The sequence below is a fragment of the Pseudomonas sp. P106(2024) genome, from assembly GCF_057480815.1.
Window position 1 is genome coordinate 1 of the sequence record NZ_JBLIYU010000018.1, and the last position, 105,903, is coordinate 105,903.

Consider the following 105,903-nt stretch of genomic DNA (forward strand, 5'->3'; position numbering starts at 1 on the left):
TGTACGGAGATCGGTTCATCAGGCCGACCTGGTGAAAGTCAGGGCCTGCCTGACGGCAGGCCGTTACCGGCCCGCACACAAAAAATCTGACACTTCCCCAGGCGAGGCAGCACGGGCCGTACTCATGGCCGTGCAGGCCAACAAGGCGGCAAGCACGCAAGCTCGCCCCCGGTTAAAACGCATAGACATCATCCAGTCCCTGGACCACGGAAAAAGAGCGCGAGATATTATTTAGCCACTACCATGACATCAAATTAATATCGCCAAAAAACCGTGAAATCTTCAAGGAACCCTTCCAGCAATCACCTCGACTGAACTTCCAGGCAGACCGGCGCCTCCACCGGACTGAATCCACTGGTAACAAGGAGTCGAGGGATGAAACCGTTGCCATGCCTTATCTGCGCGGCCACCCTGCTCTGTGCACAGCCCATCTTGGCCTGCACACCGGAAGAGGCCACGCAAAAAAGAGAAGAACTGGCAGGGCTGGTCAGTCAGTTGACCGAACAGAACCCGCGCAAGGCCAAGGAGATAAACGACGAGCTCCAGCACATGGAGCTCGGAACGGCCAGCAAGGACTTGCCGGACAAATGCCAGTTGATCGACAAGCGCATCCAGGAACTTAAAGAAGCGGAAAGGAAAACCTGACCGCGCCAGTGTCAGCGTCGCTGCTGGGCCTGCATGTACTGGCGAAGCAACTGGTTGATGCGGGTCTGGTAGCCGGCGCCCTGTTCCTTGAACCAGGCCAGCACGTCGGCGTCCAGGCGGATGGTCACCGTTTGCTTGGCCGGCACTCGCAGCTCGGCGCGGCGGAAGAAGTCATCGTCGAGTTCGGGGATGTCCGAGGTATCGACCGGGGCTTGGTCTTGCTCACTGCTTATGGACGGTTTCGACATAGCGCGTTACCTCACGTCGGTTGGCTCTTCTGGCGGAAATGATGCGGATCACATCACCCTGCCGTTCGGTGTAGGCGACCAGGCTGACCCAGGCATTGATCCAGCCCATGCCGATCCAGCGTGCCTCCGGGTACTCGAATCGCTCATCGCGCAACGCCAGCATCGGCTGGCGGGACATCTCGGGCACGTCGTTGAAGTCGATACCGTGCTTGCGGATGTTGAGCAGGTTCTTTTCCTCGTCCCATTCAAATCGTACGGGACAATCGTATTTACAGCTGTACATACGCTACTCCTCCTTGACTGCACATGCCAGAGGAGTGTGGCGGGTAGGCGACAAAATGCCCGGGCTTGAACAGGGTTTGGGAAATGGGCTACGCGCCCTGGGGAAGGAGGTGAAGCAACCCGCCACCGTTGCAGTGGCGGGCTCATTGCCGGTGATATTTACTCAGCGGCTGGCTTGCGCTTTTTCAGTGGTGCCAGGCCGTCGGAGCTGGCCAGAGGCGCATTGGCCTTGGGCTTGGCGGTAGGCCTCTTCTTGGCGGCACCCTTCTTGTCGCCACCGGCCTTCTTCTCGACCTTTTTCTTCTTGCTGCCGGCTGCCTTGCCCGAGGCCTTGACCTTCTTCGGCCCGCTGTAGATACCCTTGACCTCCTTGATGACGCGGCGCTCGAACTGCTGCTTGAGGTAGCGTTCGATGCTGGACATCAGGTTCCAGTCGTTGTGGGTGATCAGCGAGATCGCCAGGCCTTCGCCACCGGCACGGCCGGTGCGACCGATACGGTGCACGTACTCGTCACCGCTGCGAGGCATGTCGAAGTTGATCACCAGGTCCAGGCCGTCGATGTCCAGGCCGCGAGCCGCGACGTCAGTGGCCACCAAGACCTTGGAGCCGCCATCCTTGAAGCGGTCGATGGCCAGCTTGCGGTCCTTCTGGTCCTTCTCGCCGTGCAGGACGAAAGCCTTGACCTCCTTGGCCACCAGGTGACCGTAGATACGGTCGGCCAGGGCACGGGTGTTGGTGAAGATGATTGCCTTCTGGTAGGTCTCGTTGGCCAGCAGCCACTGCACGATCTGCTCTTTGTGCTGGTCGTGGTCGGCGGTGATGATCTGCTGGCGGGTGCCTTCGGCCAGTTGCGAGACACTGTTGAGCATCAGGTGCTCGGGGTCCTTGAGCACTTTACCGATGATATCGCGCAGGGCCGCACCGCCGGTGGTGGCCGAGAACAGCAGGGTCTGTTTGCGATTCTCGCACTCCTTGCACAGGCGCTCCATGTCTTCGGCAAAGCCCATGTCGAGCATGCGGTCGGCTTCGTCGAGGATCAGCACCTCCACGTGCGACAGGTCCAGGTTGCCAGCATTGAGCTGCTCGAGCAGACGGCCAGGGGTGCCGATCAGCACATCCGGCACCTTGCGCAGCATGGCGGCCTGTTCCTTGAAGTCTTCACCGCCGGTGACCAGGCCCGACTTGATGTAGGTGAACTGCGAGAACAGTTTCACTTGCTTGAGGGTTTGCTGGGCCAGCTCGCGGGTCGGCAGCAGGATCAGCGCACGGATCTCCACGCTCGGGCCGCTGCGGTCGACCAGGCGGTTGAGCAGCGGCAGCACGAAGGCGGCGGTCTTGCCGCTGCCGGTTTGCGCCGTCACCCGCAGGTCACGCCCTTGCAGGGCCAGGGGAATGGCCGCTGCCTGCACCGGCGTCGGCTCGACAAATTTCAGCTCGGCCACGGCTTTGAGCAGGCGTTCGTGCAGGGCGAATTGGGAAAACACGGGGTAACCTCGGGCAAGTGCGAAAAATTCAGTTGCATAGGGTAACGTTTTCCGTGGCCAGAACCGAATTTCTTTTGGCAACTTTGCGCCGATCCACGCTCTAATACCCCTTCATACCGCAACACAGACCGCTTTCACGCCCATGGACATCCAACGCTTCTGGCGCGACGCCCTCGACCTCTGGGGCACGCTCGACCAACATCCGCTGCTGCATGCCGCCCTCGGCCTGATCGTGCTGCTGCTGGTCTCGCTGCTGATCGGCCGCCTCGCCCGCTTCCTGATCCTGCACTCCACCCGCCTGCTCGGCCGCCAACAGGCACTCAGGTGGCTGGACGACCTGCGCCACAACAAGGTGTTCCACCGCCTGGCGCAGACCACCCCGTCGCTGGTGGTGCAGTTCGGCCTGAAGCTGGTGCCGGAGCTGTCGGCCACCACCCAGCACTTCCTCGGCAACGTCGCACTGGCGGTGACCCTGCTGTTCATGACCCGCGCCCTGTCCTGCCTGCTCGACGCGCTGCTGGACATCTACGCCCGCACCGAGCACGCCCGCACCCGCTCGATCAAGGGATACATGCAGCTGGCCAAGATGATGCTGTGGATCTTCGCCGCCATCGTCATCGTCGCCACCCTGATCGACCGCTCGCCGCTGTTGCTGCTGTCGGGTCTGGGCGCCATGTCGGCGGTGCTGCTGTTGGTGTACAAGGACACCCTGCTGTCGTTCGTCGCCAGCGTGCAACTGACCAGCAACGACATGCTGCACGTCGGCGACTGGATCGAGATGCCCCAGGCCGGCGCCGATGGCGACGTGGTGGACATCACCCTGCACACGGTCAAGGTACAGAACTTCGACAAGACCATCGTCTCGATCCCCACCTGGCGCCTGATGAGCGAGTCGTTCCGCAACTACCGCGGCATGCAGCAGTCCGGCGGGCGTCGGATCAAGCGCAGCCTGTTCATCGACGCCGCCGGCGTGCGCTTCCTCAGTCCGGACGAAGAACAGCGCCTGGGCCAGGTACGCCTGCTGGGCGACTACCTGGCGCAGAAGCGCCAGGAACTGCATCACTGGAACGAGGCCCTGGGCCCGGTGGCGGAGCTTTCGGCCAACCGCCGCAAGCTGACCAACATCGGTACCTTCCGCGCCTTCGCCCTGGCCTACCTGAAGAACCACCCCAACGTGCACCCGAACATGACCTGCATGGTCCGCCAGATGCAGACCACCGCCGAAGGCGTGCCGCTGGAGATCTACTGCTTCACCACCACAACGGTATGGGCCGAATACGAGCGCATCCAGGGCGATATCTTCGACTACCTGCTGGCGGTGCTGCCGGAGTTCGGGCTGAGCCTGTACCAGCAACCGAGCGGTAACGACATGCGGGTGGGATTGGCGACCAGGCCGTTGCCTCAGACCCAGCCACGCAGCCTGGATGCATTGAGCGAAGCCTGACCGTCCAATCGGGGCGCCCGAGCGGGCGCCCCTTTGCATTGCGCCCCCAAGACGCTCTAACCTAGGGCCATCCAGGACGACGTCATCACGGAAGATCGACGGCCCACTCGCCACGCCCATCCCTGACGCTCGACAGACGCCTGCCACAGCCCTCGTGAGCGAGCCATGCCTCAGGACATTTCCAGCGTTTCACTGCACGACGCCCCGCCATCGCCTCGGCGCAAGGCGCTTGCCGCCGCCAGCCTCGCCCATGGCGTGCATGACGGGCTGACCGATGTCATCTACGTGTTGCTGCCCCTCTGGCAGTTCGCCTTCGGCCTCAGCTACGCCCAGGTCGGACTGCTTCGCGGCGCCTACGCCGGCATGATGGCGGGCTTTCAGTTGCTGGCCAGCAAAGGCGCCCGGCGCTGGGGTCGCGAGGCCCTGTTGGTCCGCGGCACGGCGCTGGCCGGGCTGGCCTACCTGCTGGCCGCCCAGGCCAGTGACCTGAGCCTTCTGCTGCTGGCCCTGATGCTCGCCGGCCTCGGCGCCAGCACCCAGCACCCGCTGGCCAGCGCGCTGGTCGCCGATGCCTACGAAGGCAGTGGCAAGGTGAAACAGGCCCTGGCCCAGTACAACTTCGCCGGGGATATCGGCAAGGCGCTGATCCCCGGCCTGGTCGGCCTGGTGCTGGTGTATGTGTCATGGCAGGCCAACGCCACCGCGCTTGGCCTGCTCGGCCTGGGGGCGGCAGCGGCGCTGTGGTGGCTGTTGCGTCAGGCGCCACCCGCAGGGCGATCAACGCACAAGGCCACAGCCCACGACCAGGTTGGCTCAAGGTCGGGGCTCGCGGCGCTGATCGCCACCGGCACCCTCGACAGTGGCGTGCGCATGGGTTTTCTGACCTTCCTGCCATTCCTGCTGCAGGGCAAGGGCGCGACCACTGCGCAGATCGGCCTGGCCCTGACATTGCTGTTCATCGGCGGCGCCTTCGGCAAGCTGTTCTGCGGCTACCTGGGCGCCCGGCTGGGGCCGGTACGCACTGTGGTCTGTACCGAGCTGCTGACCGCCGCGCTGATCCTGGTAGCGCTGCTGTTGCCCTATCTGCCATTGATGCTGGTGATGCCTCTGATCGGCGTTGCACTCAACGGCACTTCATCGGTGCTGACCGGGCTGGTGCCGGACTTCGCCGGCCGCGAGCAGCGGGAACGGGTGTTCGCCTGCTTCTATACCGGCACCGTCGGCGGCGGCGCGCTGGCGCCGGTGCTGATCGGCGCGATATCCGACCACACGGGAGTGGAACAGGGATTGATGGCGCTGGCAGGCACGCTGCTGCTGACACTGCCTTTGTGCCTGATCGTGCACACTGGCCTGCCGCGCCGGCAATGACCCTCAGGCCGCTCCAGGCAGCCTCGCGCGCTGGCCGCCCAAGCGGCTCAGCCACACCGATGCCAGGATCACCGAACCGCCAATGGCCAGGCGCCCGAGCGGTTCGTCCTGGTTCCAGATCAGCAGGTTGAGCAGCAGGCCCACCGGCACATGCAGGTTGTTCATCACCGCCAGGGTGCCGCCAGAGACCAGGCAAGCGCCCTTGTTCCACCAGTACAGCCCTAGCGCCGTCGGACACAGGCCCAGGAACAGCAGCACCAGCCACTGGGTGTCGGTGCTCGGCAGGTGCTGGGCATTGCCGAACAGTAGGAAGGCCGGCAACACCACCAGCAACGCGCCCAGGTAGAAATAGCCGAACCGGCGATAGTGCGGCAGGTCGCTGGGGTGGCGGGCCACCAAGTGGCGGTACAGCACCTGGCCGGCGGCGTAGGTGAAGTTGGCCAGTTGCAGCAACAGGAAACCGATGAAGAACTCACCGGTGACCGTGTCGAAGCGGATCACCGCCGCGCCGGCCACCGCCACCAGGGCAGCAAGCAGCGCCCAGGGGTTGAAGCGCCGGTTCAGGGCATCCTCGATCAAGGTGACATGCAGCGGGGTAAGGATGGTGAACAACAGTACTTCCGGCACCGTCAGCACGCGGAAGCTGAGGTACAGGCAGACATAGGTGATGCCGTACTGCAGCGCGCCGATCAGCAGCATCGCGCGCATGAAACGCGGCTCGACCTGGCGCCAGCGGGTCAGTGGCAGGAACACCAGCCCGGCCAGCAGCACCCGGACCAGCACGGCGAAGTAACTGTCGACGTGGCCGGCCAGGTATTCGCCGATCAGGTTGAAGGAGTACGCCTGGATCAGCGCGACGATTATCAGGTAGCCCATGGTTGGCCCTCGTGGATCAAGGCGGGGACCTTAGCGGGTTGGGCCTGGGCAGTTCAACCATGGGGATTGTGGGGGCAGTAAAAGCCTCTTCGCTGGCAAGCCCACTACCACAGGCCTTGAAAGCAGTGTTTTCTCTGTGAGAGCAACTGCCTTGCAGAACATTCATGGTTTGCATTTGCCCTTGTGGGAGCGCAAGGCATGAGGTCGGCATAAAAAAGCCCGGCCATGAACTGGCCGGGCAGGCACACCCAAAGGAGCAACAAGGTGTCAGGGTTGGGAATTCGTCGCGGCTCAGGCCACCGCGGCCAGTCTTGCCTTGGCCTGGTTCAGGCCCTTCTCGTGGAACTCGCCGCTCATGTTCAGGCCTTCGGCGTGGATGAAGTCCACATCGTGGATACCGATGAAGGCCATCACCTGGCGCAGGTAGGGTTCCTGGTGGTCGCTGCTGGCGCCGGCATGGATGCCGCCGCGGGCGGTCAGGACGATGGCGCGCTTGCCGTTGAGCAGGCCCTGCGGCCCGGTCGGGGTGTACTTGAAGGTGATGCCGGCGCGCAGCACGTGGTCCAGCCAGGCTTTCAAGGTACTGGGGATGGTGAAGTTGTACATCGGCGCGGCCATCACCAGCACGTCGGCGGCCAGCAGTTCGTCGGTCAGCACGTTGGAACGTGCCAGCGCCTCACGCTCGGCGGCGCTGCGCTGTTCCTCAGGCTTCATCCAGCCGCCAAGCAGGTTGGCGTCCAGGTGCGGCACGGGGTTCACCGCCAGGTCGCGCACCTTGATCTCGTCGGCCGGATGCGCCGCTTGCCATTGCTGGATGAAGTCCAGGGTCAGTTGACGGGAAACGGAATCCTGCTGGCGGGCGCTGCTTTCGATGATCAGTACGCGGGACATGGGCTGCCTCCATCGGCGGTAAAGGGTGGCGATTCGATGGAGGTGAGATTAGTGGTTGACCTATCGATAAAAAAGCGTAAAAAGTGGGATCAACCTATCGATTAATCTGTTTATTCGGCTTTGCAGTCGAGCACGATGCGCAGCTTGATGATCTGCCGGTTGAACTTGGCGGTGACATCCACGCTCCTGCCGGCGGGCACATTGACCCGACGCACCCGTGGCGCCTCAGGGCCGTTGCGGAAGGTGACCTTGCACGCCGCCGGCACCTGCCCATAGTTGTTGAGGCTGATCGAGCCGATGTCATAGGCCGTGTCGTAGACGGTGTAATCGACCTTGACCCCGGTCAGGTCCTTTTCCACGTCGATCGGGTATGCCATGGCCCCGAGGGGTAGGCACAACAGCAAAGCCGCACAACATTTCTTCATACGGGCGCTCTCCTTGGGAAGAGCGCAGCTTAGGACAACAGGAGCCCTGGATGAAAGCACCGCGCGTTACCCTGGATCAGTGGCGGACCCTGCAGGCAGTGGTCGACCACGGCGGGTTCGCCCAGGCCGCCGAGGCCCTGCACCGCTCGCAGTCGTCGGTGAGCTATACCGTGGCGCGGATGCAGGAGCAGTTGGGCGTGCCGCTGCTGCGCATCGATGGGCGCAAGGCGGTGCTGACCGAGGCCGGCAGCGTGCTGCTGCGCCGTTCGCGGCAACTGGTCAAGCAGGCCAGCCAGCTGGAAGACCTGGCCCACCACATGGAACAGGGCTGGGAGGCCGAAGTGCGCCTGGTGGTCGACGCCGCCTACCCCAGCGCCCGCCTGGTACGCGCCCTGGCCGCCTTCATGCCGCAGAGCCGCGGCTGCCGGGTACGCCTGCGCGAAGAAGTGTTGTCCGGGGTCGAGGAAGTGCTGCACGAAGGCATCGCCGACCTTGCCATCAGCAGCTTCAACATCGGCGGCTACCTGGGCACCGAACTGAGCCCGGTGGAGTTCATCGCCGTCGCCCACCCCGAGCACGCCCTGCACCGCATGGGCCGCGAAATTACTTTCCAGGATCTGGAAAGCCAGTTGCAGGTGGTGATCCGCGACTCCGGCCGGGCCCAGCCGCGCGATGTCGGCTGGCTCGGCGCCGAGCAGCGCTGGACGGTCGGCAGCCTGGGCACCGCGGCGACCTTCGTCGGCAGCGGCCTGGGTTTTGCCTGGCTGCCCCGGCACATGATCGAGCGCGAGCTGCGCGAAGGCGTGCTCAAGCCCCTGCCGCTGGATCAGGGTGGCAGCCGCCATCCGCTGTTCTACCTTTACTCCAGCAAGGAAAAGACCCTGGGCCCGGCCACGCAGATCCTCATCGAACTGCTGCGCAACTTCGACACCGCGCCGCTGGACGTGCCCTTCGCAGCCCCCCCGCAAGCCTGAGAGGACCGCGCCCATGGCCTGTTTCGAACATGACGGATGCCTGCTGCATTACGAGGAACATGGCCAGGGCGAGCCCCTGGTGCTGCTGCACGGGCTGGGTTCGAGCAGCCAGGACTGGGAACTGCAGGTGCCCGAGCTCGGCCGCCAGTATCGGGTGATCCTCATGGACATCCGCGGCCACGGGCAATCCTCCAAGCCGCGCAAGGGCTACCAGATAAAGACTTTCAGCGCTGATCTGCTGGCCCTGCTGCGCCATCTGGACACCGGCCCGGTGCACTTCGTCGGCCTGTCCATGGGCGGCATGGTCGGTTTCCAGTTTGCCGTCGACCACCCCGACTGGCTGCGCAGCCTGTGCATCGTCAACAGCGCCCCCGAGGTCAAGCGACGCACCCGCAGCGACTGGATCTGGTGGCTCAAGCGCTGGGGCCTGGCACGCCTGCTCAGCGTCGAGACCGTCGGCAAGGGCCTGGCTGCGCGGCTGTTTCCCAAGCCGGAGCAGACCGAACTGCGGCGCAAGATGGCCGAGCGCTGGGCGCGCAACGACAAGCGTGCCTATTTGAAAAGCTTCGACGCCATCGTCGACTGGGGCGTGCAGGAACGCATCGGCCAGATCCGCTGTCCCACCCTGGTGATCGCCGCCGACCACGATTACACACCGATACAACTGAAGGAGCGTTACGTCGCCCTGATGCCCAACGCCAGGCTGGCGGTCATCGACGATTCGCGGCACGCTACGCCCCTGGATCAACCCGAAGTCTTCAACCGTACCGTGCTGCAGTTCCTCGCAGCCGCTTCCACCTCTCAAGGATCTTTGAGCCCATGCTGAAAAAACTTCTGCTCACCGCCTGCTCGGTCGCCTTCGCCACCAGCGTCATGGCCTCCGACAAGACCCCGCACGTTGAGCTGGTCACCAGCTTCGGCAAGATCGAGATCGAGCTGAACGCAGAAAAAGCGCCGATCAGTACCAAGAACTTCCTCCAGTACGTGGACAGCGGCTTCTACAACAACACCATCTTCCACCGCGTGATCCCGGGCTTCATGGTCCAGGGCGGTGGCTTTACCGACCAGATGGTGCAGAAGAGCACCAAGGACCCGATCCGCAACGAAGCGAGCAACGGCCTGCAGAACACCCGCGGCACCCTGTCCATGGCCCGCACCTCCGACCCGAACTCGGCCACCAGCCAGTTCTTCATCAACGTCGCCGACAACGACTTCCTCAACCCGGGCCGCGACCGTGGCTACGCGGTGTTCGGCAAGGTCACCAAGGGCATGGAGGTGGTCGACCAGATCGTCAACTCGCCGACCACCGTCAAGAAAGGCATGCGCGATGTGCCGGCCGATCCGGTCTACATCAAGTCGGCCAAACGCATCGACTGATCCCGCGCCGCACAGGGACGTGAGTCGGGTCGAACAGGAGTGTCGTCACCCATGCTGTACCGTCGTTTCGAGCAGTTGATCGACATTTTCCGCGAGGCGCCCAGCGAGGCGCCTCCCGGCAAGGTCTGGCCCTTCTATCTCTACTACCTGCGCCAGGTGTGGCCGAGCTTCCTCGCCCTGCTGATCGTCGGCCTGGTCGCCTCGCTGATCGAGGTGGCGCTGTTCAGCTACCTGAGCCGGATCATCGACCTGGCCCAGGGCACGCCCAACGCCAATTTCTTCAGCGAGCACAGCGGCGAGCTGATCTGGATGCTGGTGGTGGTGCTGTTGCTGCGGCCGGTGTTTTTCGGCCTGCATGACCTGCTGGTGCACCAGACCATCAGCCCGGGCATGACCAGCCTGATCCGCTGGCAAAACCACACCTACGTGCTCAAGCAGAGCCTGAACTTCTTCCAGAGCGACTTCGCCGGGCGCATCGCCCAGCGCATCATGCAGACCGGCAACTCCCTGCGCGATTCGGCGGTGCAGGCGGTGGACGCGCTGTGGCACGTGCTGATCTACGCCATCAGTTCGCTGGTGCTGTTCGCTGAGGCCGACTGGCGGCTGATGCTGCCGCTGCTGGTGTGGATCGCCTGCTATATCGGTGCGCTGTACTACTTCGTGCCACGGGTGAAGGAGCGCTCGGTGATTTCCTCCGACGCCCGCTCCAAGCTGATGGGGCGCATCGTCGACGGCTACACCAACATCGCCACGCTCAAGCTGTTCGCCCATACCGACTACGAGCAGCAGTACGCCCGCGAGGCGATCAGCGAGCAGACCGAGAAGACCCAGCTGGCCTCGCGGGTGATCACCAGCATGGACGTGGTCATTACCTCGCTGAACGGCCTGCTGGTGGTTACCACCACCGGCCTTGCCCTGTGGCTGTGGAGCCAGTCGCTGATCAGCGTCGGCGCCATCGCCCTGGCCACAGGCCTGGTGATCCGCATCGTCAACATGTCCGGCTGGATCATGTGGGTGGTCAACGGCATCTTCGAGAACATCGGCATGGTCCAGGACGGCCTGCAGACCATTGCCCAGCCGGTCACCGTCAGCGACAGGCCCAACGCCGCGGCACTCAAGGTCAGCCGCGGGGCGGTGCGCTTCGACCATGTCGACTTCCACTACGGCAAGGGCGGCAAGGTGATCGACGCGCTGAGCCTGGACATCCGTCCTGGCGAGAAGATCGGCCTGATCGGTCCGTCCGGCGCCGGCAAGTCGACCCTGGTCAACCTGCTGCTGCGCCTGTACGACATCGACAGCGGGCGCATCCTCATCGACGGCCAGGACATCGCCGAGGTCAACCAGGCCAGCTTGCGCGCGCAGATCGGCATGATCACCCAGGACACTTCGCTGCTGCACCGCTCAATCCGCGACAACCTGCTGTACGGCCGGCCGGATGCCAGTGACGAGGAAGTCTGGGAAGCAGTGCGCCGGGCCCGGGCCGACGAGTTCATCCCGCAGCTGTCCGATGCCCAGGGCCGCACCGGCTTCGACGCCCATGTCGGCGAGCGCGGCGTCAAGCTCTCCGGCGGCCAGCGCCAGCGCATCGCCATTGCCCGGGTATTGCTGAAGAACGCGCCGATCCTGATCATGGATGAGGCGACCTCGGCGCTGGACTCGGAGGTCGAGGCGGCAATCCAGGAGAGCCTGGAGACGCTGATGCAGGGCAAGACGGTGATCGCTATCGCCCACCGCCTGTCGACCATCGCCCGCATGGACCGGCTGATCGTGCTGGACAAGGGGCATATCGTCGAAAGCGGCAGCCATGCCGAGCTGCTGGCACAGCGCGGGTTGTATGCGCGGTTGTGGCATCACCAGACCGGGGGATTCGTCGGCGTCGACTGAGTTAGACGCGGCCCCTGTAGGAGCGACCTCGTGTCGCGAAAGGGCCGCAACGCGGCCCCGGCAATCTTTGCATCAACGCTGAAATCCTGGGGCCGCTTTGCGGCCCTTTCGCGACACAAGGCCGCTCCTACAGGGATAGCGTGTGGCCAGGCACTTCAAACCTGGCGATACGGCAACATCCCCCGCGCCTCCTCGGCGTAGGCCAGTACTCCTTCGCGCTCCTGACGCAAAAAGTCTGAGACCGCCCGGCGCAACCCCGGGTGCAGCAGGTAATGCCACGACCGTGTGATCACCGGCTCAAACCCGCGAATCAGCTTGTGCTCGCCCTGGGCCCCGGCATCGAAGCGCTGCAGGCCTTCGCCGATCGCGAAGTCCATGCCCTGGTAGAAACAAGTCTCGAAATGCAGGCGGTCGAATTCGTCCAGGCAACCCCAGTAGCGGCCGTACAGGCTGTCGCCCCCCACCAGGCTGAAGGCCATCGCCACCTCGCGCCCTTGCTGCCGGGCAATCACCACGCGAATCGCCTCGGGCATGCGCTCGGCCACCAGGCTGAAGAACTCGCGAGTCAGGTACGGTGCTCGTCGCCGTACGGCATAGGTGTTGGCATAGCAGCGGTAGACGAAGTCCCACTGTGCCTCGCTCAGTTCATCGCCGCGGTACCAGGCGAAATCGATCCCGTGCCCCGCCACCTGTTCACGCTCCTTGCGCATCTGCTTGCGCTTGCGTGAGCTGAGGGTGTCGAGAAAGTCCTGGAAGTCCCGGTAACCCCGGTTACGCCAGTGGAACTGGCAGCCCAGGCGCTCCAACCAGCCCGGCTGGCCGGCAATGGCCGCGTCCAGCACACTGTCGGTGAAGTTGATGTGCGCCCCCGACAGCCCACCCTTGCCCAGGTACTCGGGAATCGCCTGCAACAGCAGCAGGCCATCGGCTGGATCGGCGGCCAGCAGACGCGGCCCCGCGACCGGACTGAACGGCACCGCGCCGAGCAGCTTGGGGTAGTAGGCAATGCCCGCGCGCTCACAGGCATCGGCCCAGCCATGGTCGAACACGTACTCGCCGAACGAATGCCACTTGCGGTAGGCCGGCAGCAGCGCCCGTACCTCGCCATCGCGCTCCAGCACCAGGTGTTCGGCGGCCCAGCCGGTGTCGGGCATCACGCTACCACTGTCTTCCATGGCACTGAGAAAGGCGTGGCGCAGGAACGGCTGACCGTCGGGCACCAGCGCGTCCCAAGTGGTCGCCGGCAGGTCGCGCAGGTGGGCAAGGCTGTGAAGGCTGATCACGGTTGCAACTCGCTATGGACAGGGCGCCAGTATTGCCAAAGCCGCCGTGACACACAAATGACGGCCTGTTTACTTAACAACAGTGCCACTATTCAGACATTATTCTGTCATTCCCCCCCGCGATACTTGCGCCTGTTTTCCGGAACCCCAGAACCTGTCTATTCAGGCCCTTTCCGAAGACATGCCAACTCGGGGGCGGGCGCTTGAGCCTCCCCACTTTTTCCAACAGGGAGAACCTTATGCGTCTTGTTTCTACACTTACTGGAGTGAGCCTCACCGGCATGATGCTGGCTCTGAGTACTCCGGCCAGTGCTGCTGTCGACGCCAAGCTGCTCGAAATACTCCGCGCCAACGGCTCGATCAACCAGGCGCAGTACACCGAACTGCAGGGCGACCTGGCAAAGGAAACCAAGGAAAAGGCCGACCAGAAAGCCCAGTCCGAGCGCCTGAGCTCCTTCGAGCAGAAAGTGGCATGGGCCGCCAAGACCCAGATCAAGGGTGATGTGCGCCTGCGCTACGAAGACGTCAACGTCGACAACCCCAACAGCCGCAGTGGCAACCAGGACCGCGAGCGTGTGCGTGCCCGCGTCGGTTTCTACAGCGAGATCAACCCGCAGGTCGACGCTGGCATTCGCGTGGCCACCGGCAGCAGCTCGGACGCCCGCTCGACCAACCAGAGCCTGGACAACTACTTCGACAAGAAATCGCTGTGGGTGGACCTGGCCTACCTCGACTGGCACCCGACCGCCGTGCCGAACCTGCACCTGATCGGCGGCAAGATGCTGCAGCCGTGGGTGAGCATGGGCGACATCATCTGGGACAGCGACATCAACCCGGAAGGCGTGGCCGTCACCTACAAGACCAACCTGGGCGGCGCCGAAGTGTTCGGCAGCGCCGGTCACTACACCCTCAAGGACAACGTCGACGGCGACGGCGTGCAGTTCAAGCACGACGCACAGCTGTACCACGGCCAATTGGGCACCAAGTTCAACCTGGCTGACAGCGTCAAGGTCACCGTCGGCGGCAGCCTCTACGGTTTCGACAACGACAAGAAGTCGGCCGTGCTGCGCAGCTTCGGCAACACCACCACCGAGTTCAACCTGGCCGAAGGCTTCGGCCAGGTGGACTTCACCGGCTTCGCCATCCCGCTGTCGGCCTATGGCCAGTTCGTCAAGAACACCGACAGCACCGACGGCGAGGACAAGGCCTGGCTGGCCGGTTTGAAGACCAAGGTGGGCGCCTGGAGCCTGGACTACAACTACCGCGACGTGCAGCGCAACGCCGTGGTCAGCCTGTTCACCGACTCCGACTTCGGCGCAGGCTTCACGGGTTCGCGTGGTCACAAGTTCAAGGTCGGCTACGAGATCGACAAGAACTTCTCCCTGGGCGCGGCCTACCTGATGGCCAAGACCGACCTGTCGCAGTTGCCGAACAACAACGCCGACGTCGACACCCTGCAGGTCGACCTGGAAGCCAAGTTCTAAGCGCTACGCACCCTTGCTCCACCCTGAAGCGGGAAATGCTGACCCCATCCAGCGTTTCCCGCTTTTTTTGCCTGTCAGAAAGCCGGGGCTGCTTTGCAGCCCCGATAGAGAAGTAAAAGTAGGTATCAGCGTTTACGCAGAACCACACTACCAATCGAATAGCCAGCACCGAATGAACTCAGTACCCCCAGCGAACCCTTGGCCAGATCATCCTGATACAGGTGGAAGGCAATCACCGAACCCGCCGAACTGGTGTTGGCATAGCGATCCAGGATCACCGGCGCATCTTCCTCGGCCACTTCACGCCCCAGCAGCTTCTTGACGATCAGGTGGTTCATGCTCAGGTTGGCCTGGTGCAGCCAGAAGCGCTTGACGTCCGACGGCTGCAGGTCGTTCTCGGCCAGGTGCTGGCCGATCAGCTCGGCAACCATCGGGCAGACTTCCTTGAACACCTTGCGGCCTTCCTGCACGAACAGTTTGTCGCGGGCACCGATGCCCTCTTCCGCGGCGCGGTTGAGGAAACCGAAGTTGTTGCGGATGTTGTTGGAGAACGCCGTCAGCAGCTTGGTGCTGACGATGTCGAACTGATGTTCGGAGGTCGCCAGGTCGGCACGCTCGACCAGCACGGCGGTGGCGGCGTCGCCGAAGATGAAGTGGCTGTCGCGGTCACGGAAGTTCAGGTGGCCGGTGCAGATCTCCGGGTTGACCACCAGCACCGCGCGCGACTGGCCCAGCTGCACGCTGTTGGCGGCGGTCTGGATACCGAAGGTGGCCGACGAGCAGGCCACGTTCATGTCAAAGGCGAAGCCCTGGATGCCCAGTGCCTGCTGCACTTCGATGGCGATGGCCGGGTACGGGCGCTGCAGGTTGGAACAGGCGACGATCACCCCGTCTACATCGGCGGCGGTGCGCCCGGCACGCTCCAGGGCCTGGCGAGCGGCTGCCACGCCCATCTCGCAGAGGATCGATTGTTCGTCGTTGCCGCGCTCGGGCAGACGCGGCTTCATGCGCTGCGGATCGAGAATACCGGCCTTGTCCATGACGAAGCGGCTCTTGATACCCGAGGCCTTCTCGATGAAGGCGGCGTCGGACAGCGGCGCCGCCTCGACCTCGCCACGCTCGATGGCGGCGGCGTTGTCGCGGTTGAAACGCTGTGCCCAGGTGTTGAAGGATTCCACCAGTTCTTCGTTGGAAATGCTTTGGGCCGGGGTGTACAGGCCGGTGCCGCTGATGACGACGTTGTGCACGGTCGTTCCTCTGGTCTGGGGCCATCGCCACAAGGCGCTGGCCGGAATAAGGGCAACTTAATGGCACCTTGGTACCAATTTTGAGGCGAGGGCTGCGCCCTCGTTTGCGGCACAAGGCGGCTCCTACAGCATCGGCGTTCTTCTGTAGGAGCGGCCTTGTGCCGCGATCGGCCGCACAGCGGCCGCAAATTCCACCAAGTTTGCCACAACTTGGGGAGTTTAGGCTTCCACCTGACTCCACTGTTTGCTCAGTCGCTTGTCGGAAACCGGCACCTTCGTCCCCAGTTGCTGGGCAAACAACGATACCCGGTATTCCTCCAGCAGCCAGCGGTACAGCGTCAGCTGCTCATCGCGCTTGCCTTCCTGGGCATGCTTGTCGGCGCGGGCCCGGTACTGCGCCCAGCAATTGGCCAGCTCGGCGCTCCACACCCGGTCCTTCTGCACCTGCGAACCCAGTTTCTCCAGACGCAATTCCACCGCCTTGAGATAACGTGGCAGCTCCTTGAACCAGGCACCCGGTGTCTCCCGCACGAAGCCTGGGTACACCAGGTTGGCCAGTTGCTGCTTGATATCGTTGAGCGCCACCGCCTGGCTCAGGTCGATCTTGCCCTTGAAGCGCTTCTGCAGGCCATGCCACAGCTTCAGCACCTCCAGGGTCAGGCGGGCCAGGCGTTCGGCGTGCTCGGTCCAGTTGCCGCGCTTGCGTTCGGCCAGCGAGGCCAGGCCCGCGCCATCACGCGGCAGCGGGTCTTCGCCTTCCAGCACACAGCTATCGAGGCTGGCCAGGAGGATATCCTCGACCAGCGCCTCGACCCGTCCCAGTTCACGGTACAGCAGCCCCAGCTCCGTCAGCCCCGGCAGCTTGCCGCGCAGGAACTTGGCCGGCTCCGCCAGCTGTTGCAGCAACAGGCGCTGCAAGGCGCGACGGTGCTGGAACTCGGCTTCGGCCTGGGTCGAGAAGCGCCCCTCGCGCACCGTGCCGTTGTCCTCGACCAGCGCCGGATAGACCGTCATCGACAGCCCGGCGATCTTCTGCTGGGCGGTCTGCGCCACCTGCGCGAAGGCCTTGGCCTGTACCGGCTGCTCGGCCTTCTCGCTGCGCGGCAGGGCCAGCGCCGCCTGGCTGGCGGCGGCGAAGCGGGCGGTCAGCTCGGCGAGGTCGCGACCTTCGCCGAGGAACTTGCCCTGGGCGTCGACCACTTCGATGTTCATGCGCAGATGGCCTTCCACCAGCCCGGCCGCCTCCGCCCAGGCCTCGTCCGACACCCGCGCTCCGGTCATGCGCAGCAACTCCTGGCCCAGCGCCTGCGGCAATGCCCCTTGGCCGAACGCCATACGCGACAGGGCCGCCTTGACGAAGTCGGGCACCGGCACGAAGTTCTTGCGCAGGGCCTTGGGCAGGTTGCGCACCAGGGCGATGCACTTGGCCTCAAGCAGGCCGGGCACCAGCCATTCCAGGCGTTCGCCCGGCAGGTTCGGCAACAGCGGCGCCGGCACCCGCACGGTCACGCCGTCACGCGGGTGGTTCGGTTCGAAGTGATAGCTCAGCGACAGGCGCAGATCGCCCACCTGCAGGTGGTCCGGATACTGCGCGGCGGTGACCTCGCTGGCCTCGCGGGCGAGCACGTCCTCTTCGCGCATGATCAGCAGGTTCGGATCCTTCTGGCTGTTCATCCGGTACCAGCTGTCGAAGGTCGCCGTCTGGTGGATCTCTTCGGGCAGGCGCGCCTCGTAGAAGGCGTACAGCGTCTCCTCGTCGGCCAGAATATCGCGCCGGCGGGCCTTGGCCTCCAGCTCGTCGAGCTGCTCGAGCAGGCGCTTGTTGGCCGCCAGGCACTTGGCCCGGGACTGGATCTCGCCACCGACCAGGCCGTCGCGGATGAACAGCTCGCGGGAAGTAACCGGGTCGATCGGGCCGAAATGCACCGGTCGACGGCCGACCAGGATCAGCCCGTAGAGGGTAATCTGCTCGTAGGCCACCACCTGGCCGCGCTTCTTCTCCCAGTGCGGTTCGAAGTGGTTCTTCTTGATCAGGTGGGTGGCCAGCGGCTCGATCCAGTCCGGCTCGATCTTGGCCACCATGCGCGCATACAGCTTGGTGGTCTCCACCAGTTCCGCGGCCATCACCCACTGCGGTCGCTTGCGGCCGATGCCCGACGACGGGTGAACCCAGAAACGCCGCTGACGCGCGCCCTGATAGTCGCCCTCCTCGGTCTTCTGGCCGATCTGGCTGAGCAGGCCGCTGAGAATCGCCTTGTGCAGGGGCTGGTAGTCGCAGGCGTCCTTGTTCACCGCCAATTGCAGGTCGCGGCAGATCAGCGCCAGCTGGCGATGGGCGTCACGCCACTCGCGCAGGCGCAGGTAGTTGAGGAAGTTCTTGCGGCACCAGTTGCGCAGCGGGCTGGCGGTCAGCGCCTGGCGCTGCTCCTCGAAACCACGCCACAGGTTGACCAGCGCGGCGAAGTCGGAATCGACATCCTTCCACTGCGCATGGGCCTGGTCAGCGGCCTGCTGGCGCTCCGGCGGGCGCTCACGCGGGTCCTGCACCGACAGCGCGCTGGCGACGATCAGCACTTCCTGCAGGCTGCCCTGGCGGGCGCCTTCAAGCAGCATGCGGCCCAAACGCGGATCGATCGGCAAGCGCGCCAGCTGGCGGCCCAGCGGCGTCAGCTGGTTCTCGCGGTTGACCGCCGACAGTTCCTGCAACAGGTTGAAGCCGTCGCTGATGGCTTTGCCATCCGGCGGCTCGATGAACGGGAAGGCGTCGATCGCGCCCAGGCGCAGGTGCAGCATCTGCAGGATCACCGCGGCCAGGTTGGTGCGCAGGATCTCCGGGTCGGTGAACGCCGGCCGGCCGTTGAAATCGTCCTCGCTGTACAGGCGGATGCAGATGCCCGGCTCGACCCGGCCGCAGCGGCCTTTACGCTGGTTGGCGCTGGCCTGGGACACCGCCTCGATGGGCAGGCGCTGGACCTTGGCGCGGTAGCTGTAGCGGCTGATGCGCGCGGTGCCGCTGTCGATCACGTAGCGGATGCCCGGCACCGTCAGCGAGGTTTCGGCGACGTTGGTCGCCAACACCACGCGCCGGCCGCTGTGGGACTGGAAGATCCGCTGCTGCTCGGCCGGCGACAGCCGCGCATACAGCGGCAGGATCTCGGTGTGGCGCAGCTGCGCCTTGCGCAGGATCTCGGCGGCGTCGCGAATCTCGCGCTCGCCGGGCAGGAACACCAGCACATCGCCCGGGCCCTTGCCCTGGCTGCGCTCGTGCTGGGCGATCTCGTCGAGGCTGGCGAGGATCGCCTGGTCGACGGAAAGGTCCTCCTCGACCTGGTTGCCCTCCTCGTCGTGCTCGCTGGTCAGCGGTCGGTACCAGGTTTCCACCGGGTAGGTACGCCCGGACACCTCGATGATCGGCGCGCCGTCGAAGTGCTTGGAGAAGCGCTCCAGGTCGATGGTCGCCGAGGTGATGATCAGCTTCAGGTCCGGGCGGCGGTGCAGCAGGGTCTTGAGATAGCCGAGCAGGAAGTCGATGTTCAGGCTGCGCTCATGGGCCTCGTCGACGATGATCGTGTCGTAGCGCTCGAGGAAGCGGTCGTGCTGGGTCTCGGCCAGCAGGATACCGTCAGTCATCAGCTTGACCAGGGTGTTCGAATCGCTCTGGTCCTCGAAGCGCACCTGGTAGCCGACCAGCGCCCCCAACGGCGTGCCCAGCTCCTCCGCGACCCGCGCCGCCACGCTGCGCGCGGCGATCCGCCGGGGCTGGGTGTGGGCAATCAGGCCATGGCTGCCGCGGCCCAGCTCCAGGCAGATCTTCGGCAGCTGGGTGGTCTTGCCGGAACCGGTCTCGCCGGCGATCACCAGCACCTGGTGCTCGGCCAGGGCCTTCTTGATCTCGTCGCGCTTGGCGGCGATGGGCAGGTTGTCGTCGTAACGAATGCTCGGCACGCTCTGCTGGCGCGCGGTGACCTGGGCGCAGGAGGCCTGGACCTTTTCCACCCACTGCGCGAGCTTGCCCTCGTCGGGGCGCTTGCGCAGCTCGTGCAATTGCCGGCGCAACCGATGGCGGTCGGCGATCATGGCGTGGTCGAGGTTCTTCAGCAGTTGGTCGATGGCGTGATCTGTCATGGGGCTTTTTAATGATGCAGGCGAGTGCTGCTTTTTCATGATCGGCAGGCGTAAGAGGCGCGATTGTCGCAGATTTGCGAAATCGATGCTGCCTGTGCCCGCCGTTCAGTCGCGATCACGCTCGAAATAGCGGGAGCGCTTGAACAACAACGGGGTAGCAATTGCGACGAAAAAAGCTGACCAGCCACCTGCCAACTAGCCTAAAACTGTGGGAAGCGTCCTAAGCTGCTGCAGCGCGGGGGGCAGACTTGCCAATGTTTAGCTCTCACCGGAATGAACGTCGCCATTCACTGCTTTAATCAACCTTACAGGCCATGTGAGTATCCAGGGATGCTTCCCGACCCGATGATCGCCCGACCGCTGCCCCACCCTTCGCTGCCGAAGGCCAGGGCCCGTGCCGGTGAAAATCCGCTGGTCCATATCATTCTGGCGTTCTGGGCCCTGTGGCATTGCCGCCACGCGCGCCCACCGGACACTTCGCTCACGCATCCCTGACCCGACCCGGCCACCCTTGGCCGATTGACTCAGCCTGACCGCCCACCTGCGCGGCGGTCCTGCGTGCCCCAGAGCGAATCCACCATGCACTTTGCCCCCGCAGAGCAAGCCAGGCGTTTCCTGGCCGACAACCCCGATATCGACCTGATCGAACTGTTCATCCTCGATGCCAACGGCGTGCCACGCGGCAAGCTGCTGCACCGCGAGGAGCTGCTGGCAGTATTCGAAAGCGGCCGCCCGCTGCCCAGCACCATCCTCGGCCTGACCCTAAACGGCGACGATGTCGAAGACTCGGGCCTGGTCTGGGACGTCGGCGACATCGACTGCCGTGCCTATCCGCTGGACGGCAGCCTGGTACGCCTACCCTGGCGCCGGGTGCCGACCGCCGCCGTGCAGGTCAGCATGCACCCCAGCGAAGGCCTGCCGGCCAGCGTGGCCGATCCGCGCCATGTGCTGCTGCGGGTGATCGACGCGCTCAAGGCCGATGGTTTCCACCCGGTGATGGCCTGCGAGCTGGAGTTCTACCTGCTCGACCAGCAGCGCGACGCCCAAGGCCGGCCGCAGCCAGCGCTGGACAGCGACGGAGGACGTCCGCGCGGTACCCAAGTGTATGGCCTGCGCGAGCTGGAGCAGATCGAACCCTTCCTCGCCGACCTCTATGCCGCCTGCAAGGCCCAGGGCATCCCGGCCCGCACGGCGATCTCCGAATACGCGCCCGGCCAGGTGGAGATCACCCTGGAACACGGCGACGCACTCGAGGCGATGGACCAGGCCGTGCGCTACAAGCGCCTGGTCAAGGGCGTCGCCAACGCCCACGGCATGCAGGCCTGCTTCATGGCCAAGCCGTTCGCCCAGCTGGCCGGCACCGGCATGCACATGCACCTGAGCCTGGCGGACGCCGCCGGCAACAACCTGTTCGCCAGCGAGGACAAGGCGGGCACCCCGCTGCTGCGCCAGGCGGTGGCCGGCATGCTGCGTCACCTGCGCGAATCGTTGCTGATGTTCTGCCCCAACGCCAACTCGTTCCGCCGCTTCCAGGCCAACAGCTATGCACCGCTGGCACCGACCTGGGGCGTGGACAACCGCACCGTCAGCCTGCGCGTACCCGGTGGCCCGGCCAACAGCCGGCATATCGAGCACCGCATCTGCGGCGCCGACGCCAACCCTTACCTGGCCGCCGCCGCGATTCTCGCCGCCACCCACCAGGGCATCCGTGAACAACTCGATCCCGGCGCACCGGTCGAGGGCAACGGCTATGCCCAGGCCGGCGAACACCTGCCCACCGACTGGCTCACCGTCCTCGAGGCCCTGGAAAATTCGAGCTGGGCCCGAGAGGCGCTGGGCGAGGCCTTCCTCGGCGTCTACCTCAAGGTCAAGCGCGCCGAGTACCGCCAGTTCATGGCCGAGGTCGGCGAGCAGGACTGGCGCTGGTACCTGCACCAGGCCTGATGCCCACGAGATTACAAGAAGGAACAAGCATGAACGCAGCAGTGAACAACGGCCCGGCCCAGCGCGCGCCGTCCTATTACAGCGCCACCCTCAACGACACGACCGAATACCCCACGCTCAAGGGCACGGTGCAGGTGGACGTGGCGATCATCGGCGGCGGCTTCACCGGCGTGGCCACCGCGGTGGAACTGGCCGAGCGTGGCCTGAAGGTGGCCATCGTCGAGACCAACCGCATCGGCTGGGGCGCCAGCGGGCGCAACGGCGGCCAGGTCACCGGCAGCCTGTCGGGCGACGAGGCCATGCGCACGCAGATGCGCGACCGGCTGGGCGCCGAGGTGGACGATTTCATCTGGCAGCTGCGCTGGCGCGGCCACCAGATCATCGAGCAGCGCGTCGAGCGCTACGGCATCCAGTGCGACCTCAAGCACGGCCACCTGCACGCGGCGATGAAACCGTCGCACATGAACGAGCTGCGCGCCTTCGAGGCCGAGGCCCGGCGTCGTGGCATGGGCGACCTGGTGCAGTTGCTCGACCGCGACACCATGCAGCAGCACCTGCAGAGCCCGCTGTACCTCGGCGCGCTGAAGAACCGCCGCAACCTGCACCTGCACCCGCTCAACCTGTGCCTGGGCGAGGCCCGCGCCGCCCACGGGCTGGGCGCCCTGGTGTTCGAGAACTCCGAGGTGCTGGAGATCGTCCACGGCCCGCGCCCGGCGGTGGTCACCGCCCAGGGACGGATCGAGGCACGCCAGGTGATGCTGGCAGGCGACGTGTATCACAAGCTGGAGAAGCGCCAGCTCAAGGGCAAGATCTTCCCGGCCATGGGCGGTATCGTCACCACCGCACCGCTGGGCGATCTGGCCGAGCAGATCAACCCGCAGGACCTGGCGGTGTACGACTGCCGTTTCGTCCTCGACTACTACCGCCTGACCGCCGACAAGCGCCTGCTGTTCGGCGGCGGCGCCAACTACTCCGGGCGTGATTCACGGGACATCGAAGGCGAACTGCGCCCGTGCATCGAGCGCACCTTCCCGGCGCTCAAGGACGTGCCGATCGAGTTCCAGTGGAGCTGCGCCATGGGCATCGTGGTCAACCGCATCCCGCAGCTGGGCAAGCTGTCGGACAACGTCTGGTACTGCCAGGGGTATTCCGGGCACGGCATCGCCACCAGCCATATCATGGGCGAGATCATGGCCGAGGCATTGACCGGGACACTGGAGAAGTTCGATACGTTCGCGGGCTGCCGGCACATCAAGGTGCCGATGGGCGACTTGCTGGGCAATCCGCTGCTGGCGGCGGGGATGTGGTACTACCAGATGCTGGAAAAGCTGCGCTGAGTTTCCTGTATCGCAAACGTGGGAGCGGGCTTGACCCGCGATGGCTTCGACTCGTTACCTGAGCCGACGCTATCGCGGGGCAAGCCCGCTCCCACGTTTCAATCCCAAAGCGCGCTGCGGCTCAGGCGATCTTCTTCAGGCCCTGCTTCTTCAGCTCTTCGTCGCGCAGCTCGCGGCGCAGGATCTTGCCGACGTTGGTGGTCGGCAGCGCGTCGCGGAACTCGATGGCCTTGGGCACCTTGTAGCCAGTGACGTTGGCGCGCATGTGCTCCATCACCTGCTCCTTGGTCAGGGTCATGCCCGGCTTGACCACGATGAACACCTTGATCACCTCGCCGGACTTCTCGTCCGGGATGCCGATGGCCGCGCACTGCAGCACGCCCGGCAGCGCGGCGAGCACGTCTTCAAGCTCGTTGGGGTACACGTTGAAGCCGGACACCAGGATCATGTCCTTCTTGCGATCGACGATGCGCATGTAGCCGTCCGGCTGGATCAGGGCGATGTCGCCGGTCTTCAGCCAGCCGTTGCTGTCGATGATCTCGGCGGTGGCGTCTTCACGCTGCCAGTAGCCCTTCATCACCTGCGGCCCCTTGATGCACAGCTCGCCCACCTCGCCCAGGGGCAACTCCTGGCCGTTGTCGTCGATGATCTTGCACAGGGTGGACGGCACCGGGATGCCGATGGTCCCCAGCTGGTTGGCCGAAGTCGGGTTGACCGCCGCCACCGGGCTGGTCTCGGTCATGCCGTAGCCTTCGCAGATGGCGCAGCCGGTCACCGTCTTCCAGCGCTCGGCCACGCTCTGTTGCAAGGCCATGCCGCCGGACAGGGTGATCTTCAGCGCCGAGAAGTCGAGGTTGCGGAACGTCTCGTTGTTGCACAGGGCGACGAACAGCGTGTTGAGGCCAACGAAACCGCTGAACTTCCACTTCCCCAGTTCCTTGACCATGGCCGGCAGGTCGCGTGGGTTGCTGATCAGCACGTTGTGGTTGCCGATGAGCATCATGGCCATGCAATGGAAGGTGAAGGCGTAGATGTGGTACAGCGGCAGCGGGGTGATAAGGATCTCGCAGCCTTCGTGCAGGTTCGAACCCATCAGCGCGCGACACTGCAGCATGTTGGCGACCAGGTTGCGGTGGGTGAGCATCGCGCCCTTGGCCACGCCGGTGGTACCGCCGGTGTACTGCAGCACGGCGACATCGCCGGACTGCGGGTTGGCCTCGGTCACCGCGCCGCCTTTGCCCAGCGCCAGGGCGTCATTGAAGCGCACGGCGCCCGGCAGGTGATAGGCCGGCACCATTTTCTTCACGTACTTGATGACGCTGTTGATCAGCAAACGCTTGAGAGGTGGCAACAGGTCGGCCACTTCGGTGACAATGACATGTTTGACCTGGGTCTTGGGCACCACCTTTTCCGCCAGGTGCGCCATGTTGGCCAGGCATACCAGGGCCTTGGCCCCGGAATCGTTGAACTGGTGCTCCAGCTCCCGCGCGGTGTACAGCGGGTTGGTGTTGACCACGATCAGGCCGGCACGCATGGCGCCGAACACGGCAACGGGATACTGCAGGACGTTGGGCAACTGGACCGCGATGCGATCACCCGGCTTCAGGTCGGTGTGCTGCTGCAACCAGGCGGCGAAGGCGCCGGACAGGGTATACAGTTCGCCGTAGGTGATGGTCTTGCCCAGGTTGCTAAAGGCAGGTTTGTCGGCAAAGCGTTGGCAGGATTGCTTGAGTACCGCCTGGATATTGGGGAATTCGTCAGGATTGATGTCCGCCGTGACCCCGGCTGGGTACTTATCCTTCCAAAAATGTTCGATCATGGAAGCCCGCTCCTTCAGCAACAGCGAATTCGGTACGCGTCGATGCGCTTATTATTGATATGAGAGGCCGGCTCATTGCAAACCGGATCCTCTGAAAGCGCGCCGAGAGTAACAGCTTTGCAAGGGGTCGCCTAGAGGCCGAAATGGGCTAACGGGTCACTAAAATGACTCAATGAACTATACAGGTCATTTTTAGAGTAATTATACAAAATGTCGCAAATCCGCCTGAAAGCCCTGCCCTAGATAGGCCTTGCGATTGCGTCAGCCTGGGCGACGACGCTGTCAGAGATGACACAATCGCGGGCCTACCATCAGGCGATGTCGCGCAACTCCCTACGAAGGATCTTGCCCACCGGCGTCATCGGCAGCGATTCGCGCAGCACGATGTGCTTGGGCACCTTGTAGCCGGTGAAGTTGGTCTTGCAGAACGCCTTGAGTTCATCGACGCTCACCCCGCCCGCACGCGGCACCACGAACAGCTTCACCGCCTCGCCGGTGCGCTCGTCCGGCACGCCGATCACCGCGCAGCTGGCCACCTGCGGATGGCCCATCACTACGTCCTCGATCTCGTTGGGATACACGTTGAAGCCCGAGACGATGATCATGTCCTTCTTGCGGTCGACGATGCGGGTGAAACCGTCCGGGTCGATGACGGCGATGTCGCCGGTCTTCAGCCAGCCTTCGGCATCCAGGACCTGGTTGGTGGCCTCAACCTGCTGCCAGTAGCCTTTCATGACCTGCGGTCCCTTGATGCACAACTCACCACGCTCACCCAGCGGCTGCTCGTGACCTTCGTCGTCGATCACCTTGAACGCCGTGCCAGGCACCGGGAGCCCCACGGTCCCCAGGCGCGCCAACTGGCCATAGGGATTAGTGCTGGCCGCCGGCGAGGTTTCGGTCAGGCCGTAGCCTTCGACAATGCGGCAACCGGTGAGGGCCTCCCAGCGCTCCGCGGTGGCCTTGACCAGCGCGGTGCCGCCGGAGTTGGTGATCTTCAGCGCGGAGAAATCCAGCGACTTGAAACCGGGGTTGTCCATCAGCGCGACGAACAGCGTGTTCAAGCCCACCAGCGCCGAGAATCGCCACTTGCCCAGCTCCTTGATGAAGCCGGGGATATCCCGGGGGTTGGTGATCAGCACGTTATGGTTGCCGGTTACCATCATGCACATGCAGTTCGCGGTGAAGGCATAGATGTGGTAAAGCGGCAGCGGCGCGATCATCACTTCCTGCCCTTCCTTGATCAGCGGCTGGCCGTCGGGGCCGTGCTGACCGAAGCAGGCCAGTACCTGGAGCATGTTGGCCACCAGGTTGCCATGGGTGAGCATGGCGCCCTTGGCCAGCCCGGTGGTGCCGCCGGTGTACTGCAGCACCGCGATGTTCTCCAGGGTTTGCGCCACCGGCCTGTGAGGGAGCTCGCGCCCCTGGCGCAGCACCTGCTTGAACGACACGGCCTGGGGCAACTGGTAGGCCGGCACCATCTTTTTCAGCTTGTCGACCACGGTGTTGACCAGCCAGCCCTTGGCCGTCGGCAGCAAGTCGCCCATCTTCGCCTCGATCAGGTACTCGATGCCGGTGTCGGGCAGCACCTCCTGCACACGCTTGCCGAACATGTTCAGGTACACCAGGGCGCGGGCGCCGGAGTCCTTGAACTGGTGGCGCATCTCGCGCTCGGTGTACAACGGGTTGGTGTTGACCACGATCAGGCCGGCGCGCATGGCGCCGAACACCGCGATGGGGTATTGCAGGACATTGGGCATCTGCACCGCGATGCGGTCGCCCGGCACCAGTTCGGTGTGCTGCTGCAGCCAGGCGGCGAAGGCCGCCGAATGACGCTCGAGATCGGCATAGCTCAGGGTGACGCCGAGGTTGCTGTACGCCGGACGGTCGGCGAAGCGCTTGCAGCAGCGCTCGAAGACGTCGACGACGGATGTGTAGGCCTTCATGTCAATGGTGGAAGGTACGCCCGCCGGGCGCTTGTCGTTCCAGAAGTCGGCTTGCATTTATTGTTGTTCCTCTAACGGGACATCCCTGACCTGATCGCCTGCTGGCAAAAAGGTGTTCAGCCGACGTTAGCAGCTCTGTTGAGGGTGGCAAATACGCCAAGTGCCGCCATTAACATTGTGAATCTCTTTTCTGCCCTTCCTGCAATTGACGGCTTTGCGCATACACTGTTGGGCAACCTCCGCGCGCAAGGACCCGCCATGCCCCACGACGCCTTCTGGCTCCCCGCCAGCGAGCATTGCAGCCTTTATGTCCACCAATGGCTGCCGGCCACACCGGTCAAGGCCGTGGTGTTGCTGGCCCATGGCATGGCCGAGCACGCCGGGCGCTACCAGCGCCTGGGCCATGCGCTCAACGCCGCCGGCTACGGGCTGCTCGCCCCCGACCTGCGCGGCCACGGCCGCACCGCCGAGCTGGGCAGCCTGGGCCTGTTCGCCCGGCAAAATGGCTGGAATGCCGTACTCAACGACCTGGGCCTGCTGGCCCAGCACATCGGCCAGCAGTTTCCAGGAACCCCGCTGTTCCTGTTCGGCCACAGCATGGGCAGCTACATCGCCCAGGCCTACCTGCTGCACCACAGTGCCAGCCTGCAGGGCGCGATCCTCAGCGGCTCGAACTTCCAGCCGGTGGCGCTGTACCGCGCGGCGCGCCTGATCGCCCGTCTCGAGGCCTGGCGCCAGGGCCCTATGGGCAAGAGCGCGCTGATCGACTGGCTGTCGTTCGGCTCGTTCAACAAGGCATTCAAGCCCAACCGCACCGCCTTCGACTGGTTAAGCCGCGATGACGCGGAGGTGGACAAGTATATCGCCGACCCGCTGTGCGGCTTTCGCTGCAGCAACCAGCTATGGCTCGACCTGCTGCAGGGCCTGGCGCAGATCAGTCAGAAAAAGAACCTGGCGCAGATCGATCCGAACCTGCCGATCTTCGTGGTGGGCGGCGAATGTGATCCGGTGAGTGCCGGCAAGCGTCTCACCCACCTGGCCGACGCCCTGCGCGCGACCGGCAACCGTCATGTACAGTTGCGCATCTACCCCGGCGCACGCCACGAAGTGCTCAACGAAACCCATCGCGACGAGGTCACCGCCGAGATCATCGGCTGGCTGGAGCAGGCGCTGGCCCTTGGCCGCCCCGCCCGCAGTGAATGATCGGCAGCCTCGCCCCCCCACAAGGAAGCCCCTGATGACCCAGGTCACCAACACGCCTTACGAAGCCCTCGAAGTCGGCCAGAAAGCTGAATACAAGAAGTCCGTGGCAGAACGCGATATCCAGCTGTTCGCCGCCATGTCCGGTGACCACAACCCGGTGCATCTGGATGCCGAGTTCGCCGCCAAGAGCATGTTCAAGGAGCGCATTGCCCACGGCATGTTCAGCGGCGCGCTGATCAGCGCCGCGGTGGCCTGCACCTTGCCTGGCCCTGGCACCATCTATCTGGGCCAGCAAATGAGCTTCCAGAAGCCGGTGAAGATCGGTGACGAACTGACCGTGCGCCTGGAAATCCTCGAGAAGCTGCCCAAGTTCAAGGTGCGTATCGCCACCAACGTATACAACCAGAACGACGAGCTGGTGGTCGCCGGCGAAGCCGAGATCCTCGCGCCGCGCAAACAGCAGACCGTCGAGCTGGTGAGCCCGCCGGAATTCGTTGCCAGCTGAAAGTACAGCGGCTCCTACAGGTCTTGCACTCGGCCTGAGCGCTTACCCCAGCTCGCGTAAGCGTCGCTCGATATGACGACGCTCCGGCCCCTGCCGGGTCAGCGTCAGCGCCTGCTGCCAGGCCTTGCGGGCCTGTTCGGTATTGCCCAGTTGACGATGCAGTTCGGCGCGCGCGGCGTGGGCCAGGTGGTAGTCGCCCAATTCGCCCCGCTCGAGAATTGCTTCAACCGCGCGCAACCCGACCTGTGCGCCATCACGCCGGGCCAGGGCTGCGGCCCGGTTCAGCTCCACCACTGGTGACGGCCAGTGGCGCTGCAGCACATCATACAGGCCGACGATCTCGTCCCAGTCGGTGGCCTCGGCGCTGGGCGCTTCGGCATGCAGCGCGGCAATCGCCGCCTGCACGCTGTAGGGGCCGAACTCCCGACTGCCCAGTGCCTGGCGCACCAACTGGCTGCCCTCCTCTATCTGTGCCCGGTCCCACAGACCGCGGTCCTGCTCATCAAGCAGCACCAGCTCGCCGTGGGCGTCGCTGCGCGCGTTCTGCCGCGAGGCCTGCAACAGCATCAACGCCAGCAGCCCCAGCACTTCGGCATCCGGCAGCAATTGCGCCAGCAACCGGCCCAGGCGGATGGCTTCGTCAGTCAGCGCACGCGTGGTCACATCCTCGCCCGAAGATGCCGAATAGCCCTCGTTGAACACCAGGTAGATCACCCGCAGCACGCTCTCCAGCCGCTCCGGCAATTCGCCCAGCTCCGGTACCTGGTAGGGGATCTTCGCATCGCGGATCTTGGCCTTGGCCCGCACGATGCGCTGGGCGATGGTCGCCGGGCTCTGCAGGAAGGCGCGGGCGATCTGCTCGGTGGTCAGGTCGCAGACCTCACGCAATGTCAGCGGCACCTGGGCATCGAAGGCCAGGGCCGGGTGGCAGCAGGTAAAGATCAGGCGCAGCCGATCATCGACCAGCAGTTCCTGCTCGCCCGGATCCTGGGCCTCGCCTTCCAGCAGCATGATCAGGTCCGCCTGGGAGCGGTCGAAGCGGGCACGCCGGCGCAAGGCGTCGATGGCCTTGAAACGGCCGGCGGAGACCAGCCAGGCCCGCGGATTGTCCGGGATGCCATCGCGCTGCCAACGTTCGACGGCAATGAAGAACGCGTCATGCAAGGCCTCCTCGGCCAGGTCGAAGTCTCCCAGCAGGCGGATCAGGGTGGCCAGGATGCGCCGGGAGTCGCGGCGGTAGACCGCCGCCACTTCATCACGGATTTGCCCTTCGCTGTTCATCAGCCCGGCGATACCTGGTTCATCGTGGTTCTCCATTCACGTCAGGGTTGCAGCTCTCGCACCGGGCGCACTTCGACGCTGCCGACCCGCGCCGCGGGAATACCCTTGGCGATGTTCAACGCTTCATTGAGGTCGCGGGCATCGACCAGGTAGAAACCGGCCAACTGCTCCTTGGTCTCGGCGAACGGGCCATCGGTCAGGCTCATCCGACCGGCGCGCACGCGTACCGTTGTGGCCGTCTGCACGGGCTTGAGTGCCTCGGCGGCGATCATCCGCCCGGAGCCCTGGATGGACTCGGCGTAAGCCATGCATTCGGCGTCCTCGGGGCTGTCGGGCAGGCTGTGCAACAGCGCTTCATCACAATAGACCAGGCACAGGTATTTCATGATCGTCTCCGGGGCAAGGTGGCGATAGGCGGTCGAGGGCATTCAGGGTTTGAGATCGAACAGCGCTTTTTGCGTTTCCATGTCGAACGGCGCCGACCAGTGTTCGTGGATGACCTGCCATTGGCCGGCGCTGCGCCGGTAGCCGACGGTGGCGCGCATGAAACCGCACTGGCTCTCATCGTCGCCCGGGCCACAGCGGTTGAGCCAGTGGGCCAGGCCCAGGTCGCCGTCGGCGTGCACGGTCAGTTGCGCCAGTTCGAACACCATCGGCCCGGTGCACATGCCCATGCACATTTCCCAATGGGCGCGGTAGGCGGCCTTGCCTTTGAATTGCAGGGCCTGGATGGCGTCGAAGGCAAGAATGTCGTCGGCGTAGGGGGCGACGATACGGTCCACGTCACGCTCGCGCACGGCTTGCATCCACTGCTCGATCAGTTGCTCCAGTTCACGCTCGGCTTCAGTGTTCATCGGTGTTTGCTCCGAAGATTCATCAGGGTTGGTGGTGACGCTTTCAACACTGGTCGAACGGGAAAACGGCAAATCGACAACTGCCCGGAAATTTTCAGTCGAGGGGCGCGACTGGCTTGAGGAAGTACACGACACGCTCGGTCTCGGCAAAGCCCAGGGCCGCGTGCATGCGCTGGCTGCCAAGGTTGTCCAGCGCGGCGTCCGAGGCCAGCTCGCGGCAACCTTTGCCATCGGCCCACCGTTCGACAGCCGCGATCAGCTGGCGGGCGACACCCTGGCCGCGTGAAGCCTGTTCGACAAAGACGCCTTCAAGGTACGCCACCGGCGAAGTGTTGCTGCCATTGACATAGTCATGACGCACCGACGCCTCGGCCAGCCCTTGCGCCCTGCCCTGCTCGTCATACGCCAGCAGGGCCACGAAGGTTGCGGGGCGGCCGGCGATATCGACCATTTCCGCCAGGTGGTCAGTCGCCGCACTGTCGGGCCACAAGGCGCTGCGCAAGTGCAGCCAGGCCGGACTGCCCGGGTCAGTGCAGGGTTGGATCATTGCCACTTCTGGGAACTCCATGACTCAAACAGGTGTAGACAAGATGAACTCACGATAACCGGAGAGAATCACATACACAGCGAAATAACAGAAAATGGCCGCCGACAGCAGGTAGGACCACGTCAGCAGCCGATCCCCAAGCAGACGTCCACCATGGCTGGCGATGCCGCAGAGCGACACGCACCAGACCAACCCGGCGGCGAAGAAGCCCCCGAGGAACAGTCCCGCATCGAGCAGACTGCCGCCACCGGACCTTGAGATCAGCACCCCACCCACCGCCGCGAACCAGAGGATCGCACTGGGCGATGACATGGCCAGGAAGATCCCACGCAGGAACTCGCGCCAGCCCGACTCCACCACCACCTCGCCCCGCGACTCCAGATGCCCGCCGCGCCAGGCCGCCAGCAACATCTTCACTGCAAACCACACCAGCAGCGCCGAGCCGCCCAGCCACAAGGTCCAGCGCACGCTTTCGAACTGCAACAGCACGGTCATCCCGGCCAAAGCAGCAATTGCATAGACCAGGTCGCCGACGCAGGTACCCAGGCCCAGCCAGAACCCCTGGAGAAACCCGCGCTGCATGGCCAGGGTGATCATGGCGATATTGGCCACCCCGATATCCAGGCAAAGGGAAAGACTGAGCAGAAAACCGTTGGAGAAAGGCATGGCGCACTCTGGGCATATTCAGGGGTGCACATTGAACCCGAGGGGACGCTTGCCGTACAGAAAGAAAGCTCACTCGCTCAGACAGGCCCCGCCAACACCTGCGCATAGCGCCCGCGATCCACATTAGCGCCACTGAGCACCACAGCGACACGCTTGCCGGCCTGGCGCCCACGCTCCTGCATCAATGCGGCCAGGGCAGCGGCACCGGCACCTTCGGCGGTATTGTGGGTGGTCTCGTGATAGAGGCGCATGGCCTCGGCGATCTCGTCATCGCTCACCCGCACGATACGTGCGGCATGCTCGCGCACCAGGGCGAAGGCGTCGGGGTGCGGCACGCGGCAGGCCATGCCGTCGGCGAAAGTGTCGGCGCTGGCGGTGGTGACGATGCGCCCCCGCTCGAAGCTCTGGGCATAGGCATCCGCAGCACTGGAGACCACGCCGACGATCTCGGTGTCCAGCCCCAGCAGGTTGCGCGCCTGGATCAGCCCGCAGATGCCCGAACCCATGCCGATCGGCACGTACACGCAATCCAGGCCAGCCACCGCCTCGAACAGCTCCAGCGCATAAGTGGCCACGCCACGCACCAGTTCCGGGTGGAACGACGGGACCATCGCGTAGCCGCGCGCCTCGGCCACGCGCGCCGCCTCTTCACGGGCGACGTCGAAGTCCACGCCGTGCTCCACCAGTTCCGCGCCCAGGGCACGCATGGCGGCGTTCTTCTCTCGCGAGTTGCCTTCAGGCACCACGATCACCAGCGGCAAGCCCGCCTGGCGCGCGGCCAGGGCCATGCTCTGGCCATGGTTGCCGCGGGTGGCGGTGACCAGCCCGCGCGGGACGTCGCCGCCGGCCAGCAGGGAACGCACGTAGACCAGCCCGCCACGCACCTTGAAGGCACCGGTGGGGGCATGGTTCTCGTGCTTGACCCAGAGTTGGCAACCCAACCGCTCGGCCAGCAGCGGCCAGGCATGCTGCGGGGTCGGTGGCACGTGCTGGTGAACAAAATCGGCGGCTTCACGCAGGGCGGGCAAGTCGAACATGGCGATCTTCCTTCATCGGTAGGGCTTGATCCGATCCTAAGCGCCGGTCATTGTATGGGTCCAAATATATATTGCATGGGTAGCAATTTCGTGTGGATTCCCGCCCTGCCAGACAACGACCAGCCGCGCTACCTGGCGCTGGTCGAGGCCATTGCCAGCGCCATCGAACAGGGTGAGCTGAAAGCTGGTGAACGCCTGCCGCCCCAGCGTCGCCTGGCGTGGGCATTGGGCCTGAACCCGAGCACCACGCAACAGGCTTACCGCGAAGCCGCGGCGCGGCACCTGGTGTCCGGGGAGGTGGGGCGCGGCACCTATGTGCTGGCCAGCAGCAAGGAGGCGACGCTGTTTCGCCTCAAGCAGCCCGACCGCCAGCATCAGGTGATCGACCTGTCGACCAACGTGCCGGTGGCCGACCCGCACAATCTTGACCTCGAGTACAGCCTGCGCAGGTTGCTCGAACAGGGTGAAACCGCCCTGCTCGACCATTACCTGGGGCCGGAGCAACTGCTGCTGGGGCGGATCCAGGGCACTCGCTGGTTGGCCAGTCGTGGCCTGGCCCTGAGGCCAGAAGAGGTGCTGCTCTGCGGTGGCGCCCAACAGGCCTTGCTCCTGGTACTGCAGTCGCTGTGCCAGGCAGGCGAGCCGGTAATGGTTGAAGCGCTGACCGCTCCGGGCATCAAGGCGGCCTGTCGCCAGCTGCGCCTGCCGGTGCAGGGGGTGGCTCTGGATGAACAGGGTTTGCGCCCTGACGAACTGGACCGCGTCGTGCGGGCCAGTGGCGCGCGAGTACTGGTGACCACCCCGACCCTGCATAACCCGACCGGGGCCTGCATGGGCGAGGCCCGGCGTCAGGCGCTGGCGGAAGTCGCCAAGCGCCACGACTTGCTGGTGATCGAGGATGACGTGTACGGCGCCTTGACTGATCGGCCACCGCTCTACCCTTTGCTCGAAGGCCGCGGCGTGCTGATCAGTAGCATGTCCAAGACCGTGGCCGCCGGCCTGCGCCTGGGCTGGATCGTGGCGCGGCCAGCGTTGCTGGAGCAGATCGATCCTTATGCCCAGGCCACCCACTGGTCGGTTTCGCCGTTGAATCTGGACATCGCTTGCCAGTGGATTTCGGACGGGACCGCCGCACGGCGACTGGCCTGGCAGCGGGAGGAACTGGCCGAGCGTTGGCGCCTGGCGCGGGCGTTGCTGGGTAATGCATTGCCGGTGGATGGCGTGCCTTCGCCCCATGTCTGGCTGGCCACGCCTGGAGAGGCCGAGGCGCTGGTTGCCCGGTGTCGGGCGCAAGGGGTGGAGATCGTGCCGGCCAGCGTGTTCGCGGTGGGCACGGAGCGTGTGCGGGCAGTGCGGGTCAGCCTGTCGGCGGCGCACAGCCGGGCGCAGTTGAAGCAGGGGCTGGAGCTTGTGGGGGCGGGCTTGACCCGCGATTGCAACTGATCGCCATCGCGGGGCAAGCCCGCTCCCACAGGCCCTGACGGGGCCAACAGGCTCAATTCAGCCGGCAACCCTCGCCCAAGGCACGGTACTGAAGGGTGTGCACCTGTCCTTGATGGTCCTCGTAGGTCATGGTGGCGGGCACCACTTCACAGACGTTGGGGATCGTCGACAGGCTGATCACGCGCTTGATGTCGAGGTTGGTGGAATAGTCATACTGCTCGACCACGGGTTGGGTGTCTGCGGTCTTGACCTGGTCCGCGAAGGCGAGCGAGGACATACCGACCAATGCAAGAATCAGTAAGGCTTTCATGGATAACGACCTTGATGGCTATCAAGCTGATCGCGTGACTTCTGATGCCGTCAATGGCGCGGAGAAGTTGTCATCGACTGCGAAGATGACACGAAGTACCGATCCCGCTTTATCGTACTGCCGGGGGGATGAGTGAAAGTCTACTCCGCAGTCGGAATAGTTGAACCCCGGAGTCGGATATTCACCCTTGCCGGATTTGCAACAATCTGCGACAAAGCACCGTCATTTTTCCTGCTTCTTGCAGCGCCCTACGAGCCACGCATGCCGCCCCTGACCTGTACCCGCCTGCCTCCGATCCAACGCCGCCTGCTGGAGCAATTCTATCGCCAGCATGGTTCACGCATGCGCGCCGCCGGTGATGGCGAACAATGGGTGGCACGCAGCGGTGAAATCATTGGCGGGATGAATCTGTCCCCTGTCGAGGACGGCTACTGGCTGACCGGACTGTTCGTCGCCCCGCAATGGCGTGGACAGCAGGTCGCTTCACAGCTGCTGCAAACCGCGCTGGGCGCTGCCACCACCCCGACTTGGCTGTTCTGCCATCCGGACCTGACGCCCTTCTACCAACGCCTGGCCTTCATCCCGGCCACCACGCTGCCCGAAGCCCTGGCCTCGCGCCTGGCCCGCTACCAGCGCAGCAAGCCCCTGGTGGCGCTGGTGCGGGATCAGTCGTCGGCCACGTCGAGCCCAGGGAACAGCACATCGGTATAACCGAACTTGCTGAAGTCCTGAATGCGCGAAGGGTATAGCCGGCCGATCAGGTGATCGCACTCATGCTGCACCACCCGCGCATGAAAACCATCGGCAAAGCGGTTGATCGGGTTGCCCTGCGGGTCGATGCCCGAATAGCTGATGTGCTTGTAGCGCGGCACCACGCCACGCAGGCCCGGCACCGACAAACAGCCCTCCCAGCCATCCTCGAGCTCCGTGGCCAGCGGCGTGATCACCGGGTTGAGCAAGATGGTCCGCGGCACTGGCTCGGCGTCCGGATAGCGCTCGCTGCGCTCGAAGCCGAAGATCACCAGTTGCAGGTCGATGCCGATCTGCGGCGCGGCCAGGCCGACGCCTCCGACATGGGCCATGGTCTCGAACATGTCGTCGATCAGTTGCTCGAGCTCGGGGCTACCGAGCATGTGCTCCGGCACGGGCGGGGCGATGCGCAGCAGGCGTTCATCACCCATTTTGAGAATGTCGCGGATCATCAGGTATTCGGCTCGCGGGTCTGGGGTTCGGGGGGCACCGGGTGCTCATGCCCAAGCACGGTAATACTCTGTTGCGGATTGTCTTCGGCGAACGCTTTCTCACCGGGGTTCTTGCCCTCGGCGGACATGTGCTCGATCACCGCGTTCATCTCGGCCCCGAGCAGCAGTACGGCGGCGGAGATGTAGAAGTACAGCAGCAACACGATGATCGCCCCGATACTGCCATACATGGCGTTGTAGTCGGCAAAGGTCTTCACGTAGTAGGCAAAGCCCAGCGACGCAACGATCCACACCACCACCGCCAGCACCGAGCCTGGGGTGATGAAGCGGAATTTCTGCTTCACATCGGGCATCACGTAGTAGATCAGCGCCACCGCCACCATCATCAGGATGATGATCGCCGGCCAACGCAGGATGGTCCAGACGACCACCACCGCCTCCTCCAGCCCCACCTGGGAGGCGATCCACTCCATGACCTGCGGCCCCAGCACCATCAACGCGGCGGCCGCCAGGAGCATGCCGGCGATGCCGACGGTGTAGATGATCGACAGTGGGATGCGCTTCCACACCGGCCGCCCTTCAGGCACGTCGTAGGCGGCGTTCATCGCGCTCATCATCAGGCGCACCCCCGCCGAGGCGGTCCACAGGGCGATTACGATACCCACCGACAGCAATCCGCCCTTGGACTGCTGCAACTGGTCGATCACCGGGTTGACCTGCTCCAGGGCCTGGGGCGGCAGCACCAGCTCGGACTGCAGGCGCAGCCAGGAGAAGAAGTCAGGCAGGTGCAGGAAACCGATCAGGGCGATCAGGAACAGCAGGAACGGGAACAGCGAAAACAGCATCTGGTAGGCCAGCGCGGAAGCATAGGTGGACATCTCGTCGTCAATGAATTCCTTGACGGTGCGCACCAGCACGCGGTGCAGGGGCAGACCGCGCAGGTCGGGGAAAATCATAGCGTCTCCTTTCGCCGCTTGATCGGGGTGGCATAGCACCAAGTCTAATAGACCAGGCGGCGGGCGTGCTGTTCGCTGGCGCGTTGCCGAACGCACAAAGCAATCGCGGGGCAAGTGCGCTCCCACCGGATGAGCGCGCACTGCCCCGCGACATTACCACTGCGATCAAGGCTTCTTCACGGCATCCTTGACCTTGCCCACGGCCTGCTGCGCCTCGCCCTTCAGCTCTTGGGCCTTGCCCTCGGCGCGCAGCTTGTCGTTGTCGGTCACCTTGCCGACGCCCTGCTTGATGTTGCCCACGGCCTCATTGGCCAGGCCTTTCGCTTTATCCTTGGTGCCACTCATGGGATGTCTCCTTGCCGAAAAGACACGGAAAATCGTGTCGACACCTGATCGACCCTAGGTCATCGGCAAGAGTTTCAATTAGTTCGCCTGGACCCGGCCCAACGGTTCAAAGCGTTCCCCGCGGGCGCGGCGGCATGCCGATGCGACTTGCCCCGCGATGAGCCCACCCGCACAATACCAGGCCAATCTAGCGTCAACCCGCAGGAACCTGCATGAAACTCGACAAACCCACCGCCATCGCTCGGCGCAACGAAGCGCTGAACCGGCCGGTGCTCAACCGCGACAATACCCTGTTCGCCATCCTCGACAAAAAGCGCAACCTGTGGTGGTTCGAGGTGCCTGTGGCGCTCCTGCGCAAAGGTCAGCCCGACTGGGTCAACCTGCTGCTGCATACCCCGGAGACCGATGAACTGCAGCACCTAAAGGTGCCGACCAACTTCCTGCGCGCTCACCAGGAGCAGATGGAAGTGCGCAACGCCGGCAAGCGCCGCTCGACCATCAGCCTGGCCCTGAGCGCCGACCGCGACTCGCTGCTGCGCGACAGCCGCCCGGGTGGCGAGCAGCTGGACTTCAGCACCTTCGTGCAGGCCTGATCAGGCCCGCTCGATGCGATCGTCATGGATGACGATCCGGCCCTGCTTGAACAGTGCGCCGATGGCTTTCTTGAAGTTGCCCTTGCTGACATTGAACATCTGGCTGATCAGCGCCGGATCGCTCTTGTCGCACACCGCCAGCACACCGCCATTGGCCTCCAGACGCTGCATGATCTGCTCGGGCAAGCCGTCGGCCAGGGCCTGGCCCACCGGCTGCAGGCTCAGGGCGATCTTGCCGTCGGCGCGCACTTCCTTGATGAAGCCCTTCTCGTGCATGCCTGAACGCAGGAACTTGAACACTTCGTTCTTGTGGATCAGGCCCCAGTGGCGATTGTTGATGATCGCCTTGAAGCCCATCGGCGTCTCGCCGGCCACCAGCAGCTCCACCGGCTGGCCGACCTGGTAGTCCACCGGGGTGCGGTCGAGGTAGCGGTCCAGCTTGGCGGTAGCGGTGATGCGCCGGGTGCGCTTGTCCAGATAGGCGTGGACCACGCAGTAGTCACCGATCTTCAGTGGCCGGGACTCCTCCGAGTAGGGCATCAGCAGGTCCTTGGACAGGCCCCAGTCGAGGAAGATGCCCGCGCCGTTGATGTCCTTGACCTTGAGGCTGGCGAACTCGCCCACCTGCATCTTCGGCTTTTCGGTGGTGGCGATCAGCTGGTCCTCGCTGTCGAGGTAGATGAACACGTTGAGCCAGTCGTCCAGTTCGAGCTCGGCATCCTTGGGGAAGTAGCGCCTTGGCAGGAGGATTTCGCCGTCGGCGCCGCCGTCCAGGTACAGGCCAAATTCCACGTGTTTCACGATTTGCAAACTGTTGTAACGCCCAAGCAGAGCCATTTCCGAAGATCCTCAAGACAAGGCGGCTATTCTAACACTTGACCCGCCCGTCCGCCCGAGCGCGCATGCGCCGGAACCCTCGGGCCCACCTTGCGTCCACCGCCTGGCCAGCCTGTGCAAGGATTCGCTCATGCCCCGACGCCTGATCCACGCCCTACTGCTCGTCATTGGCTTCGCCCTGGCCCTTGTGGCTTGCAGCCGCATCGACCTGGCCTACCGCAACCTCGACCGCCTGGTGCCCTGGTCGCTTGGCGATTACCTGGACATGAACCGCGAGCAGAAACAGTTGCTCGACGCACGGCTTAAGCAACAACTGGCCTGGCACTGCAAAACACAGCTGCCCGGCTACCTCGACTGGCTCGACCGGGTGCGGCTGATGGTGGCCGACGACGCGGTCACCGACCAGGCCCTGGAACAACGCACCCTCGAAGCCCGCCAGGCCATCGGCCGGGTGGCCACGGCGATCACCCCCTCAGCCAGCGAACTGCTGCGCGGGATGAGCGACGACCAGGTCGCCGAAATGCGCCAGGCGTTTCGTGCCGACATCAGCAAGCGTCGCAAGACCTATGACGAAACCCCGCTGCCCAAACAGATCGAACAGCGCGCCGCGCGCATGCAGAAACGCCTGGAACCCTGGCTGGGTGAGCTCAGCGCCCAGCAACGCTTGCGGGTGATGAGCTGGTCCCAGGCCCTGGGCGACCAGAACCGCCAGTCGATCGCCAATCGCGCGCACTGGCAGCAGCAACTGGTGCTGGCAATGGACCAGCGCGCCACACCGGGCTTCGAAGCGCGCCTGGCGCAACTGCTGCAACGCAAGGAGAGCCTGTGGACGGCGGAGTACCGCCAGGCCTATGAGAACAGCGAACAGCAGGCGCGCAGCCTGCTGATCGACCTGATGAGGCAGAGCAGCCCTGCGCAGAAACAGTTCCTGCAGCAGCGCCTGAGCAAGGTGCGGGCGGATTTCAGTGAGCTCAAGTGCCTGAAAGGTTAAAGCTGGCCGGACTGCTCGAGCCATACGCATTTCCCGCGTAGGCGCGCCAGTCAGCGCCCCTTGCGTCGATACGGGAACACATCGATCACCTTCCCCGCCCGGATCGTCTCCTGCAGGTCCTTCCAGTAGTCGGCGTCATACAGCTCGCCGTGCAGACGACTGAACAAACGGCGCTGACCCATATCGGCGAACAGGAACGGCGGAAACTCCTCGGGGAACACGTCATGCGGCCCGATCGAGTACCACGGCTCGCCCGACATCTCGTCTTCGGGGTAGCGCGGCGGTGGAATATGGCGGAAGTTGACCTCGGTAAGGAAGCTGATCTCGTCGTAGTCATAGAACACTACCCGGCCATGGCGGGTGACGCCGAAGTTCTTCAGCAGCATGTCGCCGGGGAAGATGTTCGCCGCCGCCAGCTGCTTGATCGCCAGCCCATAGTCTTCAAGCGCCTCCAGCACCTGGGCTTCGCTGGCCTGTTCGAGGTAGAGGTTGAGCGGGGTCATGCGCCGTTCGGTCCAGCAGTGGCGGATCAGTACCGTGTCCCCTTCCAGCGCCACGGTGGAGGGCGCCACTTCCAGCAGCTCGGCGAGGCAGTCGGGATCGAACTTGACGCGGGGGAAGCGAAAATCGGCGAACTCCTGGGTGTCAGCCATTCGCCCGACACGGTCCACGCTCTTCACCAGGCGGTACTTCTCGATCACCGTGGCACGGTCGACGGTCTTGGACGGCGAAAAGCGGTCCTTGATGATCTTGAACACCGTGTTGAAGCCCGGCAGGGTAAACACACTCATCACCATCCCGCGCACCCCCGGCGCCATGATGAAGCGGTCGTCGCTGTTGGCCAGGTGGTTGATCAGTGCGCGGTAGAACTCTGACTTGCCGTGCTTGTAGAAGCCGATCGAGGTGTACAGCTCGGCGATATGCTTGCCCGGCAGGATGCGCTTGAGAAAGTTGACGAACTCCGCCGGCACCGGCACATCGACCATGAAGTACGAGCGGGTGAAGGAAAAGATGATCGACACCTCCGCCTCGTCGGTGATCAGCGTATCGGCCTCGATGCCGTGGTCTTCACGGTGCAGCAGCGGGATCACCAGCGGCCACTGTTCGTCGGGGGTGTACAGGCGCCCGACCAGGTAGGCCCCCTTGTTGCGGTAGAGCACCGGCGTGAACAGCTCCGCCGCCAGCGCCGGGTCCTTGCACACCCAGTCGGGCAGGCATTCACGCAGTTGGTCCTGCAACCGCGACAGGTCGCCCTCCAGGTTTGCGTAGGGCACGTCAAAACCGTAATCGGCGAAGATGGCCCGCAGCAATCCCTTCAATCCACCGTCCAGCGCATAGGTGCGGGTCTGCGCCGCGCGTTCGTGGCCACGCATGGACGGGCGGGTGGTGTGGATGAACATGCAGCCGTCGCTGATCTGCTCATGGCTGAACAGGCTGCAGAACAGCGAGTTGTACCAGGTCTCGGACAGTTCATCGTCCAGCCGTGGGTCGATCAGGCGGATGTAGGCGCTCTTCACCAACGGCCACTGCTCCACGTCCAGCAGCTGGGAGGCTTCGAAGCCCTGGCGCAGCCAGCCGTTGACCTCGGCGACCTTCTCTTCGTAGAGGTTGATCCGCGCCGCCGCTGCACGCTGGATGTCCTGCCAGCGTGCCTGCTCGAAGCGTTCGCGGGCACCGAGGGTTATCCGGCGAAAATGCTCTCGGTAGTCGTCGAAGCCATCGAGGATCATCCGGGCGATGTCAGCGGCGGGCCAGGGTTGGGTCATGCGCGGGATCTCAAGGTGGGTGGCGTTAGACAGCTTAGTCGTCCGCAAGCGGCTCACACAGCAAGAAAGCACAAGAATCCCGGTTGCCCACTGACGTAGACTCGCGCACTGCCCCCAACGCCGGAGACCACCCGTGAGCCCCATCGCCCTTGCCCGCCTGCTGACCCTTGCCGCCGTCTGGGGCGCCAGTTTTCTGTTCATGCGCATCATCGCCCCGGAGCTTGGCACCGTGCCGACCGCCTTCTTTCGCGTGTCGATCGCCTGCCTGGGGTTGATGGCCATACTCGCCGCCGCCCGCGTGCGCTGGAACTTCGAAGGCAAGCTGGGCGCCTGCCTGGTGCTGGGCATGATCAATTCCGGTATTCCAGCGACGTTCTACTCGGTGGCGGCGCAGGTGCTGCCGGCCGGCTACTCGGCGATCTTCAACGCCACCACGCCGCTGATGGGCGTGCTGATCGGCACCTTGTTCTTCCGCGAAGCGATGACCCTGCCCAAGCTCTGCGGGATCTTCCTCGGCCTGTTCGGCGTCGGCATTCTCAGCGGCGCCGGACCGGTGGCGCTGAACATGGCCCTGGTGCAAGGCGCCCTGGCGTGCCTGGCGGCGACCACCTGCTACGGTTTCGCGGGATTCCTGGCACGACGCTGGGTGGGAACGCTGGACAGTCGCCTGTCAGCCCTTGGCAGCATGCTCGGCGCCACCCTGCTGTTGAGCCCGCTGTTCGCCTGGAGCGCGCTGACCCAGCCGCCGGCCAGCTGGGGCGGCTGGCAGGTGTGGCTGTCGCTGCTGGGCCTGGGGCTGCTGTGTACGGCGTTCGCCTACATCCTGTACTTCCGCTTGCTGAACGAAATCGGGCCGGTCAAGGCCAGTACCGTGACCTTCCTGATCCCGGTGTTCGGCGTGCTGTGGGGGGCGTGGCTGCTGGATGAGCCGCTGTCGATGGCGCACCTGTACGGCGGCCTGCTGATCGGCGCGGCACTCTGGCTGGTGCTGCGTCCTGTGGGAGCGGCCTTGCGTCGCGAAGGGGCCGCATAGCGGCCCCCTTTGGCTCAGGCTTCAGCCGCACGCAACGCCGGCTTGCGGAACACGAACAGCAGCCCGATCACGATCAACCCCATTCCCAGCAAGCTGAGCGTCGCCAGGCGGTTACCGAAGATGGCGAAATCCATCACCGCCGTCACCGCCGGCACCAGGTAGAACAGGCTGGTGACATTGACCAGGTTGCCACGGGCGATCAGCCGGTACAGCAGCAGCGTGGCCAGCAGCGAAACCACCAGCCCCATCCACAGCAGCGCGCCGACGAAGTTGGCGTTCCACTCGACATGCAACGGCTGAAACGGGGCAAACAGCGCGCACAGGGCAAATCCGGCCAGATACTGCAGCGGCAATGTGCCCATCGGGTTGTCGGTGATGCGTTTCTGCAGGATCGAGCCGAAGGTCATGCTGGTGAGCGCCAGCAAGGCGAACAGCATGCCCGCCAGGGACACCCCGCCAAGGTTGATGCCCTGGTAGACCACCATCACCAGGCCGCCAAGCCCCAGGCCCAGGCCGAACAGCCGGCTCCAGGAACGCTGGCGCTCCATCAGCACCACGGTAAGGATCGGCTGCACGCCCATGACCGTGGCCATGACGCCAGGGGTGACATGGGTATCAAGCGCCAGCAGGTAGAAGATCTGGTAGGCGCCCAGTAGCACGCAGCCAGTCCCCAGGGCGCGGACAATGCCGCCCCGAGTACCTGGCCAGCGCAAGCCGAGTAAAGGACCGATCAGCAACAGACCAAAAAGCGCCAAGGCCGAACGCAGCAGCAGGAAGGCGAAAGGACTGGCCTGGGCCAGGCCGAGCTTGGAAACGATCGCCCCGCTGCTCCACAGCAGGACGAACAGGCTGGTAGTGGCCGCCGAGGCCACGGATGCTTTGTTGAAAACAGACATGTATTGCCACCTGTATACGGGCAAATGAACCGTACGGAGGACCTATCGCGTCTTGCGGGGATAGCCGACCGTGTTCAGTAGGTTGCGAGTGCGGTGGGGAGCGGCCAGCGGCCGATCAGCCCAGCACCACGACTGCGCAAGGAGGCGGAGCTACGCCGCCTACGACGCCACTGACAGGTGGTGGGGAGTGACTGATCATGGCCGGCTGCTGGCTGCCACGCACGACCACGCCCGCGACAGGCGCGAGAACGTAAGCGATGGTGGCAGCAATGGCGGGCATGAGCAGGTCTTCTGGGAAGAGAGTGTTTCGGAATATAGCGGGGGAATCATCACGGGGCAAGCCCGCTCCGTTGAGGAGCGAGCCTGCCCAGGCGAATCAGAACAGCCAGCGGTAAAGCGCGTAGGCGACGACAACCGCCAGCACCGGCCGCAGCACGCGGTAGGCCTTGGGGTTGGCGCGCTTGAACTGCTTGACCCGGGTGCTGATGACATTGCTGAAGCGCTTGCTCCAGGCGTAGGCCTGGTTGATCCCGCCGACGCGCTCGTCATCGGTGTTCTGCGGCGCGGTGGCGCGGCCGAGGAAGGCGCTGACCTTGCGGTTGATGCGGGTCATCAGCGGGCTGTTGAGCGGGCGCTCGACGTCGCAGAACAGGATCACCCGGGTGACGTCGGTCTCGTTCTTGACCCAGTGCACGAATGTTTCGTCGAACATAACGTCCTCGCCATCACGCCAGGCGTAGGGCTGGCCGTCGACGTAGATGCGGCAGTTGTCCGAGTTCGGCGTGGACAGGCCCAGGTGATAGCGCAGGGAGCCGGCGAACGGGTCGCGGTGCGGGTTCAGGTGGCTGCCGCCGGGCAACAGGGCGAACATCGCGCCCTTGACGTTGGGGATGCCGCTGACCAGCTCGACGGTCTTCGGGCACAGCGCCTCGGCCGAAGGCAGCGGCTTGTCGTACCACTTCAGGTAGAAACGCTTCCAGCCCTTCTTGAAGAACGAACCGAAGCCGGCGTCGTTGTCCTTCTCGGCAGCACGGATGTAGCCCTCGTCGAACAGGCGCATGGCTTCTTCGCGGATCACCTCCCAATTGTCCTTGAGCACATCCAGTTCGGGGAAGCGCTGGCGGTCCAGGTAGGGCTTGGAAGGCACGCCGGAGAACAGGTACATCAGGCTGTTGTAGGGGGCGAACAGCGCCGAATGGTTGACGAACTGGCGCAGCACCGGCAGGCGCGCCTTGCCGCGCAGGTGCACGAACAGCACGCTGCCGAAAAACACCAGCAGGACACCTGCCTTGGCGACGAAGGAAAAGGTCATGCAACACTCCTTGGAGGGGAAATCAGGCCATCCCCAGATAGCCGGACATCATAAACCCATCCGGGCCGGGTAAAAACAACCGGTGCCGGATCGCAGTGTTAAGGATTGTGCAATAAACGAAAGCGGCCGACATTGCGCCGGATCAGCGGTGGTGCGGATATCCCGGGGCCGCTGCTCGCCCCATCGCCGGCAAGCCGGCTCCCACAAGGCAACACAAGCGATGTGGGAGCCGGCTCGCCGGCGAAAGGCTTGCACAGCAGGCCCGGGTTTACTGCTGGTTCTCCTGCTCGCTGAACATGTCGCTGAACAACATGCTCGACAGGTAGCGCTCACCGGAGTCCGGCAGGATCACCACGATGGTCTTGCCCTGCATCTCGGGCTTCTCGGCCAGGCGCACCGCCGCCGCCATCGCCGCGCCACAGGAGATACCACAGAGGATGCCCTCCTCCTGCATCAGACGGATGGCCATGGCCTTGGACTCGTCATCGGTCACCGTCTCGACCTGGTCGACAATCGACAGGTCGAGGTTCTTCGGCACGAAACCAGCGCCGATGCCCTGGATCTTGTGCGGACTGGGTTTGAGCTCCTCGCCCGCCAGGGTCTGGCTGATCAACGGCGAGCTCACCGGCTCCACCGCCACCGACAGGATCGACTTGCCCTGGGTGTGCTTGATGTAGCGTGACACGCCGGTGATGGTGCCACCGGTGCCGACGCCCGCCACCAGTACATCCACCGCGCCGTCGGTGTCGTTCCAGATCTCGGGGCCGGTGGTCTTCTCGTGGATGGCCGGGTTGGCCGGATTGTCGAACTGACCAGGCAGGAAGTAGTGGGCCGGATCGGAGGCAACAATTTCATTGGCCTTCTCGATGGCGCCCTTCATGCCCTTGGCCGGCTCGGTGAGCACCAGCTCGGCCCCCAGGGCCTTGAGCACCTTGCGCCGCTCAAGACTCATGGACGCCGGCATGGTCAGGAGCAGCTTGTAGCCGCGGGCGGCGGCGACGAACGCCAGGCCGATACCGGTGTTGCCCGAGGTCGGCTCGACGATGGTCATGCCCGGTTTGAGCTTGCCGCTGCTCTCGGCGTCCCAGACCATGTTCGCGCCAATCCGGCACTTCACCGAGTAACCCGGGTTGCGCCCTTCGATCTTGGCCAGGATGGTCACCCCACGCGGGGCGATGCGGTTGATCTGCACCAGCGGCGTGTTGCCGATGGAATGGGCGTTGTCGGCGTAGATACGGCTCATGGCAGGTGTCCTTGAACATGAAAAAGCAGGGAAAACCATGAGGGTAAGCCCGCAATGCAGGAGCGTAAAGCCCGTTCGAACTCGGCGAAGCGGCCTGCGGTCAACCGCAAAAGCCGGTGCGGAGAACCACGATGAAAGCACGTTATCGCTGGCCATTGGTCGGCCTTGCCAGCCTGGTTGGGTTGCTTGTGGCCCTGCACCTGGCCCTGCCCTACCTGGTTCGCGATTACCTGAACGACAAGCTGGCCGACATGGGCGACTACCGTGGCCAGGTCACCGACGTCGATCTGGCCTGGTGGCGCGGCGCTTATCAGATCAATGGCCTGAAGATCGCCAAGGTCAGCGGCAAGGTGCCGGTACCGCTGCTCGACGCACCGCTGATCGACCTGTCGGTGAGCTGGCATGCGCTCTGGTACGACCATGCAGTGGTTGGCGAAGTGACCTTCCTGCACCCCGAACTGAACTTCGTCGATGGCGGCACCAGGCAGAGCTCACAGACCGGCCAGGGTACTGACTGGCGCCAGCAACTGGAGAAACTGCTGCCCATCACGCTCAACGATGTGCGCATCGAACAGGGCACCCTGAGCTTTCGCAACTTCAACTCCCAACCGCCGGTCGACCTCAAGGCCACACAGCTCGACGCCAGCATTCGCAACCTGACCAACGTGCGCGATGAAAAGGGCCGGCGGGACGCCAGTTTCGAAGGGACGGCGTTGCTGACGGGCGACGCCAGGGTCGAGAGCAAGGCCACCTTCGACCCGTTCAGCGACTTTGACGACTTTCAGTTCCGCCTGCGCGCCAAGGGCATCGAACTGCGCCGACTCAACGACTTTGCCAGCGCCTATGGAAAGTTCGACTTCAATGCCGGACACGGCGACGTGGTGATCGAGGCCGAAGCCGCGAATGGCCGACTGCATGGCTACATCAAGCCACTGCTGCGCGATGTCGACGTGTTCAACTGGCGGCAGGATGTGCAAGACAAGGACAAAGGTTTCCTGCGCTCAATCTGGGAGGCGCTGGTAGGCGCCACTGAGACCGTGCTGAAGAACCAGCCGAAGAACCAGTTCGCCACCCGCGTGGAACTGAGCGGCAGTGTGCACCAGCAGGATATCAGCGCATTCGAGGCGTTCCTGCAGATACTGCGCAACGGGTTCATCCAGGCATTCAACGCACGTTACGAACAACCCCCGCCCCAATCCGACTAAGCCGACAGTGACGGACCATTCAGGGACTGAATACCCGGTCTGCGTTTGCAGGCGGCGGGTGCGGGGTTATAGTCGCTGGCACATCAATAAACATGCGTCGGCTGCCCCGCAATGAGGCGAGCCCAGCCACCCAGAGGATCGGTTCATGAAGTTCGAAGGCACCCGCGACTACGTCGCCACAGACGACCTGAAGCTGGCGGTCAACGCGGCCATCACCCTGGAGCGCCCGCTGCTGGTCAAGGGCGAGCCGGGCACCGGCAAGACCATGCTCGCCGAACAGCTCGCCGCCTCCTTCGGCGCCCGCCTGATCACCTGGCACATCAAGTCCACCACCAAGGCCCACCAGGGCCTGTACGAGTACGACGCGGTCAGCCGCCTGCGCGACTCGCAGCTGGGCGTGGACAAGGTCCACGACGTGCGCAACTACCTGAAGAAAGGCAAGCTGTGGGAGGCCTTCGAGGCCGACGAGCGGGTGATCCTGCTGATCGACGAGATCGACAAGGCCGACATCGAGTTCCCCAACGACCTGCTGCAAGAGCTCGACAAGATGGAGTTCTACGTCTACGAGATCGACGAGACCATCAAGGCCAAGCAGCGCCCGATCATCATCATCACCTCCAACAACGAGAAGGAACTGCCCGACGCCTTCCTGCGCCGCTGCTTCTTCCACTACATCGCCTTCCCAGATCGCGCCACCCTGCAGCAGATCGTCGACGTGCACTACCCCAACATCAGCCAGTCGCTGGTCAGCGAGGCGCTGGATGTGTTCTTCGACGTGCGCAAGGTCCCGGGCCTGAAGAAGAAGCCCTCCACCTCCGAGCTGGTCGACTGGCTCAAGCTGCTGATGGCCGACAACATCGGCGAAGCCGTGCTGCGTGAACGCGACCCGACCAAAGCCATTCCGCCGCTGGCCGGGGCCCTGGTCAAGAACGAGCAGGATGTGCAACTGCTCGAGCGCCTGGCCTTCATGAGCCGGCGCGGCAACCGCTGACAGGAGCCGGGCCATGCTGCTCAACCTGTTCAATGAAATGCGCGCGGCCAAGGTACCGGTGTCGGTGCGCGAGCTGCTCGACCTGCATCACGCCCTGCAAAAGGGCGTGGTGTTCGCCGACATGGACGCGTTCTACTACCTGGCCCGGGCCATCCTGGTGAAGGACGAGCGCCATTTCGACAAGTTCGACCGTGCGTTTGCCGCCTACTTCAAGGGCCTGGAGAACCTCGACCGGCATATCGAGGCCCTGATCCCCGACGACTGGCTGCGCAAGGAGTTCGAGCGTTCGCTGACCGACGAGGAACGGGCGCAGATCCAATCCCTGGGCGGCCTGGACAAACTGATCGAAGAGTTCAAGAAGCGCCTGGAAGAGCAGAAGGAGCGCCACGCCGGCGGCAACAAGTGGATCGGCACCGGCGGCACCAGCCCGTTCGGCTCCGGCGGCTTCAACCCCGAAGGCATCCGCGTCGGCGAGGCCGGCAAGCGCCAGGGCAAGGCGGTGAAGGTGTGGGACCAGCGCGAGTACAAGAACCTCGACGACCAGGTCGAGCTGGGCACGCGCAACATCAAGCTGGCCCTGCGCCGCTTGCGCAAGTTCGCCCGCGAAGGCGCCGCCGAGGAGCTGGACATCGACGGCACCATCGACCACACCGCCCGTGACGCAGGCCTCTTGAACATCCAGATGCGCCCCGAGCGGCGCAACACGGTCAAGCTGCTGTTGCTGTTCGACATCGGCGGCTCGATGGACGCCCACGTGAAGGTCTGCGAGGAATTGTTCTCGGCCTGCAAGACCGAGTTCAAGCACCTGGAGTACTACTACTTCCACAACTTCATCTACGAGTCGGTGTGGAAGAACAACCTGCGCCGCACCTCGGAGCGCTTTTCCACCTTCGACCTGTTGCACAAGTACGGCGACGACTACAAGGTGGTGTTCGTCGGCGACGCGGCCATGGCGCCCTACGAGATCACCCAGCCCGGCGGCAGCGTCGAGCACTGGAACGAAGAGGCCGGGTATGTGTGGATGCAACGCTTCATGGAGAAGTTCAAGAAGATCATCTGGATCAACCCTTATCCGAAGCACGCCTGGGAGTACACCGCTTCGACCCATCTGGTGCGGGACCTGATCGAGGACAGGATGTTTCCGCTGACCTTGCAGGGGTTGGAAGACGGGATGCGTTACCTGTCCAAGTAATGTTTTCAGGGCCGGCCCTGTCGCGGGGCCGGCACCTTCATCCCCAACGGCTCAGATAAGCCTGCTGCTCCCGCCACGCTTCGTCCTGCACCACCGCCCGAAACCGCACCGCGGTCCCCGGCATGCACTGCGCCAGCTGCGCCAGCGCCAACGGCGTCAACGCCCCCAGCCGCGGATATCCACCGATGGTCTGCCGGTCATTGAGCAACACGATCGGCTGCCCATCCGGCGGCACCTGCACGGCGCCAAGGGGAATCCCCTCGGAGATCATCGGCGCACCCTGGTAGACCAGTTGCGGCCCGAGCAGGCGAATGCCCATGCGGTCGGCACGGCTGTCCAGCGTCCAGTCACGGTTGAACGCCTCGAACAAGCTGGTGCCGCCGAAGTCACCGATCTGCGCGCCCATCACCAGATCCAATACCGGTTTCTCGGCATACTCCGGCCGCAGCGCTTCGGGCACGTGGGAGCGGCGGTTCGGCGCCCCGATTTGCCCCGCGATGGCCCCGGCAGCATGCAGTACCTCCCCTTTCAGCAGCGCCCGGCCCTGGCCGTCTACTCCACCCAGTTCTTCCCGTACCACGGTGGAACAACTCCCCAGCACCGACTCGCCCACGAACCCGCCCGGCACCGCCAGATAAGCACGTACCCCTTGGCGAGGCTGGCGCAGCGTCAGGCGCTGGCCCTTGCCCAGGTTGAAACTGGTCCAGGGCGCCACGGCCTGTCCGTCGGCCTGCGCATCCAGGTCGGCCCCGGCCAGCGCCAGCACGCAGTCCTGCTCGGCAACCACACTGAAGCCGCCAAGCGCAATCTCCACCACGGCGCTGTCCAGGGCATTGCCCAGCAGCCAGTTGGCCCAGCGCATCGCCACCCAGTCCAGCGCGCCGCCCTGGGTCACGCCCAGGTGCCGCACACCGAAACGCCCGGCATCCTGCAACAGGCACAGCGCGGTGCTGGCCTCGATTCTCAATTGGCTCATGCCTGGGCCTCCAGCGGGCTGTCGTCACCGCCCAGGTTGATGAATTCGGCCCGTTCGACGGCCACGAAACGCACCCGATCACCAGGCTGCAGCAGGCTGTAGCCCTCGCGCTCGCGGTCGAACAGGCGCACCGGCGTGCGACCGATCAGGTTCCAGCCGCCCGGCGACACGGCCGGATAGGCGGCAGTCTGGCGCTCGGCGATGCCGACGCTGCCCGCCGCCACGCGCTTGCGCGGGGTGCTCAGGCGCGGCGTGGCCAGGCGTTCATCGACCAGGCCCATGAAGCCGAAGCCCGGCGCGAACCCCAGGGCGAACACCGGGTAGTCGCGGCCACAATGCAGACGGATCACCTCGGCCTCGCTCATCCCGCCGCGCGCGGCCAGCACCGGCAGCTCGGGGCCGACGCTGGCGTGGTACCACACCGCGATTTCGTGCCGGCGCCCGGCCTGGCCGGCATCCGGCCGCAGGCCCTCCAGCGCCTGCAGGATGCGCTGGCGCGCCTCGCCCGGCGCCAGGTCGAACTGCACCATCAGCGTGGTATAGGACGGCACCAGGTCGATCAGCTGCTGGCCAAAAGCATCCCGCAAGCGCTGGCTGGCGGCGAGGATCCACGGCATGTTGCCTTCATCGATGGCATCGAACAGCCGCACCATCAGGCTGTCGATGGCCACCACCTCGATACGTGGCGTCATGCTTGCTCCAGTGCATCCAGGGCCTGGCGGATCTGGCGCACGGCGGCCACTGAGCCGTCGTTGTCGCCGTGCACGCACAGGGTGCTGGCGTTCAAGCGCACATCGCTGCCGTCGTCAGCCACCAGGGCCTCGCCCTTGGCCAGGCGCAAGGCCTGTTCGACCACCAGCGCCGGGTCGTGGTGCACAGCGTTCGGCAGGCGCCGCGACATCAGGTGCCCGCTGGCGGTGTAGCCACGGTCGGCGAAGGCCTCGAACCACAGTGGCACGCTGACTTCATCGCCCAGGGCCTGGGCGGCGCTGTCGTCGGCGGTGGCCATGAGCATCAGCGGCAGGCCGCTGTCGAACGCCGCCACCGCTTCGAGCACGGTGCGCAGGATGTCCGGGTTGGCCATCATGTCGTTGTACAGCGCGCCGTGGGGCTTGACGTAGGCCACCCGGCCGCCGAGCACCTTGCAGATGCCGTCCAGGGCGCCGATCTGGTAGTGCAGCAGGTCACGGATCTCGTCGCTGCTGCAGGCCATGGAACGGCGGCCGAAGCCCATCAGATCCGGATAGGCCGGGTGCGCGCCGATGGCCACCCGGTGTTCCAGGGCCAGGGCCACGGTGCGGCGCATGGTGCCCGGGTCGCCAGCGTGGTAGCCGCAGGCGATATTGGCGCAGTCGATGAATGGCATCACCTTGGCGTCCTGGCCCATGCGCCAGTTGCCGAAGCTCTCGCCCATGTCGCAATTGAGTAGCAGGCGTTTCACCTGGCGGACCTCCGTATCAATGTTCATGGTGCCTACCTTAGCGCGCCTGGAGCGCTTTGCCGCGGGTTTCCGGCAGGCTCAGGGCCGCCAGGATCACCACACCGTAGGACACCGCGGCGAAGGCGCCAATCCCCAGGCCCAACGGCACTTTCTCGCCAAGCAGGCCGATCAGCAACGGGAACATCGCCGCGACCACCTTGCCGATGTTGTAGCAGAAGCCCTGCCCCGATCCGCGTATCCGGGTCGGGAACAGTTCGGTGAGGAACGAACCCATGCCACTGAAGATGCCCGAGGCGAAGAAGCCCAGGGGGAAGCCCAGCCACAGCATCACGCCGTCGCTGACCGGCATCTGCGTGTAGAGCAGGACGATGACGAACGAGCCCACGGCGAACAGGATGAAGTTCTTCCTGCGCCCCAGCAGGTCGCACAGGTAGGCGCTGACCACGTAGCCGATGTAGGAGCCGACGATGACCATCGCCAGGTAGCCGCCGGTGCCCAGCACGCTCAGGCCGCGCTCGTTCTTGAGGAAGGTCGGCAGCCACGAGGTGATGGCGTAGTAGCCGCCCAGGGCGCCGGTGGTCAGCAGCGAAGCGCGAAGGGTGGTCCAGAGCATGCAGGGGGCGAAGATCTCGTAGAACTGCGCAGGCGCCTCGGCCTGTTCCACGGCCTTGGCCTGACGGTAGATCTCCGGGTCCTTGACCAGGCGCCGGACGAAGATCACGAAGATCGCCGGCAGCAGGCCCAACAGGAACAGCGCGCGCCAGGCCTGCTCGGCCGGCAGCCAGGAGAACAACAGGGCATAGAGAATCGCCGTCAGGCCCCAGCCGATGGCCCAGCCCGACTGCACCATGCCCACCGCCTTGCCGCGGTCCTGGGCACGGATCACCTCGCCGATCAACACCGCGCCAGCGGTCCATTCGCCGCCGAAGCCGAAGCCCATCAGGGTGCGGGCGATCAGCAGTTGTTCGTAGCTCTGGGCGAAGCCGCAGAGGAAGGTGAAAAAGGCGAACCACAATACCGTCAGTTGCAAGGTGCGCACCCGCCCGATGCGGTCGGACAGAATGCCGGCGATCCAGCCGCCCAGGGCCGAGGCGATCAAGGTGCTGGTGTGGATCAACCCGGCCTCGGCGGTGCTGATGCCCCACACCAAGATCAGGGTGGGGATGACGAAACTCAGCATCTGGGTGTCCATGCCGTCCAGGCCGTAGCCGATCTTGCAGCTCCAGAAGGTGCGTCGTTGCTGGGAGTCGATGTCGCGGTACCAGGCGAAGGGGCCGCTCGAGGTTCGGGCGGGGGCCTGCTGCTGCACGCCGGTCGGGTTCATGGTTGCCTCGGCTTGTTGGTATTGTTCTATGGGCGACGTCGGGCGTCGCGGCCTGGGCTTCATGTTCAGAGGCCGCGCCGCCTGCGTCCAACGAGAAAAACCGCCGGTCTGGAACAAGAAAAACTGATCATGAACCTCCGTTTCCTCGAAACCTTCGTCTGGGTCGCCCGGCTCAGGAGCTTCCGCCTCACCGCCGAGAAGCTGTTCACCACCCAGGCCTCGGTGTCCAGCCGCATCGCCGCGCTGGAGGCCGACCTGGGCGTGAAACTGCTGCTGCGCGACTCCCGCGGGGTCAGCCTGACGCCGGAAGGCGCCAAGGTGCTGGAGTACGCCGAGCGCATGCTCGACACCGCCAAGGCCATGAAGCAGTCACTGGACAGCGACCGGGCCAAGACCGGACGCATCCGCCTGGGGGTGATGGACACGGTCATCCACACCTGGATGAGCGCCCTGGTGGCGGAGCTGGGCGAGCGCTACCCGCAGGTGGAGATCGAGCTGGTGGCCGATACCGCGCTGAACCTGCGCGAGCAGCTGCAGAAGGGTTTTCTCGACGTGATCCTGCAGACCGACCTGCTGCGCGAGCAGTCGATCCGCAGCCACGACCTGGCGCGCTACCCGATGGGCTGGATCGTCGCCGCCGGCTCCCCGCACCACCGCACCTACGCCTCGCTGGCGGAACTGGCCCGCGAGCGCATCGTCACCTTCTCGAAGAACTCGCGACCGCACCAGGAGGTGCTAGGCCTGTTGCAGGCTGCCGGGGCCGAGGCGCCGCGCCTGAACTGCGTGAACTCGGTGGCGGCCATTACCCGCCTGCTGCGCGACGGCTTCGGCATCGGCGCACTGCCGCCGGCGCTGGTGGATGGCGAACTGAGCCGCGGCGAGCTGGTGTTGCTGGAGGGCTTGCAGCCACCGCCGAGCCTGGAGCTGGTGGTGGCCTGGCAGACCGGCGTGGCGCTGGTGGACGAGGTGGTCGGCGTGTGCCGGCAGGTGCTGGAGCGCTATGCGCGGGATGTGGGCGGGCAGCGGATCGTGCTGGTCTGAGCTGCCGCAGGGCCGGAAAAGCTAGCGCCAGCTTTCCTTCACCGCCTTGCGCCGTCCACCAAGAATCACCCAGCCAATCACCAGCAACAGGCTCTCGACCACAAACGCCAGCACGAACCCGCTGCCGATCCCCCAGCCGATCGCCTCGGGCACCAGCAGGATCTGGTAGCTGTAGCCCTTGAGCGTCTCCTCGCGCAGTGCCGGCTCCGGCTGCACCAGCACATGCCAGGTGCGGCTCACCCACGAGCCCTGCAGGGCTTGCCATTCATGCTCGAGCAACTGGTTGCGGATCAGCAGGCTCTCGATGCTGTTGGCATCGCTGTTGAACACCGGATCGTCGCTGCCCCGGTAATGCCGCACCAGCGCCTGCAGGTCACCGTTGAAGAAGCGCTGCGCGGTCTGGCGGAAGCCGTCGAGCGCCTGGCGCGATTCGAGCAGGTGCGCCTCGACGCGCTGGCTGTAGTCCTTGACCAACCCCGGCACCTGGAGACCGGCCAGCAGGCCGAAGGTGAACAACAGCAAACGCAGGTAACTTCTGAACATGCAGCTTCCTTAACTCTGGCCGTGGGCAATGCACTCGCCATGCCGCCACAAGCCCCACTCACCCGGCCCGTAGCGGTTCCAGGTCTCATTCTCGGTCAGCGGCTCGGTGGCGATCACCGTGACCACGTCGTTGGGGGTGGTTTGCGTGTGGAAATCGACGATCAGGTCGACATCCTTCAGCCGCGCCGCGCCGAACGGTGCGCGGCGGGTGATGTGCACCAGTTTGGTCGAGCAGAAGCAGAACAGCCAGTCGCCGTCGCTGAGCAGGCAGTTGAACACGCCTTGGCCACGGTACCCGGCGCAGGCTTCGACCAGCACTGGCAGCAGTTGCTCGACCTCGACCGGCTCGGGGAAGGCTTCGCGCACGCGGTTGAGCAGGTCGCAGAAGGCCGCTTCGCTGTCGGTGTCGCCGATCGGCCGGTAGAACGTGCGCTGGCCGGTGAAATCGCCCAGCTGGCCGTTGTGCGCGAAGCACCAGTTGCGACCCCACAGCTCACGCACGAACGGGTGGGTGTTGGACAGGCAGACCTTGCCGACGTTGGCCTGGCGGATATGGCCGATGACCACTTCGCTCTTGATCGGGTAACGCTGCACCAGGTTGGCCACTTCCGACTCGCTGCTCGCCGCCGGGTCCTGGAACAGGCGCAGGCCGCGCCCTTCATAGAAACCGATGCCCCAGCCATCGCGGTGCGGGCCGGTGCGCCCGCCGCGCTGCATCAGGCCGGTGAAGCTGAAGACGATGTCGGTGGGGACGTTGGCGCTCATGCCAAGCAGTTCGCACATGTTGCGGCTCCTGGCTTAAAGTCGGGGTTCGACGCGGCCCTGCCCGGGCCCGGAGCGGCGCACGGGGGCGGGGGGCGGATCGTCGCGGTAGCGGTCTTGACGGTTGGCGGCCAGGGACGCTTCGGCCACGACCTCGTCTTCTTCCTTGGCCTGGCGCTGGGCGGCGGCCTCACGCTGGGCGCGGCGCTCGCGGGCACGCTTTTCCAGCGGCCAGCGGATCAGCACGAAGACGATGTACAGGGCAAAGGCGAGCATGCCGTACATGGCCAGGTCGGAGGCGGCGCGCCAGGCGTTGTTGCCGACCTTGAAGGCGACGTCCAGCGCGGTGATGGCAATGGCCGGGGCGAAGCTTTCCTTGACCGGGTCGACGATGGTCGGCGAGAACAGCAATACGGCGATGATCACCCGCAGCGGCTCGCGCAACCAGCGCCACATCCAGCCGGTCAGCTTGAAGCCCACCAGCAGGCAGCCCAGGGCGGCAACGGCGTACAGGCCCCAGGCGAGGGTATAGTCGTGTTCGGTCATGGTGTGGGTGCAAGCCAGGCAAAGAGATGCCTATGATAAACACTTTTCCCGGCGCAGGCTGCCCCCGCCCCGCAAGGGACCTGCAGCGGCCCTTCGCGGGGCAAGCCCGCTCCCACGTCCAGACCCCGATCAGGCGTGGGAGCGGGCTTGCACCGCGATGGGGTCCACAATCGATGAGATCACCCATGCCCCTACCCCTTCCCGCCCCGATCGCCCATCAAGCCGAAGGCCAAGACCCCTACGCCTGGCTGCAGCAGCGCGACACCCCCGAGGTCCTGGCCTACCTGGAAGCGGAAAACGCCTACCAGCAAGCCGTCCTCGCCGACCAGGCGCCGCTGCGTGAACAGCTGTTCGAAGAGATCAAGGGCCGCATCCTCGAGACCGACCTGTCGCTGCCCTCGCCCTGGGGCCCGTACCTCTACTACACCCGTACCACCGCGGGCGACGAATACCCGCGCCATTACCGCTGCCCGCGCCCGGCCGACGACAGCAACACCGTCGATGAAAACCGCGAGGAGCTGCTGCTCGATCCCAACGCCCTGGCCAATGGCGGCTTTCTTTCCCTCGGCGCCTTCAGCGTCAGCCCCGACCACCGCCTGCTGGCCTACAGCCTGGACACCAGCGGCGACGAGATCTACACCCTGTACGTCAAGGACCTGGCCAACGGCGCGCTGACCGCCCTGCCCTTCGACGACTGCGACGGCAGCATGACCTGGGCCAACGACAGCCAGACGTTGTTCTTCGCCGAACTGGACGACACCCACCGCCCCTGGCGCCTGCGCCGCCACACCCTGGGCGAGACCGACGCCGCCACGGTCTTCGAGGAGCCCGACGGGCGCTTCTTCCTGCACTGCTACCGCGCCAGCTCCGAGCGCCAACTGGTGCTGCTGCTCAACAGCAAGACCACCAGCGAGGCCTGGGTGCTCGATGCCGCCACGCCACAGGCTGATTTCACCTGCCTGGCGCCGCGGGTCGAAGGTCATGAGTACTTCCCCGACCACGGCCAGCTCGACGGTCAGTGGCGCTGGTTCGTGCGCAGCAACCAGGACGGCATCAACTTCGCCCTGTTCCACGCGCCGGCCGACAGCGTGCCGACCCGCGCGCAGTGGCAGGTGCTGGTGCCGCACCGTGACGACGTCATGCTCGAAGGGCTCAGCCTCAATGCCACGGCGTTGTCCCTGAGCCTGCGCGAAGGCGGCCTGCCGATCATCGAAGTGCACCCGCAAGGCCTGCCGGCTTACCGCGTCGAGCTGCCGGACGCCGCCTACAGCCTCTACGTGCAGGACAGCCTGGAATTCGCCAGCACACGCATCCGCCTGCGCTATGAAGCCCTCAACCGCCCGGCCCAGGTGCGCCAGCTGGACCTGGCCACGGGCGCCCAGCAGGTGCTCAAGCAGACTCCGGTGCTCGGCGCCTTCGACGCCGACGACTACATCAGCCAGCGTCTGTGGGCGGTGGCCAAGGACGGCACTCGGGTACCGATCAGCCTGGTGCGCCGTCGCGCTGACGAAGGCAAGACGGTGCCGCTCTATCTCTACGGCTACGGCGCCTACGGCGAGAGCCTCGACCCGTGGTTCTCCCATGCCCGCCTGAGCCTGCTGGAGCGCGGCGTGGCCTTCGCCATCGCCCATGTGCGCGGCGGCGGCGAGCTGGGCGAGGCCTGGTACCGGGCCGGCAAGCAGGAGCACAAGCACAACAGCTTCGACGACTTCATCGCTTGCGCCGAGCACCTGATCGCCGAAGGCGTGACCACCCGCGAACGCCTGGCGATCAGCGGTGGCAGTGCCGGTGGTCTGCTCATGGGCGCGGTGCTCAACCTACGCCCCGAGCTATTCCGTTGCGCCATCGCCGAAGTGCCGTTCGTCGATGTGCTCAACACCATGCTCGACCCCGAGCTGCCGCTGACCGTCACCGAGTACGACGAATGGGGCAACCCCGAGGAGCCCGAGGTGTACGAGCGGATCAAGGCCTACGCGCCCTACGAGAACGTCAAGGCGCAGGCCTACCCGGCGCTGCTGGTGGTCGCCGGCTACAACGACAGCCGCGTGCAGTACTGGGAGGCGGCCAAGTGGGTGGCGCGCCTGCGCACGCGCAAGACCGACGACAACCTGCTGCTGCTCAAGACCGAGATGGGCGCGGGCCACGGCGGCATGAGCGGGCGCTACCAGGGGCTGCGCGATGTGGCGCTGGAGTATGCGTTCGTCTTCAATGAACTGGGCGTGGCGTAAAACGCGATTTTCGTTGTCATAGCGTCAAGCTGACGTGGGAGCGGGCTTGCCCCGCGATGAGGACAGACCAGGCAGCGTCATCGCCTGGTCGAACCTGATCGCGGGTCAAGCCCGCTGCCTCACTACTTACCCAGCAGTATGTGGCGCTTTCCAGACATTCGAAGAAGAACAACACATGCCCGACACCCAGCACCTGAACGCCGAAATCCGCGACATGCTCATGGACTGCGGCCTGTTCGACACCCTGCAGCCCGGTGACTTCCTCGCCGCCGCCGGCTACTTCAGCCTCGCCGCCGTGGCCCAGGGCCAGACCCTGTTCAGCGAAGGCGACGCCGGCACCTTCATGTGCATCCTCCATCGCGGCGTGGTCTCGGTGCGCAAGACCGACGGCAACGGCGCCCAGGTGGAGATCGCCACCCTGCGCAAGGGCCGGGCCTTCGGCGAGATGGCCGTGCTCGACGGCGAACGCCGCTCGGCCACCTGCGTGGCCGCCAGCGACTGCCAGCTGCTGACCCTGGGCAAGGACGCGCTGGAAAAGATGCTCAACGAAGCGCCGCGCATCGCCGCACGGATCATCCGCGCCCTCGCCGTGGCCTTGTCAAAACGCCTGCGCATGCAGGATGGCCAGCGCCTGGCGCAGCAAGTCTAGCGGCCCTTGTCAGGCGGTTTCGGCGGGTCCTGGCTCAGCCCGGGCAACGGCTGGTCCTTGGGTGGCCCCGGCAGCGGCATTGGCGGCAACAGCGGCGCGCCCGGCCGGTTGGCGCCGGCCTTGGGCGGCGTGCTCGGGGTGATCTGCGGGTAAGGGGTCGGCGTCGCGGTCCCGGGCGCCCCGGGAACCGTCGTGAGCGGCCGTTGCTGGCCCGCGGCGTCGGCCGTGGATACAGCGCCAAGCAACAACGCGGCGAGGATCGCATGCAACATCGGCAGCCTCCTGTCAGAAACCTCCCTACAGGCTACGCCCAATGGCGCGATTTTGCCTGTCCGCCCGGCCCACAGGCGCGCTAGACTCAACGGCATAACCGTCATTGCCCTGATCAGAAAAAAGGTAACACCATGAGCTCCACCTCCGACGCCACCGCCCGTCTCGACCGCATCCTCGCCGACGCCAAGCGCGACAAGGAAATGGGCTACCGCGACAAGGCGCTGAAGATGTATCCCCACGTCTGCGGCCGTTGCACCCGCGAGTTCTCCGGCAAACGCCTGTCGGAACTGACCGTGCACCACCGCGACCATAACCACGACAACAACCCCCAGGACGGCTCCAACTGGGAGTTGCTGTGCCTGTACTGCCACGACAACGAGCACGCCCGCTACACCGACCAGCAGTATTTCAGCGAAGGTTCGCTGAGCACGCCGAAAGTCGCCGTGGCCACACACAACCCGTTCGCCGGCCTGGCCGCGCTGATGAAGAAGGACTGAACGTCGATTCGCGCCCCCGGCGTGCCGGCAAGCCCGTATAATCGCGCTCTTTTTTTACGAAGGGCCCCGACACGTGGCGAACAAACGGTACAGCTGCATCGGCCTGTTCAACCCCAAATCCGCGGAAAACGTAGGCTCGGTGATGCGCGCCGCGGGCTGCTATGGCGTCAACTCGGTGTTCTACACCGGCAAGCGTTATGAGCGCGCCCGCGACTTCGTCACCGATACCAAGCGCGTGCACTACGACATCCCGCTGATCGGCATCGACGACCTGCAGCGCATCATTCCCCTGGGCTGCACCCCGGTGGCCGTGGAGCTGGTGGAAGGCGCACGGCCATTGCCTGAGTACACCCACCCGGACCGGGCGATCTACATCTTCGGGCCAGAGGATGGCTCGTTGAGCGAAGACGTGCGCGGCTGGTGCGAAGAGACGATCTACATCCCGACAGAAGGCTGCATGAACCTGGCGGCGACGGTGAATGTGGTGCTGTACGACCGCATGGCCAAAGGCTTGAACACCCGCTCGGGGCCGAAGTTCAAGTAGCCATCACGCCTTGCGCCCCTCAATCCGGCTCCCGTGCAAGCCTGGCGTCTACGCGGCGAAGCCGTTGTGCTTTTGCTTTGGCTTCTAAGCGCGCGATATTCCAGGCGACACAAATTGCGACTTCAGGAGGCCGAACGCAGGCCTTGCGGAGGGAGGTGACGGGCATGGATGCCCGTCAAGCGCTGGGGCCCAGGATGGGCCCTGCAGCGCGGTCCTCCCGGGAGCAAGGCCGGAGTGAGGGGACCCGGAGCGAAGCGCAGGGCCGGATGAATGGAGCGAGGATTTTTTGGTTCCTTTTTGATCCTTCAAAAAGGAACTCGCCGTAAGGGCGAAAAGGTGACTATGCGTCGACATCGCAAACGAATGCACTTACAACCATTAAAACCAGCGCCGACCGACTTTGACTTTGACTTTGACTTTGACTTTGACTTTGACTTTGACTTTGACTTTTAGAGCATGAGTTTTGAAAGTTATATGCGCATTCATTTGCGATGGTGACGCATAGTCACCTTTCCGCCCTTACGGCGGGTCCCTTTTTGAAGGATCAAAAAGGAACCAAAAAATCCTCGCTCCATTCATCCGGCCCCTACGCTTCGCTCCGGGGTCCCCTCACTCCGGACTTGCTCCCGGGAGGACCGCGCTGAACGCCCCATCCTGGGGCGCAGCGCTTGACGGGCATCCATGCCCGTCACCTCCCTCCGCAAGCCCTGCGTTCGGCCTCCTGAAGTCGCAATTGGTGTTGCCTGACCTACCGCGCGCTTAGAAGCAAAAGCAAAAGAACACCAGCAACAGCAACAGCAACAGCAACAGCAACAGCAACATCGAGACTTAGAAGTTCTCCACAGTCGTTCAGCCACGGCAGCCAAACCATGTCACGACTGATTAAATACGCTGATCAAAATTTTAATTACAACCAACATGCTCGCCAACGGCACCCACACCCAAATGTTATAAACCCACCTTGCTCAGGATAGCCTCGAAGTTGACCGGGTCAACCACGCGGGAAATTACACTGAACGCTTGCACGCTGGTCAAAGTCTGCTGGATATCACCCACCTGAGGAGACCTGGCAATGCACGATATCCATTGGACAACGGACGCACCGAAACATAATGTCCACGGCCTGGAGCGCGTCAGCTCCCTGGCTGGGGGCGCGTTGATGATCAGCAAGGGGCTGCGCCACGGTGGCCTGCTGGGGATGTTGCAGGTTGCCGTAGGCGGCTTGGCGCTGGCCCGTGGCGTGAGCGGGCATTGCTCGACCAAGGCATGGTGGTTGCGGCATCGCGCCGAATACCTGCGCCTGCATCGCGACATAGAACGAGGCGCTGCCGAGCTCAAGGCGCTGAAGGCCAGCGCCGAGGCGGCGACCCGTACCGCGACGGTGACTGGCGGTTGAAAGCATCGCGGGCAAGCCCGCTTCCACGAGCCCGCGTTCAAAATGATGTCCGGGGCCGTGGGAACGGGCTTGCCGCGATAGATCCTGCGCTTAGCGTAATACCTTGCTTTGCAATGCTTCGGACTGCCGCCCCAGCACGTTCTCGCTGATCTGCACGAACTCCTCGGTGCTGACGCTCGACAGGCGCATCAGCGCACGGGCGACGTCGTCCAGCGAGCGCTTGTCGTGGTGGTGCAGGCGGATCTCGCGATCCAGCGCCTGCAGCAGCAGCACGCCACGGGCCACCTGCGCGGCATCGGCCTTGGCGCCCTTGAGGTGGTTCACCTTGGCAGCCAGCTTGTGCTGACGGGCCTGCAGCGCCTCGTAGCGATCATCGCTCATGCCACCAGCGCGGCGCAGCAGCTCGGTGGCGTAATAGTCGGCCAGGCTCTCGCCCAGCCAGTCGCTGCCGTCGCGATCGTTGATCTGGGCGAACAGCTGCACCAATTCACGCAGCACCGGGCTGGTGCCGTTCTCGCTGACCAGCGGGCGCGTGCTGTGCAGATACAGCGAGTTGTTGCCGGCCAGCACGCCCCGCCACATCTCGTCACGGGCACCGACCAGCAGCAGCTTCGGTGGGTTGCGCGGGAACACCGCCTGCAACTGCGGCCAGATAAAGGTCAGCAGGGTCAGCGTGTCCATGCGCCGCATGCCCTGGCCTTGCGGCGCGGCCACGGTCACCTCTGTGACGCCCAGGCGCGCCCGACGACTGCCCAGGTTGCCGGCGAGCATCCAGCCGGTGGGCCGGTCGAACAGCCGCGACACATCGTCGATGCGAAATTTCTGCCGGCCGATACGTGGCCAGGCGGTTTCGACGCTTTTCCAGCCCGTCGGCAGGTCGAAGGTCAGCCGCGAGACCAGCTCGGTGCCATCCTGCTGGTCGAGGCGCGCCGGCGGCACCAGCTGGTCACCACGGAACAGCGCCCAGTGCGGCGTGATGCGCGCCTCATGGGCGCCGCCACGGGGTTGCTGGTCGAGCAGCACGCGGTAGCTGAGGCTGGTCTTGCCCGCCGCCGGGTGCCAGACGCCACGTCCGTTCTGCACCTGCCACTGGCCATCGGCGAGAAAGTCGCTGTAGGCACCAGGCTTGCCCAAGTCGAAGTCCAGGCTGCGCACCGCACTGCCGTCGGCCAGGGTCAGGCGCACCTCGGCCTGGCCGCTCTGCGGCAGCAGGCGCACCTGGTAATCGAGGTCGACCTTCTTCGCCAGGACCTGCGAACTGGCCAGCAGGCCGACAACCAGCAACAACAGGCGACGCATAAAAACTCCTTGTTTCCCGGACACTCAACCTGCGCGGAAGATCAGATGGTCTTCCCAGTCGTCTTCATCCACATCGTTCTCGCTGAGCATGCGCCCCGACCGGGAAATGCGCTGCTCGTGCACCTGCTGGCGATCACCGCTGACCAGGTGGTGCCAGGCCGGCAGGTCCTGTCCCTCGCTGACCAGGCGGTAACCGCAGGTGGGCGGCAGCCACTTGAACTGGTCGGCCTTGCCGGGGGTCAGCTGGATGCAGTCGGGGACGTGCTCGAAGCGATTGGGGTAGTCGCTGCACTGGCACGTCTGCAGGTCCAGCAGCTTGCAGGCGATACTCGTGTAATAGACGCTGTTGTCTTCCTCGTCCTCAAGTTTCTGCAGACAGCACAGGCCGCAGCCGTCGCAGAGCGACTCCCATTCCTGGTCATCGAGCTGGTCGAGGGTCTTGCGCCGCCAGAAGGGCGCGGTATCGGCGATCATCACACGGTTTCCTGCAGTCAACGTCAAGCCGCGGCGCGCGGCGGCGCCAGTCTAGAGGCAGTCCGGCGGCAACGCCAGACCGCTTGTCAGTGCTCACCGGACGCAGTAGCGTGCGGTATTTTCCCCCGCCCTTGCAGGAGCACCCATGAGCGCCACCCCACGCATCGCCGACTATGCCATCAACGAGCAGTTCATCAATCGCTGGTCGCCCCGCGCCTTCACCGCCGAGCCGATCAGCCAGGAAACCTTGCTGAGCTTCCTCGAGGCCGCGCGCTGGGCTCCGTCGGCCTACAACTCGCAGCCGTGGCGCTTCCTCTACGCCCGCCGCGACACGCCGAGCTGGGAACGCTACCTGGGCATCCTCAACGAGTTCAACCGCAGCTGGGCGCAGCACGCTTCGGCGCTGGTGCTGATCCTCTCCAAGACCACCTTCGCAGCGCCCGGCTCCGATGAAGAAAAGCCTGCGCTGTGGCACACCTTCGACACCGGCTCAGCCTGGGGCCATCTGGCGCTGCAGGCGAGCATCAGCGGCTGGCACAGCCATGGCATGGCCGGCTTCGACCAGGACCTGGCGCGCAGCGAGCTGAAGATCCCCGAGGGCTACGCGCTGCATGCGATGGTGGCGATCGGCAAGCTGGGCGACAAGGCGACCCTGGCCGAAGGCCTGCAGGCCCGCGAAGTGCCGAGCCCGCGCCGACCGCTGAGCGAGCTGGCGGCCGAAGGTGAGTTCAGCCTCTAAGGTTGTGATCGCCTCATCGCGAGGCAGGTGCCCGTGGAAACGGGCTTGCCCCGCGATGAGGTCGCATCAGGCAAACCTCTTTCAGTAACCCCTCGCGAAATCCACCTCGCCCCGCAGGGCCTGCTCCACCGCATAGGCCCGCGCATTCTCCACGAACAACCGCACCATCGCCGCCGGCGAGGTCGGCGCTGAGCTGTGCCCGGTCAGCAGCAGTCCCCAGGCGGTCCAGAACGGATGGCGCTGGGGCAATGGTTCCTGGCGGCAGACATCGATCACCGCGCCAGCCAGATGGCCCTGCTTGAGCGCTTCGACCAGATCGGCATCGACTACCGCCACGCCACGCCCGGCATTGATGAACAAGGCACTGGGCCGGAAGCACTTGAACAGCGCCGCATCGTACAGGTCATGGGTGGCCGGGGTATCGGGCAGCAGGTTGAGCACGTAGTCGGCCTGGCCGACCAGGCGCGGCAGCTGGTCGAGGCCCGCCACTTCGACGAAGGGCGCCTGCTTGCGGGCGCTGCTGGCCACACCGTGCAGGATGACACCGAACGGCACGAGGAACTCGGCCACCCGCTGGCCGATATCGCCGGTACCGACGATCAGCACCCGCCGCCCTTCCAGGGTCCGCCCCGGGCGGTCATCCCAGCGCCGCTCGACCTGGCTGACCAGTCGCGACAGCACATCGCGCTCATGGCCGAGCATGTAGGTGAGCATGTACTCGGCCATCACCTGGCCGAAGATGCCCACCGCCCGGGTCAGGCGGTAGTCGCGTGGCAGGCCGTCGGCCAGCAACGGGGTGATCCCGGCCCAGGTCGACTGCATCCAGCGAGGCTTGTGGCCCTGGCGCAACAGACTGGCCAGCAGGTCCGGCTGGCCCAGCCACACCGGGCAATCGGGGGCCAGGCGTGCCAGTTCGGCGGAGTCGCCGCTGGTCAGGACTTCCAGGTCCGGTGCCGCTTCGCCCAGCAGGCGAGCATAGTTGGCATGATCCTGTTCAGCGATCAGAACGCGCATGTGACACACAACCTTGGCAAACAACGGAAGCGGCCCGCCAGGCGGGCCGCAGGTAGAAAGGGAACCGAGCGCGCCTGGGTCAGGCCGGGTCGTTGCGACGCAGCAGCTCTTCGGGCAAGTGCTCGATGTAGTCGTCTTCCGGCGGTGGCATCTGCAGGTGGTAGCCCTGCTTGTCGAGGTTCTCCAGCACCTTGGCGATGTCCTCGCGGGCCAGTGTGCGCTCAGGCGTCAGCACCAGGTCGAAAGCATGCACCGGCTTGCCGAAGAATGGCAGCAGCGCCTCCGGCACACGCTCCAGGCCCTCGGCCTTGAGCACGTAGAGGTACATTTCATTCTTGCGTGGGCTCTTGTAGATCGAGCAGATACGTTTCATCGGGAATCTCCGGCGCCCGCCAGGTCGTCCAGCAGGGCCTGGCCCATGCGTTCGCGACGCCAGCCGCGCAGCGAATCGGGCAGTTGATAGGGACCGTCGGGGTAGCCGCTCTTGAGCAGGGCTTCGAGGGCTTTCTTGCGCAGCATCAGTTCCGGGGCGATGCCCAGCCGCTCACCCTCGGCCTGGCCGATGGCGCGCAGGCGCTTGAGGATGCCGGCGGCTTCGATCGGCAGCGGCTCGGGCAGCGGCTCTGGCCATTGCTCCTGCGGCTGGCTGGCGGCACGCTTGATCAGCTGGATCAGCTGCTCACCGTCCTGGCGGATGGTGCGCGGGTGCATCTCTTCGATTTTCGCCAGTGCCGACGGGCTGTCGGGCTGGCTCCTGGCCATGGGCCACAGCGAGTGTTCCTTGAGGATGCGGTTACGCGGCACATCGCGGCTGCGGGCCTCACGTTCGCGCCAGGCGCACAGTTCACGGAGCACCGCCAGTTGCTGGCGACCGAGCTTCCAGGCCAGCTTGACGTCGCGGTACAGGGTTTCGGGCTCGACTTCACGGCGCAGCGCGGCGACCAGTTCGGCGCCGTCTTCCAGCACCCAGGCGTACTTGTCATCCGACAGGCGCGGGCGCAGGGCATCGAACAGCTCGGCCAGGTGCACGGCGTCCTCGGCGGCGTAGCTCACCTGAGTGTCGGACAGCGGGCGCTGCAGCCAGTCGGAGCGGGTCTCGCCCTTGGGCAGCTCGAGCCCCAGCACCTCTTGCACCAGGCGCGAATAGCCCATGGAGAAACCGATGTTCAGGTAGCCGGCGGCCAGCTGGGTGTCGAACAACGGCTGGGGTAGCTTGCCGGTCAGGCGTAGCAGCACTTCCAGGTCTTCGCTGCAGGCATGCAGCACCTTGACCACGCCGCTGTCCTCGAGCAGCCCGGCCAGCGGCTGCCAGTCGCGGATCAGCAGGGGGTCGATGAGGTAGGCGCACTGGCCGACACCGATCTGGATCAGGCCGGCCTTTGGGTAGAAGGTGTCGACCCGCATGAATTCGGTGTCGAGGGCCACGAAGGGCTGTTCGCGCCAGCTTCGGCAGTGTTCGGCCAGGTTCTGGTCGTCACGGATCCAGTGTATTTCGATGGCCACGAGGCTCTCCCACTAACATTGGCGCGCAGTATATACGGCGCGGCCCCTGGGGGTGAAACCTCGCGCCATCCATGGTGCCGGGCGGTCGACCGCTCAGCGTTTGGCCGCCAGCCACGGCCGGCAGCTGGCGAACATGTCCAGCGATCGCTGGTAGACCTCGGTGCGCACCTGCAACAGCCCGAGCATCGAGTGGAACAGGTTGTCCTGGGACAGCGGCGCATCACGCAGCTTGCCCAGGCATTCGGTGTCCAGGCCGAAATCCTGGCGGTAGCTGTCGGAGAACCAGGCCAGCAGCGGCACGTGCTTTTGCTGGTCCGGCGCGATCATGTAGGGCGTGCCGTGCAGGAACAGGTTGTACTCGCCCAGCGATTCGCCATGGTCTGAAAGATAGATCATCGCGGTGTCGACCTTGTCCTGCCGGCTGCGCAAGGTGTCGATCAGGGTGGCCAGCACCTTGTCGGTGTAGGCCACGGTGTTGTCGTAGCCGTTGACGATCGCCTGCTGGCTGCACTGGTTCAGGGCGTTGCTGCGGCACACCGGGGTGAATGCTTCGTTGCCCGCGGGGTAGCGCTTGAAGTATTCGGGGCCATGGCTGCCCATCTGGTGCAGCACCAGCACGGTGTCCTGGTCGAGGTTGTCCAGCAGCTCGGCCAGGCCCTGCAGCAGGATCTCGTCATGGCACTCGCCACTGGCGCACAGCGCCGGGTCCTTGAGGTTGCTCACATCGATAAATTGCACCCGGTCGCAGGTGCCCTTGCAGCCGGACTGGTTATCACGCCACTGCACCGCCAACCCTGCGCGCTGGAGGATGTCGAGCAACCCTTCACGGTTCTTGGCCACGCGTGCGTCGTAGTCCTTGCGCGGCATGCCGGAGAACATGCAGGGCACCGACACGGCGGTCTCGGTGCCGCAGGAATGGACATCGGTGAAGCTCAGCAGGCCCTGCTCCTTGGCCAGCCGTGGCGTGGTGTCGCGGGCATAGCCGAGCAGGCCGAAGTTATCCGCCCGGGCACTTTCACCGACCACCAGCACGGTCAGTGACTTGCGTGCGTGCTGCTGCCAGGCGCTGTCGCGACGGGCATCTTCGCCATATGGCTGGAACGGCCGGGTGGCGCTGCCCACTTGCTCGCTGACATAGCCGATGGAAGCCCCGACGATATTGCTCGGCGTGAGCATCAGGCGCAGTTCATGGTGATTGCGAAACAGCGACGCCAACCCCTGATAGTTGACCAGCGCTACCGAACCCAAGGCTGCGACGCAGGCACCGCTGACCACCAGCTTGCCCAGCAGCTCGCGGTGCCAGGGGCGATAGTCGATCCTGGCCTTCCATACCAGCAGCGACGGCAGCACACCCAGCAGCAGGATATAAACGGCAAACTTCAGCGAGAGCAGGTCGCGCACTTCCGCGACATTGGTTTCAGCGACATTGCGGAACATGCCGGCATCAATAAGCACACCATATTGATTCATGAAGTAAGCGACACTTGCGCCACTGATGAACAACACGATCAATACCGGCTTCAGTACATAACGAAACGCCAGCAAGGTGAGTATGAGATTGAAGGCGAACAGCATCAGCACGGCGAATGCCAGGCTCAGCCACAACCCCACCATGCCCGGCGGCACGATGGACTCCAGGTGTTGCCAAAGCAAGGTGTTGAAGCCGATCAACAGGTACAGGCTGGCCAGCAGCGTGACCCATTCGGTCCGCAGGGATTTGAGTTTCAGCATGGCGTTCGCAATAAGAGTTCATCAGCGGCCAACGCGCCCGGACGGGCAGGTTGGAAAGTTGGCCGAACTCTAGAAAGCCTAGCATCAATTTTTTGTGAAAAAGACGCCAACAATTAGTCTGTCGACAACTTTCATCGGTTAAACAACTTTCATTCAGCTGCCATTCAGCCAGGCAGGCGAAGCTTGGCGTACGGCTCGCGATCGATGTCCAGGACCTCCACGCACAGCTGGATGTCCAGACCGGGCTGGCCGGGGATCGCTTCGCGCAGTACCTCGAGCAGGCTGTTGGACAACTGCTGTTTCACTTGCGGCGTGCGTCCGCTGAGGATCGCCAGGCGCACATGGGCGAAGGCCCGCTCGCTCGGCGCGGTACCGACCCGATACTGGGCGAAGGCCTGGGCACGGCTCTTGATGTCCAGCTCTTCGGCGAACTGGCCGCTGCCGACCAGGGCGTGATTCAGTCGCAGCAGCAGCACGTCGACGTTGAGTTCGCGCAGGTTTTCGCTGTATTCCAGGTTCAGGTGAGGCATGGCGCAGGTTCCGGTTACGCAGGGATGGGCGACAGCCTAACCCAGTCCCGCAATGCGGCAAAGGCGACTATCCTCTTGGTTCAGGCTCGTTTACCAACCCTGAGAGAGGTGAAGAAATGCCAGTTCCGCATGATTTGCTCGCAGACCTGCACGTGACCGCCGACCAGTTCCAGGCCCTCATCGACAAGAACCAGGACCTGCACAAGCTGCACAAGGAATACAACGCCAAGGACAAGGAAGTGGTGGCCGCCGAAGGCAACGCCACCAACGACGACACCGTCAACCTGCTGCGCAGGGAACGCCTGCTGCTCAAGGACAAGATCGAACGGATCGTCCATCCGCCCAAATCCTGATTCCCCTCACTGACGCCATCGCGGGGCAAACCCGCGATAGCGTCGGCGGTCGTTACGCGGACGCCTTCAACGCAGCATCCAGGTCCTCGATCAGATCCCGGTAGTCCTCGATCCCGATCGACAACCGCACCAGGTTCTCGCTGATCCCCATCACGCCCTTCTGCTCCGGGCTCAGGGAGTTGTGCGACATGCTCCAGGAGTGGTTGATCATGCTCTCCACGCCGCCCAGCGAATCGGCCAGGACAAAGATCGACAGCGCCTCGACCAGGCGGTTGACCGCGGCCCGATCTCCCTTGATGCGCAACGCCACCACCGCACCGCCGGTGCGCATCTGACGCTTGCTCAGTTCATGCTGCGGATGGCTTTCCAGCCCCGGGTAGTAGACCTGCTCGACCTGCGGATGCTGTTCGAGGAACTGCGCCACGCGCAGGGCATTGGCGCTCTGGCGCTCCATGCGTACATCGAGGGTCTTCAGCCCGCGCAGCGCCAGGTAGCAGTCGAACGGCCCCTGGATCGCGCCGACCGCCATGCTGATCTTGCGCAAACGGCCCAGCAGCTCGTGATTGGCCGCCACCACCACGCCGCCAGTCAGGTCGGAGTGGCCGCCGATGTACTTGCTCGCCGAATGCATCACCAGGTCCACGCCCAGGGTGATCGGCTGCTGGTTCCAGGGCGAGCAGAAGGTGTTGTCGATGCAGGTCATCACCCCACGGGCGCGGGCCAGGTCGCAGACCGCCTTGATGTCCACCAGGTGTAGCAGCGGGTTGGTCGGCGACTCGATCCAGATCAGTTGCGTGTCCGGGCGGATCGCCGCGGCCACGGCCTCGACGTCGTTGAGGTCGACATAGGTGGTGGTCAGGCCCGAGGTGCGTCCACGGTAGTCTTCCAGCAGGCGGAAGGTGCCGCCATAGACACCGTTCATCACCACCACATGGGCGTCCTTGGACAGCAGTTCGAGCACCGTGGCGGTGGCGCTGACGCCCGAGGCGCAGGCGACCGCGCCGACGCCCTCCTCCAGTGCGGCCACGCAGGTCTCGTAGGCATGCCGGGTCGGGTTGCTGACCCGGCTGTAGGCGTATTCGGGGTTGTCGTCCAGGCCGCGCTTGATGAACGAGCTGGAAGTGACGATGGCCGGGAAGATGGCGTTGTCGGCGACGCTGGACTGCTCGCCGGCGTGGATGGTGCGGGTGGCAAAATTGCGCGGTTTGTCGGACATGGTCGGGTCCATTGACTGAGGATGGAAAACCGCCACTATCTCATATCCGCCGGGCCCCGGCGCCAACGGAACGTTGCTGTCGACGAAGCGCCTGAAAGGGTTTCAACGTTCTCAGCATGCGGCTAACCTTGGAAAACTTTCCTCCACCCCACCTGACGACATCATGGACAGTTTCGACCAGCATATCCTCACCCTGCTCCAGCGCGACGCGTCGCTGTCACTCAAGGACCTGGCCGAGGCGGTCAACCTGTCCACCACGCCGTGCTGGAAGCGGGTCAAGCGATTGGAAGAGGAAGGCTACATCCGCGGCCGCGTCGCCCTGCTCGACCCCGAGCGCCTGGGCCTGGGCCTGACGGTGTTCGTCCAGCTCAAGACGCAGCGCCACGACAGCGCCTGGCTGGCGCAGTTCGCCGCCACGGTGACGGCGTTCGAGGAGGTGATGGAGGTCTACCGCATGTCTGGCGACTGGGACTACATGCTGCGGGTGGTGGTGGGCGACATTGCCGCCTACGACCGCTTCTACAAGAAGTTGATCACCAGCACCGACGGGCTGTCGAACATCACCTCGAGCTTTGCCATGGAGCAGATGAAGTACACCACGGCGTACCCGGTGGGGCGCTAGGAGCGGGCGGAGGCGGTGGCGTGGGAGCGGGCTTGCCCCGCGATGGCGTCGGCAGGTCCGCTTGAGTAGGCATGGACTGGGATATCGCGGGGCAAGCCCGCTCCCACGCTGGCACCAACATCAGTCGGTTGTGATTGTCGCCTCGATCCGGTTTCCGGCCCTGGCCTTCTCCAGCTTGATCGCCACGAACTTCGAGGTCGGCGTGTAGGTCCCCTCGCCATAGCTCTCCAGCGGCACCAGCGGGTTGGTCTCTGGATAGTAGGCCGCCGCCTGGCCTTGCGGCACGTCATAGGCCACCAGGCGGAACCCCGAGACCCGCCGCTCGCGACCATCCTCCCAGAGCGACACCAGGTCCACCTCCTCGCCCGGCTCGAAGCCCAGTCGACGGATATCCGCCTCATTGACGAACACCACCTCGCGCAGGCCGAACACGCCACGGTAGCGGTCATCCAGCCCGTACAGCGTGGTGTTGTATTGGTCGTGGGAACGCAGGGTCTGCAGGATCAGGTCGGGCTTGTCACCACGGGCCAGCACCTGGGCGTTGACCAGCTGCTCCGGCAGCGGGCTGGGGGTGAAGCGCGCCTTGCCGGTGGCCGTGCGGAAGTTGCGCTCGGCGGCGTTGTTGCCCAGGTGGAAGCCACCGGGATGCTGCAGGCGCGCGTTGAATTCGCTGAAGCCCGGGATGACATCGGCGATCATGCCGCGGATGCGGCCGTAGTCGGCAATCGCGTAGTCCCAGTCGATCGGTTTGTTGCCCAGGGTGGCCTTGGCCATCCCGGCGACGATGGCCGGTTCCGAGCGCAGCAGCGGCGAGCGCGGCTTCAGCTGGCCATGGGAGATGTGCACCATGCTGAAGGTGTCTTCCACGGTGACGCCCTGCGGCCCTTCGGCCTGGATGTCGATTTCGGTGCGGCCCAGGCACGGCAGGATCAACGCATCGCGCCCGGTGACCAGGTGCGAGCGGTTGAGCTTGGTGGAAATCTGCACGGTCAGTTCGCAGTTGCGCAGCGCCGCGTGGGTACGCGGGGTGTCCGGAGTCGCCTGGGCGAAGTTGCCGCCCAGGGCGACGAACACCTTGGCCCGCCCCTCTTCCATGGCCTGGATCGCCAGCACAGCGTTATGGCCGTGCTCGCGGGGCACCTTGAACTGGAAGCGTTTCTCGATGGCGTCGAGCAGCGCCGCCTTGGGCTTCTCGTCGATGCCCATGGTGCGGTCGCCCTGCACGTTGCTGTGTCCGCGCACCGGCGACAGGCCGGCGCCGGGCTTGCCGACGTTGCCGCGCAGCAGCTGCAGGTTGACGATCTCCTGCACGGTCGGCACCGAGTGGCGGTGCTGGGTCACGCCCATGGCCCAGCACATGATCACCCGCTCGGCCTTGCGGTACATGCGCGCGGCCAGCTCGATCTCGGCCTTGCTCAAGTCCGACTGCTCGACGATATGCTCCCAGGGCGTGGCGTCCACCACGGCCAGGTAGGCCTCGACGCCACTGGTGTGCTCGGCGATGAAGGCATGGTCGAACACCGGCGGCTCATCATTGAGCTGCGCCTCGCGCTCCCACTGCAGGAGGAACTTGGCGATCCCGCGCATGGCCGCCATGTCGCCGCCCAGCGCCGGGCGGAAATAGGCAGTGTTGGTCGGTTCGGAGCCGTTGCTGAGCATCTCGAACGGGTGCTGCGGATGCTGGAATCGCTCCAGGCCCCGCTCCTTGAGCGGATTGAAGCAAACCACCTGGGCGCCGCGCTTGACCGCCTCGCGCAGCGGTTCGAGCATGCGCGGGTGGTTGGTGCCGGGGTTCTGGCCGATGACAAAGATCGCATCGGCCAGCTCCAGGTCATGGAACACCACGGTGCCCTTGCCCACGCCGAGGGTTTCGGCCATGCCCACGCCACTGGCCTCGTGGCACATGTTCGAGCAGTCGGGGAAGTTGTTGGTGCCATAGGCGCGCACGAACAGCTGGTAGAGGAACGCCGCCTCGTTGCTGGCCCGGCCCGAGGTGTAGAACTCGGCCTGGTCCGGCGATTCGAGGCCGTTGAGGTGCCGGGCGATCAGGGCGAACGCCTCGTCCCAGCTGGTTTCGACGTAATGGTCGGTGGCCGCGTCATAGCGCATCGGGTGAGTGATGCGGCCTTGGTATTCGAGCCAGTAGTCGGTCTGCTCGAGCAGGGCGCTGACGCTGTAGCGGGCGAAGAACGCCGGATCCACCGAGCGGCCGGTGGCCTCCCAGTTGACCGCCTTGGCGCCGTTCTCGCAGAACTTGACCATGTCGCTTTCCGGCGACTCGCCCCAGGCACAACCCGGGCAGTCGAAACCGCCGTTCTGGTTGGTCTTGAGCATGGCCCGCAGGTTCTTGAAGGCGTTCTCGCTGCCCAGCCAGCTCTTGGTCACGCTCTTGAGCGCGCCCCAGCCGGCGGCCGGCCCCTTGTAGTCCCTGATGTGTTCGTCCTGGCTCATGCTGCGCTTCTCCGCACGGTGTTTTTTCCAGCCTAAGAAGCCGCTCCCAGTGCGTCCAATCGAAATAAACGACAGCGTGATAAACCGTCTCGATCACCCGGCAGAGCCCTTGTGCTGCGTGGCCTGCGGTGGTGATAGAGGAGACTTATCGAGCGGTCGGGGAAAGCAATTTGACGTCACTGGGCGCAGGTTATAGCTTGAACCTTGTCTGCGGCCTTTCGCCGCCCCCAGCCACTGCACAGGTCGAGCGTGAACGTGGAAAAGAACCCCCAGGCCCTGATCGACGGTTTCAACCGCAAAGTCGATTACCTGCGGATGTCGGTCACCGACCGCTGCGACTTTCGCTGCGTCTATTGCATGGCCGAAGACATGCAGTTCCTGCCGCGCCAGCAGATTCTCAGCCTCGAGGAGCTGTACCTGGTCGCCGAGCGCTTCGTCGCCCTGGGCACCCGCAAGATCCGCCTGACCGGTGGCGAGCCCCTGGTGCGCCAGGGCATCGTCGGGCTGTGCGCGCGCATCGCCGCCCTGCCCGGCCTGCGCGAACTGTGCCTGACCAGCAATGGCTCGCAGCTCGGCCGCCTGGCCCAGCCGCTGTTCGATGCCGGCGTCTCGCGCCTGAACATCAGCCTCGACAGCCTTGACCCCGAGCGCTTCCGCGCCCTGACCCGTACCGGCGACCTCACGCAGGTGATCGCGGGCATCGACGCCGCGCGCGCCGCGGGCTTTCGCCGCACCAAGCTCAACGCGGTGGTGCTCAAGGGCCGCAACGACCACGAAATCGTCGACCTGGTGCGCTTCGCCATCGACCGCGAGCTGGACATCTCGTTCATCGAAGAAATGCCCCTGGGCGTCATCAGCGAGCACGAGCGCGGCGAGTCCTTCTGCTCCAGCGACGACGTGCGCGCCCGCCTGGCCGAGCACTTCACCCTGGTCGAGTCGGCCGAGTCCTCCCAGGGCCCGGCGCGCTACTGGCGCCTGGCCGAAGCGCCCGACACCCGGGTCGGCTTCATCTCGCCGCACAGCCACAACTTCTGCGCCACCTGCAACCGCGTGCGCCTGACCGTCGAAGGCCGCCTGCTGCTGTGCCTGGGTAACGAGCACTCGGTGGACCTCAAGCAGGTCCTGCGCCAGCACCCCGGCGACAGCGCCCGCCTGGAAAAGACCCTGCGCGACGCCATGCAGCTCAAGCCCTACCGCCACCACTTCGAAGTGGGCGGCGAGGTGCAGATCCTGCGCTTCATGAACATGACCGGCGGCTGATCGCCCGCCTCTGGAACCGTCTTGATCGTCCACTCACGCCCCGACATGCTGCGCGTGCTGTTCACCCTCAAGGGCTCGATCGTCCAGCGCATCGCCTTGCGCTGCCTGGCGGTGACCTTGCTGGCGGCACTGATCGTGCTGATCGAGCGGCACTACCCGGCGCTGTTCTACCCGGTCAGCGCCACGCCCTTCACCCTGCTGGGGCTGTCGCTGTCGATCTTCATGAGTTTTCGCAACAACGCCTGCTACGACCGCTGGTGGGAGGGCCGCAAGGCCTGGGGACGGATGATCATCGAGGTGCGCTCGTTCGTGCGTGAAAGCGTGGCGATCGAGGATCAGCAGCTGCGCGCGCAGATGCTGCGTGGCCTGTGCGGCTTCGCCCATGCCCTCAATGCCCGGCTGCGCAACGAAGACGAGCTGCCCCTGGCGCGCACCTGGCTGGCCGAGGGCGCGCCGATCACCGCGCACAACGTGTGCGACGGCATCCTGCGCGATATCGGTGCCCAGTGCTCACGCTTGGCGAAGGACGGCGCGATCAGCGAGTTCCGCTACACGCTCCTGGAGCAGCGCCTGGCCGGCCTGTCAGACGTGCAGGCCACCTGCGAACGGATCAAGGGCACGCCGCTGCCGTTCCCCTACACCCTGCTGCTGCACCGCACCATCTACATCTTCTGCCTGCTGCTGCCGTTTGCCCTGGCAGAACCGCTGGGCTGGCTGGCACCGCTGTTCACCACCATCGTCAGCTACACCTTCTTCGGCCTGGATGCGATCGGCAACGAGCTGGAGGACCCGTTCGGCCGGGACGAGAACGATCTGCCGACCGATGCGCTGGTGCGCACCATAGAACGCGATGTGCTGTCGGCGCTGGGGCATGAGCCGCTGCCACCGGCGTTGGTGCCGGTGGATCATGTGCTGAGCTGAACAGTCGGTACAGGAAAGCACTAGCCTCGGCTTTCGCAGGCCCCGTTTGGTTTGAGGTGCGCGACGAAATTGCACGGCCGGTGCCGCGCATCCAGTTGCTCGGCCAGGATGCCTTCCCAGGCCGTGCGGCAGGCGCCGGTCGAACCCGGCAGGCAACACACCAGGGTGCCGTTGGCCAGGCCGGCCAGGGCCCGGCTCTGCACGGTCGAGGTGCCGATATCGAGGATCGACAGGGCGCGGAACAGCTCGCCAAACCCGTCGATGCGCTTGTCCAGCAGGCAGTCCACCGCCTCCGGCGTGCTGTCGCGCCCGGTGAAGCCGGTGCCACCAGTGATCAGCACCACCTGCACCTGGTCGTCGGCGATCCAGGTGGCGACCTGGGCGCGGATCTTGTACAGGTCGTCCTTGAGCAGCTCCCGCGCCACCAGGCGGTGGCCCACGCCGACGGCGCGGCTGGCCAGCAGCTCGCCGGAGGTGTCGGTGTCGTAGGTGCGAGTGTCGCTGACGGTCAGCACCGCGATGTTCAGCGGTACGAACACCGCGTCCGGTTTCACGCTCATGGCCTTTGCTCCAGGATTGGCTTCGCGGCCACGTTAGAGACAAGCCCCGGCAGCGTCCAATCGATAGGGCGTACCGGATGATCGACGCTTTCTATCGCTGCTGCAGGACCGGCTGAATGTTCATCAAGGATTAGCCAGGTGCTTCACTCTTGGTTAAGGTCTACCCACCCCGCAACCCCAGGCCGCACCATGGACATCAAACAGCTCAAGTTTCTCATCGCCCTCGACCAGACCCGCCACTTCGGCCAGGCCGCGGCGCTGTGCCACATCACCCAGCCGACCCTGTCCATGCGCCTGCGCAACCTCGAGGACGAACTGGACCTGGTGCTGGTCAAGCGCGGCCAGCGCTTCGAAGGGTTCACCGAAGCCGGCGAACGCATCCTGGCCTGGGCCCGCACCCTGCTCGCCGCCCATGACGGCCTGCAGGCCGAGGCCGCCAGCTGCCGCGGCCAGGTGGTCGGCAGCCTGCGCCTGGGCACCGTGCCGCTGGCCAGCTTCAACCCCATGCAACTGCTGATGCCACTGCGTGAGAAGTACCCCGAGCTGCACTTCCAGCTGTCGTCATTGAGCTCCGAGCAGGTGATCGATGGCCTGAGCCGCAACCAGCTCGACCTGGGCATCTGCTACCTCGACCAGGTCAACACCAGCTTCTTCGAAGTGATCGAGCTGAGCACCACCACCATGGGCCTGCTGCACGACACCCGGCACTTCCAGTTCGAGGCCGACAGCCTGCGCTGGGAAGACCTCGGCGAGCTGCCGCTGGGCCTGCTGAGCAAGGGCATGCACTACCGCCAGTCCCTCGACCTGAGCTTGCGCAGCCGGGGCCTTGCGCCCAATGCCGTGCTCGAGAGCGACTCGACCTTCCAGCTGATCCAGGCGATCAGCACCGGCGTGTGCTGCGCGATCATGCCACTGGACTGCGGCCTGGAAGACCTCAGCCAGCACATGCGCATCATCCCGGTGCAGGAAGCCAGCATCCACAGCCCGGTCGGCCTGCTGCTGCGCCGCAGCGAGCCGCGCTCGGCCATCGCCGAGCAGTGTTTCGACGAGGCCCGCGCCCTGTTTCAACCCTCCTGAGCCGTCGCCTGGCGGTACTGTCGCGGGGTGAAACCGGTCAGCTGCCTGAACTGCCGGCTGAAGGCGCTGTGGTCGGTGTAGCCACAGCGCAGGGCCACCTCGATGATCGGCAGGTCGCTGTGCAGCAGTTGATGTGCATGCTCCAGGCGGGCCTTGTGAATCATCTGCCGGGGCGTGAGGTGGAACACCCGTTTGCAGTAACGCTCCAGCTGCGCCACCGAAATCCCGGCGATGCGGGTCAGCTCGCCCATGCTGATCGGCTGGTGGAAGTGCGCGCGGATATGCGCATCCACCGCCGCCAGACGCTGGTAGGCGGGGTGGGTGTCGGCGGCTGACTGCAGGTCGACCGAAATGCCCACCAGGCCGATGATCCTCCCCGCCGGCTCGTACAACGGACGCTTGTGGGTCAGGCACCAGCCTGGTTCGCGGCTGCCGTACAGGTGCAGCTCCAGCTGGTCTTCCAGCACCAGGCCCTGCTCCAGCACCCGGCGGTCCTGCTCGGTATAGCCGGGGCCCAGGCGCGCCGGGAACACCTCGGCGCTGGTCTTGCCCAGCAAGGGTGCCAGGTGCTTCAGGCCACAGCGCTGGACCAGCGTGCGGTTGGCCAGGACGTAACGGGCCTGGTCGTCCTTGATGAAAATCGCCGCGTTGGCAAGGACGTCGAGCATCGGCAGCAGCCAGACCACGCCGGCCAGCAAGGCTTCGAGGGATTCAGGGCGATGCTGGTCAAGGTGCTGGTACAGCGCAGTCAATGGTTGCTCGGGCATGCGGTTATCCCTCGTGGCTCTCGCGGCCCTGCAAGCCTAGTCAGCAGCCCCCGCCGGGCGCCAGCACTCGCGCCCGACTATGCCGATTTCGTCACCCACCTTGCAGAAAACCATCAAGAACGCCGGCCTCGATCGGTCCACTCTATGCCCCACGCAAGCCGCCCCACGACCTACAAGAGCGCGGCCGACCAAGCCGCATCGTGACATCAGACCTGCCTATCCAAAACCTACAAAAAGGCGCAACCATGTCAGGCAAATTCAAGAAACAGCTGTCCCTGCTGGACCTCACCTTCATCGGCCTGGGCGCCATCTTCGGCTCCGGCTGGCTGTTCGCCGCCAGCCACGTCTCGGCCATCGCCGGCCCGGCCGGCATCCTCTCCTGGTTCCTCGGCGGCTTCGCCGTGCTGCTGCTGGGCATCGTCTACTGCGAGCTCGGCGCCGCCCTGCCGCGGGCCGGTGGCGTGGTGCGCTACCCGGTGTACTCCCACGGCCCGCTGCTGGGCTACCTGATGGGCTTCATCACCCTGATCGCCTTCTCCAGCCTGATCGCCATCGAAGTGGTCGCCTCGCGCCAGTACGCTGCGGCCTGGTTTCCGGCCTTGACCAAGACCGGCTCCAGCGACCCGACGGTGCTCGGCTGGCTGGTGCAGTTCGCGTTGCTCGGGCTGTTCTTCCTGCTCAACTACCGCAGCGTGAAGACCTTCGCCAAGGCCAACAACCTGGTCAGCGTGTTCAAGTTCATCGTGCCGCTGCTGGTGATCGGCGTGCTGTTCACCTTCTTCAAGCCGGAGAACTTCGAGGTCCAGGGCTTCGCGCCGTTCGGCCTGTCCGGCGTGGAAATGGCGGTGTCGGCCGGCGGCATCATCTTCGCCTACCTGGGGCTCACGCCGATCATCTCGGTGGCCAGCGAGGTGAAGAACCCGCAGCGCACCATCCCCATCGCGCTGATTCTCTCGGTGCTGCTGTCCACCGCGATCTACGCCCTGCTGCAACTGGCGTTCCTCGGCAGCGTGCCGACCGAGATGATTGCCAACGGCTGGGCCGGAGTGACCAAGGAGCTGGCCCTGCCCTACCGTGACATCGCCCTGGCCCTGGGCGTCGGCTGGCTGGCCTACCTGGTGGTGGCCGACGCGGTGATCTCGCCCAGCGGCTGCGGCAACATCTACATGAATGCCACCCCACGGGTGATCTATGGCTGGGCGCAGACCGGCACCTTCTTCAAGTACTTCACCCGCATCGACGAGCAATCCGGCATCCCGCGCCCGGCGCTGTGGCTGACCTTCGGCCTGGCGGTGTTCTGGACCCTGCCGTTCCCGTCCTGGGAAGCGCTCATCAACGTGGTCTCTGCCGCCCTGGTGCTCAGCTACGCGGTGGCCCCGGTTTCGGTCGCCGCCCTGCGCCGCAGCGCCCCCGACATGGCCCGGCCGTTCCGGGTCAAAGGCATGGGCGTGCTCGGCCCGCTGTCGTTCATCATCGCCGCGCTGATCGTCTACTGGTCGGGCTGGAACACCGTGTCCTGGCTGCTGGCGCTGCAGATCGTGATGTTCGTGCTGTACCTGCTGTGCCGCCGCTTCGTGCCCACCGAACACCTGTCGCTGGGCCAGCAGGTGCGCTCGTCGGCCTGGCTGATCGGCTTCTACGCCGTGACCATTTTCCTTTCCTGGCTGGGCAGCTTCGGCGGTCTGGGCGTGATCGGCCATCCGCTGGACACCCTGATCGTCGCTGCCACTGCCCTGGGCATCTACTACTGGGGCGCGGCCACTGGCGTGCCGGCCCGGCTGGTGCGGCTCGATGGCGACGATGAAAGCGAAGCCGGCAGCGAACCCCATGCCGGCCAGCACCCCGCCGCCGTCGCCTCCTGACCCACTACCGAATGGACACGCTGATGAAACAGGTTCATGTAATCGACTCCCATACCGGCGGCGAACCGACCCGCTTGGTGATGAAGGGTTTCCCGCCCCTGCACGGTCGCAGCATGGCCGAGCAGCGCGACGAACTGCGCGAGCTGCACGACCACTGGCGCCGCGCCTGCCTGCTGGAGCCACGTGGCAACGATGTGCTGGTGGGCGCGCTGTACTGCCCGCCGGTCTCTGCGGATGCCACCTGCGGGGTGATCTTCTTCAACAACGCCGGCTACCTGAACATGTGCGGCCACGGCACCATCGGCCTGGTTGCCTCGCTACGCCACCTGGGCCTGATCGAGCCGGGCGTGCACAAGATCGATACACCGGTCGGCCAGGTCAGCGCCACCCTGCATGACGATGGATCCGTCACCGTCGGCAACGTGCCGTCCTACCGCTACCGCCGGCAGGTTGCCGTGGACGTGCCGGGGCACGGCCTGGTGCGCGGCGACATCGCCTGGGGCGGCAACTGGTTCTTCCTGGTTTCCGACCACGGCCAGCGCATCGCGCTGGACAACCGCGAAACCCTCACCGACTACGCCTGGACCCTGCTCAAGACCCTCGAGGCCCAAGGCATCACCGGCGAACACGGCGCCCCGATCGACCATGTCGAACTGTTCGCCGACGACGCCAACGCCGACAGCCGCAACTTCGTCATGTGCCCCGGCAAGGCCTACGACCGCTCGCCCTGCGGCACCGGCACCAGCGCCAAGCTGGCGTGCCTGGCCGCCGACGGCAAGCTCGCCGAAGGCCAGACCTGGGTCCAGGCCAGCATCACCGGCAGCCAGTTCCATGGCCGCTACGAGCGCGACGGCGAACGCATTCGCCCGTTCATCACCGGCCGTGCCCACATGACCGCCGACAGCACCCTGCTGATCGACGAGCAGGACCCGTTCGCCTGGGGCATCTGACCCCGTTCATTTCCCACTGAATACCGCCAGGAGTGACAACCATGACCGACAACATCTTCACCGGCACCATGCCCGCCCTGATGACCCCCTGCACCGCCGAGCGAAAACCGGACTTCGACGCCCTGGTGCGCAAGGGCCGCGAACTGATCGACGCCGGCATGAGCGCCGTGGTGTACTGCGGCTCGATGGGCGACTGGCCGCTGCTGAACGAGGCCGAACGCCAGGAGGGCGTCGCGCGCCTGGTCGCCGCCGGCATCCCGACCATCGTCGGCACCGGTGCGGTGAACACCCGCGAGGCTGTGTCCCACGCATCCCACGCCGCCAAGGTCGGCGCCGCCGGCCTGATGGTCATCCCCCGGGTGCTGTCCCGTGGCGCATCGCTGACCGCCCAGCAACACCACTTCTCGGCGATCCTCGCCGCCGCGCCGAAGCTGCCAGCGGTGATCTACAACAGCCCCTACTACGGTTTCGCCACCCGCGCCGACCTGTTCTTCGCCCTGCGTCGCGAGTACCCCAACCTGATCGGCTTCAAGGAGTTCGGCGGCGCCGCCGACCTGCGCTACGCCGCCGAGCACATCACCTCCCAGGACGATGATGTGACCCTGATGGTCGGCGTCGACACCCAAGTGGTGCACGGTTTCGTCAACTGCAACGCCACCGGCGCCATCACCGGCATCGGCAACGCGCTGCCCCGTGAAGTGCTGCAACTGGTCAGCTTGAGCAAGCGCGCCGCCAAGGGCGATGCCAAGGCCCGGCGCCAGGCTCGGGAGCTGGAGTCGGCGCTGGCGGTGTTGTCGTCGTTCGATGAAGGCTGCGACCTGGTGCTGTACTACAAGCACCTGATGGTGCTCAACGGCGACAGCGAGTACCGCCTGCACTTCAACGAAACCGACGCCCTCACCGACGCCCAGCGGCACTACGCCGAACAGCAGTACGCGCTGTTCCGCACCTGGTACGCCAGCTGGTCGGCCGAGCAGAACATCGCCTGATCACCGCAACTCCTGTGGGAGCGGCCTTGTGTCGCGAAAGGGGCGCATGGCGCCCCCAACAGGTCCAGACCTTATCCAGATTCTCCAGGACGCCCCATGACCCTCACCGGCAATCTACTGATCGGCCAGCGCGCCGTCACAGGCACCCAGGCCGCGATCCATGCCATCGACCCGGCCACCGACACCCCGCTCGCCCCACCCTACGCCGGCGCCAGCGCCGAACAGCTAACCCAGGCCTGCGACCTGGCCTGGGCGGCATTCGATGCCTACCGCGAAACCACCTCCGAACAACGCGCCCACTTTCTCGACACCATCGCCGAGCAGATCGAAGCCCTGGGCGATGCCCTGATCGACCGCGCCAACGCCGAGACCGGCCTGCCCAAGGCGCGTCTGCTGGGCGAGCGCGGCCGCACCTGCGCGCAACTGCGCACCTTCGCTCGCGTGGTGCGGGCCGGTGAATGGCTGGATGTACGGGTGGACAACGCCCTGCCCGAGCGCCAGCCACTGCCACGTCCCGACCTGCGCCAACGACAGGTTGCCCTGGGCCCGGTGGCGGTGTTCGGCGCCAGCAATTTCCCGCTGGCCTTCTCGGTGGCCGGCGGCGACACCGCCTCGGCACTGGCCGCCGGTTGCCCGGTGGTGGTCAAGGCCCATGGCGCCCACCCCGGCACCAGCGAGCTGGTCGGCCAGGCCGTGGCCCGGGCAGTCGCGAAGTGCGAGCTGCCCGAAGGCGTGTTCTCGCTGCTGTACGGCGCCGGCCGCGAGGTCGGTATCGGTCTGGTCAGCGACCCGCGCATCAAGGCCGTCGGCTTCACCGGCTCGCGCAGTGGCGGCCTCGCGCTGTGCCAGGCCGCCCAGGAACGTGCCGAGCCAATCCCCGTCTATGCCGAAATGAGCTCGATCAACCCGGTGTTCCTCTTCGACGCCGCCCTGCAGGACCGAGCGGAATCTCTGGCCCAAACCTTCGTCGCTTCGCTGACCCAGGGTGCCGGCCAGTTCTGTACCAACCCCGGGCTATTGATCGCCCGCCAGGGTCCAGCACTCGAACGTTTCATCAGCACCGCCGCCGAGCATGTCCGGCAAGCCGCGGCGCAGACCATGCTCACCCCGGGCATTGCCAGCGCCTATGCCAATGGCGTCGCCGCGCTGGGTGAGAACGGCAATGCCCGCCAGATCGCCAGCGGCCAGCCCCATCACGGCCCGAACCAGTGCCAAGCGCACCTGTTCGTCACCTCGGCCCAGGCGTTTCTCGCCGATCCGGCGCTGCAGGCCGAAGTGTTCGGCGCCGCCTCGCTGGTGGTCGCCTGCGACAGCGACGAGCAAGTCCGTCAGGTTGCCGAGCATCTGGAAGGGCAACTGACCGCCACCCTGCACCTGGACGCCGCCGACCTCGACTGCGCCCGCCAACTGCTGCCCACCCTCGAACGCAAGGCCGGGCGGATCCTGATCAACGGTTGGCCGACCGGCGTCGAGGTGTGCGACGCGATGGTCCACGGCGGCCCGTTCCCGGCCACCTCCGACACCCGCGGCACCTCGGTGGGCACCGCGGCGATCCTGCGTTTCCTGCGCCCGGTGTGCTACCAGGACTTCCCCGATGCTCTGCTGCCCACTGCGCTGCAACAGGGCAACCCGCTGCACCTGCGCCGCTTGCTCGATGGCCGGCGGGAAGGCTGAACCATGACCGCCACTGACACGGACATCGCCGTGGTCGGCGCCGGCATTGTCGGCGTCGCCTGCGCCCTGCAGCTGGCCCGCCAGGGCCACCGGGTGCTGCTGATCGATCGCCAGGCACCGGGCCACGGTGCGTCTTTTGGCAATGCCGGGCACCTGGCCACCGAGCAGGTGTTTCCCATCGCCGACCTGTCGATTCTCAAGCGCCTGCCGGCCATGCTGCTGGACCCGATGGGCCCGCTGCGCCTGGACTGGAAGTACCTGCCACGGGCCCTTCCCTGGTTCACCCGCCTGCTGCTCAACCTGCGACCGGCGCCGTTCCAGCGCAGCGTCGCGGGCCTTCGTGCGCTGAACGAAAGCAGCCTCGGCGCCTGGCAACGGCTGCTCGCCTCCATCGAGCGCAGCCACCTGCTCAAGGAGGACGGTTCACTGCTGGTGTTCGAACGCCACGCATCGCGCCAGGCGCTCGCGGCGTTGCGCGCCCGCCTGCAGGCACAGGCCGTGCCCGTGGACCTGTGGTCGGCTGAGGCGGTAAGCGAAGCGGCACCGCAGTTGAGTCCGTCGATCCTGGGTGGCCTGTTCTTCCCGCGCACCGGTCACTTCCTCGACCCCTACCAGGTAGTCTGCGAACTGTTCAGCGCCGCCAGGGCCAGTGGCGTACGCTTCCTGCGCGCCGAGGTCGATGGCGGCCAGGTGCATGGCCAGGGCATCAGCCTCGCCAGCGACCAGGGCACCCTCGAGGCCCGCCAGGTGTTGATCAGTGCCGGGGCACATTCGGCGAGACTCACGGCCGCCCTGACCGGTCGGCGGGTACCGCTGGATACCGAGCGCGGCTACCACCTGATGCTGCCGGCGGAGCACCAGCGCCTGCCGTTCGCCGTCACCTCGCTGGAGCGCAAGTTCATCATGACGCCCATGGCCGACGGCCTGCGCCTGGCCGGCACGGTGGAATTCGCCGGACTCGAGGCGCCGCCGAGCATGCAGCGGGCGTGGCAACTGCATCGGTTGAGCAAGGGCTTGTTCCGGCGCGAGCTGGATGCCGAGGGGGCGACGCCGTGGATGGGGTTCCGGCCTTCGTTGCCGGATTCGCTGCCGGTGATCGACCGAGTGGCCGATGGCAAGGTGCTGCTAGCGTTCGGGCATCAGCACCTGGGGTTGACCCAGGCGGCGGTGACGGCGGAGTGGGTGGGGCGGTTGGCTGCGGGGGCCGAAGTGGAACAAGCATACCAGTTGGATCGGTTCTGAGATTGCCGGGGCCTTGCGCCTCTTTCGCGGTGCAAGGCCTGCGCGTTCCCTGTGGGAGCGGCCTTGGGTCGCGAAAGGGCCGCAAAGCGGCCCCAGCCTCACTCAGCGATACCGCTCAAGCCAATGCGCATAAGGCGCCGGCAGCGTCCACGCCGCCTTGTCCACGCCCAGGGCCTTGGCGGCGGCATATGGCCAGTGCGGATCAGCCAGGTGCGCACGCCCCACCGACACCAGGTCGAGCTGATTGGCCTGCAACGCGCCCTCGGCCAGCTCCGGCGTGCCAAAGCCCCAGGCCGAGGTCACCGGCAACTTCGCCTCGCGGCGCACCCGCTCGGCGATCGGCCCCAGGAATGCCGGGCCCCACGGGATGTTGGTCTGGGGAATGGTGAAGCCGACGCTGACGCTCAGCAGATCGAGGCCGCCAGCCTTGAAGCGACGGGCCAGTTCAATGGACTCCAGCAGGGTCTGCTCGTCACGCCCATCGTACTCCACCACGCCAAAGCGAGCGGTCAGCGGCAGGTGCTCCGGCCACACCTCACGTACCGCGGCCAGGGTTTCCAGCAGGAAGCGCGTGCGGTTGTCGAAGCTGCCGCCATAGGCGTCGGTACGCTGGTTGGAGTGCTCGGAGAAGAAGCTCTGGCCCAGGTAGCCGTGGGCGAAGTGCAGCTCGATCCACTCGAAGCCGGCATCGCGGGCACGGCGCGCGGCATCGACGAAGTCCTGCTTGACCCGGGCGATATCGTCCAGGGTCATGGCCTTGGGCACTTTCGGCAGGTGGCCGCCAAAGGCGATGTCAGACGGGGCAATGGTGTCCCAACCACGGGCATCGTCGGCGGCGATATGGTCATCACCTTCCCAGGGGCGGTTGGCACTGGCCTTGCGACCGGCGTGGGCGATCTGGATGCCCGGCACGGAACCGGCGGCCTTGATCGCCTTGACCACAGGCACGAAGGCCTGGGCCTGGGCGTCGTTCCAGATGCCGGCGCAGCCGGGGGTGATGCGCCCTTCCGGCGACACCGCCGTGGCCTCGACCACCACCAGGCCGGCGCCACCACGGGCCAGGCCCGCGTAATGCACCTGGTGCCAGTCATTGATCAGGCCATCCTCGGCCATGTACTGGCACATCGGCGGAATGGCAATGCGGTTGCGCAGGGTGACGTCTTTGAGGGTGTAGGGTTCGAACAAGGCGGCCATGAGGTCACTCCAGGGACGGGGGTTGGATACGATTGTTCGATCATATTCGAACTATGGCAATTTGTGAAACCCCCGTTATCATGTCGTCCATGCGAGCCTATACCCACCCCAACCCCGAAGACCTGACACTGGAGCGCCTGCTCTACGCCCTGAGCGACCCTGTGCGCATGGAAATCGTCCGCCATCTGGCCGGTGTTGCCGAAGCCAGCTGCGGTGAGCTGGACGGCGGCCGGCCCAAGTCGAGCATGTCCCATCACTTTCGCGTATTGCGCGATTCAGGGCTGGTGCACACTCGCAACGTTGGTACCACGCACATGAACTCACTGCGCAGCGAAGAACTCGAAAGCCGCTTTCCGGGGTTGCTGGGCAGTATCCTCGAGCAGCGTTGAGCCCCTGAATCCAGGCACAAAAAAACCACGAGGCCGCCAGGGGCGATCCTCGTGGTGGGTGTTGCCGGGCAAGCCCGGCAAGTAGGGGCCTTACAGCGCCATGTCGTTCGCAGGCTTGCTCTCGACCGGTGCGGCTGGCGCCACGCTGGTCTTGACGCTCTGGTCGATCACCGGCGGCTTCTCCAGTTGCAGGACTTCGGCGGTGTAGTCCCACTCTTTCTGGGTGGCGGCGGCCGAATCGTTCAGCTTGGTACCGTAGCTCGGGACGATCTCCTTGATCTTGGCCTGCCACTCAGGGGTGGCGACCTTCTCCTTGAACACGGTTTCCAGCACGTTGAGCATGATCGGCGCGGCGGTCGAGGCACCTGGCGAGGCGCCCAGCAGGCCGGCGATGGTGCGGTCTTCGGAAGCCACGACCTCGGTGCCCAGCTTCAGCACGCCGCCCTTGTCGGCATCACGCTTGATGATCTGCACGCGCTGACCGGCCTGCCACAGTTTCCAGTCTTCCTTCTTGGCGTTCGGGAAGTAGGTCTGCAGGGCGGCGAAACGGTCGTCGTCGGACTGCATCAGCTGGCCGGCGAGGTACTCGACCAGCGGGTACTGATCGATGCCGACGCGGGCCATCGGCCAGACGTTGTGGGTGGTGGTGCTGCTCAGCAGGTCCAGGTACGAACCGTTCTTCAGGAACTTGGTCGAGAAGGTGGCGAATGGCCCGAACAGGATCACGCGCTTGCCGTCCAGCACGCGGGTGTCCAGGTGCGGAACCGACATGGGTGGCGCGCCAGTCGAGGCGATGCCGTAGGCCTTGGCCATGTGCTGCATGGCAACGGTCGGGTTCTCGGTCACCAGGAACGAGCCGCCCACCGGGAAGCCTGCGTATTCCTTGGCTTCCGGGATGCCCGACTTCTGCAGCAGCTTCAGCGCGCCGCCGCCGGCACCGATGAACAGGAACTTGGCGTCGGTGGCGTGCTCGGTGCCATCCTTCAGGTTCTTGTACTCGACGTGCCAGGAGCCGTCTTCGTTGCGGGTGATGTCCTGCACTTCGCTGGACAGCTTCAGGTCGAAGTTTTCCTTGGTCTTCAGGTGACCGACGAACTGACGGGTGATCTCACCGAAGTTGACGTCGGTGCCGATCGGCGTCCAGGTCACGGCCAGCTTCTGGTTCGGGTCACGGCCTTCCATCATCAGCGGGACCCACTTGGCGATCTGCGCGTGGTCTTCCGAGTACTGCATCGGACGGAACAGCGGGCTGGCCTGCAGGGCGTCGTAGCGCTTCTTCAGGAACTTGATGTTGTCATCGCCCCAGACGAAGCTCATGTGCGGGGTGGTGTTGATGAACGAGTGCGGGTTCTTCAGCACGCCCTGGCGTACCTGCCAGGCCCAGAACTGACGGGAGATCTGGAACGACTCGTTGATCTCGATGGCCTTGGTGATGTTGACCTTGCCGTCTTTGTCTTCCGGGGTGTAGTTCAGCTCGGCCAGCGCGGAGTGGCCGGTACCGGCGTTGTTCCAGCCGTTGGAACTTTCTTCGGCGACGCCGTCCAGGCGCTCGACCATTTCCATCGACCAGCTCGGCTCCAGCTCGTTGAGCCAGACCGCCAGGGTGGAACTCATGATGCCGCCGCCAACCAGCAGCACGTCGACTTTCTTGGTGTCTTCGGCGTGCGCTTGCATGAAGCTCGCCGCGACTGCCAGACCCAGCAAGGTCTTGCCAGCTTTCTTGAACATTGATCGATTCCAGTCAGTAGAACGGAGGGTGGGCCTGTGGCTGGCCCAGGTATTCCATGTTCTTCAGCGCAGGCTTGTTGTGATCATTGTTCAGCAGCCAGAGAGACATTGGACGCGCCAGCCTTTGGTCGGATTGACCGACAAGGCTGAAACGATTTACGGATTGTAACCGAATTGCCAGCACAAACAAACGCGGGTCGGGGCGTCAAGACGACAGGTTGCCACGCGACAAGCCACCGCGCCCCCCCCAAACAAAAACCCCCGGCCACATCCATGGTCGGGGGTCTTGGATCAGGCCGTGAACGACCCGATCAGGGTATTTCCAAGGTTACTGCTGCTGAGGCAGTTTATCGATCGGGCCGCAGCCGCCGATGATCTTGGAGATGGAAACCGATGGGTGGAACAGGTAGTCGTACGAGCAGTTCTTAGGCTGGTTGTAGACTTGGCCAGTGCAACCGGACAGCAGGGCAACGCCCGAAACGACAGCAACAGCGACAGTAGCTTTGATCAGCTTTTTCATAAAAATCCTTTAAGTCCATGATCCACCATCAAACGGATGGCGCGCGGATCATACGGGAAAGGGCGGTGAGAATGAAAGGCGTTAGTACAGGTGCACTAGTTGACAGGGGTCAACTAACAAGTTGTTGGCACGGCAACTAGCGGGTTGAACTATTTGCTAAAACGTTACAGGCGGGTAATTCCTTTCAGCTTCCTACAGATTTTCATCAGACTTTCCTGATTCCCTGTAGTCCATTTCCCAAGCACACTTTTTCCCCATTCAAGCCGTTGCAGCTGCTCGATCTGCGACTTAGTCTCGACCCGTCGTTGCCAACTCAACGACCGGCTTTGACAGGCCGTAGCTCAGAACGCAATGGCTGCTTTATGGCAGTTGTGCGTGGGGCACATTCGTGTGCGCCGGGAACCTGAGCCTCGGTCTGTCAACCTACGTACAGCTGCCTCCATTGGTTTGACAGCTTGTGGTGGACGCCCCTAATTGCTCAGGTTACTACCATGATAAAAATTGTCCCCGACCCTCCGCTACAAGCATCCGACTCCCCTCATACCCTCGAGGACCTGCTCGTCCAGATCGCCGAGTATCTCGTCTGCGCCCTCACCGCCGCCCAGCACGCCGCCATGATCCACACCAAGCCGCCGGGCCAGGTCATGGCCCTGACCGCCGTGCACGAAATCGACAGCGCACGCAGCTTGGTCGAAATGGCCCTGAGCCGTGTACAGGCAAGGCATTGATCGCGCCCTGAGAACAAGGAGAACCGGCATGACTCAAGACAAGCGCATCACCACCGTGGGCATCGGCAGCTTTGGCGAAAGCGGTGAAGTCGACAACGAAACTCCACTGTTCCAGGTCGTTGCTGGCCACCCCATGGACTATGCCCTGGAACAATCCACCCACTTGATAACCTGCGCCTACACCCTGAGCGATATCGCACTGACTCAGGATCTGAAGAACGCGCCTACTTTGTTAGCCGCCGCCCACTACCTCACCGGCATGGCCAAAGCACTGTCGCAAGATGTCTCTCACGCAGTGACGAACTGCCCCGCTGTTTGATGCAAAAAGCCCCGTAGCGCGAACTACGGGGCTTTCAGCAAAGATATCGGTAAAGACCTTTATCGCATCAACCAAGCTGTTCGAATCGCCGCCGCCTGACGAACAGGCCCACGCCCAACCCCGTGGCAAGGACCGACAGCAATCCCAGGTCCAACCCGAACAAACGGGCTTGGCTAACAATGATGCAACCGACGACACCAATCACCACCAGCGCCACCCCCAGCCACTTGCGCAACGGGTAAGGCCTGAGGAACCGATCCAGCATGCCATAAAGCAACAGGCCGATGACCGCATAGGTAATTTCGGACACAGGCGCCTCCCTCAGGTCTTGATGATCAGGGTCGAAGTGGAGTGCTGCGGACCGATGCCGCCATTGACCTGCGCCTCGATGCTGACCAGCACATCGCCAGCATGGTAGGTAGGCAAGACGTCATTGGCATAGGCACGCACCCCCGCGCCCACCGGCACGCCAACGTAAGGAGAGGCTACAGAGCTGGCGGCGGCGGCGAACGCCGAGGCGGCAAGGTTGGCAACCTTGGTGCGCTGGGCATTGAGGGTATCGCCCTGCTGGCGGGTCAGCGGCTTGGAGATACCGATCTTCATCACGCACGGCAGCCCTTTGGCCAGCATCTTGTCGTACACCTCGACCACCTTGCTGTTGACCTCGTAGTGGGCACTCTTCGCTTCGCCAAAATGCAGCTCGCGCAATCGCCCGCGCTCGCTGTCGGTCAGGGTGATCTGCGAGACGTTGAAGACGATCCCGTGATTACCCATGTATTGAAAAGTACCCTCGAACTTCATTGCACGCGTCCTTACGAAACAAAGGTCGCGATTCTCTACGAGAGCAGCGCCGCTGCAAATCATGGCAGGTTGCCAGCAAGCGCCGAAGGCCCGCGGTTTTCCTGCTGCCGGTATTCCTTTTTTCAGGACCGCGGACCCGGTGCTGACGCACGCTATCAGCAAGTTGCCATAAAAAACACGGGCAATGAAAAAAGCCCCGAGACATTAATCTCGGGGCTTTTCCATGTATGGCGGAGAGATAGGGATTTGAACCCTAGGTACTGTTGCCAGTACAACGGATTTCGAATCCGTCCCGTTCGACCACTCCGGCATCTCTCCAATGGCGCGCATCATACCAGCGATTTCGTTTCTGGCAAACCTTTTTTGAAAAAAATTCGCGTGGTATCAGGCGCTTGCGTGAACGCGCCGCTTACAGCGGCACGCCCAGGCGTTTGGCAACTTCTTCGTAGGCTTCGATCACGTCGCCCAGGCCCTGACGGAAGCGGTCCTTGTCCATCTTCTTGCGGGTCTCTTTGTCCCACAGGCGGCAGCCGTCCGGGCTGAATTCGTCGCCCAGGACGATCTGGCCGTGGAACACGCCAAACTCCAGCTTGAAGTCGACCAGCAGCAGGCCTGCGTCGTCGAACAGCTTGCTCAGCACTTCGTTGACCTTCAGCGACAGCTTCTTCATCTCGGCCAGCTGCTCGGCGGTGCCCCAGCCGAAAGCGACAACGTGGGATTCGTTGATGAAGGGGTCGCCCTTTTCGTCGTTCTTCAGGAACAGCTCGAAGGTGGACGGCTCCAGCTTGATGCCCTCCTCCACGCCCAGGCGCTTGACCAGGCTGCCGGCGGCGTAGTTGCGCACCACGCACTCGACCGGGATCATGTCGAGCTTCTTCACCAGGCACTCGTTGTCGCCCAGCAGCTTGTCGAACTGGGTCGGCACGCCGGCTTCTTCGAGCTTCTGCATGATGAAGGCATTGAACTTGTTGTTCACCATGCCCTTGCGATCCAGTTGTTCGATGCGCTTGCCGTCGAACGCCGAGGTGTCGTTACGGAACAGCAGGATCAAGCGGTCGGCGTCGTCGGTCTTGTAAACCGATTTGGCCTTGCCGCGGTAGAGTTCGTCGCGTTTTTCCATGATGGGCTCCGCTTGCTTGAGTGGGTGGGCTAGGCGATTTGACGCCAGTCGAGCCCATGATCCTGATTCGCCACCTGGAGCCAGTCCGGGTCGCACCCGAGGGCGTCGACGAAGCACTGGCGGGCCAGATGTGGCAGGTTGTTCTTGCTGCTGAGGTGGGCCAGCACCAGGTGCTGCAGGTTCTGCCAGCCCAACTCGGCCACCAGGCTCGCGGCCTGGTGGTTGTTCAAATGTCCCTGGCTGCCGCCGACCCGCAGCTTGAGAAAGTGCGGGTAGTGCCCACGGGCCAGCAGGTCGCGGCAGTGGTTGGCCTCGATCAGCAGGGCATCGAGCCCCTGATAGCGCTCCAACAGCCGCGCGTCGTAACTACCCAGGTCGGTGAGCATGCCAAAGCGCCGACGACCATCGCTGATCACGTACTGCAGCGGCTCGTAGGCATCATGCTCGACCCGTGCCGCGCTGACCTGCAGATCGCCGATCTGCAGCACATCGCCACAACCGAGAAAACCGGCCACCTCGACCGGCTTGCGCATGCCGCGCAATGTGCCCTGGCTGAGATAGACCGGTACATTGTAGCGGCGCGAGAGCAACCCCACCCCATGCACGTGGTCGGCATGTTCGTGGGTCACCAGCACCGCGCTCAACTGCGTGGCCGCCACCCCGAGCAGCGCCAGGCGCCGCTCGGTCTCGCGAAGGGAAAAGCCGCAATCGACCAGGATGAAGGTATCACCACTGGCGACGAGCGTGCCGTTTCCCTGGCTACCGCTTCCTAGAACCGCGAAGCGCACTTAGCCCAGGTGGTCCTGGATCGCGCTCAGCACGCGGCGGGCGACATCGGCCGGGGCCACGGTGTTGATGTTCTTCTCGACGGTCACCTGGACGTTTTCGCCGACCTTGCTCAGGCGCACCTGGTAGCGCTCGGCACGGGCTTCACGCTCTTCCTTGCTCGGCTCGCTGCCGAACAGGCGGCTGAAGAAGCCAGGCTCCTTCTGCTTGTCGTCGGGCTTCTCGGACAGGTTGATGTAGTACAGGCCCAGGCTGCGGTTGATGTCCTCGACACGCCACTCGCCCTGCTCCAGGGCGCGGCCGACGCCAGACCAGGCGCGGTCCAGGTCGGAACCCAGGAACAGCACCGGGTTGCCGCTGCCGTCCTCGCTCAGGCTGACCTGGCTCGGGGCATCGAAGTCGCGCGCGGCCAGCAGCGAGACCGAACCGCCCTTCTCGGCGCTGCGGTTCATGCTGGCGAGCATTTCGTCGACCAGCAGGGCGTCGGTGCCGGTGTTGCTGGAGGCGGACGGGAAATCAGGCTCGGCAGTGCTGCCGGCCGGACGCTCGACGCTGACCACATACACCTCGGAAGTGTTGCGCTGCACGCCGGGCTCCATGCGCACCCGCACGCGCACTTCGCTGTCCGGGCTGCTGGAGGTGCTGGCCAAGCGCTGGCCGAGGGAGGCCGACAGCTCGTCGAAGCGCTGCCAGGTGGTGTTGAATTCACCGGTCTGCGGGCGCTCTTCAGCGATGCGGAAACCGTTGTCCTCGAAGAACTGGCGGGTCACCGGCCAGACTTCGGCGGGCGAGCGCTGGGCCAGCACCCAACGGCTGTTGCCGCTGCGCTGCAGGCTGAAATCGCTGATGTCGGCGGTGGCCGACAGCGGCTGTGGACGGGGTACCTCGAACTCGCCGGTGGCGCGATCGTCGGCCACGTTGCGCGGGATCGGCAGCAGCGGATCCAGGCGCTTGACGTTGCTGGCGTCCGGCGGCAGCTGCATCGGCGCGGTCGGTTGCGCCTGCAGGTAGTCGCTGCCACGGTCGCGGAAATAGCCATCCTCGCCCCACAGCCAGCCGCACCCGCTGGTGCTGGAGATGATCAGGGCGAGAGCGGAAAGACCAGCCAGTCGCTTCATGCGGTGTACTTCCTCGATTAAACCAGTACGCCGGACTGGCGCAAGGCAGTACGGACTTTTTCGTGACAGCCTTCGCTCAGCCAGGTCAGTGGCAGGCGGATGCCCTGCTGCATCAGGCCCATTTCCACCAGCGCCCATTTCACCGGAATCGGGTTGGCTTCGCAGAACAGGTCTTTGTGCAGCGGCATGAGTTTTTCGTTGATCGCGCGAGCCTTCTCGGCATTGCCCTCAAGGGCGGCCTCGCACAGATCGGCCATTTCGCGCGGGGCGACGTTGGCGGTGACGGAGATGTTGCCCTTGCCGCCCATCAGGATCAGCTCGACGGCGGTCGGATCGTCGCCGGACAGGACGATGAAGTCCTTGTCGACGCCGTCCAGGATGGCCTTGGCACGGACCAGGTCGCCGGTGGCTTCCTTGATGCCGATGATGTTCTTGACCTTCGACAGGCGGATCACGGTGTCGGCCTGCATGTCGCAGGAGGTGCGGCCGGGGACGTTGTAGAGGATCTGCGGGATGTCGACGGCTTCGGCGATGTGCTTGAAGTGCTGGTACAGGCCTTCCTGGGTCGGCTTGTTGTAGTACGGGACCACCAGCAGGCAGGCGTCGGCGCCGGCATTCTTGGCGTTCTTGGTCAGGTGCACGGCTTCGGCAGTGGAGTTGGCACCGGTACCGGCGATTACCGGGATCCGCTTGTTGCTGTGCTTGACCCGCTCGACCACGTGCTTGATGACCAGGATGTGCTCTTCGACATCCAGCGTGGCGGACTCGCCGGTGGTGCCGACAGCTACGATCGCGTGGGTGCCGTTTTCCAGGTGGAAGTCTACAAGCTTGTCGAGGCTGTCCCAGTCCAGACGCCCTTGTGCATCCATGGGAGTGACCAATGCCACCATACTGCCCGCAATCATGTAACTGCTCCTGCCGGAAAAAGAGAGCGGTAATGGTACTGGCGCCATCGGCCTTGCACAAGCGAAGCAGGCGGGCGGAGCATTCCCCTTCGCGCCGCTTTTCGCTACCCTTGATCCTTTGATCGGTGCAGCACGGCCCGCCGGGCCGTCGACAGTGCTACCGGCCTGCGTCCACAGCCGCCAAAACCGGCCCGGGCCCTGCTGATGCAGGAGGCTTGCCCCCGTCCTGCACCGACCGCTCATCGCTTTAGGAATGCTGCATGTCCACCCCCACCGTTCGCGAACAATTTCTCGTCATCAGCGCCTTGGGCCCCAACCCCATGGAGCTGGCCAACGTTCTCAGCCGCGCGGCCTTCGACAACCGCTGCGCGGTAGTCACCTCGCGTCTGTCGCGCCACGGCGAGACCAGCGCCCTGGTGCTGCAGGTCGGCGGCAGCTGGGATGCCCTGGCCCGCCTCGAAGCCACCCTGCCGGGCCTGGGCAAGAAGCACGGCCTGACCCTGGACGTGGTGCGCAGCGCCGACCAGGAAGTACGCCCGCAGGCCCTGCCTTATGTGGCCTACGTCAGCGCCGCCTATCGCCCGGACATCATCAACGAGCTGTGCCAGTTCTTCCTCGACCACCGCGTCGAGCTCGAAGCGATGACCTGCGACACCTACCTCGCGCCGCAGACCGGCAGCAGCATGCTCAACGCCCAGTTCACCGTAATCCTGCCGGCCGGCACCCAGATCAGCTGGCTGCGCGATCAGTTCCTCGACTTCGCCGACGCCCTGAACCTGGACGCGCTGATCGAACCGTGGCGCCCACAGAACCCCATGTAAGGAAGCTCCCATGGCCGTAGCACTCGACCAACCCGTCGCCGATTTCCAGGTCCAGGCCACCAGCGGCCAGACCGTCAGCCTTGCCGACCTGAAGGGCCAGCAGGTGGTGTTGTACTTCTATCCCAAGGACAGCACCCCGGGCTGCACCACCGAAGGCCAGGGCTTCCGCGACCAATACGCGGCGTTCCAGGCGGCCAACACCGTGGTGTTCGGCGTGTCGCGCGATGGCATCAAGTCGCACGAGAACTTCAAGGCCAAGCAGGCGTTTCCCTTCGAGCTGATCAGCGACAAGGACGAAGCACTGTGCCAGCTGTTCGACGTGATCAAGCTGAAGAAGCTGTACGGCAAGGAGTATCTGGGCGTGGACCGCAGCACCTTCCTGATCGACAAGGACGGTGTGCTGCGCCAGGAATGGCGCGCAGTGAAGGTGCCGGGGCATGTGGATGCCGTATTGGTGGCGGCGCAGAACCTCAACAAGGCTTGAGATCGTTGGGGCTGCAAAGCAGCCCCAGACCTACAGCATCGGCGCCACAGACCTGTCCTGCCGCGGCCAGGCATCCAGCACCGCCTTGAACAGCGTCGCCAGCGGGATCGCGAAGAAGATCCCCCAGAACCCCCACAGCCCGCCGAACAGCAGCACCGCGCAGATGATCGCCACCGGGTGCAGACTCACTGCCTCGGAGAACAGCAGCGGCACCAGCACGTTGCCATCGAGTGCCTGGATGATCGCGTACACCGCCATCAGGTAGATGAACTGATCGCCCCAGCCCCACTGGAACAGCGCGATCAGCGTCACCGGCACCGTTACCACCACCGCGCCGACATACGGCACCACCACCGACAGGCCCACCAGCAGCGCCAGCAAGGCGGCATAGTTGAGGCCAAGGCTGATGAAGGCGATATAGGTGGCAATCCCGCAGATCAGGATCTCGATGCCCTTGCCGCGAATGTAGTTGGCGATCTGCCGGTTCATCTCGTCGCCCACCCGGTTTAGCAGCGTACGCTCGCGCGGCAGGTAGCCGCTGACCCAGCGCCCGATCAGCTCGCGGTCCTTGAGGAAGAAGAACACCAGGATCGGCACCAGCACCAGGTAGATCATCGCATTGACCAGCAACGGCAGGCTCGACAGCGAGAAGGTCAGCGCCCACTGGCCGAACTTGCCGATCTCGCCGCGCACCGATTCGATGGCACGCAGCACCTGCTCATCCGACACCAGGTGCGGATAGCGCTCGGGCAACAGCAGCAACAACGACTGCCACTTGCCGAGCATCCCCGGCAACTCGTTGAACAAGGTGATCAGCTGATGCCAGAGCAGCGGCACCAGCACCAGCATGAACACTGCCAGCGCACCCATGAACAGGGCGAACACCAGCCAGACCGCCAGCCTGGACGGCACCTTCAAGCGCTCCAGGGCATTGACCAGGCCCTGCATGAGAAACGCCAGGACCATGCCCGCCAGCACCGGCGCGAGCATGCCGCCCAGGGTCAGCACCACGGTGAAGGCCAGGAACAGCAGGACCGCCAGCACCACGGCCTCCTCGTCGGAGAAGTAGCGCTGCATCCAGTCGCGAAGCACTTTGAACATTGACGATCCTTGGAAAAGACTCAGGCCTTGCGCAGCCAGTAGGTGTAAACGCCGGCCTCGGCCGTTTCATGCAGCAGCGTATGGCCGGCCAGTTGGGCGAAAGTGCGGAAGTCGCGCTGGGAGCCGCCGTCGGTGGCGATCACCTTGAGCACCGCGCCACTGGCCAGGCGATTGAGTTCCATCTTGGCCTTGAGCAGCGGCAACGGGCAGTTCAGCCCGCTGGCGTCGAGCTCGGCGTCGCTGGTCGGGGTATCACTCATCGGGCGCGTCTCCGGGGTATGGATAGAAAGGTCCGGTAGGATACCGCCACTGGTCGGCATCGCGCGACCCGGCTACAGTAAGGCTTTTGACCGACGCGAGCTTCTGCATGAATCTACTGCGCCCCACCCTGTTGACGCTGGCCTGCCTGATGGCCCTTCCCGGCCACGCCGACGACCTGCCGTCACTGGGCGACGCCAGCTCCGCGATCGTCTCGCCGCAACAGGAACACCAGCTCGGCCGCGCCTGGCTGAGCCTGTTGCGCGGCCAGGTCAACCAGCTGAACGACCCGCAGCTCAAGGACTACGTCGAGACCACCGTGTACAAGCTGGCCGAGACCAGCCAGCTGCAGGACAGGCGCCTGGAGTTCATCCTCATCGACAGCAAGGAGCTCAACGCCTTCGCTGCCCCGGGCGGTATCGTCGGCGTCAACGGCGGATTGTTCCTCAATGCGCAATCGGAGGGTGAATACGCCTCGGTACTGGCTCACGAACTGGCGCACTTGTCGCAACGCCACTTCGCCCGCGGCGTCGAGGCCCAGCAGCGCATGCAGTTGCCGATGATGGCGGCCCTGCTGGCCGGTATCGTCCTGGCCGCGGGTGGTGGTGGCGATGCCGGCATCGGCGTGATCGCTGGCACCCAGGCCGCCGCGATCCAGGAGCAGCGGCGCTTCTCACGGCAAAACGAGCAGGAGGCCGACCGCATCGGCATCCTCAACCTGGAGAAGGCCGGCTACGATCCGCGCAACATGCCCAGCATGTTCGAACGCCTGGCCCGCCAGTACCGCTACGATGCCAAGCCGCCGGAGTTCCTGCTGACTCACCCGGTCACCGAATCACGTATTGCCGACACCCGCAACCGCGCCGAGCAGGCGCCCAAAGGTGGCGTCGAGGATAGCCTGCGCTACCAGCTGATCCGTGCGCGGGTACAGCTCACCTACGAAGGCACCCCGGGCCTGGCCGCCAAGCGCTTCCGCGCCCAGCTCGACGAGAATCCACAGATGGACGCCGCGCGCTATGGCCTGGCGCTGGCGCAGATCAAGGGCGGCCAGCTCAACGAAGCGCGGGAGAACCTCAAGCCGCTGCTGGCCAAGGCGCCCAACGACATTACCTACAACCTCGCGCAGATCGACCTGGACATCACCAACAACCGCCTGGCCGATGCCCAGCAACGCGCCCAGCGCATGCAGGCGCTGTACCCGGCCAACTATCCGTTGAAACAGGTGCGCGCCGACCTGCTGATCAAGCAGAACAAGCCGGCCGAAGCGGAAAAGGTGCTGGACGACCTGGTCAAGAATCGACCCGACGACCCGGACGTGTGGTACGACGTTGCCGAAGTGCGCGGGTTGTCGGGCAACACCATCGGCCTGCACCGTGCCCGCGCCGAGTACTTCACCCTGGTCGGCGATTTCGACCAGGCGATCCAGCAGCTCGACTACGCCAAGCGCCGCTCGGGCAGCAACTTCCCGCTGGCCTCGCAGATCGACCAGCGCCAGCGCGAGATCATGGAGCAGCAGCGAATGGTCAAGGAGATGATGGGGCGCTAGGCCTGGCACTGATCACGCTGTAGGAGCGGTCTTGTGTCGCGAAAGGGCCGCGAAGCGGCCCCTGTTTCCTGCGTGAACCTGAACATCTTGTGGCCGCTGTGCGGCCCTTTCGCGACACAAGGCCGCTCCCACAGGATGATGCTCACCTTGCTTCAGGCGTTGCCCGACAACTTCAACCGCGCCGCCTGGGTGAAATCGAGCATGCGGTTCAGCGGCTTGATCGCCTTGGGAATCAGCGCAGGCTCGACGAAGATCTCGTTGCTGCCCTTGCGCAGGCAGTCCAACGTGCGCTCCAGGGTGTTCATCGCCATCCACGGGCAATGCGCGCAGCTGCGACAGGCCGCGCCATTGCCGGCGGTCGGCGCCTCGACGAACTCCTTGTCCGGGCACAGCTGCTGCATCTTGTAGAAGATGCCGCGGTCGGTGGCGACGATGAAGGTCTTGTTCGGCAGGGTCTGCGCCGCCTTGATCAGCTGGCTGGTGGAGCCCACCGCGTCGGCCAGCTCGATCACCGCTTCCGGGGACTCCGGATGGACCAGGATCGCCGCGTCCGGGTACAGCGCCTTCATGTCGGCCAGCTGGCGCGACTTGAACTCTTCGTGAACGATGCAGGCACCGTCCCACAGCAGCATGTCGGCACCGGTCTGCTTCTGGATGTAGCGGCCCAGGTGCTGGTCAGGGCCCCAGATGATGGTCTCGCCGTTGTCCATCAGGCTTTCGACGATCTCCAACGCGCAACTGGAGGTCACCACCCAGTCGGCACGGGCCTTCACCGCAGCGGAGGTGTTGGCATAGACCACCACGGTACGCTCGGGATGCTGGTCGCAAAACGCCGAAAACGCCTCGACCGGGCAACCGAGGTCGAGGGAGCAGGTCGCCTCGAGGGTAGGCATCAGCACGCGTTTTTCCGGGGTGAGGATCTTCGCGGTTTCGCCCATGAAACGCACACCCGCCACCACCACGGTCTCGGCCGGGTGGTTCTTGCCGAAGCGCGCCATCTCCAGCGAGTCGGACACACAGCCGCCGGTTTCCTCGGCCAGGGCCTGGATCACCGGGTCGCAATAGTAGTGGGCCACGAGCACGGCATTCTGCTTTTTCAGCTCGGAGGCGATGGCCGCACGGTATTCGGCCTCCTGCGCGGGCGTCAGCGGGTTGGGCTGCTTGGCATCGAGGTGGGCCTGGACCAACAGGCGTTCGGAAATCTGGGTCATGATCGCTGGACCTGCGGGGCGCTTGAGCGCGTCAGTCGAGTGTATCACCCGGCCCTGGCAGATCGGCTAATGGTGCCGGACGGCCAGCGTCTCGGCCCCTCTGCGGGCGCGGATTCTTATCGGACGCGAAGGCTACAGGCAATCGGAGGGATGCAAAAGGGGTTTTTGCGGGGAGGGCCCATCGCGGGGCAAGCCCGCTCCCACGAAGACGACGGGAGCGGGTCTGCCTGAGGGATCAGCCCTGCGGCTGGAGCGCGGCCAGGTGGCCGCTGATCAGCATGGCGAACTCTTCGACAGTCATCTTCTTGCCGTTGAAGTCGACCATGCCGTCGGCGTATTGCAGGCTCGACACCACGTCGCTGCCCTGCACCGTGGCCATGCCGCTCTGCAGCGCCATCATGCCGACCATTTCACCGGCCTGGCTGGACTGCTGGGCGATGGCCTGGGCATCGGTCTCACCCTCAAGCAGCGCCTGCAAGGTGGCCAGGTCGGCGACCATCGGCTTGGAAACGCTGAGCTTGGCCTTCAGTTGCGTCAGCAACTGCTTGCCCAACTGATCAGGCGGCAGGTCGAACGAGCTCGGGCTGGCAAAGTCCATCGCCAGGTTGAAGCGGCTCTCGCCATTGGCGGTCTTGAACGCCAGCTTCTCCACCGCCACCTGCGGCTTGGCCACCAGCAGCTTCTGCAGGTCACCCTGAACCTTGGCCTGCTCCTCGGGGGTCATTTCCAGCGACGGCGCCTCGCCATCGGCGGCGGCCTGCTGCATCTGCGGCAGCTGGGTCTGGTACCACTCCATCAACGCCTGCATGGCCGGGATGTCGATGGATTTCATGGTCAGGACCATTTCCGCGCTGCCCACCTTGCGACCGGCGTAGCTGATCTCATCGACCTTGTATTCCAGGCGCCCGGCCAGCTTGTCCTTGGCCTCGCCCTCGGCGTTGTACAGGTTGTTCTGCTGCAGGCCCTTGAGCACCAGCACTTCCTGCTTCGGCCCGAAGGTCACCTGGGTGTCGGCCAGGGCCAGATCGAAGTTGCCGACATAGACCATGTCATGGGCGGTCTCGCTGAGCTTGCCACCGGCCTTGAAACCGTTGAGCAGGATCTTCACTGGCGCCTGCTGCTCGTCGACGAAGTTCAGCTCGAGGTGCTCGGCGCTGCTGTGGATCTCCACCGCCTTGCCTTCACGGTCGCCGCGCAGCTTGAGCTGCAGGCCGGAGAAGTCCAGGACATTGCCGCCGTCTTCCTTGAGCGTGACCGGCGCCAGGCGAATGTCGCTGTCGACGCTGCCGCCGTAACCGAGGCTGACCTGGGCGGTGACCGGCGACTTGTCGCCGGCGGCGGTGAACCAGCCGCTGGTGAAGTCATCCTTGTCCAGCGCGCTGTTGCTGGTGGCCATGACCGGCATCAGCTTGAAGGCCTTGACCCGCGACCAGGGGAACGGGCCGTGCTCGATCTGGTCGGTCACGCCCACCTGGAAGTTCAATGCCTCGGCTTCGCCGAGCTGGACGTTCTCGGCCTTCAGGCGGTAGTGCGCGGTACTGGTAAAGAAGTGCTGGTCCAGCGAGACCAGTTCGATGGTCATGCTGCCGCCGTTGCCGGCCAGGGCTTTCTTCAGCTCTTCGTTGCCGCGGGCGACGGAGCGTTCCAGCTCCGCGGGCAGCTGCTTGCCGGTGTACCAGGCGCCAGCGGTGGTTGCGACGGCGATGGCCACGGCCAGACCGGAAAGGATGCCTACTGATTTCTTCATGAATAGAACCGATTGCTGTCCATAGGGAGATCGTTGGAGCGGTCCACGGAAACGAGGCCGCGCTGGAGATGGCAAGAATACCACTGGCACCCGGCCCACGCGGTAATGCGTGAGGCATTTTGTCTGTCGCCACACCGCCGGGCACGGAGCTCACCGGAACAAGGCTTGTAAATTTTTACGAACATCAAAATCGACTTACGATCTGCTCAATCGGCCAAAAGCGCTGCATAACGGCCAAATAAACCGATTAACCTCCCATCCGTTTGGCACTCTGTCATGTTTAACTTGACACTCAAACGACCATCGTTGTTTATTTCGCGCACCCCGCAGCTCCAACATAAAAGGTGAACAACATGGAGCCCATCCGCTCGACCTTGTCGTGCCCGTCATCTGCCGTGCCCGTTGTTTCGATCAAGGAGCAGCGCCCGCATGCAGCCTGACCACAGCGCCCCCGGCAACACCCAGTTCCGCAAGTCCCTGCGCCTCTGGCATGTGGTGATCATCGGCCTGGCCTACCTCACCCCGATGACCGTCTTCGACACCTTCGGCATCGTCTCCGGCATCACCGCCGGACATGTACCCAGCGCCTACCTCCTGGCCCTGGCCGGTATCCTGTTCACCGCCGTGAGCTACGGCACCCTGGTGCGGCGCTTCCCACAGTCGGGCTCGGCCTATACCTACACCCAACGCGCCATCAACCCGCACGTGGGCTTCCTGGTGGGCTGGTCGTCGCTGCTGGACTACCTGCTGCTGCCCATGGTCAACGCGCTGCTGGCCAAGCTCTACCTATCGGCAATGTTCCCCGAGGTACCGGCCTGGGTATGGGTGGCCGGGTTCGTCACCCTGATCAGCCTGATCAACATGCGCAGCGTCAACCTGGTGGCGCACTTCAACCTGCTGTTCGTCGCCGTGCAGGTGGCGATCATCGGCGTGTTCATCTACCTGTGCTGGCGTGGACTGGGCCACGGCGAGGGGCTGGGCACCGCCTGGAGCCTGGTGCCGTTCGCCGACGACCAGACCCAGTTCGCCGCCCTCGCCGCCGGTGCGACCATCCTGTGCTTCTCGTTCCTGGGCTTCGACGCGGTGACCTGCCTGTCGGAAGAGACTCGCGACCCGGGCAAGACCATCCCACGGGCGATCTTCCTCACCGCGCTGATCGGCGGCGTGGTGTTCATCGGCGTGTCCTACTTCATCCAGGCCTACTTCCCGACCATGGCACGCTTCCACGACCAGGAGGCGGCCCTGCCGGAAATCGCCCTGTACGTCGGCGGCAAGTTGTTCCAGTCGATCTTCATCGCCTGCACGGTGATCAACACCATCGCCTCGGGCCTGGCCTCGCAGACCAGCGTGTCGCGCCTGCTGTACGTGATGGGTCGTGACAACGTGATCCCGGCCGGTGTGTTCGCCCGCCTGCACCCGCGCTACAAGACCCCAGTGCTGAACATCGCCGTGGTCGGCCTGATCTCGCTGTCGGCAATCTTCTTCGACCTGGTCACCGCCACCTCGGTGATCAACTTCGGCGCGCTGGTGGCGTTCAGCTTCGTCAACCTGTCGGTGATCAACCACTGCTACATCCGCGAGGGCCAGAACAAGGGCCTGACGAACAACCTCAAGTATCTGGTGGCGCCGACGATAGGCTTCTGCATCATTGTCTCGCTGTGGCTGGACCTGAACGAACACTCGCTGTTGTTCGGCGGTGTCTGGGCCCTGCTTGGCGTGCTCTACCTGGCCTGGCTGACCAAGGCCTTCAGGGTAGCGCCACCGAACTGCATCGCCGACTGACCCCGCCGACGCCCGCCTGACCGCGGGCGTCCTGTTTGCCCGAGAAGGAAAAGCCCATGTTGCTGCGCCGTCTCTCCATCCAGTGGAAGATCACCCTGCTCGCCGGTCTGTGCCTGCTGGCCATCGTCGCCCTGCTGGTGGCCACTTCGCTCACCCAGGCCCGACGCAGCGCCGAGCAGGTGTTCCTGGCCAACACCGAGCTGCTCGACCACAGCGCCCGCCTGCGCCTGCAGGCCCACGGCGAGACCCAGGCCCTGCGTATCCAGCGCTACTTCATGGACGCCTACCAGTACGGCAACGGCTTCGCCCGCCTGGTGCAGGCGCTCAAGGCCCGTGGCGGCAGTGACCTGCGCGCCGACCTCAGCCGCGAGGCGCGCGCCGCCCTGGCTGGCAACGCCGACCTGATCGGCCTCTATCTCGTGTTCCAGCCCAACGCCCTGGATCATCAGGATGCTCGCTTCGTCGGCCAGGCCGACAACGGCAGCAACGACAGCGGCCGCTTCTCCCTGTACTGGTCGCAGCCCGGCACCGGTACCCTCGAGGTGGAGGCAATGCCGGAGTCGATGCTCGCCGACACCAGCATCGGTGCCAACGGCTCGCCCTACAACCGCTGGCTGACCTGCCCGCTGGAGACCGCCAAGGCCTGCGTGCTCGACCCGTACTTCGACGAGGTCAACGGCCACCAGGTGCTGATGACCAGCATCGCCCTGCCGCTGCTGGAAAACGGCAAGGTGGTGGGCGTGGTCGGCCTGGACATCGGCCTGGACAACCTGCAGCAACTGAGCCTGGCCGGTCGCCAGGAGCTGTTCGATGGACAGGGCCAGGTCAGTATTGTCAGCCCTTCGGGCCTGCTCGCCGGCCACAGCCAGGACGCCAGCCAACTGAGCAAGACCTTGCAGCAGGCCTTCGGCGCCAGCGCCACCGCGCTGCTCGGCCCGCTGCGCGCCGGCCAGGCGGTCGAGCGCCTGGACGGCGGCACCATGCGCATTTCCCGGCCTTTCACCCCGATCCCCGGCGCGGCGCCATGGCAGGTCCTGCTCGAGCTGCCTGAACAAGTGCTGCAGGCCCCCGCTGTCGCCCTCAATCTGCGCCTGGACAGCCAGAACCAGAGCGCCAACCTGGTCAGCCTGCTGATCGGCCTGGGCGCCGCCGTGCTGGGGCTGCTGCTGGTGTGGCTGACTGCCCGCGGCGTGACCCGGCCGATCCTGGCCGTGGCTGCCCGCCTGCAGGATATCGCCAGTGGCGAAGGCGACCTGACCCGTCGCCTGGACTACGCCCGCGACGACGAACTGGGCCAGCTGACCGGCTGGTTCAACCGTTTCCTCGACAAGCTCCAGCCGGTGATCGCCCAGCTCAAGGGCTCCCTGCAAGAGGCCCGTGGTACGGCCGACCAGTCGGCGCTGATCGCCAGCCAGACCAGCGACGGCATGCAGCAACAGCACCGCGAGATCGAGCAGGTGGCCACCGCCGCCAATGAGATGAGCGCCACTGCCCACGACGTCGCCCACAATGCCGCCCAGGCAGCGCAAGCGGCGCGCGGCGCCGATCAGGCGACCCGCGACGGCCTGGCGCGGGTGTCCGCCACCCGTGAAGCGATTGGCGCACTGGCCGGCGGCATGGACGCGGCCATGGAAGAGGCGCGCGCCCTGGAAAGCCGCGGCGAGCAGATCGGCTCGGTGCTCGAGGTAATCCGTGCCATCGCCGAGCAAACCAACCTGCTGGCGCTCAACGCCGCCATCGAGGCCGCCCGCGCCGGAGAGGCAGGGCGTGGTTTCGCGGTGGTCGCCGACGAAGTGCGCAACCTGGCCCAGCGTACGCAGGTCTCGGTGGAGGAGATCCGCCAGGTGATCGAGGGGCTGCAGCAAGGCACCCAGGACGTGGTCGGCGCGATGCACGCCGGCCAGCGTCAGGCCCAGGACAGCGCCGCGCAGATGGAACAGACGCTGCCGGCGCTGCAGCGGATCGGCGAGGCGGTGGCGGTGATCACCGACATGAACCTGCAGATCGCCTCGGCGGCCGAGGAACAGAGCGCCGTGGCCGAGGAGGTCAACCGCAACGTGGCGGGGATACGTGATGTGACCGAGTCGCTGGCCGGACAGGCCGACGAGTCGGCGCGGATCAGCCAGGCGCTGAACCGTCTGGCCAACCAGCAGCAGGTGTTGATGGAGCAGTTCCGGGTATAGCCGTTGTTTGATCTTGATCTTGATCGCAAGGTTAACCCCTTCCCCACTAGCGACAGCTACGCCAGTCCAGGCGCCGCCCGTAACTTCGCGACTTCAGGAGGCCGAACGCAGGCCTTGCGCAGGGAGGTGACGGGCATGGATGCCCGTCAAGCGCTGGGGCCCAGGATGGGCCCTGCAGCGCGGTCCTCCCGGGAGCAAGGCCGGAGTGAGGGAACCCCG

102 protein-coding genes, 1 tRNA gene and 2 pseudogenes are annotated in these 105,903 nt (G+C 64.8%); 46 read left to right on the top strand and 59 right to left on the bottom strand.

The genetic code is table 11. From position 1 onward, the window contains the following. The first annotated feature begins 375 nt into the window (after positions 1-375). Positions 376-645 (top strand): hypothetical protein, encoded by a 270-nt coding sequence (locus AC25M7_RS22220; RefSeq protein ID WP_028693087.1) that lies wholly within the window; start codon positions 376-378, stop codon positions 643-645. Between the two features lie 11 nt (positions 646-656). On the opposite strand, the gene AC25M7_RS22225 is transcribed toward AC25M7_RS22220, so the two are convergent. The 3 genes from AC25M7_RS22225 to AC25M7_RS22235 form a co-directional block, all read right to left on the bottom strand. Further along, the gene (locus AC25M7_RS22225) at positions 657-893 is read right to left on the bottom strand and encodes a BrnA antitoxin family protein (protein ID WP_486971479.1); all 237 of its coding nucleotides are present in this window, start codon (positions 891-893) and stop codon (positions 657-659) included. Then, a complete protein-coding gene (locus tag AC25M7_RS22230; RefSeq protein ID WP_486971480.1) occupies positions 868-1,176 on the bottom strand; it encodes a BrnT family toxin in 309 nt (102 codons plus the stop codon). The genes AC25M7_RS22225 and AC25M7_RS22230 overlap by 26 nt, the downstream gene beginning before the upstream one ends. A gap of 158 nt (positions 1,177-1,334) precedes the next feature. Beyond that, a complete protein-coding gene (locus AC25M7_RS22235; RefSeq protein ID WP_486971481.1) occupies positions 1,335-2,660 on the bottom strand; it encodes a DEAD/DEAH box helicase in 1,326 nt (441 codons plus the stop codon). A 142-nt stretch (positions 2,661-2,802) separates the two neighbouring features. Here AC25M7_RS22235 and AC25M7_RS22240 point away from each other — a divergent pair, with 142 nt between their 5' ends. Then, on the top strand, positions 2,803-4,104 hold the full coding sequence (locus AC25M7_RS22240; RefSeq protein ID WP_062360613.1) for a mechanosensitive ion channel family protein: 1,302 nt from the start codon (positions 2,803-2,805) through the stop codon (positions 4,102-4,104). 165 nt (positions 4,105-4,269) lie between these two features. Beyond that, positions 4,270-5,472, top strand: a complete 1,203-nt coding sequence (locus AC25M7_RS22245) for an MFS transporter (protein WP_062360611.1) — start codon at positions 4,270-4,272, stop codon at positions 5,470-5,472. Positions 5,473-5,475: 3 nt separating this feature from the next. Here AC25M7_RS22245 and AC25M7_RS22250 read toward each other — a convergent pair whose 3' ends face one another. The 3 genes from AC25M7_RS22250 to AC25M7_RS22260 form a co-directional block, all read right to left on the bottom strand. Continuing rightward, positions 5,476-6,348 carry a carboxylate/amino acid/amine transporter gene (locus tag AC25M7_RS22250; protein WP_088852708.1) on the bottom strand — a complete coding sequence of 291 codons (873 nt, stop codon included), beginning with the start codon at positions 6,346-6,348 and terminating at the stop codon, positions 5,476-5,478. Positions 6,349-6,639: 291 nt separating this feature from the next. Then, positions 6,640-7,239, bottom strand: a complete 600-nt coding sequence (locus tag AC25M7_RS22255) for an FMN-dependent NADH-azoreductase (RefSeq protein WP_028693076.1) — start codon at positions 7,237-7,239, stop codon at positions 6,640-6,642. A gap of 110 nt (positions 7,240-7,349) precedes the next feature. After that, complete coding sequence (locus AC25M7_RS22260) at positions 7,350-7,664, bottom strand: hypothetical protein (RefSeq protein WP_028693075.1); 315 nt, start codon at positions 7,662-7,664, stop codon at positions 7,350-7,352. A gap of 50 nt (positions 7,665-7,714) precedes the next feature. Here AC25M7_RS22260 and AC25M7_RS22265 point away from each other — a divergent pair, with 50 nt between their 5' ends. From AC25M7_RS22265 to AC25M7_RS22280, 4 genes are read left to right on the top strand one after another with little or no spacing between them, the layout of a single operon-like run. Next, positions 7,715-8,638, top strand: a complete 924-nt coding sequence (locus tag AC25M7_RS22265) for a LysR family transcriptional regulator (protein ID WP_028693074.1) — start codon at positions 7,715-7,717, stop codon at positions 8,636-8,638. Positions 8,639-8,651: 13 nt separating this feature from the next. Continuing rightward, entirely contained in the window at positions 8,652-9,464 is an 813-nt protein-coding gene (locus AC25M7_RS22270) for an alpha/beta fold hydrolase (protein ID WP_028693073.1), read from the top strand. Continuing rightward, on the top strand, positions 9,458-10,015 hold the full coding sequence (locus AC25M7_RS22275) for a peptidylprolyl isomerase (protein ID WP_062574821.1): 558 nt from the start codon (positions 9,458-9,460) through the stop codon (positions 10,013-10,015). Before AC25M7_RS22270 ends, AC25M7_RS22275 begins: the two co-directional genes overlap by 7 nt. Before the next feature lie 51 nt (positions 10,016-10,066). Then, a complete protein-coding gene (locus tag AC25M7_RS22280) occupies positions 10,067-11,899 on the top strand; it encodes an ABC transporter ATP-binding protein (RefSeq protein WP_486971482.1) in 1,833 nt (610 codons plus the stop codon). 155 nt (positions 11,900-12,054) lie between these two features. Here the strand turns inward: AC25M7_RS22280 and AC25M7_RS22285 are convergent, their stop codons facing one another. Then, a complete protein-coding gene (locus AC25M7_RS22285) occupies positions 12,055-13,182 on the bottom strand; it encodes a GNAT family N-acetyltransferase (RefSeq protein WP_486971483.1) in 1,128 nt (375 codons plus the stop codon). 239 nt (positions 13,183-13,421) lie between these two features. Here AC25M7_RS22285 and AC25M7_RS22290 point away from each other — a divergent pair, with 239 nt between their 5' ends. Next, complete coding sequence (locus AC25M7_RS22290) at positions 13,422-14,666, top strand: putative porin (RefSeq protein WP_028693069.1); 1,245 nt, start codon at positions 13,422-13,424, stop codon at positions 14,664-14,666. A 125-nt stretch (positions 14,667-14,791) separates the two neighbouring features. Here AC25M7_RS22290 and AC25M7_RS22295 read toward each other — a convergent pair whose 3' ends face one another. Both AC25M7_RS22295 and hrpA read right to left on the bottom strand, forming a co-directional pair. Further along, entirely contained in the window at positions 14,792-15,913 is a 1,122-nt protein-coding gene (locus AC25M7_RS22295) for a beta-ketoacyl-ACP synthase III (protein WP_062574825.1), read from the bottom strand. A 219-nt stretch (positions 15,914-16,132) separates the two neighbouring features. Next, on the bottom strand, positions 16,133-20,038 hold the full coding sequence (gene hrpA / locus AC25M7_RS22300) for an ATP-dependent RNA helicase HrpA (RefSeq protein WP_062360604.1): 3,906 nt from the start codon (positions 20,036-20,038) through the stop codon (positions 16,133-16,135). A 579-nt stretch (positions 20,039-20,617) separates the two neighbouring features. Between hrpA and AC25M7_RS22305 the strand changes: the two genes are divergently transcribed. Both AC25M7_RS22305 and AC25M7_RS22310 read left to right on the top strand, forming a co-directional pair. After that, complete coding sequence (locus AC25M7_RS22305) at positions 20,618-21,982, top strand: glutamine synthetase family protein (RefSeq protein ID WP_062360602.1); 1,365 nt, start codon at positions 20,618-20,620, stop codon at positions 21,980-21,982. A gap of 29 nt (positions 21,983-22,011) precedes the next feature. Further along, entirely contained in the window at positions 22,012-23,319 is a 1,308-nt protein-coding gene (locus AC25M7_RS22310) for an NAD(P)/FAD-dependent oxidoreductase (RefSeq protein WP_486971484.1), read from the top strand. A 121-nt stretch (positions 23,320-23,440) separates the two neighbouring features. Here the strand turns inward: AC25M7_RS22310 and fadD1 are convergent, their stop codons facing one another. Together fadD1 and fadD2 are read right to left on the bottom strand one after the other, a co-directional pair. Beyond that, entirely contained in the window at positions 23,441-25,138 is a 1,698-nt protein-coding gene (gene fadD1, locus AC25M7_RS22315) for a long-chain-fatty-acid--CoA ligase FadD1 (RefSeq protein ID WP_028693064.1), read from the bottom strand. Between the two features lie 311 nt (positions 25,139-25,449). Then, positions 25,450-27,138: a long-chain-fatty-acid--CoA ligase FadD2 gene (gene fadD2 / locus AC25M7_RS22320; RefSeq protein WP_028693063.1), complete on the bottom strand. Its 1,689-nt coding sequence runs from the start codon at positions 27,136-27,138 to the stop codon at positions 25,450-25,452. Positions 27,139-27,339: 201 nt separating this feature from the next. On the opposite strand from fadD2, the gene AC25M7_RS22325 reads away from it, so the two are divergent. Continuing rightward, entirely contained in the window at positions 27,340-28,284 is a 945-nt protein-coding gene (locus AC25M7_RS22325) for an alpha/beta hydrolase (RefSeq protein WP_232853648.1), read from the top strand. A gap of 34 nt (positions 28,285-28,318) precedes the next feature. Beyond that, positions 28,319-28,789 carry a MaoC family dehydratase gene (locus tag AC25M7_RS22330; RefSeq protein ID WP_028693061.1) on the top strand — a complete coding sequence of 157 codons (471 nt, stop codon included), beginning with the start codon at positions 28,319-28,321 and terminating at the stop codon, positions 28,787-28,789. Positions 28,790-28,831: 42 nt separating this feature from the next. Here AC25M7_RS22330 and AC25M7_RS22335 read toward each other — a convergent pair whose 3' ends face one another. The 6 genes from AC25M7_RS22335 to AC25M7_RS22360 all read right to left on the bottom strand — a co-directional run bounded on the left by AC25M7_RS22335 (position 28,832) and on the right by AC25M7_RS22360 (position 33,174). Continuing rightward, positions 28,832-30,070, bottom strand: coding sequence for an RNA polymerase sigma factor (locus AC25M7_RS22335; RefSeq protein ID WP_028693060.1), 1,239 nt, complete (start codon positions 30,068-30,070; stop codon positions 28,832-28,834). A 41-nt stretch (positions 30,071-30,111) separates the two neighbouring features. Then, the gene (locus AC25M7_RS22340; protein WP_028693059.1) at positions 30,112-30,456 is read right to left on the bottom strand and encodes a YciI family protein; all 345 of its coding nucleotides are present in this window, start codon (positions 30,454-30,456) and stop codon (positions 30,112-30,114) included. Positions 30,457-30,498: 42 nt separating this feature from the next. Beyond that, positions 30,499-30,924: a YybH family protein gene (locus tag AC25M7_RS22345; RefSeq protein WP_028693058.1), complete on the bottom strand. Its 426-nt coding sequence runs from the start codon at positions 30,922-30,924 to the stop codon at positions 30,499-30,501. Between the two features lie 94 nt (positions 30,925-31,018). Further along, entirely contained in the window at positions 31,019-31,471 is a 453-nt protein-coding gene (gene aac(6') / locus AC25M7_RS22350; RefSeq protein ID WP_051555778.1) for an aminoglycoside 6'-N-acetyltransferase, read from the bottom strand. 24 nt (positions 31,472-31,495) lie between these two features. After that, complete coding sequence (locus AC25M7_RS22355; protein WP_028693056.1) at positions 31,496-32,137, bottom strand: LysE family translocator; 642 nt, start codon at positions 32,135-32,137, stop codon at positions 31,496-31,498. A gap of 77 nt (positions 32,138-32,214) precedes the next feature. Further along, positions 32,215-33,174 (bottom strand): threonine dehydratase, encoded by a 960-nt coding sequence (locus AC25M7_RS22360; protein WP_182323174.1) that lies wholly within the window; start codon positions 33,172-33,174, stop codon positions 32,215-32,217. Between the two features lie 75 nt (positions 33,175-33,249). Here AC25M7_RS22360 and AC25M7_RS22365 point away from each other — a divergent pair, with 75 nt between their 5' ends. Next, a complete protein-coding gene (locus tag AC25M7_RS22365) occupies positions 33,250-34,617 on the top strand; it encodes an aminotransferase-like domain-containing protein (RefSeq protein WP_155952736.1) in 1,368 nt (455 codons plus the stop codon). Between the two features lie 52 nt (positions 34,618-34,669). On the opposite strand, the gene AC25M7_RS22370 is transcribed toward AC25M7_RS22365, so the two are convergent. Then, complete coding sequence (locus AC25M7_RS22370; protein ID WP_028693053.1) at positions 34,670-34,927, bottom strand: DUF2790 domain-containing protein; 258 nt, start codon at positions 34,925-34,927, stop codon at positions 34,670-34,672. A 261-nt stretch (positions 34,928-35,188) separates the two neighbouring features. On the opposite strand from AC25M7_RS22370, the gene AC25M7_RS22375 reads away from it, so the two are divergent. Then, entirely contained in the window at positions 35,189-35,638 is a 450-nt protein-coding gene (locus tag AC25M7_RS22375) for a GNAT family N-acetyltransferase (RefSeq protein ID WP_207852298.1), read from the top strand. Here AC25M7_RS22375 and def read toward each other — a convergent pair. From def to AC25M7_RS22390, 3 genes are all read right to left on the bottom strand, one after another. Next, positions 35,593-36,129, bottom strand: coding sequence for a peptide deformylase (gene def, locus AC25M7_RS22380; protein ID WP_028693051.1), 537 nt, complete (start codon positions 36,127-36,129; stop codon positions 35,593-35,595). The two genes, AC25M7_RS22375 and def, sit on opposite strands and share 46 nt — an antisense overlap. Further along, on the bottom strand, positions 36,129-37,085 hold the full coding sequence (locus tag AC25M7_RS22385) for a YihY/virulence factor BrkB family protein (RefSeq protein ID WP_028693050.1): 957 nt from the start codon (positions 37,083-37,085) through the stop codon (positions 36,129-36,131). Before AC25M7_RS22385 ends, def begins: the two co-directional genes overlap by 1 nt. Before the next feature lie 165 nt (positions 37,086-37,250). Beyond that, complete coding sequence (locus AC25M7_RS22390; protein WP_023629533.1) at positions 37,251-37,430, bottom strand: CsbD family protein; 180 nt, start codon at positions 37,428-37,430, stop codon at positions 37,251-37,253. A gap of 212 nt (positions 37,431-37,642) precedes the next feature. Between AC25M7_RS22390 and AC25M7_RS22395 the strand changes: the two genes are divergently transcribed. Next, positions 37,643-38,023: a hypothetical protein gene (locus tag AC25M7_RS22395; protein ID WP_028693049.1), complete on the top strand. Its 381-nt coding sequence runs from the start codon at positions 37,643-37,645 to the stop codon at positions 38,021-38,023. Here the strand turns inward: AC25M7_RS22395 and AC25M7_RS22400 are convergent, their stop codons facing one another. Beyond that, the gene (locus AC25M7_RS22400) at positions 38,024-38,860 is read right to left on the bottom strand and encodes a CvfB family protein (protein ID WP_028693048.1); all 837 of its coding nucleotides are present in this window, start codon (positions 38,858-38,860) and stop codon (positions 38,024-38,026) included. Positions 38,861-38,990: 130 nt separating this feature from the next. On the opposite strand from AC25M7_RS22400, the gene AC25M7_RS22405 reads away from it, so the two are divergent. Continuing rightward, on the top strand, positions 38,991-39,851 hold the full coding sequence (locus AC25M7_RS22405) for a DUF6279 family lipoprotein (RefSeq protein ID WP_486971485.1): 861 nt from the start codon (positions 38,991-38,993) through the stop codon (positions 39,849-39,851). Between the two features lie 50 nt (positions 39,852-39,901). Here the strand turns inward: AC25M7_RS22405 and aceK are convergent, their stop codons facing one another. Beyond that, positions 39,902-41,617 (bottom strand): bifunctional isocitrate dehydrogenase kinase/phosphatase, encoded by a 1,716-nt coding sequence (aceK, locus tag AC25M7_RS22410; protein WP_028693046.1) that lies wholly within the window; start codon positions 41,615-41,617, stop codon positions 39,902-39,904. A 133-nt stretch (positions 41,618-41,750) separates the two neighbouring features. Here aceK and AC25M7_RS22415 point away from each other — a divergent pair, with 133 nt between their 5' ends. Beyond that, a complete protein-coding gene (locus AC25M7_RS22415; protein ID WP_062360583.1) occupies positions 41,751-42,650 on the top strand; it encodes a DMT family transporter in 900 nt (299 codons plus the stop codon). A 14-nt stretch (positions 42,651-42,664) separates the two neighbouring features. Here the strand turns inward: AC25M7_RS22415 and AC25M7_RS22420 are convergent, their stop codons facing one another. The 3 genes from AC25M7_RS22420 to cysK form a co-directional block, all read right to left on the bottom strand. After that, on the bottom strand, positions 42,665-43,546 hold the full coding sequence (locus tag AC25M7_RS22420; RefSeq protein ID WP_486971486.1) for a DMT family transporter: 882 nt from the start codon (positions 43,544-43,546) through the stop codon (positions 42,665-42,667). Positions 43,547-43,922: 376 nt separating this feature from the next. Continuing rightward, entirely contained in the window at positions 43,923-44,858 is a 936-nt protein-coding gene (locus AC25M7_RS22425) for an aspartyl/asparaginyl beta-hydroxylase domain-containing protein (protein WP_028693043.1), read from the bottom strand. A gap of 268 nt (positions 44,859-45,126) precedes the next feature. Beyond that, positions 45,127-46,101: a cysteine synthase A gene (gene cysK / locus AC25M7_RS22430; RefSeq protein WP_028693042.1), complete on the bottom strand. Its 975-nt coding sequence runs from the start codon at positions 46,099-46,101 to the stop codon at positions 45,127-45,129. Positions 46,102-46,232: 131 nt separating this feature from the next. Here cysK and AC25M7_RS22435 point away from each other — a divergent pair, with 131 nt between their 5' ends. The 3 genes from AC25M7_RS22435 (at position 46,233) to AC25M7_RS22445 (ending at position 49,489) form a co-directional block, all read left to right on the top strand. Beyond that, a complete protein-coding gene (locus AC25M7_RS22435; RefSeq protein ID WP_028693041.1) occupies positions 46,233-47,306 on the top strand; it encodes an AsmA family protein in 1,074 nt (357 codons plus the stop codon). Positions 47,307-47,451: 145 nt separating this feature from the next. Beyond that, positions 47,452-48,297, top strand: coding sequence for an AAA family ATPase (locus tag AC25M7_RS22440; protein ID WP_011535085.1), 846 nt, complete (start codon positions 47,452-47,454; stop codon positions 48,295-48,297). A 13-nt stretch (positions 48,298-48,310) separates the two neighbouring features. Then, on the top strand, positions 48,311-49,489 hold the full coding sequence (locus tag AC25M7_RS22445; RefSeq protein ID WP_062574843.1) for a vWA domain-containing protein: 1,179 nt from the start codon (positions 48,311-48,313) through the stop codon (positions 49,487-49,489). Positions 49,490-49,526: 37 nt separating this feature from the next. Here the strand turns inward: AC25M7_RS22445 and AC25M7_RS22450 are convergent, their stop codons facing one another. From AC25M7_RS22450 to AC25M7_RS22465, 4 genes are read right to left on the bottom strand one after another with little or no spacing between them, the layout of a single operon-like run. Beyond that, entirely contained in the window at positions 49,527-50,465 is a 939-nt protein-coding gene (locus AC25M7_RS22450; protein ID WP_062360577.1) for a 5-oxoprolinase subunit C family protein, read from the bottom strand. Continuing rightward, positions 50,462-51,157 carry a 5-oxoprolinase subunit PxpB gene (gene pxpB / locus AC25M7_RS22455; RefSeq protein ID WP_069017004.1) on the bottom strand — a complete coding sequence of 232 codons (696 nt, stop codon included), beginning with the start codon at positions 51,155-51,157 and terminating at the stop codon, positions 50,462-50,464. Before pxpB ends, AC25M7_RS22450 begins: the two co-directional genes overlap by 4 nt. Beyond that, positions 51,154-51,933: a 5-oxoprolinase subunit PxpA gene (locus tag AC25M7_RS22460; protein WP_486971487.1), complete on the bottom strand. Its 780-nt coding sequence runs from the start codon at positions 51,931-51,933 to the stop codon at positions 51,154-51,156. The genes pxpB and AC25M7_RS22460 overlap by 4 nt, the downstream gene beginning before the upstream one ends. Positions 51,934-51,943: 10 nt before the next feature. Continuing rightward, on the bottom strand, positions 51,944-53,230 hold the full coding sequence (locus AC25M7_RS22465) for an MFS transporter (protein WP_486971488.1): 1,287 nt from the start codon (positions 53,228-53,230) through the stop codon (positions 51,944-51,946). 129 nt (positions 53,231-53,359) lie between these two features. Here AC25M7_RS22465 and AC25M7_RS22470 point away from each other — a divergent pair, with 129 nt between their 5' ends. Next, positions 53,360-54,271, top strand: coding sequence for a LysR family transcriptional regulator (locus tag AC25M7_RS22470; RefSeq protein ID WP_050706836.1), 912 nt, complete (start codon positions 53,360-53,362; stop codon positions 54,269-54,271). A gap of 21 nt (positions 54,272-54,292) precedes the next feature. Here the strand turns inward: AC25M7_RS22470 and AC25M7_RS22475 are convergent, their stop codons facing one another. Genes AC25M7_RS22475 through AC25M7_RS22485 form a run of 3 tightly spaced genes read right to left on the bottom strand, consistent with a single transcriptional unit; the run spans position 54,293 to position 56,122 of the window. Beyond that, positions 54,293-54,814, bottom strand: a complete 522-nt coding sequence (locus AC25M7_RS22475) for a DUF2937 family protein (RefSeq protein WP_028693034.1) — start codon at positions 54,812-54,814, stop codon at positions 54,293-54,295. Positions 54,815-54,823: 9 nt separating this feature from the next. Continuing rightward, positions 54,824-55,597, bottom strand: a complete 774-nt coding sequence (locus AC25M7_RS22480; protein ID WP_028693033.1) for a class II glutamine amidotransferase — start codon at positions 55,595-55,597, stop codon at positions 54,824-54,826. A gap of 15 nt (positions 55,598-55,612) precedes the next feature. After that, positions 55,613-56,122, bottom strand: a complete 510-nt coding sequence (locus AC25M7_RS22485; RefSeq protein WP_062360569.1) for a hypothetical protein — start codon at positions 56,120-56,122, stop codon at positions 55,613-55,615. 185 nt (positions 56,123-56,307) lie between these two features. Here AC25M7_RS22485 and AC25M7_RS22490 point away from each other — a divergent pair, with 185 nt between their 5' ends. Further along, positions 56,308-58,350: a S9 family peptidase gene (locus tag AC25M7_RS22490; protein WP_232853643.1), complete on the top strand. Its 2,043-nt coding sequence runs from the start codon at positions 56,308-56,310 to the stop codon at positions 58,348-58,350. A 175-nt stretch (positions 58,351-58,525) separates the two neighbouring features. After that, positions 58,526-58,999, top strand: coding sequence for a cyclic nucleotide-binding domain-containing protein (locus tag AC25M7_RS22495; RefSeq protein ID WP_028693030.1), 474 nt, complete (start codon positions 58,526-58,528; stop codon positions 58,997-58,999). Here the strand turns inward: AC25M7_RS22495 and AC25M7_RS22500 are convergent. Beyond that, a complete protein-coding gene (locus AC25M7_RS22500; RefSeq protein ID WP_028693029.1) occupies positions 58,996-59,271 on the bottom strand; it encodes a hypothetical protein in 276 nt (91 codons plus the stop codon). The two genes, AC25M7_RS22495 and AC25M7_RS22500, sit on opposite strands and share 4 nt — an antisense overlap. Before the next feature lie 132 nt (positions 59,272-59,403). Here AC25M7_RS22500 and AC25M7_RS22505 point away from each other — a divergent pair, with 132 nt between their 5' ends. The 3 genes from AC25M7_RS22505 (at position 59,404) to AC25M7_RS22515 (ending at position 61,709) form a co-directional block, all read left to right on the top strand. After that, positions 59,404-59,769, top strand: coding sequence for a YajD family HNH nuclease (locus AC25M7_RS22505; RefSeq protein ID WP_023632486.1), 366 nt, complete (start codon positions 59,404-59,406; stop codon positions 59,767-59,769). A gap of 73 nt (positions 59,770-59,842) precedes the next feature. Beyond that, entirely contained in the window at positions 59,843-60,313 is a 471-nt protein-coding gene (locus AC25M7_RS22510) for an RNA methyltransferase (RefSeq protein WP_028693028.1), read from the top strand. Between the two features lie 1,072 nt (positions 60,314-61,385). Continuing rightward, complete coding sequence (locus AC25M7_RS22515; protein WP_028693027.1) at positions 61,386-61,709, top strand: YgaP-like transmembrane domain; 324 nt, start codon at positions 61,386-61,388, stop codon at positions 61,707-61,709. A 90-nt stretch (positions 61,710-61,799) separates the two neighbouring features. On the opposite strand, the gene AC25M7_RS22520 is transcribed toward AC25M7_RS22515, so the two are convergent. After that, entirely contained in the window at positions 61,800-63,008 is a 1,209-nt protein-coding gene (locus tag AC25M7_RS22520; protein WP_088852718.1) for a M61 metallopeptidase family protein, read from the bottom strand. Positions 63,009-63,032: 24 nt separating this feature from the next. Beyond that, positions 63,033-63,482, bottom strand: coding sequence for a YcgN family cysteine cluster protein (locus AC25M7_RS22525; RefSeq protein WP_028693025.1), 450 nt, complete (start codon positions 63,480-63,482; stop codon positions 63,033-63,035). Positions 63,483-63,627: 145 nt separating this feature from the next. Here AC25M7_RS22525 and AC25M7_RS22530 point away from each other — a divergent pair, with 145 nt between their 5' ends. Further along, positions 63,628-64,221: a nitroreductase family protein gene (locus AC25M7_RS22530; protein WP_069016398.1), complete on the top strand. Its 594-nt coding sequence runs from the start codon at positions 63,628-63,630 to the stop codon at positions 64,219-64,221. Between the two features lie 81 nt (positions 64,222-64,302). Here the strand turns inward: AC25M7_RS22530 and AC25M7_RS22535 are convergent, their stop codons facing one another. The 5 genes from AC25M7_RS22535 to AC25M7_RS22555 all read right to left on the bottom strand — a co-directional run bounded on the left by AC25M7_RS22535 (position 64,303) and on the right by AC25M7_RS22555 (position 68,999). Continuing rightward, complete coding sequence (locus tag AC25M7_RS22535) at positions 64,303-65,235, bottom strand: D-2-hydroxyacid dehydrogenase (RefSeq protein WP_028693023.1); 933 nt, start codon at positions 65,233-65,235, stop codon at positions 64,303-64,305. A 79-nt stretch (positions 65,236-65,314) separates the two neighbouring features. Next, positions 65,315-65,608 carry a YcgL domain-containing protein gene (locus AC25M7_RS22540; RefSeq protein WP_028693022.1) on the bottom strand — a complete coding sequence of 98 codons (294 nt, stop codon included), beginning with the start codon at positions 65,606-65,608 and terminating at the stop codon, positions 65,315-65,317. Further along, positions 65,605-66,738, bottom strand: coding sequence for a ribonuclease D (gene rnd / locus AC25M7_RS22545; protein WP_028693021.1), 1,134 nt, complete (start codon positions 66,736-66,738; stop codon positions 65,605-65,607). Before rnd ends, AC25M7_RS22540 begins: the two co-directional genes overlap by 4 nt. A 93-nt stretch (positions 66,739-66,831) precedes the next feature. Beyond that, entirely contained in the window at positions 66,832-68,469 is a 1,638-nt protein-coding gene (locus AC25M7_RS22550) for a phosphoethanolamine transferase (RefSeq protein ID WP_028693020.1), read from the bottom strand. 164 nt (positions 68,470-68,633) lie between these two features. Continuing rightward, positions 68,634-68,999, bottom strand: coding sequence for a 5-carboxymethyl-2-hydroxymuconate Delta-isomerase (locus tag AC25M7_RS22555; protein ID WP_213883096.1), 366 nt, complete (start codon positions 68,997-68,999; stop codon positions 68,634-68,636). 116 nt (positions 69,000-69,115) lie between these two features. Here AC25M7_RS22555 and AC25M7_RS22560 point away from each other — a divergent pair, with 116 nt between their 5' ends. Continuing rightward, a complete protein-coding gene (locus AC25M7_RS22560) occupies positions 69,116-69,352 on the top strand; it encodes a DUF465 domain-containing protein (protein ID WP_028693018.1) in 237 nt (78 codons plus the stop codon). Positions 69,353-69,404: 52 nt separating this feature from the next. Here AC25M7_RS22560 and AC25M7_RS22565 read toward each other — a convergent pair whose 3' ends face one another. Next, on the bottom strand, positions 69,405-70,580 hold the full coding sequence (locus AC25M7_RS22565; protein WP_062574858.1) for a trans-sulfuration enzyme family protein: 1,176 nt from the start codon (positions 70,578-70,580) through the stop codon (positions 69,405-69,407). A 151-nt stretch (positions 70,581-70,731) separates the two neighbouring features. On the opposite strand from AC25M7_RS22565, the gene AC25M7_RS22570 reads away from it, so the two are divergent. After that, entirely contained in the window at positions 70,732-71,190 is a 459-nt protein-coding gene (locus AC25M7_RS22570) for an Lrp/AsnC family transcriptional regulator (protein WP_046856697.1), read from the top strand. Positions 71,191-71,310: 120 nt separating this feature from the next. On the opposite strand, the gene AC25M7_RS22575 is transcribed toward AC25M7_RS22570, so the two are convergent. Beyond that, on the bottom strand, positions 71,311-73,641 hold the full coding sequence (locus tag AC25M7_RS22575; RefSeq protein ID WP_486971489.1) for an FdhF/YdeP family oxidoreductase: 2,331 nt from the start codon (positions 73,639-73,641) through the stop codon (positions 71,311-71,313). Positions 73,642-73,896: 255 nt separating this feature from the next. On the opposite strand from AC25M7_RS22575, the gene moaA reads away from it, so the two are divergent. Both moaA and AC25M7_RS22585 read left to right on the top strand, forming a co-directional pair. Beyond that, positions 73,897-74,901, top strand: coding sequence for a GTP 3',8-cyclase MoaA (gene moaA, locus AC25M7_RS22580; RefSeq protein ID WP_028693014.1), 1,005 nt, complete (start codon positions 73,897-73,899; stop codon positions 74,899-74,901). A gap of 21 nt (positions 74,902-74,922) precedes the next feature. Beyond that, a complete protein-coding gene (locus AC25M7_RS22585) occupies positions 74,923-75,822 on the top strand; it encodes a bestrophin family protein (RefSeq protein ID WP_028693013.1) in 900 nt (299 codons plus the stop codon). Between the two features lie 20 nt (positions 75,823-75,842). On the opposite strand, the gene moaB is transcribed toward AC25M7_RS22585, so the two are convergent. Next, positions 75,843-76,382 carry a molybdenum cofactor biosynthesis protein B gene (gene moaB, locus AC25M7_RS22590; RefSeq protein ID WP_028693012.1) on the bottom strand — a complete coding sequence of 180 codons (540 nt, stop codon included), beginning with the start codon at positions 76,380-76,382 and terminating at the stop codon, positions 75,843-75,845. Positions 76,383-76,571: 189 nt separating this feature from the next. On the opposite strand from moaB, the gene AC25M7_RS22595 reads away from it, so the two are divergent. Continuing rightward, entirely contained in the window at positions 76,572-77,459 is an 888-nt protein-coding gene (locus AC25M7_RS22595; protein ID WP_028693011.1) for a LysR family transcriptional regulator, read from the top strand. On the opposite strand, the gene AC25M7_RS22600 is transcribed toward AC25M7_RS22595, so the two are convergent. Next, on the bottom strand, positions 77,447-78,226 hold the full coding sequence (locus AC25M7_RS22600; RefSeq protein WP_028693010.1) for an AraC family transcriptional regulator: 780 nt from the start codon (positions 78,224-78,226) through the stop codon (positions 77,447-77,449). The genes AC25M7_RS22595 and AC25M7_RS22600 overlap by 13 nt on opposite strands. 245 nt (positions 78,227-78,471) lie before the next feature. On the opposite strand from AC25M7_RS22600, the gene AC25M7_RS22605 reads away from it, so the two are divergent. The 5 genes from AC25M7_RS22605 to AC25M7_RS22625 all read left to right on the top strand — a co-directional run bounded on the left by AC25M7_RS22605 (position 78,472) and on the right by AC25M7_RS22625 (position 84,943). Continuing rightward, entirely contained in the window at positions 78,472-80,088 is a 1,617-nt protein-coding gene (locus tag AC25M7_RS22605; RefSeq protein WP_028693009.1) for an APC family permease, read from the top strand. A gap of 23 nt (positions 80,089-80,111) precedes the next feature. Next, positions 80,112-81,038: a 4-hydroxyproline epimerase gene (locus AC25M7_RS22610; protein WP_069016392.1), complete on the top strand. Its 927-nt coding sequence runs from the start codon at positions 80,112-80,114 to the stop codon at positions 81,036-81,038. Positions 81,039-81,079: 41 nt separating this feature from the next. Next, positions 81,080-82,027: a dihydrodipicolinate synthase family protein gene (locus AC25M7_RS22615; RefSeq protein WP_069016391.1), complete on the top strand. Its 948-nt coding sequence runs from the start codon at positions 81,080-81,082 to the stop codon at positions 82,025-82,027. Positions 82,028-82,123: 96 nt separating this feature from the next. Beyond that, on the top strand, positions 82,124-83,701 hold the full coding sequence (locus tag AC25M7_RS22620; RefSeq protein WP_069016390.1) for an aldehyde dehydrogenase (NADP(+)): 1,578 nt from the start codon (positions 82,124-82,126) through the stop codon (positions 83,699-83,701). Positions 83,702-83,704: 3 nt separating this feature from the next. After that, positions 83,705-84,943 (top strand): NAD(P)/FAD-dependent oxidoreductase, encoded by a 1,239-nt coding sequence (locus tag AC25M7_RS22625; RefSeq protein WP_028693005.1) that lies wholly within the window; start codon positions 83,705-83,707, stop codon positions 84,941-84,943. 102 nt (positions 84,944-85,045) lie between these two features. On the opposite strand, the gene AC25M7_RS22630 is transcribed toward AC25M7_RS22625, so the two are convergent. Beyond that, complete coding sequence (locus AC25M7_RS22630) at positions 85,046-86,137, bottom strand: NADH:flavin oxidoreductase/NADH oxidase (RefSeq protein WP_088852722.1); 1,092 nt, start codon at positions 86,135-86,137, stop codon at positions 85,046-85,048. A 53-nt stretch (positions 86,138-86,190) separates the two neighbouring features. Between AC25M7_RS22630 and AC25M7_RS22635 the strand changes: the two genes are divergently transcribed. Then, entirely contained in the window at positions 86,191-86,526 is a 336-nt protein-coding gene (locus AC25M7_RS22635) for an ArsR/SmtB family transcription factor (RefSeq protein ID WP_028693003.1), read from the top strand. 90 nt (positions 86,527-86,616) lie between these two features. Here the strand turns inward: AC25M7_RS22635 and mqo are convergent, their stop codons facing one another. Together mqo and AC25M7_RS22645 are read right to left on the bottom strand one after the other, a co-directional pair. Next, positions 86,617-88,254 carry a malate dehydrogenase (quinone) gene (gene mqo / locus AC25M7_RS22640; RefSeq protein ID WP_062360541.1) on the bottom strand — a complete coding sequence of 546 codons (1,638 nt, stop codon included), beginning with the start codon at positions 88,252-88,254 and terminating at the stop codon, positions 86,617-86,619. A 328-nt stretch (positions 88,255-88,582) separates the two neighbouring features. Next, entirely contained in the window at positions 88,583-88,774 is a 192-nt protein-coding gene (locus tag AC25M7_RS22645) for a DUF4223 family protein (protein ID WP_023630554.1), read from the bottom strand. Positions 88,775-89,265: 491 nt separating this feature from the next. Here AC25M7_RS22645 and AC25M7_RS22650 point away from each other — a divergent pair, with 491 nt between their 5' ends. Both AC25M7_RS22650 and AC25M7_RS22655 read left to right on the top strand, forming a co-directional pair. Then, positions 89,266-89,502 (top strand): hypothetical protein, encoded by a 237-nt coding sequence (locus AC25M7_RS22650; protein ID WP_069016387.1) that lies wholly within the window; start codon positions 89,266-89,268, stop codon positions 89,500-89,502. A 28-nt stretch (positions 89,503-89,530) separates the two neighbouring features. Further along, positions 89,531-89,821, top strand: a complete 291-nt coding sequence (locus tag AC25M7_RS22655) for a DUF3077 domain-containing protein (RefSeq protein ID WP_186597185.1) — start codon at positions 89,531-89,533, stop codon at positions 89,819-89,821. A 67-nt stretch (positions 89,822-89,888) separates the two neighbouring features. Here AC25M7_RS22655 and AC25M7_RS22660 read toward each other — a convergent pair whose 3' ends face one another. The 7 genes from AC25M7_RS22660 to dapA all read right to left on the bottom strand — a co-directional run bounded on the left by AC25M7_RS22660 (position 89,889) and on the right by dapA (position 94,551). Continuing rightward, positions 89,889-90,131: a hypothetical protein gene (locus AC25M7_RS22660; RefSeq protein ID WP_486971490.1), complete on the bottom strand. Its 243-nt coding sequence runs from the start codon at positions 90,129-90,131 to the stop codon at positions 89,889-89,891. Between the two features lie 11 nt (positions 90,132-90,142). Next, positions 90,143-90,622 carry a hypothetical protein gene (locus AC25M7_RS22665; RefSeq protein WP_069016385.1) on the bottom strand — a complete coding sequence of 160 codons (480 nt, stop codon included), beginning with the start codon at positions 90,620-90,622 and terminating at the stop codon, positions 90,143-90,145. A 228-nt stretch (positions 90,623-90,850) separates the two neighbouring features. Further along, a tRNA-Ser gene (locus AC25M7_RS22670) sits at positions 90,851-90,940 on the bottom strand. A gap of 91 nt (positions 90,941-91,031) precedes the next feature. Beyond that, positions 91,032-91,742 (bottom strand): phosphoribosylaminoimidazolesuccinocarboxamide synthase, encoded by a 711-nt coding sequence (purC, locus tag AC25M7_RS22675; protein WP_004375217.1) that lies wholly within the window; start codon positions 91,740-91,742, stop codon positions 91,032-91,034. A 29-nt stretch (positions 91,743-91,771) separates the two neighbouring features. Next, positions 91,772-92,530 (bottom strand): MBL fold metallo-hydrolase, encoded by a 759-nt coding sequence (locus AC25M7_RS22680; protein ID WP_062360535.1) that lies wholly within the window; start codon positions 92,528-92,530, stop codon positions 91,772-91,774. Beyond that, positions 92,531-93,646, bottom strand: a complete 1,116-nt coding sequence (gene bamC / locus AC25M7_RS22685; protein ID WP_028692996.1) for an NlpB/DapX family lipoprotein — start codon at positions 93,644-93,646, stop codon at positions 92,531-92,533. A gap of 17 nt (positions 93,647-93,663) precedes the next feature. After that, positions 93,664-94,551, bottom strand: a complete 888-nt coding sequence (dapA, locus tag AC25M7_RS22690) for a 4-hydroxy-tetrahydrodipicolinate synthase (RefSeq protein ID WP_028692995.1) — start codon at positions 94,549-94,551, stop codon at positions 93,664-93,666. Positions 94,552-94,811: 260 nt separating this feature from the next. On the opposite strand from dapA, the gene AC25M7_RS22695 reads away from it, so the two are divergent. After that, complete coding sequence (locus tag AC25M7_RS22695) at positions 94,812-95,372, top strand: glycine cleavage system transcriptional repressor (RefSeq protein ID WP_028692994.1); 561 nt, start codon at positions 94,812-94,814, stop codon at positions 95,370-95,372. 10 nt (positions 95,373-95,382) lie between these two features. Beyond that, the gene (locus AC25M7_RS22700) at positions 95,383-95,856 is read left to right on the top strand and encodes a peroxiredoxin (protein ID WP_028692993.1); all 474 of its coding nucleotides are present in this window, start codon (positions 95,383-95,385) and stop codon (positions 95,854-95,856) included. A gap of 30 nt (positions 95,857-95,886) precedes the next feature. Here the strand turns inward: AC25M7_RS22700 and AC25M7_RS22705 are convergent, their stop codons facing one another. Together AC25M7_RS22705 and AC25M7_RS22710 are read right to left on the bottom strand one after the other, a co-directional pair. Then, positions 95,887-96,957, bottom strand: a complete 1,071-nt coding sequence (locus AC25M7_RS22705; protein ID WP_028692992.1) for an AI-2E family transporter — start codon at positions 96,955-96,957, stop codon at positions 95,887-95,889. A 20-nt stretch (positions 96,958-96,977) separates the two neighbouring features. Continuing rightward, positions 96,978-97,217 (bottom strand): sulfurtransferase TusA family protein, encoded by a 240-nt coding sequence (locus AC25M7_RS22710; protein ID WP_028692991.1) that lies wholly within the window; start codon positions 97,215-97,217, stop codon positions 96,978-96,980. 107 nt (positions 97,218-97,324) lie between these two features. Between AC25M7_RS22710 and AC25M7_RS22715 the strand changes: the two genes are divergently transcribed. Further along, a complete protein-coding gene (locus AC25M7_RS22715; RefSeq protein WP_028692990.1) occupies positions 97,325-98,761 on the top strand; it encodes a M48 family metalloprotease in 1,437 nt (478 codons plus the stop codon). A 152-nt stretch (positions 98,762-98,913) separates the two neighbouring features. Here the strand turns inward: AC25M7_RS22715 and nadA are convergent, their stop codons facing one another. Together nadA and AC25M7_RS22725 are read right to left on the bottom strand one after the other, a co-directional pair. Next, entirely contained in the window at positions 98,914-99,972 is a 1,059-nt protein-coding gene (gene nadA, locus AC25M7_RS22720; RefSeq protein ID WP_028692989.1) for a quinolinate synthase NadA, read from the bottom strand. 235 nt (positions 99,973-100,207) lie between these two features. After that, complete coding sequence (locus tag AC25M7_RS22725) at positions 100,208-101,719, bottom strand: YdgA family protein (RefSeq protein WP_028692988.1); 1,512 nt, start codon at positions 101,717-101,719, stop codon at positions 100,208-100,210. A 429-nt stretch (positions 101,720-102,148) separates the two neighbouring features. Between AC25M7_RS22725 and AC25M7_RS22730 the strand changes: the two genes are divergently transcribed. From AC25M7_RS22730 to AC25M7_RS22740, 3 genes and pseudogenes are all read left to right on the top strand, one after another. Next, on the top strand, positions 102,149-103,501 hold the full coding sequence (locus AC25M7_RS22730) for an APC family permease (RefSeq protein WP_028692987.1): 1,353 nt from the start codon (positions 102,149-102,151) through the stop codon (positions 103,499-103,501). Positions 103,502-103,776: 275 nt separating this feature from the next. Then, a pseudogene (locus AC25M7_RS22735) lies at positions 103,777-104,826 on the top strand (methyl-accepting chemotaxis protein); the annotation flags it as partial. A 348-nt stretch (positions 104,827-105,174) separates the two neighbouring features. Further along, positions 105,175-105,684: pseudogene (locus AC25M7_RS22740) on the top strand (methyl-accepting chemotaxis protein); the annotation flags it as partial. Positions 105,685-105,903 lie beyond the last annotated feature (219 nt).

Bases quoted from the DNA above. Each gene is read 5' to 3' on its own strand.
- AC25M7_RS22600 (WP_028693010.1), bottom strand. From the start codon at position 78,226: ATGCCCGAGCAACCATTGACTGCGCTGTACCAGCACCTTGACCAGCAT.
- fadD2 (WP_028693063.1), bottom strand. From the start codon at position 27,138: ATGCAAGCCGACTTCTGGAACGACAAGCGCCCGGCGGGCGTACCTTCC.
- AC25M7_RS22405 (WP_486971485.1), top strand. From the start codon at position 38,991: ATGCCCCGACGCCTGATCCACGCCCTACTGCTCGTCATTGGCTTCGCC.
- dapA (WP_028692995.1), bottom strand. From the start codon at position 94,551: ATGATTGCGGGCAGTATGGTGGCATTGGTCACTCCCATGGATGCACAA.
- hrpA (WP_062360604.1), bottom strand. From the start codon at position 20,038: ATGACAGATCACGCCATCGACCAACTGCTGAAGAACCTCGACCACGCC.
- AC25M7_RS22340 (WP_028693059.1), bottom strand. From the start codon at position 30,456: ATGAAATACCTGTGCCTGGTCTATTGTGATGAAGCGCTGTTGCACAGC.
- AC25M7_RS22220 (WP_028693087.1), top strand. From the start codon at position 376: ATGAAACCGTTGCCATGCCTTATCTGCGCGGCCACCCTGCTCTGTGCA.
- AC25M7_RS22560 (WP_028693018.1), top strand. From the start codon at position 69,116: ATGCCAGTTCCGCATGATTTGCTCGCAGACCTGCACGTGACCGCCGAC.
- AC25M7_RS22715 (WP_028692990.1), top strand. From the start codon at position 97,325: ATGAATCTACTGCGCCCCACCCTGTTGACGCTGGCCTGCCTGATGGCC.
- AC25M7_RS22345 (WP_028693058.1), bottom strand. From the start codon at position 30,924: ATGAACACTGAAGCCGAGCGTGAACTGGAGCAACTGATCGAGCAGTGG.
- AC25M7_RS22655 (WP_186597185.1), top strand. From the start codon at position 89,531: ATGACTCAAGACAAGCGCATCACCACCGTGGGCATCGGCAGCTTTGGC.
- AC25M7_RS22275 (WP_062574821.1), top strand. From the start codon at position 9,458: ATGCTGAAAAAACTTCTGCTCACCGCCTGCTCGGTCGCCTTCGCCACC.
- AC25M7_RS22605 (WP_028693009.1), top strand. From the start codon at position 78,472: ATGTCAGGCAAATTCAAGAAACAGCTGTCCCTGCTGGACCTCACCTTC.
- AC25M7_RS22390 (WP_023629533.1), bottom strand. From the start codon at position 37,430: ATGAGTGGCACCAAGGATAAAGCGAAAGGCCTGGCCAATGAGGCCGTG.
- AC25M7_RS22260 (WP_028693075.1), bottom strand. From the start codon at position 7,664: ATGAAGAAATGTTGTGCGGCTTTGCTGTTGTGCCTACCCCTCGGGGCC.
- AC25M7_RS22330 (WP_028693061.1), top strand. From the start codon at position 28,319: ATGACCCAGGTCACCAACACGCCTTACGAAGCCCTCGAAGTCGGCCAG.
- AC25M7_RS22250 (WP_088852708.1), bottom strand. From the start codon at position 6,348: ATGGGCTACCTGATAATCGTCGCGCTGATCCAGGCGTACTCCTTCAAC.
- AC25M7_RS22490 (WP_232853643.1), top strand. From the start codon at position 56,308: ATGCCCCTACCCCTTCCCGCCCCGATCGCCCATCAAGCCGAAGGCCAA.
- AC25M7_RS22460 (WP_486971487.1), bottom strand. From the start codon at position 51,933: ATGAACATTGATACGGAGGTCCGCCAGGTGAAACGCCTGCTACTCAAT.
- AC25M7_RS22695 (WP_028692994.1), top strand. From the start codon at position 94,812: ATGTCCACCCCCACCGTTCGCGAACAATTTCTCGTCATCAGCGCCTTG.
- AC25M7_RS22435 (WP_028693041.1), top strand. From the start codon at position 46,233: ATGAAAGCACGTTATCGCTGGCCATTGGTCGGCCTTGCCAGCCTGGTT.
- def (WP_028693051.1), bottom strand. From the start codon at position 36,129: ATGATCCGCGACATTCTCAAAATGGGTGATGAACGCCTGCTGCGCATC.
- AC25M7_RS22290 (WP_028693069.1), top strand. From the start codon at position 13,422: ATGCGTCTTGTTTCTACACTTACTGGAGTGAGCCTCACCGGCATGATG.
- AC25M7_RS22440 (WP_011535085.1), top strand. From the start codon at position 47,452: ATGAAGTTCGAAGGCACCCGCGACTACGTCGCCACAGACGACCTGAAG.
- AC25M7_RS22470 (WP_050706836.1), top strand. From the start codon at position 53,360: ATGAACCTCCGTTTCCTCGAAACCTTCGTCTGGGTCGCCCGGCTCAGG.
- AC25M7_RS22540 (WP_028693022.1), bottom strand. From the start codon at position 65,608: ATGAAACGTATCTGCTCGATCTACAAGAGCCCACGCAAGAATGAAATG.
- AC25M7_RS22270 (WP_028693073.1), top strand. From the start codon at position 8,652: ATGGCCTGTTTCGAACATGACGGATGCCTGCTGCATTACGAGGAACAT.
- AC25M7_RS22595 (WP_028693011.1), top strand. From the start codon at position 76,572: ATGGACATCAAACAGCTCAAGTTTCTCATCGCCCTCGACCAGACCCGC.
- AC25M7_RS22360 (WP_182323174.1), bottom strand. From the start codon at position 33,174: ATGTTCGACTTGCCCGCCCTGCGTGAAGCCGCCGATTTTGTTCACCAG.
- AC25M7_RS22255 (WP_028693076.1), bottom strand. From the start codon at position 7,239: ATGTCCCGCGTACTGATCATCGAAAGCAGCGCCCGCCAGCAGGATTCC.
- AC25M7_RS22665 (WP_069016385.1), bottom strand. From the start codon at position 90,622: ATGAAGTTCGAGGGTACTTTTCAATACATGGGTAATCACGGGATCGTC.
- AC25M7_RS22710 (WP_028692991.1), bottom strand. From the start codon at position 97,217: ATGAGTGATACCCCGACCAGCGACGCCGAGCTCGACGCCAGCGGGCTG.
- AC25M7_RS22305 (WP_062360602.1), top strand. From the start codon at position 20,618: ATGCACTTTGCCCCCGCAGAGCAAGCCAGGCGTTTCCTGGCCGACAAC.
- AC25M7_RS22280 (WP_486971482.1), top strand. From the start codon at position 10,067: ATGCTGTACCGTCGTTTCGAGCAGTTGATCGACATTTTCCGCGAGGCG.
- AC25M7_RS22610 (WP_069016392.1), top strand. From the start codon at position 80,112: ATGAAACAGGTTCATGTAATCGACTCCCATACCGGCGGCGAACCGACC.
- AC25M7_RS22355 (WP_028693056.1), bottom strand. From the start codon at position 32,137: ATGCCTTTCTCCAACGGTTTTCTGCTCAGTCTTTCCCTTTGCCTGGAT.
- AC25M7_RS22445 (WP_062574843.1), top strand. From the start codon at position 48,311: ATGCTGCTCAACCTGTTCAATGAAATGCGCGCGGCCAAGGTACCGGTG.
- AC25M7_RS22310 (WP_486971484.1), top strand. From the start codon at position 22,012: ATGAACGCAGCAGTGAACAACGGCCCGGCCCAGCGCGCGCCGTCCTAT.
- AC25M7_RS22370 (WP_028693053.1), bottom strand. From the start codon at position 34,927: ATGAAAGCCTTACTGATTCTTGCATTGGTCGGTATGTCCTCGCTCGCC.
- AC25M7_RS22635 (WP_028693003.1), top strand. From the start codon at position 86,191: ATGGCAATTTGTGAAACCCCCGTTATCATGTCGTCCATGCGAGCCTAT.
- AC25M7_RS22420 (WP_486971486.1), bottom strand. From the start codon at position 43,546: ATGTCTGTTTTCAACAAAGCATCCGTGGCCTCGGCGGCCACTACCAGC.
- pxpB (WP_069017004.1), bottom strand. From the start codon at position 51,157: ATGACGCCACGTATCGAGGTGGTGGCCATCGACAGCCTGATGGTGCGG.
- AC25M7_RS22535 (WP_028693023.1), bottom strand. From the start codon at position 65,235: ATGCGCGTTCTGATCGCTGAACAGGATCATGCCAACTATGCTCGCCTG.
- AC25M7_RS22265 (WP_028693074.1), top strand. From the start codon at position 7,715: ATGAAAGCACCGCGCGTTACCCTGGATCAGTGGCGGACCCTGCAGGCA.
- AC25M7_RS22425 (WP_028693043.1), bottom strand. From the start codon at position 44,858: ATGACCTTTTCCTTCGTCGCCAAGGCAGGTGTCCTGCTGGTGTTTTTC.
- AC25M7_RS22485 (WP_062360569.1), bottom strand. From the start codon at position 56,122: ATGACCGAACACGACTATACCCTCGCCTGGGGCCTGTACGCCGTTGCC.
- AC25M7_RS22555 (WP_213883096.1), bottom strand. From the start codon at position 68,999: ATGCCTCACCTGAACCTGGAATACAGCGAAAACCTGCGCGAACTCAAC.
- AC25M7_RS22230 (WP_486971480.1), bottom strand. From the start codon at position 1,176: ATGTACAGCTGTAAATACGATTGTCCCGTACGATTTGAATGGGACGAG.
- moaB (WP_028693012.1), bottom strand. From the start codon at position 76,382: ATGAGCGTGAAACCGGACGCGGTGTTCGTACCGCTGAACATCGCGGTG.
- AC25M7_RS22700 (WP_028692993.1), top strand. From the start codon at position 95,383: ATGGCCGTAGCACTCGACCAACCCGTCGCCGATTTCCAGGTCCAGGCC.
- AC25M7_RS22615 (WP_069016391.1), top strand. From the start codon at position 81,080: ATGACCGACAACATCTTCACCGGCACCATGCCCGCCCTGATGACCCCC.
- AC25M7_RS22620 (WP_069016390.1), top strand. From the start codon at position 82,124: ATGACCCTCACCGGCAATCTACTGATCGGCCAGCGCGCCGTCACAGGC.
- AC25M7_RS22240 (WP_062360613.1), top strand. From the start codon at position 2,803: ATGGACATCCAACGCTTCTGGCGCGACGCCCTCGACCTCTGGGGCACG.
- AC25M7_RS22480 (WP_028693033.1), bottom strand. From the start codon at position 55,597: ATGTGCGAACTGCTTGGCATGAGCGCCAACGTCCCCACCGACATCGTC.
- AC25M7_RS22530 (WP_069016398.1), top strand. From the start codon at position 63,628: ATGAGCGCCACCCCACGCATCGCCGACTATGCCATCAACGAGCAGTTC.
- AC25M7_RS22450 (WP_062360577.1), bottom strand. From the start codon at position 50,465: ATGAGCCAATTGAGAATCGAGGCCAGCACCGCGCTGTGCCTGTTGCAG.
- AC25M7_RS22565 (WP_062574858.1), bottom strand. From the start codon at position 70,580: ATGGACCCGACCATGTCCGACAAACCGCGCAATTTTGCCACCCGCACC.
- aceK (WP_028693046.1), bottom strand. From the start codon at position 41,617: ATGACCCAACCCTGGCCCGCCGCTGACATCGCCCGGATGATCCTCGAT.
- AC25M7_RS22335 (WP_028693060.1), bottom strand. From the start codon at position 30,070: ATGAACAGCGAAGGGCAAATCCGTGATGAAGTGGCGGCGGTCTACCGC.
- AC25M7_RS22495 (WP_028693030.1), top strand. From the start codon at position 58,526: ATGCCCGACACCCAGCACCTGAACGCCGAAATCCGCGACATGCTCATG.
- AC25M7_RS22570 (WP_046856697.1), top strand. From the start codon at position 70,732: ATGGACAGTTTCGACCAGCATATCCTCACCCTGCTCCAGCGCGACGCG.
- AC25M7_RS22730 (WP_028692987.1), top strand. From the start codon at position 102,149: ATGCAGCCTGACCACAGCGCCCCCGGCAACACCCAGTTCCGCAAGTCC.
- AC25M7_RS22725 (WP_028692988.1), bottom strand. From the start codon at position 101,719: ATGAAGAAATCAGTAGGCATCCTTTCCGGTCTGGCCGTGGCCATCGCC.
- AC25M7_RS22515 (WP_028693027.1), top strand. From the start codon at position 61,386: ATGCACGATATCCATTGGACAACGGACGCACCGAAACATAATGTCCAC.
- AC25M7_RS22645 (WP_023630554.1), bottom strand. From the start codon at position 88,774: ATGAAAAAGCTGATCAAAGCTACTGTCGCTGTTGCTGTCGTTTCGGGC.
- AC25M7_RS22650 (WP_069016387.1), top strand. From the start codon at position 89,266: ATGATAAAAATTGTCCCCGACCCTCCGCTACAAGCATCCGACTCCCCT.
- AC25M7_RS22575 (WP_486971489.1), bottom strand. From the start codon at position 73,641: ATGAGCCAGGACGAACACATCAGGGACTACAAGGGGCCGGCCGCCGGC.
- AC25M7_RS22625 (WP_028693005.1), top strand. From the start codon at position 83,705: ATGACCGCCACTGACACGGACATCGCCGTGGTCGGCGCCGGCATTGTC.
- AC25M7_RS22505 (WP_023632486.1), top strand. From the start codon at position 59,404: ATGAGCTCCACCTCCGACGCCACCGCCCGTCTCGACCGCATCCTCGCC.
- AC25M7_RS22705 (WP_028692992.1), bottom strand. From the start codon at position 96,957: ATGTTCAAAGTGCTTCGCGACTGGATGCAGCGCTACTTCTCCGACGAG.
- AC25M7_RS22630 (WP_088852722.1), bottom strand. From the start codon at position 86,137: ATGGCCGCCTTGTTCGAACCCTACACCCTCAAAGACGTCACCCTGCGC.
- nadA (WP_028692989.1), bottom strand. From the start codon at position 99,972: ATGACCCAGATTTCCGAACGCCTGTTGGTCCAGGCCCACCTCGATGCC.
- AC25M7_RS22365 (WP_155952736.1), top strand. From the start codon at position 33,250: ATGGGTAGCAATTTCGTGTGGATTCCCGCCCTGCCAGACAACGACCAG.
- AC25M7_RS22325 (WP_232853648.1), top strand. From the start codon at position 27,340: ATGCCCCACGACGCCTTCTGGCTCCCCGCCAGCGAGCATTGCAGCCTT.
- purC (WP_004375217.1), bottom strand. From the start codon at position 91,742: ATGGAAAAACGCGACGAACTCTACCGCGGCAAGGCCAAATCGGTTTAC.
- fadD1 (WP_028693064.1), bottom strand. From the start codon at position 25,138: ATGATCGAACATTTTTGGAAGGATAAGTACCCAGCCGGGGTCACGGCG.
- AC25M7_RS22465 (WP_486971488.1), bottom strand. From the start codon at position 53,230: ATGAACCCGACCGGCGTGCAGCAGCAGGCCCCCGCCCGAACCTCGAGC.
- AC25M7_RS22400 (WP_028693048.1), bottom strand. From the start codon at position 38,860: ATGGCTCTGCTTGGGCGTTACAACAGTTTGCAAATCGTGAAACACGTG.
- bamC (WP_028692996.1), bottom strand. From the start codon at position 93,646: ATGAAGCGACTGGCTGGTCTTTCCGCTCTCGCCCTGATCATCTCCAGC.
- AC25M7_RS22225 (WP_486971479.1), bottom strand. From the start codon at position 893: ATGTCGAAACCGTCCATAAGCAGTGAGCAAGACCAAGCCCCGGTCGAT.
- AC25M7_RS22520 (WP_088852718.1), bottom strand. From the start codon at position 63,008: ATGCGTCGCCTGTTGTTGCTGGTTGTCGGCCTGCTGGCCAGTTCGCAG.
- AC25M7_RS22500 (WP_028693029.1), bottom strand. From the start codon at position 59,271: ATGTTGCATGCGATCCTCGCCGCGTTGTTGCTTGGCGCTGTATCCACG.
- AC25M7_RS22550 (WP_028693020.1), bottom strand. From the start codon at position 68,469: ATGCTGAAACTCAAATCCCTGCGGACCGAATGGGTCACGCTGCTGGCC.
- mqo (WP_062360541.1), bottom strand. From the start codon at position 88,254: ATGTTCAAGAAAGCTGGCAAGACCTTGCTGGGTCTGGCAGTCGCGGCG.
- AC25M7_RS22375 (WP_207852298.1), top strand. From the start codon at position 35,189: ATGCCGCCCCTGACCTGTACCCGCCTGCCTCCGATCCAACGCCGCCTG.
- AC25M7_RS22475 (WP_028693034.1), bottom strand. From the start codon at position 54,814: ATGTTCAGAAGTTACCTGCGTTTGCTGTTGTTCACCTTCGGCCTGCTG.
- cysK (WP_028693042.1), bottom strand. From the start codon at position 46,101: ATGAGCCGTATCTACGCCGACAACGCCCATTCCATCGGCAACACGCCG.
- AC25M7_RS22385 (WP_028693050.1), bottom strand. From the start codon at position 37,085: ATGATTTTCCCCGACCTGCGCGGTCTGCCCCTGCACCGCGTGCTGGTG.
- AC25M7_RS22525 (WP_028693025.1), bottom strand. From the start codon at position 63,482: ATGATCGCCGATACCGCGCCCTTCTGGCGGCGCAAGACCCTCGACCAG.
- AC25M7_RS22245 (WP_062360611.1), top strand. From the start codon at position 4,270: ATGCCTCAGGACATTTCCAGCGTTTCACTGCACGACGCCCCGCCATCG.
- AC25M7_RS22395 (WP_028693049.1), top strand. From the start codon at position 37,643: ATGAAACTCGACAAACCCACCGCCATCGCTCGGCGCAACGAAGCGCTG.